This is a genomic window from Stenotrophomonas sp. YJH_SMC_57, from assembly GCF_059369755.1.
The window spans coordinates 1-107,072 of record NZ_JCAFSZ010000007.1; the positions used below are offsets into that span (position 1 = coordinate 1).

Annotated in this window: 122 protein-coding genes, 1 tRNA gene and 1 other RNA gene (1 of these 124 running past the window's edge); 75 read left to right on the forward strand and 49 right to left on the reverse strand. The window is 65.6% G+C overall.

Going from position 1 to position 107,072, the window contains the following annotated elements; all coding sequences use genetic code 11:
- Both AC5P7U_RS10550 and AC5P7U_RS10555 read right to left on the reverse strand, forming a co-directional pair.
- Positions 1–485: hypothetical protein (locus tag AC5P7U_RS10550; RefSeq protein ID WP_495221066.1), on the reverse strand; the 485-nt coding region annotated here is incomplete at its 3' end.
- A gap of 89 nt (positions 486–574) precedes the next feature.
- Positions 575–1,300, reverse strand: a complete 726-nt coding sequence (locus AC5P7U_RS10555) for an SDR family oxidoreductase (protein WP_495221067.1) — start codon at positions 1,298–1,300, stop codon at positions 575–577.
- Positions 1,301–1,418: 118 nt separating this feature from the next.
- On the opposite strand from AC5P7U_RS10555, the gene AC5P7U_RS10560 reads away from it, so the two are divergent.
- Positions 1,419–2,309: a LysR substrate-binding domain-containing protein gene (locus tag AC5P7U_RS10560; protein ID WP_197564399.1), complete on the forward strand. Its 891-nt coding sequence runs from the start codon at positions 1,419–1,421 to the stop codon at positions 2,307–2,309.
- 98 nt (positions 2,310–2,407) lie between these two features.
- On the opposite strand, the gene AC5P7U_RS10565 is transcribed toward AC5P7U_RS10560, so the two are convergent.
- Complete coding sequence (locus AC5P7U_RS10565) at positions 2,408–3,439, reverse strand: LysR family transcriptional regulator (protein WP_006433556.1); 1,032 nt, start codon at positions 3,437–3,439, stop codon at positions 2,408–2,410.
- 147 nt (positions 3,440–3,586) lie between these two features.
- On the opposite strand from AC5P7U_RS10565, the gene AC5P7U_RS10570 reads away from it, so the two are divergent.
- The 7 genes from AC5P7U_RS10570 to AC5P7U_RS10600 all read left to right on the forward strand — a co-directional run bounded on the left by AC5P7U_RS10570 (position 3,587) and on the right by AC5P7U_RS10600 (position 11,923).
- The gene (locus tag AC5P7U_RS10570) at positions 3,587–3,814 is read left to right on the forward strand and encodes a hypothetical protein (RefSeq protein WP_049456214.1); all 228 of its coding nucleotides are present in this window, start codon (positions 3,587–3,589) and stop codon (positions 3,812–3,814) included.
- Entirely contained in the window at positions 3,811–4,581 is a 771-nt protein-coding gene (locus AC5P7U_RS10575; RefSeq protein WP_495221068.1) for an SDR family NAD(P)-dependent oxidoreductase, read from the forward strand. The genes AC5P7U_RS10570 and AC5P7U_RS10575 overlap by 4 nt, the downstream gene beginning before the upstream one ends.
- 91 nt (positions 4,582–4,672) lie before the next feature.
- The gene (locus AC5P7U_RS10580; protein ID WP_040008003.1) at positions 4,673–5,896 is read left to right on the forward strand and encodes an efflux RND transporter periplasmic adaptor subunit; all 1,224 of its coding nucleotides are present in this window, start codon (positions 4,673–4,675) and stop codon (positions 5,894–5,896) included.
- 127 nt (positions 5,897–6,023) lie between these two features.
- A complete protein-coding gene (locus AC5P7U_RS10585) occupies positions 6,024–9,194 on the forward strand; it encodes an efflux RND transporter permease subunit (RefSeq protein ID WP_197564396.1) in 3,171 nt (1,056 codons plus the stop codon).
- 64 nt (positions 9,195–9,258) lie between these two features.
- Positions 9,259–9,996: an SDR family oxidoreductase gene (locus AC5P7U_RS10590; RefSeq protein ID WP_006433769.1), complete on the forward strand. Its 738-nt coding sequence runs from the start codon at positions 9,259–9,261 to the stop codon at positions 9,994–9,996.
- A complete protein-coding gene (locus AC5P7U_RS10595; RefSeq protein WP_008265700.1) occupies positions 9,990–11,411 on the forward strand; it encodes an efflux transporter outer membrane subunit in 1,422 nt (473 codons plus the stop codon). Before AC5P7U_RS10590 ends, AC5P7U_RS10595 begins: the two co-directional genes overlap by 7 nt.
- A 248-nt stretch (positions 11,412–11,659) precedes the next feature.
- Entirely contained in the window at positions 11,660–11,923 is a 264-nt protein-coding gene (locus AC5P7U_RS10600) for a hypothetical protein (RefSeq protein ID WP_008264756.1), read from the forward strand.
- 18 nt (positions 11,924–11,941) lie between these two features.
- Here the strand turns inward: AC5P7U_RS10600 and AC5P7U_RS10605 are convergent, their stop codons facing one another.
- From AC5P7U_RS10605 to AC5P7U_RS10645, 9 genes are all read right to left on the reverse strand, one after another.
- Complete coding sequence (locus tag AC5P7U_RS10605) at positions 11,942–12,796, reverse strand: endonuclease/exonuclease/phosphatase family protein (RefSeq protein ID WP_197564395.1); 855 nt, start codon at positions 12,794–12,796, stop codon at positions 11,942–11,944.
- A 136-nt stretch (positions 12,797–12,932) separates the two neighbouring features.
- Positions 12,933–13,178: a hypothetical protein gene (locus AC5P7U_RS10610; protein ID WP_049456790.1), complete on the reverse strand. Its 246-nt coding sequence runs from the start codon at positions 13,176–13,178 to the stop codon at positions 12,933–12,935.
- Positions 13,179–13,203: 25 nt separating this feature from the next.
- Positions 13,204–13,443, reverse strand: coding sequence for a hypothetical protein (locus AC5P7U_RS10615; RefSeq protein ID WP_006433850.1), 240 nt, complete (start codon positions 13,441–13,443; stop codon positions 13,204–13,206).
- Between the two features lie 131 nt (positions 13,444–13,574).
- On the reverse strand, positions 13,575–13,808 hold the full coding sequence (locus tag AC5P7U_RS10620; protein WP_006433851.1) for a hypothetical protein: 234 nt from the start codon (positions 13,806–13,808) through the stop codon (positions 13,575–13,577).
- Between the two features lie 87 nt (positions 13,809–13,895).
- Positions 13,896–14,600 carry a PA1136 family autoinducer-binding transcriptional regulator gene (locus tag AC5P7U_RS10625; protein ID WP_006433852.1) on the reverse strand — a complete coding sequence of 235 codons (705 nt, stop codon included), beginning with the start codon at positions 14,598–14,600 and terminating at the stop codon, positions 13,896–13,898.
- 5 nt (positions 14,601–14,605) lie between these two features.
- Positions 14,606–15,478, reverse strand: coding sequence for a glyoxalase III HchA (hchA, locus tag AC5P7U_RS10630; RefSeq protein ID WP_006433853.1), 873 nt, complete (start codon positions 15,476–15,478; stop codon positions 14,606–14,608).
- An 84-nt stretch (positions 15,479–15,562) separates the two neighbouring features.
- Positions 15,563–17,572 carry an esterase/lipase family protein gene (locus AC5P7U_RS10635; RefSeq protein WP_197564394.1) on the reverse strand — a complete coding sequence of 670 codons (2,010 nt, stop codon included), beginning with the start codon at positions 17,570–17,572 and terminating at the stop codon, positions 15,563–15,565.
- Positions 17,573–17,935: 363 nt separating this feature from the next.
- Entirely contained in the window at positions 17,936–18,187 is a 252-nt protein-coding gene (locus AC5P7U_RS10640) for a helix-turn-helix transcriptional regulator (protein ID WP_495221069.1), read from the reverse strand.
- Positions 18,184–18,438, reverse strand: coding sequence for a hypothetical protein (locus AC5P7U_RS10645; RefSeq protein WP_495221070.1), 255 nt, complete (start codon positions 18,436–18,438; stop codon positions 18,184–18,186). Before AC5P7U_RS10645 ends, AC5P7U_RS10640 begins: the two co-directional genes overlap by 4 nt.
- 64 nt (positions 18,439–18,502) lie before the next feature.
- Between AC5P7U_RS10645 and AC5P7U_RS10650 the strand changes: the two genes are divergently transcribed.
- Positions 18,503–19,090: a hypothetical protein gene (locus AC5P7U_RS10650; protein ID WP_495221071.1), complete on the forward strand. Its 588-nt coding sequence runs from the start codon at positions 18,503–18,505 to the stop codon at positions 19,088–19,090.
- A 253-nt stretch (positions 19,091–19,343) separates the two neighbouring features.
- On the opposite strand, the gene AC5P7U_RS10655 is transcribed toward AC5P7U_RS10650, so the two are convergent.
- Genes AC5P7U_RS10655 through AC5P7U_RS10665 form a run of 3 tightly spaced genes read right to left on the reverse strand, consistent with a single transcriptional unit; the run spans position 19,344 to position 21,683 of the window.
- Positions 19,344–21,233, reverse strand: a complete 1,890-nt coding sequence (locus AC5P7U_RS10655; protein ID WP_495221072.1) for a DNA cytosine methyltransferase — start codon at positions 21,231–21,233, stop codon at positions 19,344–19,346.
- On the reverse strand, positions 21,226–21,492 hold the full coding sequence (locus tag AC5P7U_RS10660; RefSeq protein WP_495221073.1) for a hypothetical protein: 267 nt from the start codon (positions 21,490–21,492) through the stop codon (positions 21,226–21,228). The genes AC5P7U_RS10655 and AC5P7U_RS10660 overlap by 8 nt, the downstream gene beginning before the upstream one ends.
- Before the next feature lie 50 nt (positions 21,493–21,542).
- On the reverse strand, positions 21,543–21,683 hold the full coding sequence (locus AC5P7U_RS10665) for a hypothetical protein (protein ID WP_154583161.1): 141 nt from the start codon (positions 21,681–21,683) through the stop codon (positions 21,543–21,545).
- Positions 21,684–21,715: 32 nt separating this feature from the next.
- Between AC5P7U_RS10665 and AC5P7U_RS10670 the strand changes: the two genes are divergently transcribed.
- Positions 21,716–22,417 carry a hypothetical protein gene (locus tag AC5P7U_RS10670; protein ID WP_495221075.1) on the forward strand — a complete coding sequence of 234 codons (702 nt, stop codon included), beginning with the start codon at positions 21,716–21,718 and terminating at the stop codon, positions 22,415–22,417.
- A gap of 8 nt (positions 22,418–22,425) precedes the next feature.
- Here AC5P7U_RS10670 and AC5P7U_RS10675 read toward each other — a convergent pair whose 3' ends face one another.
- From AC5P7U_RS10675 to AC5P7U_RS10745, 15 genes are all read right to left on the reverse strand, one after another.
- Entirely contained in the window at positions 22,426–22,683 is a 258-nt protein-coding gene (locus AC5P7U_RS10675) for a hypothetical protein (RefSeq protein WP_495221076.1), read from the reverse strand.
- Positions 22,680–22,901, reverse strand: coding sequence for a hypothetical protein (locus AC5P7U_RS10680; RefSeq protein ID WP_495221077.1), 222 nt, complete (start codon positions 22,899–22,901; stop codon positions 22,680–22,682). The genes AC5P7U_RS10675 and AC5P7U_RS10680 overlap by 4 nt, the downstream gene beginning before the upstream one ends.
- Positions 22,898–23,188: a hypothetical protein gene (locus AC5P7U_RS10685; RefSeq protein ID WP_164242555.1), complete on the reverse strand. Its 291-nt coding sequence runs from the start codon at positions 23,186–23,188 to the stop codon at positions 22,898–22,900. Before AC5P7U_RS10685 ends, AC5P7U_RS10680 begins: the two co-directional genes overlap by 4 nt.
- Positions 23,188–24,948, reverse strand: coding sequence for a YqaJ viral recombinase family protein (locus tag AC5P7U_RS10690; RefSeq protein WP_495221078.1), 1,761 nt, complete (start codon positions 24,946–24,948; stop codon positions 23,188–23,190). The genes AC5P7U_RS10685 and AC5P7U_RS10690 overlap by 1 nt, the downstream gene beginning before the upstream one ends.
- 2 nt (positions 24,949–24,950) lie before the next feature.
- The gene (locus tag AC5P7U_RS10695) at positions 24,951–25,808 is read right to left on the reverse strand and encodes a recombinase RecT (protein WP_495221079.1); all 858 of its coding nucleotides are present in this window, start codon (positions 25,806–25,808) and stop codon (positions 24,951–24,953) included.
- Between the two features lie 224 nt (positions 25,809–26,032).
- A complete protein-coding gene (locus tag AC5P7U_RS10700; RefSeq protein ID WP_495221080.1) occupies positions 26,033–26,326 on the reverse strand; it encodes a KTSC domain-containing protein in 294 nt (97 codons plus the stop codon).
- A gap of 85 nt (positions 26,327–26,411) precedes the next feature.
- Entirely contained in the window at positions 26,412–26,933 is a 522-nt protein-coding gene (locus tag AC5P7U_RS10705) for a hypothetical protein (protein ID WP_495221081.1), read from the reverse strand.
- Between the two features lie 39 nt (positions 26,934–26,972).
- Complete coding sequence (locus AC5P7U_RS10710; protein WP_495221082.1) at positions 26,973–27,230, reverse strand: hypothetical protein; 258 nt, start codon at positions 27,228–27,230, stop codon at positions 26,973–26,975.
- On the reverse strand, positions 27,227–27,367 hold the full coding sequence (locus AC5P7U_RS10715; RefSeq protein WP_495221083.1) for a hypothetical protein: 141 nt from the start codon (positions 27,365–27,367) through the stop codon (positions 27,227–27,229). The genes AC5P7U_RS10710 and AC5P7U_RS10715 overlap by 4 nt, the downstream gene beginning before the upstream one ends.
- A complete protein-coding gene (locus AC5P7U_RS10720) occupies positions 27,364–27,573 on the reverse strand; it encodes a hypothetical protein (protein ID WP_049402473.1) in 210 nt (69 codons plus the stop codon). Before AC5P7U_RS10720 ends, AC5P7U_RS10715 begins: the two co-directional genes overlap by 4 nt.
- On the reverse strand, positions 27,570–27,773 hold the full coding sequence (locus AC5P7U_RS10725; protein ID WP_053449436.1) for a hypothetical protein: 204 nt from the start codon (positions 27,771–27,773) through the stop codon (positions 27,570–27,572). Before AC5P7U_RS10725 ends, AC5P7U_RS10720 begins: the two co-directional genes overlap by 4 nt.
- Entirely contained in the window at positions 27,770–28,066 is a 297-nt protein-coding gene (locus AC5P7U_RS10730) for a hypothetical protein (RefSeq protein WP_414554771.1), read from the reverse strand. The genes AC5P7U_RS10725 and AC5P7U_RS10730 overlap by 4 nt, the downstream gene beginning before the upstream one ends.
- The gene (locus tag AC5P7U_RS10735) at positions 28,063–28,404 is read right to left on the reverse strand and encodes a hypothetical protein (protein ID WP_495221084.1); all 342 of its coding nucleotides are present in this window, start codon (positions 28,402–28,404) and stop codon (positions 28,063–28,065) included. The genes AC5P7U_RS10730 and AC5P7U_RS10735 overlap by 4 nt, the downstream gene beginning before the upstream one ends.
- A gap of 187 nt (positions 28,405–28,591) precedes the next feature.
- Positions 28,592–29,134 (reverse strand): PDZ domain-containing protein, encoded by a 543-nt coding sequence (locus AC5P7U_RS10740; RefSeq protein WP_495221085.1) that lies wholly within the window; start codon positions 29,132–29,134, stop codon positions 28,592–28,594.
- 28 nt (positions 29,135–29,162) lie between these two features.
- A complete protein-coding gene (locus AC5P7U_RS10745) occupies positions 29,163–29,825 on the reverse strand; it encodes a LexA family transcriptional regulator (protein ID WP_495221086.1) in 663 nt (220 codons plus the stop codon).
- Between the two features lie 82 nt (positions 29,826–29,907).
- Here AC5P7U_RS10745 and AC5P7U_RS10750 point away from each other — a divergent pair, with 82 nt between their 5' ends.
- From AC5P7U_RS10750 to AC5P7U_RS10780, 7 genes are all read left to right on the forward strand, one after another.
- Entirely contained in the window at positions 29,908–30,147 is a 240-nt protein-coding gene (locus AC5P7U_RS10750) for a transcriptional regulator (protein ID WP_414554767.1), read from the forward strand.
- The gene (locus tag AC5P7U_RS10755; RefSeq protein ID WP_495221087.1) at positions 30,137–30,652 is read left to right on the forward strand and encodes a hypothetical protein; all 516 of its coding nucleotides are present in this window, start codon (positions 30,137–30,139) and stop codon (positions 30,650–30,652) included. Before AC5P7U_RS10750 ends, AC5P7U_RS10755 begins: the two co-directional genes overlap by 11 nt.
- Before the next feature lies 1 nt (position 30,653).
- The gene (locus tag AC5P7U_RS10760) at positions 30,654–31,100 is read left to right on the forward strand and encodes a hypothetical protein (RefSeq protein ID WP_495221088.1); all 447 of its coding nucleotides are present in this window, start codon (positions 30,654–30,656) and stop codon (positions 31,098–31,100) included.
- Positions 31,101–31,168: 68 nt separating this feature from the next.
- Positions 31,169–31,612, forward strand: a complete 444-nt coding sequence (locus AC5P7U_RS10765) for a phage regulatory CII family protein (RefSeq protein ID WP_495221089.1) — start codon at positions 31,169–31,171, stop codon at positions 31,610–31,612.
- Positions 31,613–31,883: 271 nt separating this feature from the next.
- Complete coding sequence (locus AC5P7U_RS10770; RefSeq protein ID WP_495221090.1) at positions 31,884–32,729, forward strand: hypothetical protein; 846 nt, start codon at positions 31,884–31,886, stop codon at positions 32,727–32,729.
- Positions 32,726–34,210, forward strand: a complete 1,485-nt coding sequence (dnaB, locus tag AC5P7U_RS10775) for a replicative DNA helicase (RefSeq protein ID WP_495221091.1) — start codon at positions 32,726–32,728, stop codon at positions 34,208–34,210. The genes AC5P7U_RS10770 and dnaB overlap by 4 nt, the downstream gene beginning before the upstream one ends.
- 14 nt (positions 34,211–34,224) lie before the next feature.
- A complete protein-coding gene (locus tag AC5P7U_RS10780) occupies positions 34,225–34,848 on the forward strand; it encodes a hypothetical protein (protein WP_495221092.1) in 624 nt (207 codons plus the stop codon).
- Positions 34,849–34,902: 54 nt separating this feature from the next.
- On the opposite strand, the gene AC5P7U_RS10785 is transcribed toward AC5P7U_RS10780, so the two are convergent.
- On the reverse strand, positions 34,903–35,259 hold the full coding sequence (locus tag AC5P7U_RS10785) for a hypothetical protein (RefSeq protein ID WP_495221093.1): 357 nt from the start codon (positions 35,257–35,259) through the stop codon (positions 34,903–34,905).
- Between AC5P7U_RS10785 and AC5P7U_RS10790 the strand changes: the two genes are divergently transcribed.
- The 33 genes from AC5P7U_RS10790 to AC5P7U_RS10950 all read left to right on the forward strand — a co-directional run bounded on the left by AC5P7U_RS10790 (position 35,249) and on the right by AC5P7U_RS10950 (position 60,532).
- Entirely contained in the window at positions 35,249–35,581 is a 333-nt protein-coding gene (locus AC5P7U_RS10790; protein WP_495221094.1) for a Ref family recombination enhancement nuclease, read from the forward strand. The genes AC5P7U_RS10785 and AC5P7U_RS10790 overlap by 11 nt on opposite strands.
- A complete protein-coding gene (locus tag AC5P7U_RS10795) occupies positions 35,563–36,072 on the forward strand; it encodes a hypothetical protein (RefSeq protein ID WP_495221095.1) in 510 nt (169 codons plus the stop codon). The genes AC5P7U_RS10790 and AC5P7U_RS10795 overlap by 19 nt, the downstream gene beginning before the upstream one ends.
- On the forward strand, positions 36,069–36,281 hold the full coding sequence (locus tag AC5P7U_RS10800) for a hypothetical protein (RefSeq protein ID WP_495221096.1): 213 nt from the start codon (positions 36,069–36,071) through the stop codon (positions 36,279–36,281). Before AC5P7U_RS10795 ends, AC5P7U_RS10800 begins: the two co-directional genes overlap by 4 nt.
- Before the next feature lie 8 nt (positions 36,282–36,289).
- A complete protein-coding gene (locus tag AC5P7U_RS10805; RefSeq protein ID WP_495221097.1) occupies positions 36,290–36,685 on the forward strand; it encodes a hypothetical protein in 396 nt (131 codons plus the stop codon).
- A complete protein-coding gene (locus AC5P7U_RS10810) occupies positions 36,682–37,065 on the forward strand; it encodes a GIY-YIG nuclease family protein (RefSeq protein ID WP_495221099.1) in 384 nt (127 codons plus the stop codon). Before AC5P7U_RS10805 ends, AC5P7U_RS10810 begins: the two co-directional genes overlap by 4 nt.
- A gap of 224 nt (positions 37,066–37,289) precedes the next feature.
- A tRNA-Tyr gene (locus tag AC5P7U_RS10815) sits at positions 37,290–37,374 on the forward strand.
- Positions 37,375–37,457: 83 nt separating this feature from the next.
- Positions 37,458–37,946 (forward strand): glycoside hydrolase family 24 protein, encoded by a 489-nt coding sequence (locus AC5P7U_RS10820; RefSeq protein WP_495221100.1) that lies wholly within the window; start codon positions 37,458–37,460, stop codon positions 37,944–37,946.
- 8 nt (positions 37,947–37,954) lie between these two features.
- Complete coding sequence (locus tag AC5P7U_RS10825; protein WP_241881766.1) at positions 37,955–38,398, forward strand: hypothetical protein; 444 nt, start codon at positions 37,955–37,957, stop codon at positions 38,396–38,398.
- Positions 38,395–38,877 carry a hypothetical protein gene (locus AC5P7U_RS10830; RefSeq protein ID WP_495221101.1) on the forward strand — a complete coding sequence of 161 codons (483 nt, stop codon included), beginning with the start codon at positions 38,395–38,397 and terminating at the stop codon, positions 38,875–38,877. Before AC5P7U_RS10825 ends, AC5P7U_RS10830 begins: the two co-directional genes overlap by 4 nt.
- A 1-nt stretch (position 38,878) precedes the next feature.
- Positions 38,879–39,154 (forward strand): hypothetical protein, encoded by a 276-nt coding sequence (locus AC5P7U_RS10835; RefSeq protein WP_495221102.1) that lies wholly within the window; start codon positions 38,879–38,881, stop codon positions 39,152–39,154.
- Positions 39,155–39,157: 3 nt separating this feature from the next.
- Positions 39,158–39,646: a terminase small subunit gene (locus AC5P7U_RS10840; protein WP_495221103.1), complete on the forward strand. Its 489-nt coding sequence runs from the start codon at positions 39,158–39,160 to the stop codon at positions 39,644–39,646.
- Complete coding sequence (terL, locus tag AC5P7U_RS10845) at positions 39,561–41,129, forward strand: phage terminase large subunit (protein WP_495221104.1); 1,569 nt, start codon at positions 39,561–39,563, stop codon at positions 41,127–41,129. Before AC5P7U_RS10840 ends, terL begins: the two co-directional genes overlap by 86 nt.
- Entirely contained in the window at positions 41,129–42,913 is a 1,785-nt protein-coding gene (locus AC5P7U_RS10850) for an anti-CBASS protein Acb1 family protein (protein WP_495221105.1), read from the forward strand. The genes terL and AC5P7U_RS10850 overlap by 1 nt, the downstream gene beginning before the upstream one ends.
- Before the next feature lie 3 nt (positions 42,914–42,916).
- Positions 42,917–44,119 (forward strand): DUF2213 domain-containing protein, encoded by a 1,203-nt coding sequence (locus tag AC5P7U_RS10855; RefSeq protein WP_495221106.1) that lies wholly within the window; start codon positions 42,917–42,919, stop codon positions 44,117–44,119.
- A gap of 3 nt (positions 44,120–44,122) precedes the next feature.
- Positions 44,123–44,590, forward strand: coding sequence for a structural cement protein Gp24 (locus AC5P7U_RS10860; RefSeq protein ID WP_495221108.1), 468 nt, complete (start codon positions 44,123–44,125; stop codon positions 44,588–44,590).
- 12 nt (positions 44,591–44,602) lie between these two features.
- Positions 44,603–45,535: a DUF2184 domain-containing protein gene (locus AC5P7U_RS10865; RefSeq protein ID WP_447376604.1), complete on the forward strand. Its 933-nt coding sequence runs from the start codon at positions 44,603–44,605 to the stop codon at positions 45,533–45,535.
- A 45-nt stretch (positions 45,536–45,580) separates the two neighbouring features.
- Complete coding sequence (locus AC5P7U_RS10870) at positions 45,581–46,168, forward strand: hypothetical protein (protein WP_495221110.1); 588 nt, start codon at positions 45,581–45,583, stop codon at positions 46,166–46,168.
- A gap of 2 nt (positions 46,169–46,170) precedes the next feature.
- Entirely contained in the window at positions 46,171–46,683 is a 513-nt protein-coding gene (locus AC5P7U_RS10875; RefSeq protein WP_495221111.1) for a DnaT-like ssDNA-binding protein, read from the forward strand.
- Positions 46,680–47,036: a hypothetical protein gene (locus tag AC5P7U_RS10880; protein ID WP_495221112.1), complete on the forward strand. Its 357-nt coding sequence runs from the start codon at positions 46,680–46,682 to the stop codon at positions 47,034–47,036. Before AC5P7U_RS10875 ends, AC5P7U_RS10880 begins: the two co-directional genes overlap by 4 nt.
- The gene (locus AC5P7U_RS10885; RefSeq protein WP_495221113.1) at positions 47,036–48,112 is read left to right on the forward strand and encodes a phage minor head protein; all 1,077 of its coding nucleotides are present in this window, start codon (positions 47,036–47,038) and stop codon (positions 48,110–48,112) included. Before AC5P7U_RS10880 ends, AC5P7U_RS10885 begins: the two co-directional genes overlap by 1 nt.
- Positions 48,102–48,527 (forward strand): hypothetical protein, encoded by a 426-nt coding sequence (locus tag AC5P7U_RS10890; protein WP_495221114.1) that lies wholly within the window; start codon positions 48,102–48,104, stop codon positions 48,525–48,527. The genes AC5P7U_RS10885 and AC5P7U_RS10890 overlap by 11 nt, the downstream gene beginning before the upstream one ends.
- Positions 48,524–48,934: a phage tail terminator-like protein gene (locus AC5P7U_RS10895; protein WP_495221115.1), complete on the forward strand. Its 411-nt coding sequence runs from the start codon at positions 48,524–48,526 to the stop codon at positions 48,932–48,934. Before AC5P7U_RS10890 ends, AC5P7U_RS10895 begins: the two co-directional genes overlap by 4 nt.
- A 9-nt stretch (positions 48,935–48,943) precedes the next feature.
- Entirely contained in the window at positions 48,944–49,186 is a 243-nt protein-coding gene (locus AC5P7U_RS10900; protein WP_053506984.1) for a hypothetical protein, read from the forward strand.
- A gap of 44 nt (positions 49,187–49,230) precedes the next feature.
- Complete coding sequence (locus tag AC5P7U_RS10905; RefSeq protein ID WP_154583202.1) at positions 49,231–49,593, forward strand: hypothetical protein; 363 nt, start codon at positions 49,231–49,233, stop codon at positions 49,591–49,593.
- Positions 49,594–49,702: 109 nt separating this feature from the next.
- Positions 49,703–50,173: a hypothetical protein gene (locus tag AC5P7U_RS10910; protein WP_053506983.1), complete on the forward strand. Its 471-nt coding sequence runs from the start codon at positions 49,703–49,705 to the stop codon at positions 50,171–50,173.
- 102 nt (positions 50,174–50,275) lie between these two features.
- Positions 50,276–50,668: a hypothetical protein gene (locus tag AC5P7U_RS10915; RefSeq protein ID WP_414554737.1), complete on the forward strand. Its 393-nt coding sequence runs from the start codon at positions 50,276–50,278 to the stop codon at positions 50,666–50,668.
- The gene (locus AC5P7U_RS10920; protein ID WP_495221116.1) at positions 50,622–51,011 is read left to right on the forward strand and encodes a phage tail assembly chaperone; all 390 of its coding nucleotides are present in this window, start codon (positions 50,622–50,624) and stop codon (positions 51,009–51,011) included. Before AC5P7U_RS10915 ends, AC5P7U_RS10920 begins: the two co-directional genes overlap by 47 nt.
- On the forward strand, positions 51,011–53,878 hold the full coding sequence (locus AC5P7U_RS10925; RefSeq protein ID WP_495221117.1) for a phage tail length tape measure family protein: 2,868 nt from the start codon (positions 51,011–51,013) through the stop codon (positions 53,876–53,878). Before AC5P7U_RS10920 ends, AC5P7U_RS10925 begins: the two co-directional genes overlap by 1 nt.
- A complete protein-coding gene (locus tag AC5P7U_RS10930) occupies positions 53,875–54,231 on the forward strand; it encodes a hypothetical protein (RefSeq protein WP_495221118.1) in 357 nt (118 codons plus the stop codon). Before AC5P7U_RS10925 ends, AC5P7U_RS10930 begins: the two co-directional genes overlap by 4 nt.
- On the forward strand, positions 54,228–54,689 hold the full coding sequence (locus AC5P7U_RS10935) for a DUF1833 family protein (protein ID WP_447376615.1): 462 nt from the start codon (positions 54,228–54,230) through the stop codon (positions 54,687–54,689). Before AC5P7U_RS10930 ends, AC5P7U_RS10935 begins: the two co-directional genes overlap by 4 nt.
- Positions 54,689–55,084 carry a peptidoglycan endopeptidase gene (locus AC5P7U_RS10940; RefSeq protein ID WP_495221119.1) on the forward strand — a complete coding sequence of 132 codons (396 nt, stop codon included), beginning with the start codon at positions 54,689–54,691 and terminating at the stop codon, positions 55,082–55,084. Before AC5P7U_RS10935 ends, AC5P7U_RS10940 begins: the two co-directional genes overlap by 1 nt.
- Positions 55,075–60,171 (forward strand): host specificity factor TipJ family phage tail protein, encoded by a 5,097-nt coding sequence (locus AC5P7U_RS10945; protein WP_495221121.1) that lies wholly within the window; start codon positions 55,075–55,077, stop codon positions 60,169–60,171. The genes AC5P7U_RS10940 and AC5P7U_RS10945 overlap by 10 nt, the downstream gene beginning before the upstream one ends.
- A gap of 1 nt (position 60,172) precedes the next feature.
- Entirely contained in the window at positions 60,173–60,532 is a 360-nt protein-coding gene (locus AC5P7U_RS10950) for a hypothetical protein (RefSeq protein WP_049458476.1), read from the forward strand.
- Positions 60,533–60,579: 47 nt separating this feature from the next.
- Here AC5P7U_RS10950 and AC5P7U_RS10955 read toward each other — a convergent pair whose 3' ends face one another.
- Positions 60,580–60,939 carry a hypothetical protein gene (locus AC5P7U_RS10955; protein WP_197613502.1) on the reverse strand — a complete coding sequence of 120 codons (360 nt, stop codon included), beginning with the start codon at positions 60,937–60,939 and terminating at the stop codon, positions 60,580–60,582.
- A 212-nt stretch (positions 60,940–61,151) separates the two neighbouring features.
- Between AC5P7U_RS10955 and AC5P7U_RS10960 the strand changes: the two genes are divergently transcribed.
- Positions 61,152–61,586, forward strand: coding sequence for a BLUF domain-containing protein (locus AC5P7U_RS10960; protein WP_049458478.1), 435 nt, complete (start codon positions 61,152–61,154; stop codon positions 61,584–61,586).
- A gap of 617 nt (positions 61,587–62,203) precedes the next feature.
- On the opposite strand, the gene AC5P7U_RS10965 is transcribed toward AC5P7U_RS10960, so the two are convergent.
- A complete protein-coding gene (locus tag AC5P7U_RS10965) occupies positions 62,204–62,503 on the reverse strand; it encodes a hypothetical protein (protein ID WP_049458482.1) in 300 nt (99 codons plus the stop codon).
- A gap of 61 nt (positions 62,504–62,564) precedes the next feature.
- On the opposite strand from AC5P7U_RS10965, the gene AC5P7U_RS10970 reads away from it, so the two are divergent.
- Positions 62,565–63,179: a hypothetical protein gene (locus AC5P7U_RS10970; protein ID WP_414554728.1), complete on the forward strand. Its 615-nt coding sequence runs from the start codon at positions 62,565–62,567 to the stop codon at positions 63,177–63,179.
- 451 nt (positions 63,180–63,630) lie between these two features.
- On the opposite strand, the gene AC5P7U_RS10975 is transcribed toward AC5P7U_RS10970, so the two are convergent.
- The gene (locus AC5P7U_RS10975) at positions 63,631–63,852 is read right to left on the reverse strand and encodes a hypothetical protein (RefSeq protein WP_152908745.1); all 222 of its coding nucleotides are present in this window, start codon (positions 63,850–63,852) and stop codon (positions 63,631–63,633) included.
- 210 nt (positions 63,853–64,062) lie between these two features.
- On the opposite strand from AC5P7U_RS10975, the gene AC5P7U_RS10980 reads away from it, so the two are divergent.
- Both AC5P7U_RS10980 and AC5P7U_RS10985 read left to right on the forward strand, forming a co-directional pair.
- Positions 64,063–64,560 (forward strand): hypothetical protein, encoded by a 498-nt coding sequence (locus AC5P7U_RS10980; protein ID WP_495221124.1) that lies wholly within the window; start codon positions 64,063–64,065, stop codon positions 64,558–64,560.
- A 170-nt stretch (positions 64,561–64,730) separates the two neighbouring features.
- Positions 64,731–66,101 (forward strand): hypothetical protein, encoded by a 1,371-nt coding sequence (locus tag AC5P7U_RS10985; protein WP_495221126.1) that lies wholly within the window; start codon positions 64,731–64,733, stop codon positions 66,099–66,101.
- A 145-nt stretch (positions 66,102–66,246) separates the two neighbouring features.
- On the opposite strand, the gene AC5P7U_RS10990 is transcribed toward AC5P7U_RS10985, so the two are convergent.
- Both AC5P7U_RS10990 and ssrA read right to left on the reverse strand, forming a co-directional pair.
- Entirely contained in the window at positions 66,247–67,452 is a 1,206-nt protein-coding gene (locus AC5P7U_RS10990) for a tyrosine-type recombinase/integrase (RefSeq protein ID WP_495221127.1), read from the reverse strand.
- A gap of 163 nt (positions 67,453–67,615) precedes the next feature.
- Positions 67,616–68,008: a transfer-messenger RNA gene (gene ssrA, locus AC5P7U_RS10995) on the reverse strand.
- Between the two features lie 1,243 nt (positions 68,009–69,251).
- Here ssrA and AC5P7U_RS11000 point away from each other — a divergent pair.
- The 3 genes from AC5P7U_RS11000 to AC5P7U_RS11010 all read left to right on the forward strand — a co-directional run bounded on the left by AC5P7U_RS11000 (position 69,252) and on the right by AC5P7U_RS11010 (position 71,164).
- Positions 69,252–70,052 carry a hypothetical protein gene (locus AC5P7U_RS11000; protein ID WP_197564393.1) on the forward strand — a complete coding sequence of 267 codons (801 nt, stop codon included), beginning with the start codon at positions 69,252–69,254 and terminating at the stop codon, positions 70,050–70,052.
- Between the two features lie 7 nt (positions 70,053–70,059).
- Positions 70,060–70,362 (forward strand): hypothetical protein, encoded by a 303-nt coding sequence (locus AC5P7U_RS11005; protein WP_197564392.1) that lies wholly within the window; start codon positions 70,060–70,062, stop codon positions 70,360–70,362.
- A gap of 229 nt (positions 70,363–70,591) precedes the next feature.
- Entirely contained in the window at positions 70,592–71,164 is a 573-nt protein-coding gene (locus AC5P7U_RS11010; RefSeq protein ID WP_006433951.1) for a hypothetical protein, read from the forward strand.
- Between the two features lie 117 nt (positions 71,165–71,281).
- Here AC5P7U_RS11010 and smpB read toward each other — a convergent pair whose 3' ends face one another.
- Complete coding sequence (gene smpB / locus AC5P7U_RS11015) at positions 71,282–71,785, reverse strand: SsrA-binding protein SmpB (RefSeq protein WP_040007975.1); 504 nt, start codon at positions 71,783–71,785, stop codon at positions 71,282–71,284.
- Positions 71,786–71,842: 57 nt separating this feature from the next.
- On the opposite strand from smpB, the gene AC5P7U_RS11020 reads away from it, so the two are divergent.
- Positions 71,843–72,268 carry a type II toxin-antitoxin system RatA family toxin gene (locus AC5P7U_RS11020; RefSeq protein WP_032959119.1) on the forward strand — a complete coding sequence of 142 codons (426 nt, stop codon included), beginning with the start codon at positions 71,843–71,845 and terminating at the stop codon, positions 72,266–72,268.
- 3 nt (positions 72,269–72,271) lie between these two features.
- On the forward strand, positions 72,272–72,529 hold the full coding sequence (locus AC5P7U_RS11025; RefSeq protein WP_008268432.1) for an RnfH family protein: 258 nt from the start codon (positions 72,272–72,274) through the stop codon (positions 72,527–72,529).
- Between the two features lie 36 nt (positions 72,530–72,565).
- Here AC5P7U_RS11025 and AC5P7U_RS11030 read toward each other — a convergent pair whose 3' ends face one another.
- On the reverse strand, positions 72,566–72,958 hold the full coding sequence (locus tag AC5P7U_RS11030; protein ID WP_006434042.1) for an outer membrane protein assembly factor BamE: 393 nt from the start codon (positions 72,956–72,958) through the stop codon (positions 72,566–72,568).
- A 103-nt stretch (positions 72,959–73,061) separates the two neighbouring features.
- Between AC5P7U_RS11030 and fur the strand changes: the two genes are divergently transcribed.
- Positions 73,062–73,469, forward strand: a complete 408-nt coding sequence (gene fur / locus AC5P7U_RS11035; protein ID WP_005409235.1) for a ferric iron uptake transcriptional regulator — start codon at positions 73,062–73,064, stop codon at positions 73,467–73,469.
- Positions 73,470–73,527: 58 nt separating this feature from the next.
- Here fur and AC5P7U_RS11040 read toward each other — a convergent pair whose 3' ends face one another.
- A complete protein-coding gene (locus AC5P7U_RS11040) occupies positions 73,528–74,772 on the reverse strand; it encodes a GDSL-type esterase/lipase family protein (RefSeq protein ID WP_197564391.1) in 1,245 nt (414 codons plus the stop codon).
- A 97-nt stretch (positions 74,773–74,869) separates the two neighbouring features.
- Here AC5P7U_RS11040 and AC5P7U_RS11045 point away from each other — a divergent pair, with 97 nt between their 5' ends.
- On the forward strand, positions 74,870–75,787 hold the full coding sequence (locus tag AC5P7U_RS11045) for a LysR family transcriptional regulator (protein WP_312562488.1): 918 nt from the start codon (positions 74,870–74,872) through the stop codon (positions 75,785–75,787).
- Between the two features lie 113 nt (positions 75,788–75,900).
- Here AC5P7U_RS11045 and recN read toward each other — a convergent pair whose 3' ends face one another.
- The gene (recN, locus tag AC5P7U_RS11050; protein WP_006434170.1) at positions 75,901–77,562 is read right to left on the reverse strand and encodes a DNA repair protein RecN; all 1,662 of its coding nucleotides are present in this window, start codon (positions 77,560–77,562) and stop codon (positions 75,901–75,903) included.
- A gap of 114 nt (positions 77,563–77,676) precedes the next feature.
- Between recN and hrcA the strand changes: the two genes are divergently transcribed.
- The 4 genes from hrcA to dnaJ all read left to right on the forward strand — a co-directional run bounded on the left by hrcA (position 77,677) and on the right by dnaJ (position 82,708).
- A complete protein-coding gene (hrcA, locus tag AC5P7U_RS11055) occupies positions 77,677–78,741 on the forward strand; it encodes a heat-inducible transcriptional repressor HrcA (protein WP_008266321.1) in 1,065 nt (354 codons plus the stop codon).
- Positions 78,742–78,804: 63 nt separating this feature from the next.
- Positions 78,805–79,320 (forward strand): nucleotide exchange factor GrpE, encoded by a 516-nt coding sequence (gene grpE, locus AC5P7U_RS11060; RefSeq protein ID WP_008267012.1) that lies wholly within the window; start codon positions 78,805–78,807, stop codon positions 79,318–79,320.
- 181 nt (positions 79,321–79,501) lie between these two features.
- Entirely contained in the window at positions 79,502–81,427 is a 1,926-nt protein-coding gene (dnaK, locus tag AC5P7U_RS11065; RefSeq protein WP_006434175.1) for a molecular chaperone DnaK, read from the forward strand.
- A gap of 153 nt (positions 81,428–81,580) precedes the next feature.
- Positions 81,581–82,708: a molecular chaperone DnaJ gene (gene dnaJ / locus AC5P7U_RS11070; RefSeq protein ID WP_006434177.1), complete on the forward strand. Its 1,128-nt coding sequence runs from the start codon at positions 81,581–81,583 to the stop codon at positions 82,706–82,708.
- Between the two features lie 60 nt (positions 82,709–82,768).
- Here dnaJ and AC5P7U_RS11075 read toward each other — a convergent pair whose 3' ends face one another.
- Positions 82,769–83,566, reverse strand: coding sequence for an AraC family transcriptional regulator (locus AC5P7U_RS11075; protein ID WP_197564965.1), 798 nt, complete (start codon positions 83,564–83,566; stop codon positions 82,769–82,771).
- A 72-nt stretch (positions 83,567–83,638) separates the two neighbouring features.
- Here AC5P7U_RS11075 and AC5P7U_RS11080 point away from each other — a divergent pair, with 72 nt between their 5' ends.
- From AC5P7U_RS11080 to AC5P7U_RS11090, 3 genes are all read left to right on the forward strand, one after another.
- Positions 83,639–84,838 carry an MFS transporter gene (locus AC5P7U_RS11080; RefSeq protein ID WP_053449491.1) on the forward strand — a complete coding sequence of 400 codons (1,200 nt, stop codon included), beginning with the start codon at positions 83,639–83,641 and terminating at the stop codon, positions 84,836–84,838.
- 615 nt (positions 84,839–85,453) lie between these two features.
- A complete protein-coding gene (pdxY, locus tag AC5P7U_RS11085; protein ID WP_197564575.1) occupies positions 85,454–86,362 on the forward strand; it encodes a pyridoxal kinase in 909 nt (302 codons plus the stop codon).
- On the forward strand, positions 86,359–87,483 hold the full coding sequence (locus AC5P7U_RS11090) for a prephenate dehydrogenase (RefSeq protein ID WP_197564576.1): 1,125 nt from the start codon (positions 86,359–86,361) through the stop codon (positions 87,481–87,483). Before pdxY ends, AC5P7U_RS11090 begins: the two co-directional genes overlap by 4 nt.
- A gap of 218 nt (positions 87,484–87,701) precedes the next feature.
- Here AC5P7U_RS11090 and AC5P7U_RS11095 read toward each other — a convergent pair whose 3' ends face one another.
- The 5 genes from AC5P7U_RS11095 to AC5P7U_RS11115 form a co-directional block, all read right to left on the reverse strand.
- Positions 87,702–87,896, reverse strand: a complete 195-nt coding sequence (locus AC5P7U_RS11095; protein WP_005416191.1) for a hypothetical protein — start codon at positions 87,894–87,896, stop codon at positions 87,702–87,704.
- 76 nt (positions 87,897–87,972) lie between these two features.
- Positions 87,973–89,745, reverse strand: coding sequence for an ABC transporter transmembrane domain-containing protein (locus AC5P7U_RS11100; RefSeq protein ID WP_197564577.1), 1,773 nt, complete (start codon positions 89,743–89,745; stop codon positions 87,973–87,975).
- Positions 89,738–90,334, reverse strand: a complete 597-nt coding sequence (locus tag AC5P7U_RS11105) for an IMPACT family protein (protein ID WP_049458065.1) — start codon at positions 90,332–90,334, stop codon at positions 89,738–89,740. The genes AC5P7U_RS11100 and AC5P7U_RS11105 overlap by 8 nt, the downstream gene beginning before the upstream one ends.
- A gap of 40 nt (positions 90,335–90,374) precedes the next feature.
- Positions 90,375–91,373, reverse strand: a complete 999-nt coding sequence (locus AC5P7U_RS11110; protein WP_197564578.1) for a hypothetical protein — start codon at positions 91,371–91,373, stop codon at positions 90,375–90,377.
- A complete protein-coding gene (locus tag AC5P7U_RS11115; RefSeq protein ID WP_308309300.1) occupies positions 91,370–91,888 on the reverse strand; it encodes an RNA polymerase sigma factor in 519 nt (172 codons plus the stop codon). Before AC5P7U_RS11115 ends, AC5P7U_RS11110 begins: the two co-directional genes overlap by 4 nt.
- A gap of 247 nt (positions 91,889–92,135) precedes the next feature.
- Here AC5P7U_RS11115 and AC5P7U_RS11120 point away from each other — a divergent pair, with 247 nt between their 5' ends.
- On the forward strand, positions 92,136–94,979 hold the full coding sequence (locus AC5P7U_RS11120) for a bifunctional diguanylate cyclase/phosphodiesterase (RefSeq protein ID WP_197564580.1): 2,844 nt from the start codon (positions 92,136–92,138) through the stop codon (positions 94,977–94,979).
- Between the two features lie 19 nt (positions 94,980–94,998).
- Here AC5P7U_RS11120 and AC5P7U_RS11125 read toward each other — a convergent pair whose 3' ends face one another.
- Together AC5P7U_RS11125 and AC5P7U_RS11130 are read right to left on the reverse strand one after the other, a co-directional pair.
- Positions 94,999–95,592, reverse strand: coding sequence for an LOG family protein (locus AC5P7U_RS11125; RefSeq protein WP_006434211.1), 594 nt, complete (start codon positions 95,590–95,592; stop codon positions 94,999–95,001).
- Positions 95,593–95,692: 100 nt separating this feature from the next.
- Positions 95,693–97,189, reverse strand: a complete 1,497-nt coding sequence (locus AC5P7U_RS11130; protein ID WP_197564581.1) for an aminotransferase class III-fold pyridoxal phosphate-dependent enzyme — start codon at positions 97,187–97,189, stop codon at positions 95,693–95,695.
- A 211-nt stretch (positions 97,190–97,400) separates the two neighbouring features.
- On the opposite strand from AC5P7U_RS11130, the gene queA reads away from it, so the two are divergent.
- The 6 genes from queA to fabV all read left to right on the forward strand — a co-directional run bounded on the left by queA (position 97,401) and on the right by fabV (position 105,034).
- Entirely contained in the window at positions 97,401–98,468 is a 1,068-nt protein-coding gene (gene queA / locus AC5P7U_RS11135; RefSeq protein ID WP_180880953.1) for a tRNA preQ1(34) S-adenosylmethionine ribosyltransferase-isomerase QueA, read from the forward strand.
- Positions 98,469–98,600: 132 nt separating this feature from the next.
- Positions 98,601–99,731 carry a tRNA guanosine(34) transglycosylase Tgt gene (gene tgt, locus AC5P7U_RS11140; RefSeq protein ID WP_006434331.1) on the forward strand — a complete coding sequence of 377 codons (1,131 nt, stop codon included), beginning with the start codon at positions 98,601–98,603 and terminating at the stop codon, positions 99,729–99,731.
- Between the two features lie 133 nt (positions 99,732–99,864).
- Positions 99,865–100,209, forward strand: a complete 345-nt coding sequence (yajC, locus tag AC5P7U_RS11145) for a preprotein translocase subunit YajC (RefSeq protein WP_006434333.1) — start codon at positions 99,865–99,867, stop codon at positions 100,207–100,209.
- Between the two features lie 61 nt (positions 100,210–100,270).
- Entirely contained in the window at positions 100,271–102,127 is a 1,857-nt protein-coding gene (secD, locus tag AC5P7U_RS11150; protein WP_197564583.1) for a protein translocase subunit SecD, read from the forward strand.
- 15 nt (positions 102,128–102,142) lie between these two features.
- The gene (gene secF / locus AC5P7U_RS11155; protein WP_049456823.1) at positions 102,143–103,123 is read left to right on the forward strand and encodes a protein translocase subunit SecF; all 981 of its coding nucleotides are present in this window, start codon (positions 102,143–102,145) and stop codon (positions 103,121–103,123) included.
- Between the two features lie 651 nt (positions 103,124–103,774).
- On the forward strand, positions 103,775–105,034 hold the full coding sequence (gene fabV / locus AC5P7U_RS11160) for an enoyl-ACP reductase FabV (protein WP_495221129.1): 1,260 nt from the start codon (positions 103,775–103,777) through the stop codon (positions 105,032–105,034).
- A gap of 71 nt (positions 105,035–105,105) precedes the next feature.
- Here fabV and AC5P7U_RS11165 read toward each other — a convergent pair whose 3' ends face one another.
- Positions 105,106–107,072, reverse strand: the 3' portion of a protein-coding gene (locus AC5P7U_RS11165; RefSeq protein WP_040009725.1) for an EAL domain-containing response regulator. The gene runs 103 nt beyond the window's last position; only the last 1,967 of its 2,070 coding nucleotides appear in the window; the start codon falls outside the window, past its right edge — the gene reads right to left on this strand; the stop codon is at positions 105,106–105,108.

Below are 107,072 nucleotides of genomic sequence, written 5' to 3' on the forward strand. Positions count from 1 at the left end.
GCGGCATTTTCCGTAGGTGCCGAGCTTGCTCGGCACACCGACAGCGTTTCCGGTCGCAGCGTTTGCGTGCAGTGCCGACCAAGGTCGGCATCTATCGGGAGTCTGCCCGCCGGAACGAAAATGCCGCCCTTGCAGGCGGCATTTTCCGTAGGTGCCGAGCTTGCTCGGCACACCGACAGCGTTTCCGGTCGCTGCGTTTGCGCGCAGTGCCGACCAAGGTCAGCATCTACCGGAAGTCTGCCCGCCGGAACGAAAATGCCGCCCTTGCAGGCAGGATTTTCCGTAGGTGCCGAGCTTGCTCGGCACACCGACAGCGTTTCCGGTCGCTGCGTTTGCGTGCAGTGCCGACCAAGGTCGGCATCTACCGGGAGTCTGCCCGCCGGAACAAAAATGCCGCCCTTGCAGGCGGCATTTTCCGTAGGTGCCGAGCTTGCTCGGCACACCGCATGACCGCGTGCTTTTTCGCTTTTGTAGAGTCGAGCCATGCTCGACTGCTTGCATGGAGTCGAGCATGGCTCGACTCTACAGAAGGCGGTCGAGCACGCTCGACCTCTACCAGAGCGGAATGCCCGGCTCACACCGTCGCCGTCGGCCGCACCACGATTTCATTCACGTCCACATCCGCAGGCTGCTCGATCGCAAATCTTACGGCGCGGCCGATCGCATCCGGTTGCAGGGCGATCGCGCGGTAGCCGACCATCATCTCGGCCGCGGCCGGATCGGTGATGCTGTCGGCCAGCTCGCTTTCCACCACGCCAGGATGGATGCAGGTCACCCGCAGCTCGCGGTGCTCCTGCCGCAGGCCGTCGGAAATCGCGCGCACCGCATACTTGGTCGCGCAGTAGACCGCTGCGGTCGGCACGACCGACAGCGCGCCGACCGAGGCGATGTTGATGATCTGGCCGCTGCGCTGGGCGATCATGCCGGGCAGCACGGCAGCGATGCCGTACAGCACGCCACGGATGTTCACGTCGATCATCCGGTCCCATTCCTCCACCTTCAGCGAGCCCATCAGGGACAGTGGCATCACGCCGGCATTGTTGACGATGACGTCGATTGAGCCGAAGCGTTGCCGGGCGGCTTCGGCGAACGCCTCCACCTGCGCGCGCCGGGTCACGTCCAGGGCATGCACCAGCACCTCGGCCCCCTGCTGGCGCAGCTCGCCGGCCAGCGCCTGCAGACGGTCCAGGCGGCGGGCACCCAGTACCAGGCGTGCCCCCGGTTGCGCGAGGGAGCGGGCTATGCCGGCGCCGATGCCGCTGGAGGCGCCGGTGATGAGGATGGTTCGGGAAAAGGCCATGGCGTTGTCTCTGAAGGGTAGGGAGTGCCGGGGTGTGCCCGGTGTTGCCACGGTAGACGGCGCACCTTGTCGCGATAAGATGGCGACTGCTGATCACCTTGTTCAGAAGTGCTAATCAATGGCCGTCGATCTCAACGCTCTCGCCGTGTTCCAGCGGGTGGCAGACTGCCGCAGCTTCACCGCCGCGGCCGATCAACTCGGCGTGACCCGTTCGGCGGTCAGCCAGACCATCGCAAAGCTGGAGCAGTCGCTGGGCATCGCCCTGGTGCTGCGCACGACCCGCAGCGTCAGCCTCACCGATGCCGGGCAGGCGCTGCTGGTCTCGGTCAGCCCTGCGCTGGCGGAACTGGGCGATGCGCTCGAGGCCAGCCTGCGCCGCCAGGCCGTCGTCTCCGGGCAACTGCGGCTTGCCGTGTCCTCCATTGCCGAGGCGTTCCTGGCCGGCCCGATGCTGGCGGCATTCGCTGCGCGCTATCCCGCGCTGCAACTGGACATCACCGTGACCGATGAAGCGTTCGATATCGTCGGCGCGGGCTTCGATGCAGGCGTGCGTCTGGGCGAGGTCATTGCCCAGGACATGATCGCGGTGCCGGTATCGGCGCGGCAGCGCCAATTGGTGGTGTGCTCGCCGGGCTATCGTGATGCCCATGCGCTGCCGGCGCACCCACGGGAACTGGCCAGCCATCGCTGCATCGGCTGGCGCAGTGCGCCGGGCAGGGCGCCCTATCGCTGGGAGTTCGAAGAGCGGGGCCGTGAATTCAGTGTCGATGTGCAGCCGGAAATCACCAGCAACGACATGGGCGTGATGGTCAGGCTGGCGCTGGCCGGCGCAGGCCTGGCCATCGGCATGGAAGAGACCTGGCGGCCGTGGCTGCAACGCGGTGAGCTGGTGTCCGTGCTGGACGCGTATTGCCCGCGGTTTGCCGGATTCTTCCTGTACTACCCCAGCCGTCGCCAGGCCGAGCCGAAACTGCGCGCGCTGGTCGAGCACGTGCTGTCCGAACTGTAGAGTCGAGCCATGCTCGACTGTTTTCCGGAAGTCGAGCTTGGCTCGACTCTACATAGGCGCAATAGGCGCAGTCGAGCATGGCTCGACTACAGACGGCATCATGCTGCCGGCGCGGCAACCTTCTCCAGGATCCGCTTGCCGCTGCTCTCCAGCGCGGCGTCTTCCTGCGCCTTCTGCTGCTGTGCCAGCTTCGCGCCCGGGCACTGCGCCAGCATGTAGTTGGCGTCGAAGTTGAGCTTCTCGACCAGGAAGTCGACGAACGCACGCACCTTCGGCGAGACCAGGCGGCCACCGGCGAACACGGCGTTGAAGTCCACCTCCGGGCCGGTCCAGCCGGCCAGCACGCGGCGAACCATGCCGGACTCGACGAACGGTTTGGCCATCACATCGCCAGTCAGCAGCAGGCCTTCGCCGCACACCAGCGCGCCGTTCAGTGCAGACATGTCATTGGCCGTCATCAGCGGTGTGACCGGGAAGTCACGCAGTTCGCCGCCGTTCTCGCCCAGCTGCCAGGTGAAGCGTGGCGAGTTGCCGGTGTGGTACGGCTTGCGCATTGCCAGGATGCGATGGAACTGCAGCTCTTCCGGATGCAGCGGCTCGCCATAGCGTTCGATGTAGGCCGGGCTGGCGAACACCTGCGTGCGCAGGCTGCCGAGCTTGCGCGCGACCAGGTTGGAATCGGGCAGGGCACCCACGCGCAACGCAAGATCCGCCTCGCCTGCAATCAGGTCCAGCTTCTCGTTGCCCATGTGCATGTCCAGGCGGATCTCCGGATACTGCGCATGGAACTGGCCCAGCAGCGGTGCGATCCAGGTGATGCCGATGGAGTAGGGCACGGTGAAGCGCAGCCAGCCGCGCGGGCCGGACTGCAGTTGGCTCACCGCGCTCTCGGCCTCTTCAAGCTCGCGTGCGATGCGTTGGCAATGCTCGTGATAGATCGAACCGGCTTCGGTCAGGCCAAGGCGGCGCGTGGTCCGGTGCAGCAGGCGCGCGCCCAGGCGCGTCTCCAGTTCCTGCACTTTGCGGCTGACCGTGGTCTTGGGCAGGCCGAGCGATTTGGCAGCGGCAATGAAGCTGCCTTGCTCGACCACCTTGACGAAGATCAGCGTCTCATTGAGATCGTGGGACATGGTCAGGGATCCTGGACGTCGGGGATGGGACAATCGTGACAGAACGATTGGACCGGGAACGGGATGATTATTCCCCTTAATCAGGACTAATCAAGTAAAGGTTTGAGGTCTATCGTGGCGCCATTCGTTATTTGGAGCCCGTCCGCCATGAGCCTGCGCAACATTCTTGCCCGTCTCCGGAACGCCGGCCAGAACACCCTGGACCTGGCGATGACCGTTGAAGCCCGCCCGAGTTCCTTGGTGCACAAGGATTTCCGAGAGTTTACCGCGCCCATGCGTCAGCAGCGTGGCGGCGTCATCCGCCTGGCCCCGCATAAGGGTGACCGGCTGCGTCGAATTGGGACTATCCCGGATTTGGGAGGAAATGTCCCGTGAATGGGATGCTGACGCCCGAAGTCCTGGTCCTCGGCGGCACCGGCGCCGTGGGCCAGGGTGTGGTCGGCGCATTGCTGGAAGCCGGCAGCCCGGTGCTGGTGGTCGGTCGCGATCCGGGCCGGCTGGGGGCACTGCACGAACAGTTCGCCGATGAGCCGGGCCTGGAAACGCTGCTGGGCTCGCTCAGCGATGATGGTTCGGCACGCACGCTGGCCGAGCGCATCGCGCAGCGGCCGCGTCCGTTGGCAGCGGTCATCGCTGCGATGGGCGGCCCCTACCGCCGTGGCCGCGTGACCGATCGCAACGGTGACGAGCTGATGGGCGCAATGCAGGCCGACCTGATGCCGCACGTGCATGCGGTGCGCCACCTGCTGCCGCTGCTGCAGGACAACGTGCACGCGCGCCGCTACGTGATGATCGGCAGCCCGGCCAATGCCAAGCCGTGGGCGGGCTACGGCGAGACCTCGATCACCACCGCCGCCCTGCGCATGTATGCGCAGGTGGTGCATCAGGAAGCGCAGGCGCTGGGCGTGCGTGCGCAGATGCTGGAAGTCTGCAGCCCGGTCTGTACCCCGGCCAACGCGGCCAACGCCTGCATCGAGTGGCCCAGCTCGCTGCTGGTCGGCCGTCGCGTGGTCTCGCTGCTCGATGGTTGCCGCGACAACCGCGCCATTGTCCGTTGCGACAGCAGCGATGCCGAACTGCCGCGCCGCCTGCTGCACCTGGAAGTTCCCCCGCTCTGGCGCGATACCGCAGGCGTTGCTTGACCTCGACCATGGTTGAGGTCGCAGTATGCGCCGCCGATTTTCGCAACACCTTTTCATATAGCTGTACCACCCCTCCGTACGGATGCATGCCATGACTTCCCCCAATACCACCCCACATCGTTTCGGCCATCGCATCGCGATGGTCGGCGTGTCGATCCTCGCCGCGGCCGTGCTTGCAGCCTGCAGCGGCGGCCATGCCGAAGAAGCCGGTGCACCGCCGCCGCCGCAGGTCAGTGCCGCGCCGGTGCTGGTCAAGCAGGTCAGCCAGTGGGACGAGTTCAGCGGCCGCGTTGAAGCGGTGCAGAGCGTTGAACTGCGTCCGCGCGTGTCCGGCTACATCGACAAGGTCAACTATGTCGAAGGCCAGGAAGTGAAGAAGGGCGAAGTGCTCTTCACCATCGACGCGCGCAGCTACCAGGCCGAGTACGATCGTGCCGCCGCCGAACTGGCCCGCGCCCGCACCCAGGCCACGCTGGCCCGCAGTGAGTCCGAGCGTGCCAAGCGGTTGTCCGAGCAGCAGGCGATCTCCACCGAGACCGCCGAGCAGCGTCGCGCTGCCGCGGACCAGTCCGGTGCCGCCGTGCAGGCGGCGCAGGCCGCGCTGGACGCGGCCCGCCTCAACCTGGAGTTCACCAAGGTGCGTGCCCCGATCGACGGCCGTGCCGGCCGCGCGATGGTCACCGCCGGCAACCTGGTCACCGCCGGCGACAGCGCCAGTGTGCTGACCACGCTGGTCTCGCTGGATACCGTGTTCGTCTACTTCGATGCCGACGAAAGCACCTTCCTCCGTTACGCGCAGATGGCACGCAAGGGCGAGCGCCCGAGCGAGCGTGACAGCGATCTGCCGGTGAAGGTCGGCCTGTCCGGTGAAGAAGGCTACCCGCACTCGGGCAAGGTCGACTTCCTCGACAACCAGGTGGCCCGCAGCACCGGCACCATCCGCGTCCGCGCGCTGCTGGACAATGCCGACCGCCAGTTCACGCCGGGCCTGTTCGCCCGCGTGCAGCTGCTCGGCAGCGGCCAGTTCCAGGCCATGCTGATCGATGACAAGGCCGTGCTGACCGACCAGGACCGCAAGTACGTCTACGTGGTCGACAAGGATGGCAAGGCGCAGCGCCGCGACATCCAGCTCGGCCGTACCGCCGAAGGCCTGCGCATCGTCGAGCACGGGCTGGCTGCCGGTGACAAGGTGATCATCGACGGCGTGCAGAAGGTTTTCATGCCGGGCATGCCGGTGCAGGCCAAGGCCGTGGCGATGCAGCCACAGGCCGCGCCGGCACCGGGCCGCGATGCCACCGCCGCACTGAACCACTGATCCGCCGTCTCCTGATCCGCGTTTCCGCTTAGCTGCCGGCGCCAGCGGCAGCCTTCCCTGCCTTCGTCATATCGGCGAGGGGCAGGGTGGCTGTTGCCCGCCGACGGCATTTCCCAGGAATTCCTCCATGGACTTTTCCCGTTTCTTCATCGACAGGCCGATCTTCGCGGCGGTGCTGTCGATCGTGATCTTCGCCGCAGGCCTGATCACGATTCCAATCCTGCCGATCAGCGAGTACCCCGAAGTGGTGCCGCCGTCGGTGGTGGTGCGCACGGTGTATCCGGGCGCCAACCCCAAGGTCATTGCCGAGACTGTTGCCACGCCGCTTGAAGAAGCGATCAACGGCGTCGAAGGCATGATGTACCTGAAGTCGGTCGCCGGCTCCGATGGCGTGCTGCAGATGACCGTCACCTTCCGCCCGGGCACCGACCCGGACGCGGCGGCGGTGAAGGTGCAGAACCGCGTGGCGCAGGCGCAGGCGCGCCTGCCCGAGGACGTGCGCCGGCAGGGCGTGACCACGCAGAAGCAGTCGCCGACCTTCCTGATGGTGGTGCACCTGACCTCGCCGCAAGGCAAGTACGACACCCTGTACCTGCGCAACTACGCACGCCTGCACGTCAAGGATGCGCTGGCGCGTATTCCAGGCGTGGGTGACGCGCAGATCTTCGGTGGCGGCGACTACGCCATGCGCGCCTGGCTGGACCCGGACAAGGTGGCTTCGCGCGGCCTGACCGCCAGCGACGTGGTGCGCGCCATGCGCGAGCAGAACGTGCAGGTCTCGGCCGGCCAGCTCGGCGCCGAACCGCTGCCGAACAGCCAGTTCCTGACCCTGATCAACGCCCAGGGCCGGCTGAAGACCGAAAAGGAATTCGGCGACATCGTGCTCAAGAGCGGCGCCGATGGCGAGATCGTGCGCCTTGCCGACGTGGCCCGGCTGGAACTGGGTGCTGGCGACTACACGCTGCGCTCGCAGCTGGACGGCAAGAACGCGGTCGGTATCGGTATCTTCCAGTCGCCGGGTGCCAATGCACTGGAGATCCGCGACCAGGTCATCTCGACGATGGACGAGATGCAGAAGACCATGCCGGCCGACGTGAAGTACGAAGCGGTGTACGACACCACCATCTTCGTGCGCGACTCGATCAAGGCCGTGGTCTCCACGCTGCTGGAAGCCATCGCGCTGGTGGTGCTGGTGGTGATCCTGTTCCTGCAGACCTGGCGTGCCTCGATCATCCCGTTGATCGCGGTGCCGGTGTCGGTGGTCGGTACCTTCGCTGCGCTGTACCTGCTGGGCTTCTCGATCAACACGCTGAGCCTGTTCGGCCTGGTGCTGGCGATCGGCATCGTGGTCGACGATGCGATCGTGGTGGTGGAGAACGTCGAACGCAACATCGAGGAAGGCCTGTCGCCCACCGCGGCGGCCCACCAGGCCATGCGTGAAGTGTCCGGCCCGATCGTGGCGATCGCGCTGGTGCTGTGTGCCGTGTTCGTGCCGATGGCCTTCCTGTCCGGTGTCACCGGGCAGTTCTACAAGCAGTTCGCGGTCACCATCGCCATCTCCACGGTGATCTCGGCGATCAACTCGCTGACCCTGTCGCCGGCCCTGGCCGCGCGCCTGCTGAAGGCCCACGGTGCGCCGAAGGATGGCCCGAGCCGCCTGATCGACCGCCTGTTCGGCTGGGTGTTCCGTCCGTTCAACCGCTTCTTCAAGTCCAGCTCGGAGAAGTACGAGCGTGGCGTGGCCCGCATCCTCGGCCGTCGTGGCGCGGTGTTCGTGGTCTACGCGATCCTGCTGGTCGGTACCGGCGTGATCTTCAAGCTGGTGCCGCCGGGCTTCATCCCGACCCAGGACAAGCTGTACCTGATCGCCGGTGTGAAGCTGCCGGAAGGCTCGTCGATCGCGCGCACCGATGAAATGCTGCGCAAGGTCGCCAAGATCGCCCAGGAAACCGACGGCGTGGCCCACACCATTTCGTTCCCGGGCCTGAACGCGCTGCAGTTCACCAACACGCCGAACACCGGTGTGGCGTTCATTCCGCTCAAGCCGTTCGCCGAGCGTCATGGCCGTACCGCCGCGCAGATCAATGCCGAGATCAACCAGAAGATCGCTGGGCTGCAGGAGGGCTTCGCGTTCGCGATGATGCCGCCGCCGATCCTCGGCCTGGGCAACGGCAACGGCTACCAGATGTTCATCGAGGACCGCGGCAACCTGGGTTACGGCGCACTGCAGAATGCCGTGCAGGCGATGCAGGGCACCGTTGCGCAGACCCCGGGCATGGCCTTCCCGATTTCCAGCTACCAGGCCAACGTGCCGCAGCTGGATGCGGAAGTGGACCGCGTCAAGGCCAAGGCGCAGGGCGTGCAGCTCACCGAGCTGTTCGACACCCTGCAGACCTACCTCGGTTCGGCCTATGTCAATGACTTCAACCAGTTCGGCCGGACCTGGCAGGTGATCGCCCAGGCCGACGGTCCGTTCCGCGAGACGGTCGAGGACATCGGCAAGCTGCGTACCCGCAACGACCGTGGCGAGATGGTGCCGATCGGTTCGATGGTCACCATCAAGCAGACCTTCGGCCCGGACCCGGTGCTGCGCTTCAATGGCTATCCGGCAGCGGACCTGGCCGGTGAAGCCGACCCGCGCCTGCTGTCGTCGGCCGAGGCGATGAACAAGCTGACCGAGATTGCCGGCAAGGTACTGCCGGTGGGCATGACCACCGAATGGACCGACCTCAGCTACCAGCAGGCGACCCAGGGCAAGGCGGCCTTCATCGTGTTCCCGGTGGCGATCATGCTGGCCTTCCTGGTGCTGGCCGCGCTGTACGAAAGCTGGTCGCTGCCGCTGGCAGTGATCCTGATCGTGCCGATGACCCTGCTGTCGGCGCTGTTCGGCGTGTGGCTGACCGGTGGTGACAACAACGTGTTCGTGCAGGTCGGCCTGGTGGTACTGATGGGCCTGGCGTGCAAGAACGCGATCCTGATCGTCGAATTCGCCAGAGAGCTGGAGATGGGCGGCAAGGGCATCGTCGAAGCCGCGCTGGAAGCCTGCCGCCTGCGTCTGCGCCCGATCGTGATGACCTCCATCGCGTTCATCGCCGGCACCGTACCGCTGGTGCTGTCGCACGGTGCAGGCGCCGAAGTGCGCTCGGTGACCGGTATCACCGTGTTCGCCGGCATGCTGGGCGTGACCCTGTTCGGCCTGTTCCTCACCCCGGTGTTCTACGTCGCCCTGCGCAAGTTCGTCACCCGCAACGGTGGTGGCCAGCTGGTGCAGCACGGCGAGCCGACCATCCATCACTGACATGGAACCCCGTCGCCGCCGGTCAGTGGCCGGCGGCGGCTTTCCCCTCACAAGGCATGAATCCATGAACACCCATCAGAACAAGATCGCGCTGGTTACCGGCGCTACCCGTGGCATCGGTGCCGAGACTGTGCGCCAGCTGGCGCAGGCCGGCGTGCACACGCTGCTGGCCGGCCGCAAGCGCGAGACCGCCGTGGAGCAGGCGCTGAAGCTGCAGGCCGAAGGCCTGCCGGTGGAAGCCATCCAGCTGGACGTGACCGATGCAGCGAGCATCGCCGAGGCGGTCGAGCAGGTGCGCCAGCGCCATGGCCGCCTCGATATCCTGGTCAACAACGCCGGCATCATGATCGAGAACCCGGCGCAGGCCCCCTCGGAACAGTCGCTCGATACCTGGAAGCGCACCTTCGATACCAACGTGTATGCGCTGGTGGCCGTGACCCAGGCGTTCCTGCCGCTGGTCAAGCAGGCCAAGTCCGGGCGCATCGTCAATGTGTCCAGCATGCTCGGCTCGCAGACCCTGCACGCGGATCCGGCGTCGGGCATCTACGACTTCAAGATTCCGGCCTACAACGCCTCCAAGGCGGCAGTGAACAGCTGGACCCTGAGCCTGGCCTACGAACTGCGCAACACCCCGATCAAGGTCAACACCGTGCATCCGGGTTACGTGAAGACCGACATGAATGGTGGCAACGGCGAAATCGAAATCAGCGAAGGCGCACGCTCCAGCGTGGAAATGGCGCTGATCGGCGAATCCGGCGCCAGCGGCAGCTTCACCTACCTGGGCGAGGTGCTGCCATGGTGATCCGCACGTTGGCGATGGCCGTCTCCAGCCTGGTGCTGGCGGGCTGTGTCAGCGTCGGCCCGAACTACAAGGCGCCGGTGCAGGAGCCGGTCGTCCTGCAGGGCGCACAGCAGCCGGTGTTCACCAGCACGTCGCCGGTGGCCAGCTGGTGGGCGCAGTTCGATGATCCGGTGCTGGAAGAACTGGTGCATGGCGCACTGTCGGACAACCTCGACCTGCGCGTGGCCGTCGCCCGCGTCAGCCAGGCCCGCGCGGTGTTCGTCGAAAGCCGTTTCGACCAGGCCCCGCACATCACTGCTGGCGGCAGCTACGACCGCCGCAAGCAACCCGATCCGCAGCTGGGTGGGCAGCGGGTGTTCAGTGAAAGCTACCAGCTCGGCTTCGACGCCGGCTGGGAGCTGGATCTGTTCGGCCGCAAGCGCCGCGCTGCAGAAGCCGCGCGTGCCGACCTCGATGCCGAGCAGGCCAACCTCGCCGACGCGCAGGTGCTGATCGCCGCCGAGGTAGCACGCAACTACTTCGAGCTGCGCGGTACGCAGAAGCGCATTGCGGTGGCCCAGCACACCCTGGTCAATCTGCGCGACACGCAGAAGCTGACCGAGGCGCGCTGGGAGCTCGGTGCCGGCAGCGAACTGGACGTGCAGAGCAGCCGTGCCCGCCTGAAGGCGATCGAGGCTGACATTCCGCTGCTGGAAGTGGCCGAGACACAGTCGCGCAACCGCTTGGCGGTGCTGCTGGGGCAGCGCCCGGAAGTGCTCACCGCGATGCTCGCACCGCACGAGGTGCCGGCGTTCGCCAAGGCATTACCGCTGGGCGATACCCGCGAACTGCTGCGCCAGCGCGCCGACGTGCGCGTGGCCGAACGTCGCCTGGCCGCTGCCACCGCACGCGTCGGCGTGGCCACCGCCGATCTGTTCCCGCGGCTGTCGCTGTCCGGTTTCGTCGGCTTCCTGGGTGGCGATGCCAGCGGTCTGGTCAACGGCAACAACAAGGCCTGGTCGCTGACCCCGTCGCTGAGCTGGGCGGCGTTCGATTTCGGCACCGTCCGTGCACGCCTGCGTGCCAGCAAGGCCGAGGCCGAAGGTGTGGCCGCGCAGTATGAGCAGGCGGTGCTGCTGGCGTTGGAAGACACCGAGAACGCACTGACCCGCTACTCCAAGCAGCAGGCGCGGCTGGCGATCGTGGTCGAACAGGCGCAGGCGGCGCGGCGTGCCGAATCGCTGGCGCAGATCCGCTATCGCGAGGGCTCGGAGGACTTCCTGACCCTGCTGGACGCGCAGCGCACGCAGCTGGCCGCCGACGATGCATTGGCCGCGGCCGAGGCAGAGGTGAATGTCAGCGTGGTGGGTGTGTACAAGGCACTGGGCGGCTGGGGACAGTCGCCGCAGGCGCCCAGCGTGGCGCAGCTGCAGTAACCCCGAGGGGACGGAGGCAGTAGCGTCCGTCCCCTTCCTGGTTCAGGGCCAGTGAACGACAGCCGGGAAGGGGGCCGATGTCTTCGGCGATCAGGTGCTGGCCGTCGCCGCTGAATCCGCAGTTCGGCAACCGGGGCCGGGTAGCGCGATGCAGGCTGTGGACGTTGTCACAGTCATGACGTTTCTGACTCTGCCGGAAGCCGTGTCCGCCGTGTAACTAGTGGGGCAGGCTCTTGGGAGGACAGGTGATGACCGATGGCAAACGGGATACCCAGCGCATGTTGTTCGGAGATCCGGGGCCACCCGGCGCAGGGCTTTCGGTGGCAGTGGTGGTGCTGATGGTGCTGGCGGCGATGGCCGCAGCGATCGGATTCATACGGCTGCCGGATCCGCTGCTTGGCCTGGGACTGATCGGCGTGGCCGTGTTTCTCGCCGTCGGCGCCCGCATCTGCCAGGCACGCGACCAGCATCAGGCGCTGTACCGCCTGTTGTCACGGCAGCCGCCACCGTAGCGCGGCTGCCGTGCAGGTTCAGGACTTCGGCCAGTCCAGCTCGACCACCAGCGGGAAATGATCCGACGGCAGCACGCCGTCGATGCGGCGGTCGTCGGTGAGGAAGCTGCGTGCGTGGAAGCCGCGCACCAGCACCCAGTCCAGCTGCACGGTGGCCTTGCCGGTGAAATCATGGAAGGTCAGGCGCGGGCCTTGCGGTGCTTTCACCTGGGGGCGGGTGTCCTGCAGCACGCGGGTGAACGCCTTGTAGGTATCGCCGCCGGGTTCGCTGTTGAAGTCGCCGGTCAGCACCACCGGCAGGTCGGCCGGCAGGGTGGCCAGGCGCTTGCCGATCAGCTCGGCACCCTTCACCCGGCGCGGTTCGTCCTCGTCGCGGTAGGGCAGGTGGGTATCCATGAAGTAGAAGCGACGACCATCCTCCAGGCGCCGGAACAGCGCCCAGGTGACCATGCGCGGATACAGGTTGCCCCAGGTGATGCTGCCGGGTACGTCCGGTGTATCGGACAACCAGAAGTTGCCGGATGCCTCGATGGCCAGCACCTTGCTGTCGTAGAACACGCCCATGTGCTCGTCGCCGCCGCCGCCACGACGGCCTTCGCCGAACCAGCGGTAGCCGGGCAGGTGCTCGGACAGGTAATCGGCCTGTTCCTTCACCAGTTCCTGGGTGCCGATCACCGCCGGATGCGCATCGAGGATGACCTTGACCATCGCATCGCGACGGTCCGGCCAGCGCTTGCCAGGTTCGGTATCGGCCGGGGTGCGGACATTGAACGACATCACTTTCAGCGGCGCGGGCGTGGCCGCCCAGGCGAAGGCAGGCAGAGCAAGTGCCAGCAGCGCGCACAGCGCCCGGCGGTGGAAACGCGGCAACATCGTGGAATCCCTCCATTCCATGAAAACGGTTTCACGGAGCATGCCACGGAAGGCGGGGTAGCGGTATGCCGGGATGGGCGGCTGGCAATGCCGGGCGGGCGCTGAAGGCCCCGCCCGGCGGATCGTGCAGCGGCGATCAGGGATCGTAGATCATCCCGTTCTCGTCACGGTTGTAATGCCCGGTTGCCTCGCGGGTGCCGTTGTCGTAGACCACGTACGACGTGCAGCGCTGGTGGTACACGTTGCCTGCGAAGCGGAAGGGCACGCATTCTTCCTGGACCTCGACGACTTCGGCGGCTGTCGTGGTGGCGACGGGGGCCAGCGAAGCCAGCGCCAGCAGGGCCACCCACGATCCAACTGACAGAATCTTCTGCAGCTTCATGCAAACGCTCCTTGTCAAGAATGGATTACATCAGATACGGATTGCCGTACTCGTCGATCCAGTATTCGGTGAGGAAGATGTCGCCGTCCGCATCGGGCAGGGTCACGATGCAATGCTGGTGGATGCGATAGCGCTCCACTTCAAACGGTTCGCAGCGCGTCACGCTGCCCGGCGGGCTGGTTACCCCGGCAAGGGCGTTGCCGGTCGACGTCATTCCGGCGAACGCCACGGTCAGTGCGGCCATCGAGGCCAGGTGCAGTTTCATGGTCATCATCCTTGTGTCTGCAATCGCGCATCTGCGCGTTGTCGTGCAACGTCCCGCGGCACGTCACGCTGACGTGCGGGAGTTGCTGCATGCGCGCCGGCCCGCTGGGCGACCCGGCGCATTTCCCCGGCTCAGTCGCGCAGGTAGGGGTTGCCGTACTCGTCGATCCAATACTCGGCTGTGTAGACGTTGCCGAATTCATCGGTGTAGGTTTCCGTGCAATGGTGGTGGACGCGGTTGCGGTCCACATTCACCGGCACACAGGAAACATTCTCTCTCGGGACCCCTGTGTTGGCGTCCGCCACCGGTGCCAGGGTTGCAGTGGCCACCACCAACGCGGCCATCGCGGCCAGTTGCAGTTTCATAAGCATCATCCTTGCTTCTGCAATCGCGCACATGCGCACGGGGTGTGTATCACGCGATACCCGACCACCGGAAGTGCCTCGCTGCGATCAGTCCTCGATCTCGCCGCGACGAGTTGCAGCGCGTACCGCCTGCGCGGTAGTCGCCACACCCAGGCGCTGGCGTGCATGGCGCAGGTGGTTTTCCACGGTGCGCGCGGAAAGCCCGAGCGTGGCGGCGATCTCCGCCTGGCGACGCCCGGCAGCCACCCAGCGCAGCACCTCGCGCTCGCGCGTGCTCAGCAGGCTTCCGGAAAGCTCTGCGGGAACTTCAGCCAGACGGCGTGCGGCGCGGAATGCTGCGGTTGCAGCAGCCTCCAGCTGCAGGCGTGCGCTGGCGGATGCATTGATGGAGGTGCCTGCGAAACTGATTGCACCCTCCAGCCCAGTGGTACCGAATACCGGCACCTGCAGGCCATGCAGGCCTTCGCCGCGAGGCTGCTTCACCACCTGGTAGCGTTCGCCGCGAACGCCCTGGCGTTTGCTCCAGAAGAACGGCGCGTCGCTGTCCAGCACGTGGCGATTGACCGGGCAGGCGTGCAGATAGCGGGCGAGGTCCGTATCGCTGCCATCGCCGAACCAGTCGCCTTCGATCCAGTACACGCGTTGTGTACCCCGTTCCAGCCCGGTGCCGGTGGCAAACACCAGAACGCGGTCGTAGCCAAGGGGTGCGGCGATGCCGTGCAGTACCGCGCCCACCGCACCCAGCGAGCGGGCGCGTTCCAGCTCGAGCAGCGCCTGCACCAGCGCGGTCATCCGGATCAGTGCCCGGCCAGTGCGTCGAGCAGGGTGCGTGCAGCCAGCTTGCCGAGCGCGTTGCCCGCCAGCGGGCTGTCGCCGGTCAGCAGCAGGCGATCCTGCAGCACGCTGCCATCGATGCCCTCGTTGACGATCTGCACCCCCTGCTGCGCCAGCCGCTCACCGAAGAACCATTGCAGCTGGCCCGGCATGTAGCCGATCTCCGGCGTCTGCCGGTCCATCGCATCAGGGAAGGCGCAGATGCGGTAGCCGCGGAACAGCGAGCCGCCGTCGGCTTCGTCGACGCCTGCGGCCAGCAATGCCGCAGGGCCATGGCAGAGGGTGATGATGTGGCGTTGCTCGGCCATCGCCCAATGCAGCACCGCCTTCACCGCGCGGCTCTGCGGCAGCCCGATCAGCGCGCCGTGGCCGCCGGGAATGAACACCGCCGCATAGTCGGAACCCGCATCCAGTGCGGCCACGACATCGTCCAGCGCCAGCGGCTGGCGGAAGCGCTCTTCATAGCGTTCGTACAGCCCGCCGATCTCCTTGTCGTCGTGCGGGAAGGCCCACCACTCGAACTTGGCGGCGTTGCCCGACAGCGTAGCCACGTCGATGTCGAAGCCCGCCTTGTGCAGGTGATACATCGGCAGCAGGGTTTCCACCGGATGGTTGCCGGTGGAGAACAGATGGCCGTTGGCGGTGGGCAGGTAGCGCTCGTCGGCGGCGATCATCAGCACCTTCCAGCGACCATCGCGGCGTGCATCCGGATAGTCGGCACCGGACAGGTTGCTCTTCGGCGACGTGAACTGCGACAGCGAGTACGGCGACGGAAAGAAGGCATCGCGCTCGGCCGGATCGGGGCTGGGCTGGCGGCTGGGCTCTTGCGTGTTCATGCGGACCTCCTGCGGGATACGTAAGGCCAGCATAGAAGCGTCGATGCGCACGCGCGATGAGGGATTTCCCTCAGTCGCCCGAGGCTATCTGGCGGCCGCCCCGTGCTGCTGCATGTCCTCGTGCAGGATCCGCCGCAGCTCGATGATCGCGGGCGTGGCTTCCTGCACGCTGTGCCCGGACACGATCACCTTCTCCGACACGGCGTTGGGCAGGTGCGAGCTCCAGTACGGCACCAGCCCGTCATCGGTCTTTTCCAGCGGCCCGTCGGCCTTGGCGCGGGCGATGATCGAGTGGTACTGCACCTTGGGCGCCATCGGCAGGTCAGCCACGGCGCGGACGAACGCGTCGTCCTTGTCCAGGTTCTGGATGCTGTTCATCTGGTAGCCGTGCTTGCCATCGTTGCGGTCGACCTGGCCATCGTTGGCGATGGTGGCGACATCCTCCAGCACGGTCAGCGGCAGCCGCACCAGGCGACCGATCCAGCGACCCAGGCGGGTGCCGGCGACGTCGGTGCCACGGTGCGGCGTGGCGATGAACACCACGCGCGACACTTCCGGTTCCGGCAGGAAGGTCAGTACCGGCGCGCCGCGGGTGCGCAGCAGTTCGCGCTGCGCCGGTGTCATCTGCGCAGTGGCCAGCAGGGTATCGACCAGATGGTCACCGGACGAAGAGACCATCAGCCGCGCGATCACCCCGCCCATGCTGTGTCCGACCAGCACCATGTCATGCGAGGCCTGCGCCTTTCCGCTGGGGTCGAAGTGCCTGAGCACGTCGGCCAGCGTGTGGCGCATCGCATCGTGGCTCATCGCGATGGGCATGTTGGTCGGGTAGTAGAACTGCCAGATCTGGAAATCCTCGCGGATCTCGTCGTCGCGCATCAGCTCGTTGGCAACGTTGACCCAGGCTTCCGGGCTGCTGGCCAGGCCATGGATCATCAGCAGCACGCGCCGGTTCGGATCGTAGGGCTGCATCATGTACAGGTGCGGCGTGTCGATGCCGCCTTTGCCGCCGAACAGCGAGCGCAGCGACTGGTGGCTGAAGTTGGATCTCGCCAGCCACAGCGCGTAGCCGGCGGTGAAGTTCGCTGCCAGCGGTACCTCCTGCCCGTGCAGGGTGACTTCGGTGACCTGGTAGGGATCGTGGATCTCCAGTTCCGGCTCGTCGTCGTGCAGCACTTCCCATAGATTCTTTCCGGAGAAGCGCAGCAGCACCGTCATCGACGGCGAAGGCATCTCGCTCCAGCTCTGCGTGGTCGCAGTGGCGGCGTGCGTGGCCGGTGCCGAAGTGGCGGTGGTGCCTGCCGGATCATCCATCACCGCCACCAGCTCGGCGCCGAAGCCGTCGCGGCGGTGCACGCTGCGCAGCGTGCCGGTGAATGACAGCGAAGCGGCCGGCACCAGCTCGGTCGGCGTGCGCGCGTCCAGCGGCGACGCCTCGGTGGAAGGCGCCAGCACGAAGGTCCAGCGGCCCAGCTGGAAATGGCTGGCCTCACTGTGCACGCGGCCGGTCGCGTAGGCGTTGTACAACTGCACCGAGGCTTCCTGCACGGCCAGGTTGTAGTAGTCGCGCACCTGCGTCTGGCGATCTTCGAAGCCCCGCTGGTTGGCGGTGCGTTCGGTGAAGAACAGATAGGCATAGGCCTGGCGTGCGACCTGCATCCACGCGTCCAGGCGCGGTTGGAAGTCGGCGTCCAGTTCGGTGATCGCGGTCTTGGCGCGGCCCGACGCGGAGTACTCGCGCTTGGGGGCGGGCAGGGTCATCGCGTACTGCAGCCACAGTTCGGCCAGGCTCGAACGCTTGTCTTCCTCGCGCACCACGATGCTGCCTTCCATCGCCTCGATGCAGGGCAGGCCGGGCTTGGCACAGACGCCCTCATCGAGGCCGGCCACGCGCAGGGTCTCGGTGGTCGCCGCGCTGAGCTTGCCGGAGGTGAGGATGTCGCCGCGCTTGAGCGCGATGTACTGGCCGGGCGTGACCGAGGCGACCTGCACCGACGGCCCGAACTGGCGCAGCGTCGCGCAACCGCCCAAGCTGAGCAGCACGGTGATGATGAGGGTCGTGCGGCCGATGAAGCCCAAGCCCGTGGTAGCCATACGATCCTCCTGCGCGGTGGCGCCACTCTAGCGTCCGGCCTGTCAAAGCGGAAGATACCGGGCGGTCGGTTTGTGCCTTGAAACCACCGCCATGCAAGCGATTCAGGCATTCGCGTGTGACACTGCGGTGAATGCAGGCATGCAAGGACGGCGATGCGTTGGCATCGGCTATGCCGTGGTAAAGGAGAGGGTGCGTCATCCGGATCATGCAGCCACACTGCCTGCATGAAAAACAGGCACAAAAAAGCCGGAACCCCGTTGATGGAAGATCCGGCTTCTTGCGGCCTCGACAGGCCATACAGATGGTGGAGGTGGGCTCTACCGTAGTTGGGGCGCAGGCCCTTGTGCTGTCATGGTCCGGCTCTATGCAGCGTCCGCGATACCCCCACCCATACCCCCGGTTTCGCCCGTCTGGTCGCGCCGCTCCATCTGATCCTGAATCCAGGAATCGATCTCCGACTCGACCCAGCGCACGGAGCTGCCCAGGTGGACCGGTTTCGGGAACTTCCCGGCCGAAATGCGCAAATACAGGGTCGATTTGGCCATGCCGACCCGGGCCAGAACCTCGGCGCGACGCAGGAGGCGGCTGGGGGTGACTGCGGTGCTCTCGTTCATGCTTCCTCCTTCGGCGCGCCGGCGGCGGCCAGGTTGGTGCCGCAGCAGCGGCGTTTCGATACGGGGGCCATGATCCGGTCAGCTTCGGCCCGGTCCCAACGGGAGAGTTCGATCAGGGCCAGGCCTCGCGCCTCCTTCGAGCGCACGGTGGCTTTGCTGGCCTTCCCGAGCTCTACCCCCGACAGGCTGGCCAACACGTGGCCCACCTCACGGAAGTCGGGCACGTCGGCGCCTTGGAGCAGGTCAGTCAATCTTGAGCATCTTGCGGTTTGGGCCCATGGCAGAATGCAGATAGGCCAACAGGGGGAATTGCAGTTGAGTGGATTTCAGTATCTGGTTCCATGCGTCGAGTGGAGCGATAAATGCAACTTGGACTGGGCTGCTGTCTCTGCGATGGGGGGATGGGTCGCAGCGATCGTCACTTTCTTTGCAGTGTTGCTGCCGTTTCACCAGTATCGCAAGGAGCACCGAGCTCGAAGGGACGCGGAGAATGCTGATGGCGAGGTCGCTGCACTCTCCTGTGTTGCTGTGCTGAGCAGTATTCACACTGGTCTCGAAGTGATACAAGCTGCTCTGAAAGAGCCCGATGGTTTCGACGACTTTGTAGAGAGCCTCGATGCAGTGAGTCGCTTCATAGCGTCTAGCCCGTTGCCGGCTATTCCTCGCTCGGGAGATCTCAATACTGTTCGCGTTGCGATGGCCTCTCTTGACGCGTCGCTTACGACGATCAAGGGCTATGTTGTGACACATAACGAGGGCCTTTTTAATACAGATTCTGTCCGTCAGTATTTGGTTTCCTTGGCTCTCGCTTATCACTTTTTTGATGACGCCGTTGCCGAACTGGACTCCGCGTTCCCGGCTTTCAAGTTTCCCACTGTGCTCACCCCCTTGAAAGAGGAGTGAACTCGGGATAGCGACCTTAGATCGCCACGTTCTGCTCATGGTTTAATTCGGTCCGGGAGATGAGGAATGCTGCGGTAGAAGAAGTCCAAGACCTTTCTTTTTGAGCAATCTTGGACGCTGCTAGGTCCTGCATGCACTGCCTCCTCAACAAGTTGCGGCTTCGGGTGCGAGCGCACGCTGTCGATTGACCGGGGAATGCGGATCGGACGGCCGCCGGCGGCCATGCCGTTGTGGGCGTGCTGGCGACGGGCGCTCATGCCGCGTCCCTCATCAGCGCCATCCCCAGCGCTTTCGCGGTGCGGTTGGGCACTGCGTTACCGAGCTGCTTGGTGATCTCGGTGGCGTTACCGGCGAAGTCGTACACCTCGCCCTCGTCGTCAAACGACGTGGCCCTAGACAGCTCGCGCCAATGCAGCATCCGGTAGTTGATGTCGATGCTGATCTCATCCGCGACGTCTGCTGCAGCTGCGGCCAGGCCCAACTCGCCCCGGTTGGCGCCGGTGATCGTCGGCAGGGGCTCATCCATACCGCGCACCTGATATCCACCGTGGTGGGTCACCGGCATCGTGAACGGTTCGGCCAGCGCCAGGGATTCGGAGCACGTGATGGTGGGCATGGGCTCGCTGGCCGGGCGCATATCGCCGGTTCGGCCAGTGCCCACATTGCCGCGCATCACCACCGGTTCGGCCAGGCCGAAGCGTGCCTTGGTGGTGACCGACGGCACCGGCTCAGCCACGGACTGCGCGGTGACCGTGGCGCCGTAGTACTGCGCCACCAGCGGCACAGCCAGCGCCTGGTCGCCGCCCTTGGCGGTGGTTACGGTCCGGATCGGCTCAGCGGCAGAGCGCGGCACGCCGGCGCTGCTGGTGTTCGAGGTCGGAACGATGATGGGCTCGATCAGGTGCGGCCGCGCGCCATTGCCGCCCGTCGTGATCGTGGGGACCGGGTTATCGACGCTACGCGCGGTCCCTCCGCTGGCAGTGGCCATCACCAGCGGTTCCACCAGCTGTGGCCGTGCACAGCCGGGGCGCTCGGCGCCCGCGCCGCCGGTGGTGATGGTGGGCAGCGGCTGGTCCAGGTCGCGCGCTGCGCCGCGGCTGCTGGTGGCCAGCACCAGCCCGACGTGGCCGCCGCCGGCGGTGAGCGTGGGCAGCGGTTCATCGGGAGACTTTGCCGTGGACTGGAGGTGCTGCTCGCTAGTCCCGCGCAGGTGGACCAGCACAGGATCCGCGCTGACCAGGTCCAGAGCCACAGCTTCGGCGCGGCTGAACACCAATCGCGGGGCTTGGCCGTCGAGCAGGGCCTGCACGGCATCGATGTAAGGCCGGGGCCAGCTGTACTTCACTGCACCGGCGAGGATCCGCCGCAGGGTGTTTGGCTTCAACGGCTTCGTGCGGGTGAAGATGCTCTTGCCGGTCATCGTCCAGTCGATGACCTCGCGCGCACCGCGCCAGCGTGGCCGGCTGCCCAGCAGGTCGGTACCGCCCACGCGGTCGTGAGTGGGCTCGGGCCAGGACAACCGTTTTCCGTCGCTGCGGCCGATCAGGAAGAACCGTCGGCGGGTCGTGGCGTCGCCGAAGTCGGCGCAGCAGACGACCTTCCAATCCACCTTGTAGCCCACGGCCTCCAGCGCGGCAACCCACGCGCGGAAGTACTCGCCGCGGCGCGATTTGATCGGCCGGCCAGTGACCAGACTGCACGGGCCCCAGTCCATGAACTCCGGCACGTTCTCCACCAGCACGCGGGCGACGCGCAGCTCGGTGCACCAGCGCACGACGTGCCACGGGTCCATGCGCTGCTGGTCGTGCACCGGCCGGCCGCCGCGTGCGCGGCTGTGGAACACGCAGGACGGTGCCGCGGTGAGCAGGTCCAACCTGCCCTCGGGAACGATGGTCAGCGGCAGCGCAGATTCCAGGTCCGCGCAGTGGATGCGGTCGGCGTGTTCCTTGTGATTGCGACGGTTGGTTTCGATGGCGACCGGCCAGTGGTTCACGCCGATCATCTGGACCGGCAGGCCCAACTGGCGCATGGCGCGTGCGGTGCCGTTGGACAAGCCGCCGGCGCCGCAGAACAGGTCGGCCACCAGCATCGGGCGGGTCTTGCGTGCTACGTGGATCTCTGGGGCGCGGGAGCCGTCAGCCATGGTGTTCTCCTGTGAGTTCGGCGCGTAGCTGCTCAACGCGCGTGCGCCAGTAGTCGATGGTTTCGTCGCTGCTGCTGCGCAGCGTTTCGTGGTGCCCAAGGGCAGTTGCAGCGGTGACCAGGTCGGTAACCAAGCCCGGCCGCGTGGCGCTGGTGCTGCCGCCGGCGCGCAGCTCGGCCACCTCGGCCTGCAGCTGCTCGATGCGCTCGTTGGCCTGAGTCAGCCACTGGCGATAGGCGTCCTTCGTCGGCTGCCGCATGCGGGCCGGGATTCCCGGGTCCTCGGGCGCCGGCACCAGCGCCAGGCCGCTCACCCCCGGGCCTCGCGCCGGGCTTCGGCCAGAATCTCTCGCAGGTCGTCCTGCACCTTGCGGTCTTCGCCCTGGGCGACGGCGGCGGCCAGAGCGCGCTCCAGCGCGTAGACCCGGTCGTTCGGGTGGATGTAGGTCATGGCAGAATTGGCTCCAACATCAGGGAGGATTTATGGCGATTGAGTTTTGTCCGCTTGCGTCGGATGTAGGTAACTGGGCCGACTGGGCCGCAGTTGTGGTGGGGCTTGGCGCAGCAGTGGCAACGATTGCGGTGGCTAAAGCGGCAAACCGTACGTCCAAGCAGGCTGCGGAGATTGCTCAGCAAGCGGCGCTCATCGCTCAAAGGCAACTCGACGTTGCTGTTGAAACTGATGCGTCCAATGCCCGCATCGTTGGCCAGCTGGTTCTGCATGAAGTCGCGGATCTGCCCTGCAGAATCTTTGTAAATCACAAGATGGCAACACGAACGAAGGCCTACGATCTGGAAGGAGAGCTTCGGGGTTTGGACATGGAAACCGTGTTCGAAGCAGTGACAGAGTCGAGCACTTCGTTTCTGCCGGGTGCACAACAGGTGCAGGACCGAATTCATTTGCTCCCCGATAAGCTGGGGGAGCGCTTGGCGATGGTCATTGGTCTTGGAATTACGATGAACAACATTGCGTCGAACATGCTCAAAGGCTTTGAAGTCCGGGTTCTGGATACCAGGTATAAGTCGAAGAGCGTCCGCTACACCGGAAACGAGCGCGACCTTGAGATCTTTCGGGAGTTTCTGGAAAAGTTCTCGAAGGAAAGCATCGAGTTGGCGAAAGCATTTGCAAACTACGTGAACCTGCCCAGTCACGATTTCGAGAACTGGGTAATCCCTTCCAAGTAAACCTTGGTTCACGCAGCTGCCCCCATCGCCACCAGGTCGATGTCGTCCACCTTGTCGCGCAGGTAGCGGCGCGCGCGGCGCAGGCGGCCGGCGATCACCGCACGGTCTTCATGGGCAAAGAAGGTCTCCGCGTGCATGTGCAGCGCACGGCGGTGGTCGCGGCGGTACAGGCGCCAGGTGACGGCGCTGCCATCCATGGTCGGGAACCGACCCCAGGCGAAGCCGAGCGTTTCCTTCGGCGCGCGGCGGGCAATGTGGCGGCTCATGCCTGCGAGCCCTTCTTCCCGCCGCGGCGACCGTGGCCACCTTCGACCACCTGCCGGCGGCTGATCGTCCTCTTGTCGATGCCGCTGGTGCCCAAGACCTGGACCTTGCCGCCGGCGGCCTCGAACCCTGCGAAGTCGCTGGCCAGCTTCTGCCGGTCCTGCTCCTTCTCGCGATCGGTGGCGCCGCTGAAGACGGGCTTCACGTGGATGCTGGTCATGCTGCTGCTCCTTCGTAGACCCAGCGGCGCACGGTCCCGAAAGGGACACCCAGCGCGGCGCTGATCTGGTTGACGGTGTTGCCGCTGGCCCGGAGCTGCCGGGCGCGGCGTTTGGTGGTGACCGGCCAATACCGGCCGTGAGGCTGGCGCGGTACCGGCATCCCTTGGCAGCGGGCCATGTCCTGGACCGCGCGGGGCGAGCGCCCGAGGGCAGCCGCGACGGTCATCGCGTCGCGGCCCTCCATCTGGCGCAGAACCCGCAGTTCGCTGGTGCGCCAAAGTTCCATCAGGCGGCCATCGGGTAGCTGTTGGCCGCATCCTGCAGGCCGTCGATCATGGCCCGGCACATGGCCGGGAACTGCGCCTGGTCGTACAGCTTCGCCGCGCCGGTGGCGTTGATCGGCTTGAAGCCCAGCAGCGCCAGACCATCGGCACTGATCGAGAGCGGGGCGATGCGCGCGTTGATGTCGCCCAGCTTGATCTTGACCACCTCACGCGGCGCGGCGGCCGGTGCCGGTGCGCTGGCCACTGCCGTCGGCGCCGTGCGCACCGGCGCCGCTGCCGGGGCGGCTGCCACCGGCACGTGCTGCTGCTGGGCTGCTGCCGTCTGCGCGGCCTGGGCGGCCTGCTCAGCTGCAACGGCTTCCGCGGCGTCGGCTGCTACCTTCTGCGCGCGGGCCTCCTCCTCCTTGCGGATGCGCTCGCGCTCGGCGTCCAGGCGTTCCTGCTCCGCCTGCCGATGTTCGGAGATCCGGGCAGCAACCAGGTTGCGCAGATCGTCCGGCGCCTTGCTGGCGCACAGCTGCACGCGGTCGGCGAACAAGGTGGCGTAGCCCGGCTGCTCGGCCAGGACGGCGATGTTGGCGCGGATGCGGTCGGCCGCTTGGCTGGCGGTGATCTTGGCATTGGTAGCCACTGCGTCGACCGCATCCTGCATGCTCGAGAACGAGCGCTTGCCCTTGATGGCGGCGGCGATATCAGCCACCAGCGTGGTCGGCATCGGCACGGCATGCGCGCCCAGCGTTTCGTTGATTCCTTGGATGTGGTCGATCACCGCGCGCCGAGCGTTGTTCCCGATCTCGGTACGGCGTTCCTCCTTCCGCTTCGCCACAAGCTTGTCCAGCTCCAGGCGGATCTTGCGCGTTTCGGCGGCCACGTCGTCCATCGTGCGGAACACCGCATCGATGTCTGCCGTCTGGCCCAGCACCTGCTGTTTCGTCGCCTCGATCCGCTCCTCGACGCCCTTGCACCAGCTAACCGTCTTCTCGGCATTGGCGAAGTCCTCATCGGACTGCAGTTCCCGGTTGATCGCGCCCAGCACCGCCAGCGCGTTCTCCTTGAACTCGGCCAGGTTGGAGGCGGTGACCATGCCGGTGACCTGGATGCTCAGCGCCGGCAGGGTCTCTGGAGCGCGGCCGACCGGCACAGGCTCGCTGGCCGGGCCCGGCAAGAAAGCCGCAACGTCTGCCTCCAGTTGCGCCCAGCCTGCGACGATGCGCGCACGCAGCTCCGGGTTCGGCGTGTACCAGCAGTGCCGCTCCTCGACCAGTTCCCAGCCGCCGGAAGCCTGCCGCCACTCGGAAGCCATGAAGAACACGCGCTCGCATTCGGAGACCATCGCTTGGTGCTCCATCTGGATCTGGTACATCAGCGGCAGGTCGGTGCCGGTGCAGCCGTCGAACATGGCATCGCGCAGCGTCTGGTTCAGGCGCTTGTGCTCCCAGGCGATGTCCTCCAGCAGCGTCAGACCGTCAAAACTGGCCGAGTACTTGCCGGCCACGCCAGTGACCGGGTAGAGATCCTCGCCGACCAGCTGCTCGGCAATGGCACGGGCCTGCGCCTCAAACTCATGGCCCGGATCGATGACGCGCTCCTGCACGAAGTCGCTGAACTCGCGCGGCACGCCTGCAGCCAGCTCGCGGATCAGATCGGTGCGGGAGTGGTTCGTGGAGGCACCGAGCATCGCCGGCGCGTCGCTGGCGTTAAGGTGCTGCGCGCGGTGCGCATGCCATTCCGGGGTGCCCTGGATCAGGTTCACGGTGCGCATGCTCAGTCCTCCACCGCGGTCTGGGTGACGCCACCGGCAGCGGCGGCAGCGCCGCTCTGCGGCTCGCCTTCGCCCTCGGCCTCGTCCTTGGGCGGGTTGCGAATCTCCTTCAGCTGGTCCGCTGTGAAGCGGGCCTTCGTCTGCAGCGTGGCGATCAGGTCATCGGCCGACTTCCTGCCGCTGGCGATGATGTCCCACCACTTCGGCAGATTCGCGACGAAGTCGGCTTCGGAGTACAGCGGCAACTGCTTGTCAGCCTGGCCATCAATGGCGGCGCGTGCCGACTCGCCGCTGGCAGCGCCTGCCTGCGGGATGTCCATGATTTCCTCGGCGATGGGCATGCCGCGCAGGACATCGGGGAACACGTCGCGAAGGGCGAATGCGCGGGCGCGCATCTGGCGCATGCGCTTCGGGTACTGCGTCCACGGGCCGCTCTTGCCCAGCAGGCCGGCCACCTTGGCGTCGTCCATACTGAAGGTGCGCACCTCCTCGGACTCGCCGCGGCGCTTCACGCGACACACGGCGGTGCCGCCGTCGTCTGCCTCGGTGATGTACTCACACAGCGGGGAGCTGCGCACCAGGGCGATGACTGCGTCGCCCCACAGCGCGGGCCGGCCGTTGATGATGGCCAGGTTCTGCAGCGCCTGCAGCGGCTTCAGGCCCAGCTCGGCGCCCCACTGAATGGCGATGAGGCAGTTGGCCGGCTTGCCCTTGAAGTCCTTCGGGACCAGGTCGCTTTCGGCGAGGTAGTCGCAGAACTGAATCGCCTGCTCGAAGGTCTGCGGGCTCAGGTCGAACTGCTGGCGAGGCTGTGCGGCAAGCGCGGTCTGCGACTGCTGCTGGGCGGCGGGAACGTTCATGTCTATGGATCTCCGGCCGGCATGGCCGGCTATGAAGGAATAGGGGTGCCGGTTACGTCTCCGGCGCGGGGCTCTCACCGCCGTGTTGCCTCGATGCCCGCATGCCGACATCGATTCCCTTCTGTGCTTTCACGCCCGACGGTGTTGCCAGGGCTTCCAGGCGGCCGGTTACGCTGTCCGGCGAGGTGTGAGGCGGCGCTGCCGCTGTAGCCCCCGGTTTCGCGTCAGGCCGCCTGCTGCTGCTCGGCGACCTTGTGATACGGGTACTTCTCAGGGAATTTCTTGATGTACTCGCCGAAGTGCTTGCCGAGGGAGTCGGCGTCCTTGAACGCCTGGAACTCCTCGGCGCTGAAGTTGGCGTAGTGGTACAGCGAGCCGGGGCCGCGCTTGTCGCCATAGCCCTTGGTGAACCGGATAGCGAGGGTGTTGGTGGCGGCGTCGTGGCCGATGCTGTGGATCTGCGAGCTGTCGACGTCGAACAGCTGGATGCGGCCGGTGGCCGGGGTGGTGCTGGTCATGTTGTGCTCCAGGGCGGGTAGAGGGTTGCCCGTCTTTCCGGGCTGTCAGCCATGCGCCACAGGGGGGCAGCGCAGGGCAGGGGGATCAGGCAGCGAGGTCTTCCTGCTGCGTGGATTCGTTGGCCTGGCCGGGCTGAAGAGTCAGGACGACGTTTTCGCGGATCAGCGCTTCGGTCAGTTCGGCAACTTCGTCGGGAGTGACGCTGGCGGAGGCCTTGAACGACAGCTCCACGCTGCCGCCTTCCTTCGGGGCGATGACGAACTTTTTGAGCTTCACGTCCACCAGGAAGATCGGCTGGGTGCTGTCCAGCTCACCGTCGATCTGCAGTTCGAAGCCCTTGAATTCATGGCCCACCTTGATGGGCTCCAGGCTCGGGATCTTGATCTCGGTCAGGTGGTCGCCGATGGTCGGCAGCGACTGCTGCTCACCCTTGCCCGGCTTGCGGAACAACGCCTTTCGCAGTTCCTTGTCGAAGTGGTCCAGCACCAGGTTGCTGGTGCTGGTGGTGATGGAAAGGTCGACCGCCAGGTGCCGCTCATCGCCGTGCTTCTCGATGCGCAGGTTCACGTTGGAGACGGCCGCCGGGTTGTTCGTCAGGTGGAACATGTGGACCTCGTCGGTTGAGCCGGCCGGGCCGGCAGTGGGTTACTGCAGGTCTTCCGCCGGTACCGGCATGGCGGAGGTCAGGGACTGGATACTGCTGCGGCGCTCGGCCAGCGCCTTCTCGGCGCGGAACCACTCCAGGGCGGTCTGATAGGCAGCGCCGGCCAGCACCGCGCGGGCCATCAGCAGCGACAGGTAGTTGCCGTGCACGACCGCGAGCAGGGCGCCGGCCGCTGCGAAGCCGCAGATCAGCGCCCACATGGCCAGCGGCGCGAGGATGTAGGTCAGGCGGCGGTTCACGACATGACCGCCTGCAACATGCCCTGGAAGATCAGCACAGCAGCCGCGCCGACGATGAAGCCGATCAGCGCGCCGTAGGCAATGAACTCCAGCGACATGCGCACCGTCTCCTTCCGGATGGCCTGTTCGAAGCTCATGCGGCCTCCGGGTCGGGCTGGTTGCTGAACTCGTCGCGGAACTGGCGGCGCAAGCGCAGCGCGTTGTCGACCACGGACAGGCCGCGATAGCCCCGGCGCTGCTCGGCGTTGAGGCGCTGGAACAGCGGCGCCGGGCTGAGGCCGGTGCAAGCGATCGCATCGCGCACGGCCTGGAACTCGCGGATCTGGCGAACGTTGGTGTTCATGGCGACTCCTTTGCGGTCGTGATCTGGATGCGGCGCAGGCCGGCCAGCAGTTCTTCGCTGACGTCCTCGCCGCTGCGGGTGAAACGCGCGTCGCCGGTGTCTAGCTGCTGCAGGTAGCGGCCCGCGTTGGTGGTCGGTTCGGGGCGCCCGGACAGCAGGGAGCCGAACAGATAGGCGAAGGGATCGAAGCTGGCGCTCATGCGACACCGCCTTGGGCGGATGCACCCTCCGTCGCTGTGACGAAGGCTTGCAGCTTCGTCCGGCTCTCGGGTGGCAGTGCGATGTAGGCCCGGCCGGCGATGACGTGGTGCTGGCCGGCGGTGTCGCTGAAGGTCGGCGCGGATTCGGTGGATGCGAACACGACCATTGCCATCGCGCCCTTCGTGCGGCGCCAGCCGGATACGCTCCAACCAGCTGGATCCTTCATGACGCGTAGGCGCATGCCGCAGCCTGGTACTTCGATAACGGCGAAGCTCGCGGTGGTGGCGCTCATGCCGCCACCTGCGCCAGCAGATGGTCGATTGCACCGTTGGCGGAAAGGCCCTTGTCGTCGGCCGTGTCCTCGACTTCCTCGTTGACGTAGGCGTCGCGGGCATCGCGGATCAGGGCCGCGAAGGCAGCGTCCTGGCAGGAATCGAGAAGGCGGGCAGCCTTGGCCCAGAAGGCCGGCGACTGGAAGCCGAAGGTCTGCTCCAGCATGTTCGGAGCGGCCCGCAGGGCTTCCAGTGCCGTGCTGTCGATGGCCGCCTCGTCGGCAATGCGCGGGTCTGCGCGGTTGTCCCAGGCTGCCTGGGCGCGGTGGGACGCTGAATTGAGGGCGGTGTGGTCCATCTCGGGCTCCGGCGGTCCAGCACGGCTTGCTGGGTGACGGACCAAGTAAAGCACCGCTTTATATCGTAGTCAAGCGATGCTTTAGTGGTTGGCCGTAGAAATGCAAAGAGGCCCCTCAGGGCCTCTGTAGATGTCGCTGGAAAGTTGAGCGCTGCAGGAGGGCGGGGAGGTCAGCCCGGGCTGATTTTCAGCCGCCACTTGCCTCGCGGACTACCTCTGCTGTGACCGCAGCATCACCGCGGCGGAGCTTGAGCACGGCCACCGAGCCTGGTTCGCCGGCCAGCTGCATAACGTTGGCTCGCAGGTCGTTGCTGGAGAACTGACCGTCAACCTGGATGATCCGGTCGCCCGGGAGGATGCCCGCGTGCGCGGCTGAAGATTCCGCTGCTACCGAGTGCACAACCTTAGGATCGCTCGCGCTCAGCGAAATCCCGGTCCAGCCTTTGTCGGCAAGAAGCACGTCGAGATCCTTCATCTCTTCAGCACTGTAGCTCCGGATCTCGTCAGGCACCTCGGCAGGGCTCTCCAGCTTCTTGCGACCCGCGATCCACATGATCACCCCGATTAGCATCAGGCCCAGGCTGACGTTTACCAGCATGGACTGTTGCTGCATCAGACCGATGTTGTTCACCCTGGAGCCTAGCTCCGTTGCCACGCTGACATCCATGTTGCAGGAGATGAGCAGCATAACCAGACCGATGGCGGTGGCGATAAAACCAAGGGTTCTCATGGCACGTCCTTATGCTGGCGGTGCATGGTCAGTTCAGTCGATCGATGCGGTTTCTGAGGTAGACCTTGCCGCCGATGACCGTTGACTTGGGTAGCGGGAAAGCAGGGTAGAGCGCGGCGTTGGCGCTGACCACGTAGATGGCATCGCCGCGATCCTGCAGGCCTTTGATCTGTTGTCCGTTGCCGTTGTTGATCAAGTAGATTCCATCACCATCGAAGTGCGAGATCCCGGTATCGACCATGAGGCTTTCGCCCGGCTGGATCACGGGAATCATCGAATCACCGCGGCCGGTTACCAGCACCAGGCGACCAGGCGCAGGCACGAAACCGACGATCGATCGGATGTAGGCCGGCTCAAAGTCCATCGCCCGGATCACTTCCGGGTAGTCGTCATTGATCGTTTCCCCGCCCATGCCTGCCTCCGCGTCCAGTTGCTGAACGCGAACATAGTCCGATGGGGTCGCAGAAGCCGAGATCGTTTCATCGACGCCACCCATCCCGAAGTGAGATAGCGGTTTGCCGGTGAGCTGGGCTAGGCGAGGCAGCTTTCGCTTGTCGACCTTGCCAGTGCGCAACCAGCCGGAAACGGCCTGTTCGGTAACGCCAAAAGCGTCAGCGACGCCCTTCTGGGTCAACTTGGATTCTTCTATGGCCGTTCGGATGGCGGCCGCCATGGCAGAGTTGTCAAGCATCGCTTGATTGTCCAACTGCCAGCTCGCCTATGTAAGAAAGCATCGCTTGACCACGAACTAAAGCGATGCTTAAGATGGCGGCATGAACGCAATCGCCACCGCCGTTGAGAAGTTGGGAGCCGGTCAGGCCGGTGTCGCGCGCCTGCTGGGCGTTACTCCGCAGGCCGTCAATCAGTGGGTCAGCGGCAACCGGCCCGTTCCGCCTCGCCACGTCCTCGCCATTGAGGCAGCGACGGGGGTATCCCGCCATCTGCTGCGCCCGGACGTCTTCGGCCCCCCGGCCGCCAACGACGACCAGCAGGAGGCGCCCCATGCTGCCTGACCACTGGAATCCCAGGCTGTGGCTGCGGGATTGGCTGCTAAAGCCGGGTAGGGCTGAGAGCGGTTGCGGCAAGCAATTGCCAGGGTCGGAAACCATCGATCCCACAACGTTGGACATGCTCAGCGTTAGCGGTGCCGAGCTGGCCCGCATGTCCGCTGACAGAAAAGCTGCAGCAAGCCGAACGGCACAGGTCGAAGCGGCACAGCTGTCCGCGCTCCAACCAGGTGCTTCTTTCGAACTGCACTCCCGCGCCGGTGATGCATTGGTCATTCGCGTGCCATTCGACAGTGAAGCGGCGTGGACGAACGAGTTCTGGGCACCCATCGCCGCTACACCTGGAGATGGCAAGCCATCAACGATTGGCTGGGTGCGCTTCTCCCGCAGAACTGTGATCAGCTCCATGGCGCTGTTTGAAGCCACTGAATTGCGTTCGGCATGTAGCGGAGAGCTTGATCCAGAGCCCGTTCTGCAAGTTTCGATGCAGCTTCTGCGGGAAGGGACTTGAGTTGATCAATCAGCTTTCCCTTGACGGTGTCATCGGCATCCGACTCCCGGACGCGATCTATCAACAGGGCACGGATCGTGTCCTCATGAATCTTGATCGTGACGACCCTGAGGTCTGCACCAATCGGATTCATTTCCTTTCTGACGACGTCGCTTCCCCTCGACGTGATCGTCACTGCAGCGAAGCACTGAGCACCATCGAGTTGCATTACCGATGCCTCGACAAGTCCATGACCCTTCAGGTACAGCACCTCGCGTGTGAGGCGCTGCTCATCGGCCAAGTCAAGCAGTTCCCGTTTGAACAGCTTCCGGCCGGCATCCTCCAGGCGGCCAAGGATCTCCATCTGCAGCTTCGTCCGTTCGTCCATGTGTCGCCCTCCTTGCGGGCATTGGCTGTGCGTGTGGTAGCCGCAGCCTACCGCAAGGAGGGCGACTCCCTTCATCCCTGATGTGACGTTGTCCATGGCGTCATCGTGCGCCGCCGTCGCCGCCCCGTCTCCAGTCGAGTAACCCGCCCATGAATGTCACTGATGCCGCCTACGACACCGTCCACCAGTACCCAGGCGGCAGTGAGGCCCTGGCGCCCAGGATGGGCATGTCAGCCGCGACCCTGCGCGGCAAGGTCAACCCGAACACCGACCGCAACCTGCTGAGCCTGCAGGAGGCGGATGCATTGATGGCCCGCACCGGTGATTACCGGATCCTGCATGCGCTGTGCGCAGAGCACGGTTTTATCGCGCAGCGCGTGGATGCTCCCGAATCCGGCAGCCTCATCACGGCGCTGCTGGCAGCTGCAGCAGCAAAAGGCGATCTGGCCGAACTCATTTCCGAGGTAATGGCCGACAACCGCATCACGCCGAACGAGGCTGACGCGATCACGCGCGCCTGTCAGCAGGTCATGGCCGCGCTGGTGCAAGTCAGCCAGCACGCCGAGGCGGCGGCGGAGCGGGGTGGGGCATGAGCGTAACCCCGGGTCACAACGCGGCAGTTGGCGTGCGTCGTCGCCGCCGGCGTGCCATAGGGTGGGTGTCCACCCGAAACGGAGGACATCCCATGAAAGCACGGCCCGACACGCTGCGACAGCTGCAGTGCTGCCTTGACGTCATTGCCAGCAGCGATCCCATGAGCGAAGCCGAGCGCGCTGAGCACCGCAGCCGGTGTGCCGAGGAACAGGCCAGGGCTGAAGCGCGGCGGGCCGGAAGCGCGGCCCCTGACCTTCTGGGAGAGAAGTAATGGCCCGCATCCGCTCAATCAAACCGGAGTTCTGGTCCAGCGAGCAGGTCATGGAATGCTCGCCGATGGCTCGACTGCTGTTCATCGGCCTGTGGAATTACTGCGACGACGGCGGCAATCACGTCGCCAGCGCAAAGACGGTGAAGGCTGAAATTTTCCCCGGTGACGATATCTCCTCGACGGATGTTCAGGGAATGCTCGACGAGCTGTCGTCGAATTCCCTGATCGCCTTCTATACCAACGGTGACAAGCAGTATCTGCACGTCACAGGGTGGAAGAAGCACCAGAAAATCGACCGTCCGACGTTCAAACATCCGGCATTCTCGATCGATGATCGTCGAGGGCTCGACGAGTCCTCCCCCCCCGGAGTGGAGGGGAGTGGAGAGGAAGGGAAGGGAAAAGGAGAAAAGCCCCCCCATACCCCCCCGGCTGCCGCCGGTGGGGCAGACGGTGGCAAATCTGGCCAGGGCAAGGCTGGCCGGCCCAAGCGGGAGAAGGTCACCTTCAACGCCTTCATCGAGACCTGTCGGGCTGCCGGTGAGCGCCCTATCCACACCGATGACCCGATCTTCGACTTCGCCGAGGACGCCGGCATCCCGCGCGAGTTCGTGGCGCTGGCCTGGCGCGAGTTCGCCATCAAACACCGGGACAGCGGCAAGCAGCAGAAGGACTGGCGTGCCCACTTCCGCGATGCCGTGCGCCGGAACTGGTTCAAGCTGTGGTGGTGCCCGAACGGTGGCGGCTGCGAGCTGACGACGGCTGGCGTGCAGGTGAAGCGGGAGCGGGATGCCGAGCGCGAACGTGAGCGGCAGGACCAGTTGGCCCTGCAGGAGCGGGCCGCGTGAACGCCGTCCCCGACTACCTCGACAACGTCGCACAGCTGCGCGTGCCGCCCCATTCGGTACCGGCAGAGCAGGCGGTCCTCGGCGCGCTGCTGCTGGTAGGCGAGTCGCTGCCGCAGGTTCGCGACCAGCTGGCGCCGGAGGACTTCTACCGCCGCGAGCACCAGCTGATCTACCAAGGCATCTGTGGCGTGGCCGACCTGAAGCGCGAAGTGGACGGGGTGACCGTGGGCGACTGGATCACGGCCAACGTTGAGATCGGCGCGCAGGAGCTGGTGGCCACCGTCTACGACCTCGCCGGCAGCACACCCTCGGCGGCCAACGTCCGCGCCTACGCCGAGATCGTTCGCAACAAGGCGCTACTGCGGCAGCTAATCGAGACCACCACCGACATCGCCGACAGTGCCTACGGCGCCAGCGACGACGAGGCGGAGGAGGTCGTGTCCGCCTCAGCGACGAAGCTGGCCAGCCTTACCGTGAAGTCCAGCGGCAACGGTGGCCTGGTGCTGGTGCGCAGCGGCGTGCAGAAGGCCTGGGACGAAATGGAGGCCCGGTACCACGGGGAGGGCACGCCGGGCTTGGTGCCGAAGTGGAGCAGCGTGCGTCGGAAGATCCCGTATCTGGAGCCGACTGACCTGATGGTGCTGGCCGCTCGTCCGTCCATGGGCAAGACCGCCCATGCCCTGAACTGGGCTGAGGATGCAGCTGCCGGTGGCACAAACGTCGCGGCTTTCAGCCTCGAGATGTCCGCTTCCCAGTGGAGCATGCGTCTGATGGCAGCGCATGCCGGCGTCGACCTGAGCCGCATGCGCGCGAAGGGCGTGCTGACCGACGACGAATGGGCCCGGCTGTCGCAGGCTCGGAACTATCTGCACACACTGCCGCTGGCGATCGATGACTGCGGCGCTCTGTCCGTTGACGCGCTTGCCGCTCGGGCGTCCCGCATGCACGCCAAGGTGGCCGGTGGGCTGGGCCTGATCGTGGTGGATTACCTGCAGCTGCTGACCGGCCCAGCAAAGGCGGAGAATCGAACGGCTGAGGTTTCATACATCTCCCGGAAGCTGAAGGGGCTTGCCAAGGATCTGAAGTGCCCAGTGATCGCACTGTCCCAGCTGAACCGAGGCTTGGAAGCTCGCACGGACAAGCGCCCTGGCATGGCCGACCTGCGCGAGTCCGGCGCCATCGAACAGGACGCAGACGTGATCGCGTTCCTCTACCGGGACGACTACTACAGCAAGGACGCCTGCGGCGCGCCGGGGATCTCCGAGGTGATAGTGGCGAAGAACCGCCAGGGCGAGACCGGCACCTGCTACCTGCAGCACCGGCTGCAGTGCAGTGCCTTCGATGACTACACCGGCCCGCGGCCGAACTACAGCCTGAAGGGAACCTCGGCCGTCGGCGGCGGCGATGATGACTTCGACGTGCCGGCTTCGGGCCGCCGCCGTCGCAGCCGCCGCGACCTTGCCGCAGGGGACGACGCATGACAGCAATGACAGCAATGACAGCAGCTGCGCGGAAGATCCGCGCGAAGCGGGCCAGCCGGCCCATCTACGCCCTCTGCCTGCGCCTGGTCGATCCGGCAACCGGCGAAGAGATTGGTGCGTTCGCCCCGAGCAACGACATCGATCGCAGGCTGGCCAAGGACCGCGGCTACCGCGTCGGCCATGAGTACCGGCTGGAGATCAAGGCGTCGCGCAATGCCGCATTCCATCGGCTGGCCCACGTCATCGGCCACCTGCTGGTGGACAACGTCGAGGCATTCCGCGACCTGGACGCGCATGCCGCGCTGAAGCAGGTGCAGCTGGAGTCGGGCATCTGCTGCGAGATGGTGGAGATGGACGCCAGCCCGGTGGTGCAGGCGCTGCTGGATGCCGCCGAGACGGTCCTGGGCGCCGGCGCGCGCAAAGTGCTGTCGGGCGTGCTGCCGGAGATCCGCACCATCCCGGTGAAGGTGGCCCAGTCCCTGGCCTTCGATTCGATGGAGGAGGAGGACTTCGCTGCCTTCTTCAAGGGCATCACCGCCTGGATCGGTGACCACTACGCGCACGTCATGCTGGACGACGTGCGCGCGGACTACTGGCGGATGGTTAACGGCCGCCAGAGACTGGCGGGGGCAGCCTGATGCGTAAGCTGCGAGCACATGCGCCGTTTTGGGCGAGAAGGCCAGTGCAGGCTACTAAGGGGGCGATGGCTTTGAACCAAGGTCCTCGGATTGCTGCGCGTTGGGATCAGCCTCTGGTTCCTCATCCAAGTCGAACTTGGCCTGCAGCAACTCCACAAGCTCTCGCGCGCCGTCGCGAGTCAATGAGGGCGGTGGGTTTGTCGCAAGACCTTTGGCCACCAGATCTTCGATCGAAGGGCGCCCAGTTGGAAGCTGCTTGTTTGCAACGGCAAGTAGTGCGGCCAGCAGTCCTTCGTAATCTGCATGCATTGGCATTGGCAAATCCCGTCTTTGGTAGGAGCTTCGGAGAATGAGGAATTGCCGCTCCACTTGCAATCCGACCATCGCCCAGCAGCGGCGAATGGATGCCATCATCGAGATCGGCTGCATCGTCTGCGACGCCCTCGGCCACGGATTCATGCCCTGCCAAGTGCACCATCTGCTGGTTGGCGGCAAGCATGGGCAGAAACGGCGCGGCCACGACTCCACTATCGGGCTGTGCCCCTGGCACCACGTCGGTGAGCCCATGGGCGGCCTCAGCCACTCTGCATGCGCTGATCGGTATGGCCCCAGCTACGCCCGCGAACCGCGCCGGTTCCGACAGGAGATCGGCACCGATGATTACCTGCTGGACCTGCAGAACACCCTGATCGAACAGCACCTGGAGAAGACCTCATGGCGACCCGCCGCCTGACCTTTGGCATTGACCCTGGCCTTTCCGGCGCGGTAGCCACCCTGATCGACGGCACGCCCGGCCCAATTCTGGACATGCCCACCCGCGAGGTGGACGGCTGGAAGGAGGTCGACGCCCGCGCGGTGGCAACCTTCATCCGCGCCCAGCGGGAGGCCCATCCCGGCGCCGAGCTGCAGGCAGCCTTAGAGAAGGTCGGTGCACGGCCAGGTGATGGGGGCACCAGCGCATTCCGCTTCGGCGACAGCTACGGCCAGGCCCGCGCGGTGCTGCAGGTGATGGGTGTGCCGTACCTGCGCGCCATTCCGGCGGTGTGGAAGCGCCGCTTCGGCTTGATTGGCCAGGACAAGGACGCCGCGCGGCTGCTGGCGATCCAGCGGTTCCCGGCCGCCGCGTGCCAGCTGCAGCGAAAGAAGGACAACGGCCGCGCCGACGCGCTGCTGATCGCCCTGTGGGCCGAGCATCAGCTGGCCATGGGCCAGGCGGCCGCATGACCGGCGCCGAGCTGCGCATGCAGAAGCGCTACCGGTCCTACCTGCAGAAGCACGGCCGCTGCTCGGTCTGCCAGTTCCGCGCCGCCGGCGCAGCTGGCTTCCACTGCAAGGGCTGGCCGGAGCGGGCCGGTACCTGCGACACCGACAGAAAGCCGCTGGTGTTCCGATTCGATGACGCCGTACTGGAGGGCATGCGCGATGCGCGCTGAGGTGATCCATGGATAAGAAGCAGCTCGAAGCTCGCCTGGTCCAGTGGGCGGAGGAATACGGCGGCGGCCGCTATGAGGACATCGGCTTTGCCAGCCGGAACGTCCTGCAGTCGCTGATCGAGCATCAGGGATTCGTGCCGGGCGGCGGCGGATACCGCGGAATTCTGATCAACACGCCTGGCGACGAAGTTCAGTCGGCCGTGCTGGCCATGGAGGCGTTCGGCTACGTCCGCCCGGCCCGAACCCTTCGCTGCGAGTACTTCCTGAAGAGCGCTCCCCTGGAGCTGAAGCTGCAGAACCTGAGACGCGTGGGGATTGATATCAAACGTCCTACCTACTATGACTACCTCGCAATCGGAAAGGCATTCGTAATGGGTCAGCTTTCAAAGGAGATGGCAGCATGAAGATGGTCGTTTACATGATGATCGCCGACGCATGCTGCGGAGACAGCTTCTGCAAGATTGGCGTGACGGCTGATCTTGCCGCCCGGGTGAGCGCGGTTCAGACCGGATGCCCAATGCCCATCACCGACGTGGCGTATCTGGAACTGCCACGCGGTGCCCGGCAGGCAGAAGCGCTGTTCCACAGCAACCTGCAGGCTTATCACACGCAAGGGGAGTGGTTCCGCATGAACCTGTCGAATCCTGACCACAAGCGCGCCATGGCCGAGGCCACGGCGGTGGTGCTGCGGCACCACGGACTGAGCGAGACACGCTGGAAGCACATGAGCCTCGATGCCGTGCGATCGCTCTGCAGGGTATTGCGTCTAGACAATGCGGCCTAGAAACTGGGCACATTCGCGAAGTCCCCACTTCCGAGACCCAACACTACATCCGAAGCCCTGGCATCCGCCGGGGCTTCGTCGTTTTACCGATCAACCACCGCGCCGAATCCCCCTCCGCTCGCCGTGAGGCGATTGGGGCTGGCGTCTACGCAACCGGGCGGTTTGCATCCTGGCGCTACGGCGCAGGGAAGCGCCTAGGCAGCGGTGGTGATCGGCCCTAAATCGGGATGAGTTGCCAGATGGGCGCTGGGCCGGACTGTAAATCCGGCGTCTCCGACTCGCGTGGTTCGACTCCACGTCATCCCACCACCTACGCCCGCAGCCCCCCGGACCAACCACATCCTCGCGCACCAGCCGGTTGCGGGGCGGGCACCTATGCAGGAGAAGTCGCCATGGCGCAGATCACCGCACATCAGGCTGGCGGCGTGAACGTCGTGGCCTTCCTCGACATGCTGGCCTGGTCCGAGGGTACGGACAAAAGCACGCAGGCGACCAAGGACCGCGGCTACGACGTCCTGGTGGGCGGTCAGCTTTTCAACGGTTACGCGGATCATCCCCGCGTTCTGGTGGATCTACCGAAGCTGAAGATCCAGTCCACCGCTGCTGGCCGCTACCAGCTGTTGCGCCGCTACTACGACGCCTATCGCAAGTCGTTGGGCCTGAAGGATTTCAGCCCGCTGAGCCAAGACCTGATCGCGCTGCAGCAGATCCGCGAGCGCCGCGCGCTGCCGCTGATCCAAGCTGGCAAGATCCCGGAGGCAATCAAGGCGGTCAGTAATATCTGGGCAAGCCTGCCCGGCGCTGGCTACGGCCAGCACGAACACAAGCTCGCCGACCTGTTGGCGATGTACCGCAAGGCCGGTGGGGCGGTGGCGCCGTGACCGAGCCCGTGAGCACGCTGAAAACCATCGTGGGTACGTTCACTGCAGCCGTGGTGGCGCCGGCGACGGCGGACGCTCTGCGCGAAGCTGAGCGCGTCATCCTGGGCGTGCCACAGTCGGTGCTGTTGGTGGCCATGGCCGGCGCGTTGATCGGCGTTCTCCTTCTGCCGGAGAAGGACGCAGAGCGTGTTGCAGCGGACGCCAGCCGCCGGCGCGGCCACCGGTTCCTGCAGACTGCGGCGCGTTGGGCGGCGCTGGCGGTTGCGGTTGTGGCCTACGCGATCGTGGCCGCATGGGTCATCGCAGTGGCTGCCTCGATCTGGCCAGCACTGGCCGGCGCGCCGCAGCTACCTCTGGCCGGCCTTTCCGGCGTCCTGATTCGCCGGCTGCTGCCGGGCTACGTGCGCCTGGTGGAGAAGGCCACCGGGGCCATCGGAGGCGAGAAGCCATGAGCGTTCTGATTCGATTCTTCAAGGCCCTCTGGGACCTAGTGATTGGCTGGGCTGCCGAGGTGCTGGTCTGGTTGCGCAAGCCCGGTAGCGTCATGAAGGTCTGTTGCGGTGTGCTCGCGTTAGGTTGCATGGTCGCGGGCCTGTCGGCTTACGAGAAAGAGCAGCAGATCAAGGATCTGAGCGCCCAGGTCGTGAAGGTTCGGGCCGACTGGAAAGCAGATGCAGACCGCCTGCAGGCCGACGTGGACACCCGTGATCAGCGCCTGGCCGAAGTCGCCGCTGCACTTAGGGCAGAAGCCGAGAAGCTGGAATCCCTCAAGGCAGAAAGCGCGGCGGCGCTGCAGACCCTCGCCGGCAAGATCGAGGCATCCGAAAAAGAGGCTTCCACCTGGCGCGGTCGTTACGAGCAGCGTCCAGATACCTGCAAGGCGGCGTTGGAGCTGCTCGACTCAGCCTGCCCGGCACTGAAGGGGTACTGACATGCGCGTCTTTCTGATCGCTGCGGCGCTGTTGCTGGCCGGATGCCAGTCGGCACCGCCCAAGACCAATCTGCCGGCCCCGGACATCATCAAGGTGCCGGTGGCCACCTATGTCCCCATCGACGCGGCCCTGACGAAGCGCTGCACCTGGGTGCGGGCTGGCAAGCCCTCGGCGGTGTTCGAGGTCAGCAACGGCCGGAAGCGCTGCTTGGATCAGTACGAGGCGCAGTTGGACACCATCGAACAGGTGCAGGGCAAGCCGGTACCGGAGCGCTGACCCATGGCCGCGAAGAAGACCACCGCCGACAAGGCGGTCGGCCTGACCCCGAAGCAGCAGCGCTTCGTGCTGGAGTACCTGAAGGATCACAATGGCACGCAGGCGGCCATCCGTACTGGTTACAGCGAGAGCACAGCCCGGCAGCAGGGATCTCGGTTGCTGACCGACCCGCGCGTTCTTGCCGCTGTCCGGGCTGGCCAGAAGAAGGTGGCCAAGAAGGCAGAGGTCACTGTCGACAGTCTGATGGCCGAGCTGGAACAGGCCCGGAAGCTGGCGCTGAAGGAGAAGCAGGCCAGCGCGGCGGTAACCGCCACGATGGGCAAGGGGAAGCTGGCCGGCCTGCTGGTGGAGAAGCACAAGCACAGCGGCGCCGTGGGCACCTACGACCTGAAGAACCTCTCAGACGATGATCTCGACCGCCTTGAACAGATCCTCGGTCCGCTTGCCGACACTGGCGGAGATCCGGGCGGAGCGAGCGAGGAGGGCGGCTGAGCGAGAGCGCGCGCGCATCGCAGAGGATGTCGAAGGTATCCGGGCGCGATCGCAGACGCTGGAGGGCTTCATCAAGGAGCATTGGCGGGTTCTGGAGCCGACCAGGCCGCTGAAGTTTGGCTGGGCATTGCGGGCCATGTGCCGGCACTTGGAGGCGGTCACCGAAGGCCGCATCCAGTTCCTGTTGATGACCGTGCCGCCGGGCATGATGAAGTCGCTGCTGATGGTGTTCTGGACGGCGTGGGAATGGGGCCCCGTCGGGCGCCCGGACCTGCAGACGCTGGCCACCTCCTACAGCCAGCCGAACGTGCTGCGCGACAACCTGAAGCTGCGGCGCCTCATCGAGAGCGACCAGTTCCAGGCTGCCTGGCCGATGAAGCTGCGGGGAGACCAGAACGCCAAGGGCAAATTCGAAAACACCGGCAACGGGTTCAGCGAGGCCCGGCCTTTCAGCTCCATGACCGGTGGCCGCGGCGACCGGGTGAAGGTGGACGACCCGCATTCGACCGAGACAGCCGAGAGCGATGCCGAGCGCAAGACGGCGGTTCGCATCTTCCGCGAGGGCATCACCGACCGCCTCAACGACATCACATCGTCGGCCATGGTCATCATCATGCAGCGCCTGCACCAGCAGGACGTTGCCGCGGTGGCCATGGAGCTGGACCTCGGTTTCGTGCACCTCAATCTGCCCATGGAGTTCGAGGCGGAGCGGGTAGACAAGGACGGCAAGAAGACCGGCGGGCCGTGCCGCACCTACATCGATGGTGAGCTGTTCTTCGAAGATCCACGTACCGAGGAGGGCGAGCTGCTGTTCCCCGAGCGCTTCCCGCGCGCGGAGATCGAACGACTGAAGCGGGCGAAAGGCAGTTACGCCTACGCCGGCCAGTACCAGCAGCGGCCCACGCCGCGCGATGGCGGCGCCTTCAAGCGGGAATGGTTCGAGCTAGTAGACGCCGCGCCAGCCATCCCGGCGGTGCGGAAGGTCAGGCGTTGGGACTTCGGCGCCACCGATCCGAAAGAGAAGACTAGCAGCGACCCCGACTACACGGTCGGCCTGCTTTTGGGTGAGATCGGCGGTACCTACTACGTACTGGACATCGTGCGCGGGCAGGAATCGCCTGCTGGCGTCGAGCGGATGCTGAAGAACACCGCGCTGCAGGACGGCAAGTCGATCAAGGTCCGGATCCCGCAGGACCCTGGCGCGGCCGGCAAGAGCAACGCCGCGCACCAGATCAAGCTGCTGGCCGGCTGGGACGTGAAGGCGGCGCTGGAATCCGGATCCAAGGAGGTCCGGGCAACGCCGGTCGAGGCTCAGGCCGAAGCCGGAAACATCAAGCTGGTGAATGGCCCATGGGTGGCGGCGTTCTTGGACGAGATCGCCGAATTCCCCAATGCAAAGCACGACGACCAGGTGGACGCGCTTTCGGGCGCTTTCGCTGAGCTGGTCACCGGCAGCACCTACAACCTTGGGAACGCGCTCTGATGGGCAAGCTCACGCAACTAAAAGATGGGCTGGTCAATCTGGTGGCCAACCTGGGTACGCCGCGCGACAAGGCGGCGGCCACCTTCTACGGCGTGCCGACGTTGTCGGAACAGGAGGCGGATAACGCGTACCGCGGCACCTGGCTGGCTCGGAAGGTGATCGACATCCCGGCGATGGACAGCTGCCGGAAGTGGCGCGGCTGGAGCGCAGACCAAGAGCAGATCACCGCCATCGAGTCAGAGGAGAAGCGGCTAGGCCTGCAGCAGAAGGTGCTGAAGGCGATGATCCGCGCACGGCTCACCGGCGGCGCCGCGCTCTACATCGGCACCGGCCAGTCGGACCCGATGCTGCCGCTGAAGCCTGAATCCATTGTCAAAGGCGGCATTCGCCACATCAACGTGCTTTCGAAGCGTGTGCTGCAGGCCGGCGAGCTGCACCTTGACCCGGAATCGCTGGGCTACGGCCTGCCGGCGTTCTACACCCTGAGCAGCGGTACGGCCGGGCAGGTGCAGATCCACCCTTCGCGCCTGGTAATCATGCACGGAGCGGATAAGCCGGATCCGGAGCAGGGTATCGGCGACGGATGGGGCGATTCGGTGCTGCTGGCCATCAGCAAGGCCATCAAGGACGCCGACGCCAGCGCAGCCAATATCGCCTCGCTGGTGTTCGAGGCGAAGGTAGACGTCATCAAGATCCCGAACTTCATGGCGAGCCTGGCCGACCCGGACTACGAGCAGAAGGTGCTGCAGCGCATGACCCTCGCGGCGATGGCGAAGGGGATCAACGGAGCGCTCCTGCTTGACGCGGAGGAGGACTACGAACAGAAGCAGGCGCAGTTCGGCGGCCTGGTCGACCTGCTGATGGGCTTCATGCAGCTTGTGTCGGGTGCTTCGGACATCCCGATGACCCGCCTGCTGGGCCAGTCGCCGGGCGGCCTAAACGCCAGCGGCGAGAGCGACCTGCGGAACTACTACGACCGCATCAGCAGCAACCAGGAGCTGGTGCTTCAGCCGGCGCTGCAGGTTCTGGACGAGTGCCTGATCCGCTCGGCGCTGGGCAGCCGGCCCGCCGAGGTGTTCTACAACTGGCGCAGCCTGTGGCAGACCACTGACAACGAACGCGCGGGAATTGGCAAGACCACTGCAGAGACCATCAAGACCATCTCCGAAACGCGGCTGCTACCGGATGAGGTGATGTCCACGGTGGCGGTGAACATGCTTACTGAAGCCGGCGTCGCGCCGGGCCTGGAAGCCGAGATGCTGAAGTACGGCGAAGCAACCCCAGCGGAGAGCGACGAACGGGACGACGACGAGCAGCGCGCCGCTGCAACGCCGGTGAAGGACGCCCAGCCCCGTTCGCTGTATGTCAGCCGCAAGGTAGTGAATGCCGACGAGATCGCGGCTTGGGCGAAGGAGCAGGGCATCGGAGAGCTGCAGGATGACCTGCATGTCACCGTCGCCTACTCGCGCCAGGCCTTCGACTGGATCAGGGCCGGCAATGCCAACGAGTGGAGCAACGGCGGCAAGGATGAGCTGGTCATCCCCGAGGGCGGCCCGCGTGCGATTGAACCGCTGGGTGGCATGTCAGCGGTGATCCTGTTCGCGTCGGCGCAGCTGTGCTGGCGGCACGACAGCATCATCCGCGCGGGCGGGTCGCACGATTACCCGGATTACACCCCGCACATCAGCCTGACGAAGGCGACCGTCGACCTGTCGAAGGTCGAGCCCTACCGAGGCCGCATCGTGCTGGGCCCGGAAATCTTCGAAGAAATTCGAGAGGACTGAATCATGGAGATCTTCGACAGCCTGGCGCTCGATGCGTCCGGGCTCGCTTTCACGCGCGACGGTTTCCTGGTCGGCGATGCCAAGGTCAGCCGCGCAGGCAACGTGCAGCAGTACCTGGGCCGCGAGCTGGGCCTGTCTGGCGACGACGCTGGCCGGGTATTCGGGGTCTACCGCGATCCGGCCACGGTGTTCGATGAGGACAGCATGCGCTCGCTGGTGGGCCGGCCGGTCACACGCGGCCACCCGCCGAAGGGTGTCACAGCCGACAACTGGAAAGAGCTCACGGTCGGGCAGGTTGGTGGTCGTGTGGTGCGCGACGGCGAACACGTAGTTGCCCCCATGGCGATCATGGACGCCGCATCTGCGAAGGAGGTGGCCGCCGGCGCGCGCTCGCTGTCTGCCGGCTACTCGGTGGAGATCGTCGCCGATGAAGGCGTGGCGCCCGACGGCACTCCGTTCCAGTACCGCCAGGCCGGCCCGTTGCGCTTTAACCACGTGGCCTACCTGCCGGACAACAACCCACGCGCCGGCAACACCCGCATGGGTGATTCGCAATGGGGACCGGCCCCGCTCACGCAGTACGAACTCGCGCTAGTCGACCGGGCGCGTGGTCAGCAGCACCAGCACGGCGACGACCACAATCCATCTACGAGGAACCACCCCATGAGCGACAAGACCATCTTGGTCGATGGGCTGTCCGTCGTCACCAACGACGCCGGCGCCCAGGCCATTGGCAAGCTGCAGCAGCAGCTGAAGGACGCGCAGACCGCCGCTGGCACCGCCGATGCTTCCCACAAGGCTGCCATCGATGCCAAGGACGCGGCTATCGCCAAGATCGAGGCCGAGCGCGATGCCCTGAAAGCCAAGGTGCTGAGCGACGCCGACCTGGATCAGCGCGTGCAGCAGCGCGGGGACCTGATCGCCAAGGCCAAGGCTGTGCACGACGCCGACTACAGCGGCAAGACCGATGCCGAGGTCCGCAAGATTGCCGTGGTCGCCAAGCTCGGCGATGCCGCGGTGGCGGGCAAGGCCGACGCATACATCGAGGCCCGCTTCGACATCCTGGCCGACGAAGCCAAGCCGGTCGATCCGGTCGCCCAGGCGCTGCGAGACAGCTCCACCCACCGCCAGCCCGTGAAGGACAACGGTTACGCCGCGTCCGTGGCCGGCCTGGATTTCCGCACCGCTGGCCAGAAGGAGGCCTAAGCCATGGCACTGCAGACCAACTACCCTGACACCCAGCCGGCCGCCATTGCGGGCGCGCCGGCGACCATGCTGCCGGCCACCGACATCTCCCGCACCGTCGAGGGTGCGGCCATCGCCTTCGGCAAGGCCGTGGAGCAGGGCTCTACCGACAAGTCGGTGAAGGCCTTCGCCGGCGGCAAGTACGTCGGCATCGCGCTGCTGGACCGCTCGGCGTCTGGCCTGACGGTGACGGCGGGCCAGGTCACCGGCCGCGCCACCGATGCGTTCGGCGTGGGCGAATCCGCGCGCGTCCGCACCAAGGGCGACATCACGGTCGTCGCCTCGGTCGCCGTCGCCGCGCGCGATGCGGTCTACCTGACCGCCGCCGGCGCCTTCACCAACGTCGCCACCGGGAACACCGCAATTCCCGGTGCCAGCTGGGACACCAGCACCACCGCCGCCGGCCAGCTGGCCGTCGTCCGTCTCGGCTAAGGAGCCAACCACATGAGCGCAATTCCCCTGATCGACGCCCAGGCAGCACTGGGCTTCGTGGTCGCCCAGGCCTCGATCATCGAGCCGGGCGTCTACCGCACCGTCTACCCGGATGTGCAGTACCGCACCCTGGTGCCGGTGGACACCTCGGGCAGCGAGTTCGCCACTTCGGTGACCTACTTCGCGCAGGACCAGTTCGGCACCGCCAACTGGATCAATGGCAACGCCGACGACATCCCGAAGGCCGGCACTACCCGCGCGAAGTTCGAGACCCCGGTCTACACCGCCGGCATCGGCTACGGCTTCGGCTGGGAGGAAGTCGGCCGCGCACAGATGCTGGGCATCAACCTGTCCACCGAAGATGCCGCAGCAGCGCGTCGTGCATCGGAGGAAATGGTGGATCGCGTGGCCCTGCTGGGTGATTCCAGCAAGGGCTTCACCGGCCTGTTCAACGCGGCTGGCGTTACCCCTGTGGCCGCGCCGACCGGCAGCTGGGACGCCACCACCGACTCGCAGCTGATCGTGGCCACGCTGAACCAGGCGCTGCTCAACGTGTTCAACGGCACGAACACCGCCTCGATCGCCAACACCTTGCTGCTGCCGTGGACGAAGTACCTGCTGATCGCGACTCGCAAGATGAGCGACCAGAGCGACATGACCATCCTGCAGTGGTTCCTGGCCAACAACGTCTACACCGTGCAGACCGGCCAGCAGCTGACCCTTCGCGGCGTGCGCGGCTTGGATACCGCCGGCGTCGGCGGCACCACGCGCCTGGTGGCGTACCGCAACGATCCGCAGGTGTTGAAGCTGCACATGCCGATGCCGCACCGCTTCCTGCCGGCCTGGCAGAGCGGCCCGCTGCGCTGGGACATCCCGGGCGTGATGCGCTTGGGCGGCCTGGACGTGCGCCTGCCCAAGGAAGTCGTCTACCTCGACGGCATCTGATCCCCACGGCCCCAGCCACGCGCTGGGGCCACATCGGAGCGAAGCATGAAAATCACGAACAACTACAAGGGCCCGCTGGGCCTCCCGGATGGCACCATTCTGCAGCCGGGCGTGCAGACCCCGGTCGATGGCTGGGAGCAGCTGAAGAAGAACTCGGTAGTGCAGGGCTGGCTCAAGGCCGAGATCCTGATCGCCGAGGGCGGCAAGCCCAGCGCACCGGCACAGGAATCGCTGCTCGGCTCCAACGTGCTGCCGGCCAACATCGAGCTGGGCGAGGGCGTCTCCGTGCAGCTGGGCGAAGTGGTTCGCCAGGCGTTCGAGCACACTGGCCTGACCGTTGCCGACTGGAACGCGCTGGAAGAAGGAGACCGCGAAGCGGAGCTGGCGGCAATGGTGCGCGAGCTGCAGTCCCGTGCAGAAGCCGAGGCCGAGGCCAGGAAGGCCGCTGCCGCTGCCGAAGCTGAGAAGGCCCAGGCCAGCGCCGGCACGGGCACGCAGAACCCGTCGGCCGTCGACAAGGATGCGCTGCTGGTGCGCGCCAAGGAGCTGGAGATCGACGCGAACCGCACCTGGGGTGTGCCGAAGCTGCAGGCGGCGATCGCCGAGGCCGAGGCCAAGAAGGGCGAGGGCTGACCATGTACGGCACGCTGGAAGGCGCGGATCTGTACCACCAGGCGCGCGGCAATGCCGCCTGGGCTGCCGGGACGGATGACGCCCGCACTGGGGCACTGGTCCGCGCCACGGACTACATCGACGGCCGGTACCGGGTGCTGCTCGCATCCGGCCGCTGGGCGTCCATGTTCCCCGGCGTGCGTACCGCCGGGCGGGGCCAGCCGAACGAGTGGCCCCGCACCGGTGCGATCGACTATGACGGCGACCCCATCCAGCCGGATGAGGTGCCGGACGAGGTGGAGCGCGCTACCTACGAGGCGGCGCTGCGCGAGCTGGCCAACCCTGGCAGCCTGTCGCCGGACTACGTGGCCAGCGAAGCGGTGACCAAGGAGAAGGTCGGCCCCATCGAGGTCACCTATGCCGATGCCACTGCCGCTGGCCAGGTGCCGAACCGGCCGGTGGTGCCGGCCATCGATGAGATCCTGGCACCGCTGCTGCGGACGCCGGCGGTTCTGCCTGCGGTGCGCGTCGTATGAACCGCTTCTATGACCGCATGCAGGCGACGGCCGCGGATCTGATCGACCGCTACGGCTACAGCACTCAGGTGGAGCGCGACGGCGCACCGACCGGGCCGCCTCATAACCCGCAGCCCGGCCCGGCCACCCGGCACGACTGCAAGGTGGTGGAGTTGGAATACAGCCTGACCGATCGCGACACCACGCTGGTCCAGCAGGGCGACAAGCTGGGCCTGATCTCCACCGCGATCGACATCAAGCCCGGCAAGGACGACCGGCTGCTGCTGGGTGACCAGCTGTATCACTTCATCGACCTGCAGCCGTTGTCCCCTGGCGGGCAGGTGCTGCTCTACGAGTTCCACGCCCGACGCTAATGGCCGACTACACACCCCGCGAGCTGGAACTGCTGGCCCGGCGCCTAGAGCCGGCCATGCGCCGCGCGTTCGAGCAGGCCATCGCCGGCGTGCGATCGCAGGTGCAGCTGGACCTGCTGGCGAGCCTCCTGCAGGCCGGGCAGGTGGACGCTGTGCTGGAGGCGCTGGGCTTCGACGGTGAACGCTTCTCGCCGCTGGCCGAGCAGGTGCGCCAGGCGTTTGCCACCGGCACGGAGGTCGGTATGAAGGAGCTGCCCACGCTGTCGCTGCGGCAGCAGATACGCGGGCGCTACAACCCGGCCAACGACACGCCGCTGCTGCGGTTCGGGTTCGACATGCGCAACCGCGGCGTGGAGAGTTGGCTACAGACGAACTCCTCGCGACTGATCACCGGCGTGGTGGAGGATCAGCGACAGTTGGTGCGCCAGCACCTGGTGCGCGGCATGGCCACCGGCACCAACCCGCGCCAGACGGCGCTGGAGCTGGTCGGCAGGGTGGGAGAGACCGGCCGCCGCAGTGGCGGTATCGTCGGCCTCACCGCGCAGCAGGCGCAGTTCGTGGCCAACGTCCGGCAGCAGCTGGCCAGCGGCGATCCGGCGCAGATGGCGGAGTACTTCGGTCGCAAGCGGCGCGACAAGCGCCTGGACGGGATCGTCAGCCGGGCCATCAAGGCCGGCCAGCCGGTGGCGCCGGCGGACGTGGAGAAGATCGCTGCGCGCTATGCGGACAGGCTGCTGGCGTTGCGCGGCGAGATGATCGCGCGGACCGAGTCGCTGACGGCCATGGCCGCCGGTCGCGAGGAAGCATTTCGGCAGCAGATCGAGAGTGGCCGACTGGCGCCGGAGAACGTAGAGGGCACCTGGTCAGCCACCGGCGACGACAGGACCCGCCACAGCCACCAGGCCATGAACGGCCAGGTGCGTCGGTTCGGTGAACCGTTCCAGACACCCAGCGGTGCTTTGATGCGGTTCCCGGGCGATACCTCGCTCGGTGCTGGGCCGGAGGAAACCATCGGCTGCCGCTGCATGAAGCAGTACCGCGTGAACATGGCGGCGGAGGTGAAGCGTGGCCAGTAAGTTCGGGAGCCAGGTCCGCGCCTTCACCGAGAAGGCCAAGGCCATGCAGGGGGCCATCTTCCGCGAGTCAGCCACCAAGCTGATGGAGGAAGCCGGCACACCAGAGGGGCAGGGCGGGAAGATGCCGGTGGATACCGGCTTCCTGCGGAGCTCTGCGGCCGCATCGGTCGAGGGCATGCCCTCGGACAGCGCGCAGGCCCCTGAGCTGGTGTTCGCAACCATGGAGCTGGGCCAGACGGTGTGGGCTGGGTGGACGGCGAAGTACGCCATGCGCATGGAGCACGGCTTCCAAGGCGAGGACAGCCTGGGCAGGACCTATGCGCAGGCGGGCAAGGGCTTCGCGCGCGCGGCGGCACAGCGCTGGGATTTCATCGTGGCCGAGGTCACAGCCGACGTTAAAGGACGGATGGGATGAGCGACACCGCGATCTATGACGCGTTCGCCACTCTGGTGGGGCAGTTCGCCGTGCAGCAGGGCTTGCCCTGCGCCTACCCAGGGCAGGGCTTCACGCCGCCGACTGGCAAGGATGCTCGCTGGCTGGAGCTGCAGTGGTTCCCCAACCGGACCGAGAACTACGGCATCGGAGACGAGGGCCCGTTCTTGATGCAGGGGTTCGGCCAGCTGTCGGCCTGCTACCGGCCTGGACAGGGGATCATGGTGGGCACGCGGATCACGGACCAGATCATCGCCGCCTTCGCCAAGGGCACGACCTTCGCCGGCATGAGGGTGGAGAGGAAGCCCTGGACCTCCAGCATCATCCCAGACCCGGAGCGGATCATGCACCCGGTCACAATCCCTTGGCGCGGCTTTGTTTCGGGGTAGACTCCGGCCATGAGCCCCAAGCCGCCCAACCTGCACCTGGTCAGCAGCAACGAGATCCCGAACGAGGGTGAGCTGCAGGCGATGCGCGATGCCATCACCCGCATGAAGCGGAACCGGCAGCTGCTGGACGAGTTCTGCGCCGAGCAGGCGCGGTTCGTCCGGGCGGAATACCTGGCCTATGTGGAGGCGGGATTCACTCGGCCGCAGGCCATGCAGCTGGTGGCGGCAAAGCTGGCTCCCACAAAATCGTAAGTGGCCGTTTCTAAGGTAGGAGATGTGTTTTGCGGACAAGGAAGATGAGTTTCTCGGAAGTGGGCGGCACAGGCCCCCTTCAAACAAGCATCGCCATTACGGCCATCGGGGCGTCTAAATCTGCTCCCGAGCACATCGGCGACCTGGATGGATGGGCGGGCAACGCCCACGCTTCGCAGTCACCGCCCGGGCACGGTGTCGAGTTTGTCGGCCTGGTGTTCGTCGCCGTCTCTGACTTTGTACTCGAGGCGCACCTTGTTCATCCAGGTCGACCAGGGCATTGGACGCCGTACCAACGCCTGCACTGCGACAAGCAGTTGATGCCCGGGGTGCAGGTGACTTGCGAATCACTGGTGGCTGGAAGTGACCCTGCCATTCGAACTCTTGAGATTGTCGAGATGCGCTGACACAGCGCATCGATGACGGAAGAGGCCCGCCCACCAGCGGGCCTTTTGCTTTTCCAACGACCCCGCCCCGTGGCGGGTTTTTTTACGCCCATCGCGAGGAGATACGGCTATGGCCGCTGAAGCACAGACCAACGCAGGTTCCAAGCTCTACATCTGCGCCGCACCCAAGAACACCGACCTGACCGAGACCGAGTTCAAGGCCTTGACCTTCGTCGAGGTGAAGAAGGTCGGCAGCGTCGGTGAGCGCGGCATCAATACCAACATCGTCCAGTACGACACCTGGGATACCCAGGTTGCCCTGAAGGGCAAGGGCATCACCAACGCCGGTGACCCGCAGGTGGAGGTGGCCGAGGACCTGGCCGATCCGGGTCAGATCGCCATGCGCGCCGCCGGTGCACCGAACGTCCCGGATGCCTACGCCTTCAAGGTCGAACGCCCGGATGGCTCGCTGGAGTTCCTGCGCGGCCTGGTGGCCGGTCCCAACAGTCCGGGCGGCCGCAATGAGGACTTCGTGCTGAACACCTACACGCTGGCCCTCAACCAGGCGCCCATTCGCGTGGCTGCCCCCGTCACCCCGTAACCCCAACCCCCCAGGGGATAGGGCGGCCGCCTGACAAGCCGGAACTGATCCGGCCGGCTTCCCCCGGGGCTCTCTACCGGATCGCCATCAAGGATCTCGAACATGACCGAACTGACCAACATCGTGGCGGAAGCGCGCCGCCTGGAAATCCTGCACCCCGCCACGGAGGAGCCGGTGGGCTTGGTGCTGATCCTCCTGCCCGACAGCCATCCGCAGGTGAAGGCGGCTGCCCGCAAGGCGATCAACGATCGCATCAACAATCGCGGCAAGGTGACCGCAGAGCAGATCGAAGCCAGCCGCATCACCATGCTGACTGCATCGGTGAGTGGCTGGGACTGGCAGGGCGAGCTGACCTTCCACGGCGAGAAGCCGGCGTTCCAGGACCAGACCCTGCGGCAGCTACTGAAGGAATTGCCCTGGGTAGCAGAGCAGGCAGACGCCGCGCTGGGTGAACGTGCCGAGTTCTTTCGCCGACCTGACGAAACGGACGGCTGAGGCCGTCTACATCGCCGTCCGCTACGACATGGCGGATGAGAACGGCGAGACCCGGCGCCAACGCAATGCCCGCTTCGGCATTACCGAAGCGCCAGAGATGGAGATCCCTGACGCAGGTGCCCACGTCTGGGGCTGGTTCTGGGAGCTATCCGCCCGCCGGCACAGCGGCCCGGAGGCGTTGACGTTTGCTGACATCGGCCAATGGGCCTCCCTGCTGCAGATGGAACTGCTGCCGGAGGAGGTCCAGATGCTGATGGCGATGGATGACCAGTACCTGCGCGCGGTGCGCGAAGACCAAAAGGCCGCGCGCGAGCGGGCAATGCAGAACAATGGGAGCCCCTGATGGACATCGCCGAGCTTGGCTACAAGGTCGACAGCAGCGGCCTGGTGGAGGGCACCAAGGCCCTGGACGAGAATGCCGCTGCGGCTGAGAAGGCCGGTGCTGCCGCCGAACGCCTGGAGAAGTCCCAGAAGGACACCGGAAAGTCGGCGTCCTTCTGGGCCAACGAGCAGGCCAAGATCAATGCTCGCGTGCAGGAGATGGAGCAGATCGAGCAGCGCGCCGGTAGGGCCACGCAGCAGGCAGCGCGGGCGACCGAAGCCCGCGAGCTGAACCTGCAGAAGCTGCTGGGCCAGATCAATCCCACGGTGGCCGCGCTAAACAAACTGGCCGAGCAGGAAGACAAGCTGGCCCGTGCTCGCGACCTCGGCTTGCTGAAGCCGCAAGTGTGGCAGCAGTACCAGAACCAGCTCGATGGCACCCGGGCAGGCATCCTGGCCACTTCCAACAGCTTCGGGAAGCTCAACCTGCAGACGGTTGAAGCCCAGCAGACCGTCGCCATGCTGTTCCGGGCGCTGGCCACCGGCAACTTCGCGCAGGTGCAGTCCTCGATCACCAGCCTGACGGCGCGGTCAGGCGCCCTCTCGGCTGTGTTCAGCGCTACCGGCATTGCCGTGGCCGGCTTGGCCGTGGGTCTCGGTGCGGTGGCTGCCATCACCTACAGCGCCCAGAAGGAGATGGACGGTTATGCGGCGGCGTTGCTGAAGTCGGGCAATGCAGCAGGCCTCACCTCGGCTGGCCTGCGTGCCCTTGCCAACGACATCGGCAAGGCCACCGGGCGGTATGAGGACGCGCGCAAGGCGGTGGTGGCGCTGGCAGAAGGTGGGCGGCTGAGTGGGCAGCTGCTCGCGCATTCCGCCGCAGCGGCAGTGAGCCTTGCCCAGGTGAGCGGGCAGGACGTAAGTGCTGCTGCCCGACAGCTGGAGGAGATCGCCAAGGCGCCCTCCAAGGCGCTAATAGACCTCAACAGCGACTACCGTTTCCTGACCGCCTCGGTGCTGGAGCATGTCCAGTCGTTGGAGCAGCAGGGACGCCAGACCGAGGCGGTGGCCTACGCGACGGCCGAGGCGGCACAGGAGTTCGACCGCCGCGCCGAGGAGATGAAGGCGCAGACGGCCTCGCTAACCGGCATGGTGGCGGCACTTCGCAGCGAGTGGCAGGCCTTCACGCAGGACCTGCGGAACCTCAACACCCCGACCCTGGACATCAACATCGGGGCGTTGGAACAGAAGCTGACCTCGCTGCAGAGCGGGGCGTTCATGGGGCCGCGCTACCTTCTGCCTGGCGCCCGCGAGAACGATATCGGCGTGCTGGAAGAGCAGCTGCGGGTCATGCGAGAGCAGCGCAAGGATCAGCAGGAGCTCGCAGCGGGCGCCGCGCTGGTGAACCAGCTGCAGCAGGATGGCCTGGACGGCTACATGCAGATCAACAGCGTGCTGGACCGGGCGAAGACCAGCACGGAGAAGCTGGAAGAGAGCACGCGCAAGTTGAAGGCCAGCTACGAGGCCCTGAAGATCTCCAATCCGGCTTCCGAGCTGCTGAAGGGTGTGCAGTTCGGTGCCAACGGGGGCATCAGCGGGGGCAGTTACGACAAGGCGCTGGCTCAGCTGGTCAAGGATTCCCAGAAGGGTCAGAAGAAACCCGGTCGCAACGGAGACGACAGCGCAGCCCAGAACATGCTGGCCGCAGCGCAGCGCCAGATTGAGGCCAACAAGCAGCTGCTGGAGACCGGCGTCAAGGTGACCGAAAGCGAACGCCAGGCGATGGCGATCGAGCAGGTGCTGGCCAAGAGCAAGAACACCATGACAGCGTCCACACGGGCGCTGCTGACGGCGGCAAGGGAGGAACTGCTGGCTTCGGGCCAGAAGGCTGCTGCCTACACGAAGGAGAAGGAGGTAGCGGAGGCACTGGCCAGGCAGCAGGCGATCCTCGCGCAGGCCAGCAGCAACCGGGCGCGCTCCAACGAGCTGGACTTGATGGGCATGGGGCGCGGTTCGGATGCAGTGAGCATGCTCCGCCGGCAACTGGACATCCAGCGCGAGTATCAGGACGAGCTGAAGCGCATCGGCAGCCGAGACGTGGCCGCCGACAAGGCGTCATGGGATCTGCTGGCGGCGAACGCAGCGGCGTACCGCGACAGCGAGCTGGCCAAGGAACGAACGTTCCAGGAGCAGCGCCTGGCGATGCTGGGTGACTGGCGTGCCGGCGTGAACCGTGTGTGGGAGGACTACGTCTTCGCTGCCCGCAACGCGATGGACCAGGCCAGTGGGGTGATGAACACAGCGCTCGGCGGTTGGGAAGACATGTGGGTGCGGGTAGCGCAGACCGGAAAGCTATCCATCCGGGATATGTCGAACTCGATCATCGCGGACTTGGCTCGTATCGGGGCAAAGCAGGCGGCCGTCGGCCTGTTGGGCGGCTTGAGCGGAACTGGCCTCGGCAGGTTCCTCGGCCTGGGTGGTGGCATTGGCAGCGTAGTGAAGGAGTCGATTCCGCTACTGGGCTTCGGCGGTGGCCGCGCCCGTGGTGGCGGCGTCATGGGCGACTCCTTCTACGAGGTGGGTGAGGGCGGCCGTCCGGAGCTGTTCCAGCAGAACGGCAAGAGGTACCTGATCCCTGGCAACAATGGCCAGGTGGTGCCGGCGGCGCCAATGGCAACCGCAGGCACCCCAAGCGGCAGTAGCGCCATGCGGGTGGAGATCAACAATTTCGGCAGCAACCAGGTGCGCGCACGCGAAGAGAGCCAGCGCATGCCTGATGGAAGCGAGCTCAGGAGGCTGGTGATAGACATCGTCGGCGATAGCTTGGATGGCGGTGATCTGGCTGCTGTTGGAAAGGCGCGGTTCGGGTGGCAGGAGACTATTGGATGAGCACGTGGCCAACCGCAGCAATTCTGCGCTTCATCGGGTTGAGCGAGGACTTTGACCCCTCGGTTGAACGGACAGAGATGGAGAGAGGCGTTCCCCGCCAGCGGGTGATCAACAGTGGGGTAATGGCAACGGTCACAGCGACGGTGCTGTTCAAAACTCCTGAAGACGTGGCTGTCTTCGAGGCCTGGTACTTCAACGACATCAAGCGGATCGGCTGGTTCAACGTGGTACATCCGCGCACCGGGCAGGTTGTGGTCGCGCGGTTCGTTGGTGGAAAGCTTGGTGCAATGTCGCCGCAGGCACCGCGCTTCCATCTTGCGCAGCGAGAGGTGGTTATGGAGTACCTGAGATGAGTAGCTTCCTTGAGCGCCGTCAGCGCACGACCGACACCGATAGCGCCTTGGCCCTGATCGAGATCAGCGCGCCGTCGTTCCCAGAGGTTCTGCGCATTGCCAACGACACGATCGATTGGACAAGCCGGGGTCTGGTATACGTGGGCTATCCTTTTGGCTTCAAGCTGCCGGAGGACGTGAGCGGCCAGGCTCCGCGGCTCCAGCTGGTGCTGGACAACGTCGGCCGAAACATCACAGAGGACCTGGAAGGCCTGTTGCCCGGCGAGATCGTGAACGCACGGCTGATCATCACCGATCGCGCAGACCCCAACGTCATTGAGGCGGATTACGACCTCCCGATGGCACAGGTGTCGGTGAACAGCCAGACGGCGACAGCGCAATGCGGCGTGGACTACCTGACGCGCCAGCAGGCGGTACTGCTGCGTGCCAACCCGTTCACCTTGCCGGGGATCTTCTGATGCGCCTGGCGGATGTGGAGAAGTTCGTGGGCATCCCCTACGACGCCGATTGCTTCGACTGCGCCGACCTGGTGGTGCTGGTGCAGCTGCAACTGTTCGGACGACCGATCACGCTGCCTGGGCGCCGCCCACGCGGTGCTCAGGGTGCGGCCGAGCTGGGAACCCTGTCGCGGCCATACGGGCATCGGCGAGACGGCCCCCCTGAAGACGGCGACCTTGTCCTGATGTTCGATCAGGGCCACCGAAACCCTGGCCATGCCGGGGTTTTCTTTTTCCTGGCCCATGAAGGCTGGGTACTGCACAGCAACGAGCGCAACGGCTGCAGCGTGCTGCACCGCGTGCGTGAACTGCCCGGCTTCGGGCTTCGAATCGAGGGCTTTTACTCATGGGCCTGATGGACGCCCCTGTCCCCGCCGGTCGCTTGATCGTCACTCCCCACCCGGTGCTACTGGACGGTCAGCGCAATGCGCCGGTGGACCTGCGTCCGGGCGAGTCTCTGTATGCCTTCCTGATGCGCCACGTAGAAGGGCTCGACGGGCAGGCGTGGCTGGTAACAATTGGCGGTCGCCCTGTCGATCGTCACCTCTGGAGCCACGTCTATCCCAAGCACGGCCAAGTCATTGAGGTCCGTGGGGCGGTGGGCAAGAGCGCTGTTCGCCTGGTCGCCATGGTCGCGCTGACCTACTTTGCATTCCAGGCGCCGATGCTGGCGGGCTGGCTGGCGAAGGCGGGCTTGTCTGGTGCTGGTCTGGCGGCAGCACGTGCGGGCGTATATCTGGCCGGCAGTCTGCTGATCAACAAGGTGCTGCAGCCCAAGCAGCCCAGCGCCGCCGCGCCCGCCGAAAGCACCTTCGCTCTGTCCGCGCCCCGCAACCGCCCACGGCCCTACGAGCCGCTGGGCCTGCTGTTCGGGTCGGTGCGCATCGCCCCGGACGTGGCGAGCCTGCCGTACACGAACTACGAGGGCGACCAGCAGTTCGTCTCGCTTCTGCTGACTCCCGGCATCAACGTTGCCAGAGTGGAAGAGCTCTACAACGGGGACGCGTTGCTCTCGAGCTTCGAAGGGGTGCAGGTCTGGTACAACGGCTTCTCTGGCATGCCCGATCAGGACATCCCGATCTACAGCAACGTGGCTGTGGTCGAGGGTGGTCGGCTGCTCGACACCAGTAGCGATCCCAAGAATCGGCCGGGGCAATGGGTGCAGCGCACCGGCAGTGAGCGGACGATCCGCCTGGTGGTAGGCGTCGAGTTCCAGATCTGGGACGTGACCTCGAAGGGAAAAGAAAAGGACAACCGGGAGCAGCTTCAGGTTCAGTACCGGGCCGTCGGCACCGGCAACTGGTTGAACTTCGGCAACTACAGCGTCTCTGGCCGCACCCAGAAGACCCAGAAGCGCAGCTACACCTTGGATGTGCCCGAGGGGCAGTACGACGTGCGCGTGCGAGTGGCCGGTCAGAACACCGATGGCAGCGGCGCCCAGGCCAACTTCACCTGGACCACGTTGACCAGCGTTCGACGCGAGCCGTCGGGCTACCCGGGCATTTCGCGCATCGGCATTCGTATGCGGGCCTCTGGCCAGCTCAACGGTGCGCCTGATGAGATCCGCTGTGTGGCGCACTCGGCTCCGATCCCGGTGTGGAAGGGCGATGCCATCGGCTGGGTGACCGAGTCCAGCAACAATCCAGGTGCGCAGATCCTTGCCTATGCCCGAGGCTTCACTGATCCCACCGGCAAGCGCATTGCCGGGATGGGGTTGCCCGACCGTCAGATCGATGTCGAGGCTCTGAAGGCCTTCACACTGCACTGCGCTGCGAACGACCTGACGTACGACCATTGGTTGACTGAGGTGCGCAGCCATCAGGGCGTGCTCGACGCGATCGCGCTGGCCGGTTTCGGCCAGATCGCTTGGCCCCGCGGCCGGCTGGCCGTGGTGTGGGCCGCTGACGAACAGCCGCTGTCGGGCGTGGTCAACATGGCCACCATCAAGAAGGGGCAGTTCCAGGTCGACTACACCCTGGCCAGCGCCGCCGATGGCATCGAATACAGCTATCTCGACCGCACCACGTGGGAGGCCAAGACGCTGCGCGTGCCAGCACCGGGCGTGACGACCATGCTCAATCCGGCACAGGTGTCCGGCGAGGGCGTCACCAGTGAGGCACACGCGGCACTGCTGGCGCGCTGGCACCTGGCGCAGAGCATGTATCAGTACAAGGCGATCACCTACAGCACTGATATCGAACACATGTCCTACGGCCGCATGTCGGTGCTGGCGCTTCAGCACGATCTGACGCAGTGGGGCTTCGGGGGCCAGGTGCTGTCCGCATCGATGGGGCCGGGGCGAGCCGTGACGCTGCAGCTCGACGTGCCGGTGCCTGCGCCCGCGCAGGGCAGCGCCTACATCGGCCTGCGCATCCCTGGCGAGCGGGTGTACCGCGTGCTGCGGGTCGTGCCTTTCACCGGCGATAGCGACCAGCTGAAGCTCGCCGACCCGTGGCCGACCGATGCCGAGCTGCCGGGCAACGGCAATGCCAATCCGGCCTGGGACACTATCTGGATTTACGACTTCAAGCAGACCCCGGGTTACCGCGTGCGCGTGGTCGGTGTACGGCCGGAAAGCGATCTGAAGGGAGCCGCTGTGGACGTGGTGCCAGAGAGTCAGGAGTTCTGGCATTACGTCAAAACCGGTGAGTACATCCCCCCCGGCAATGGCTCGCAGCTGCAGACGCGGCCGGTCGCCAGCAACCTGAAGATGACCGAACGACAGGTGGTGCAGGGCGATACGGTTTACACCGAACTGCAGGCCTCGTTCGACATCTCTGGTCCGGTCGGAGACATCGTGGTGCTGAGCGACCTCGACGGCAACGCCGCTTTGGAGGAAGTCGCGCGCACCGTAACCCGTTCGGCCAGCTGGCGCATCCCAGCAGCAGGCACCTATCCAGTTACCGTGCGGCCATACAGCCCCGACGGACTGGCGGGTGTTGCGGTCAGCCTGATCTACAACACCATCGGCGCAGACGTGCCGCCGGTGCTGGTAGACCTGTTCGACGTGGAGGAGCTGAGCGGCGGCGTGCGCCGTTACACGTGGGGATTCCTCAGTGACACCATTCAATCGGCTGACTTTGCCGGCGTAGAGATCCGCTACATGCCAGGCCCGATCGCTTCGCCGGCCTGGGACCAGATGACGCCTCTGGGCGATACCGGCTATCACGCTGCTGCCTTTGAGGCAGTGCTGCCAAGCTCGGGCGAATGGACGTTCGCTTGCCGATCGCGCAACACCAGCGGCGCGCTGTCCACTGGAATGCGGGTGTTGTCCCGTACGCTGGGGAACAACCTCGGCGAGCAGATGCAGGAAACCTGGGAAGAGGCTGAGCGGGCCAACCAGCGGGTAGGGCAGGAGATCATCGATCGACTGGCCGGCGATCTGGCTGCGATCAACGAGGCCGTGGGCAAGGCACATCAGTACACCGACGAGCAGGTCGCTGCGCTCAACGGCATCCTGGAGGACATTGTCGGCGCCGACGAATGGGCGGCTGGTACGACCTACCCGGCGGGTGACTTCGTGCGCCGCGCTGGGACGCTCTACCGGGCGCTGGCCGAGAACGTGGACGTGGAGCCGGGCACCGACCCGGCGGTGTGGGAGGCCATCGGCGACTACACCTCGGTGGGCGATGCGCTGGCGGCGGCCATCAGCATGTCCACCAAGAACGCCAGCGACATTGAGGCTGAGGCCAGCCGCGTGGATGCCGTGGTTGCGCGGATGCCGGCGGGTGCTGGCACGCTGGCCACATATGCACAGGTGGCCAGCGAGCAGCAGGCACGCGCCGATGCTGACTCGGCCTTGGGCCAGCGCCTCGACAGCACCAATGCGGCCTTGGGTGGCAAGGCGAGCACGGCCAGCGTGAATGCAGTCGAGCAGGCCAGTGTCAGCCGAGACAGCGCGCTGGGCGAGCGGATCAATGCGACCAATGCGGCCTTGGAAGGAAAGGCCTCATCCGACGCCCTGCAGCAGCTGCGCAGCGAGGTTACCGAGCTGGACGGGGTTGTTGATGCCAACAGCCAGCTGATCAACCAGGTGCGTGCATCGCAGTCCGGTGGCGTGAATTCGCTGCGCAATGCTGACTTCGGTATGGGTACGTCCGGCTGGCAGTTCGCGGTCAATCCGTGGCAGGCGGCTTTGCAGAAGAACTTCGCAGGGCTTGACTGGACACCTGTCGGTGGCGCCCAAGCGGGCTTCAGCGTCGGGGGAACGCCTAGCGGGGGCGTTGCGCTGGACCATGATGCAAGGCCAGTGGTGATCGCTGGGGAGAACTGGATCGCGTCGGCATATCTGGCAAGTCACCGATGCTATTCGTACCTGCAGCTGATCGCGCTTGATGTGACGGGGCGCGTCATCGATTTCGTCAGCTCACCGGTGTCGCGGGCGTTTGGCGGCAAGCTGCTCGGGCAGTGGGCCCGAGTACATGCGCGTTTCCCCAACGGCCTGCCCGAAGGCACCGTTACCGTGATTCAGCGCTGGTGGACCGAGGACGCGAACGGCGAATCGCCCTTCTCATGGATTACGCAGCCCATGCTTGAAAAGGCGGCTCCTGGGCAGACAGCGCCGTCCTCCTGGTCCGTGAGTGCTGCCGGCATGGCCGAAGCGACGCAGGCGCTGTCGGTGCGTGCGACGACCTTGGAGAACGGTCAGAGCCAGCTGCAGGCGTCCTATACCTGGGCGCTGGACGTCAACGGTCGGGCCATCGGAATGACGTCGGTCAACAACGGCACCATCGGTCAGATCAACTTCGTTGCTGATCGATTGGGCATCGTTGATCCGAACAACACCGGGAGTACGACGTTCGAGGGCGGCCGCTGGGTTACCCGCTCTGGCGCTTACATGATGGTGCATGGCAAACCGTTCGGCGTGTCCAACGACCTGATGATGTGGATCGGTGTGGGCTCAAACCCGGCCAATGCCAGCAAGGCGAACGGCTTGTTCTGGGTGGACAACCAGGGCAACGGCTACTTCGGTGGCAGCCTGTCGGCAGGCGTGCTCAAGAATGCTGTGCAGACCACCTCGACCAACGGCAACGCCGAGATCATAAACGGGCCGTTCTCGACCTTGGGGCGCGCCAAGAACGTCGTGGTCAGCTACGACATGACCAAGACCGACACGGCCAACACGGGGCGTTGGACCGGCGTCTCCGGACCGGTGAACGCAACCATCGCGATCTACCGGAGGGTCGGAAACGGCGGCGAGCAGTTCATCACGAACTTCAACGTCACGGGCAACTACGAGGTGCTGAACGAGCAGGGTGGCCCATCGCAGCTGATCTCGCGCATGGGTGGCTCGCACACCTTCACCGACAACACGCCGGGCACCGAGCAATTCACCTACCGCGCCATCATCGTCACCCGCAACGTGGCCACCGGCACGCCGAGCGGCGGCCCGGTCGGTGTGGCTATCAATCAGACGCTGGGCATCATTTCCGTGGAGCAATGAGATGTCACCGATTCTTTCCGAGAGCAACAACAACCGGGTTGAGATGTTGGCGACCCGAATTGAGGTTCAGTGGGATTTCCGAAACAACGACGGTCCGGTGCTGTTCAACTTCGACCGAGTGGACTGGGACCCGGTCGCTAACCACGTGAACAGCCGGGAGTACGACCGCACCATCCCGGCGCGAATCCAGACCTTGATCGATCGCGAGTACACCATCATCCACCCGGTGACTGGCGAGCAGGAGGTGGTGCCTGGCTGGAAGCTCATGGCGCTGATCAAGGCCGCGACGGACCGGGTCTGGGAGACGGCGACTTCGCCCGCAGCGATGGTCACAGCGCTGCCGGGTGAAGGAGGGAGCTGACGGCCGAACCATCACGCTTCCACAACGGGCCCCGATGGCGCCGTGTGCTACTCGGTGCAGATATTGAGTGTCTCGATGATCTGCCCCGCGACCTCTGCATCTGCGCATAGAAAGAAGACGGCATCCCTCTCCGCTGCTTCAGAAAGGAAGTGGTGGACAGTGATCAGAGCGGCCGTCGTATTTCGGACGAACACCTCGTGGTACTGCGAAAGCCGAACGTGCGCAAGCTGCGCAGCAAGCGCCTGCTTGGTTGCTCGGATTTCGGCACTTTTGTCACTCTCAATCCGCCCAGGCAGGCCGACTCCGCAACCGGTATAGACACACTTGTCCTTGAACCTGGTCTTCCAGGCGAACTGAGGGGAGTTGGGTTCGAAGGGGGGCGCGTGTAGGGGATTGCTCTTGATCATTCAGGGGCGACGGTGTGTGGGCTGGTCGCTTCCTGCGAGGTGCGCGCGGCTGCCTGATGCTGCTCACGGCCGCTCAGTCTTGAGTGGTGTACGGAGCGTAATTCTGCGAGCGTGAAAGTCCCGCGACTGTGCACCGCTTGTTGCCTTGCTTCCTGCACGCGCTGAGCACATAGCTGTGCATACGATCACCGCTGAATTCGAGGTTGTGCCGCATGCTCAAGTGTTCAGTTGTGTTTGTAAGCTCCGCTGTCGAAGAAGTGGCTGAAAGCCGGCTTGCCGACCTAATGGCTGCTGGGGCTAGGTTCAACGATGCGTGCGGGTCGAGAGCGGTTGTGTGCTTCGATGGACGCCGCTTCTTTACCTACCTCGAGGGAACCGCTAGTTCGGTAGCTGCGACTTTGGTCTACATCGAGTCATTGGCCATCCACTCAGAGCTTGTGCAGCTCGCTCGAGGGACTGTTCAGCAGCTCCGCTTCCCGGAACAGCCGTTGCTATTCATGCGGGTGACCCCCTCTCAGCTTAAGTCCTTGGTCCGCGCCGACTGGACCAATTTCTCCCAGCGCCTGAAAGGCCGTTTTGATCCCGTTACGGGCATGGAGCAACTCGCCGATCTGGTTGCGCAATGCCGCGAGTCGGCGGCAGCCTGAATTGCTGCGGCTCCCCCGGAGATAGCACCTTGTGCTGTCCTCGGGTGTATAAGCGATCAAGGGCAGTAGGGAACAGATCGATGCGCTTTGAGTTCACGCATACCCACATCTATCCCGGGGCTACCGCCGATCTTTCTGGCAGCCTCCCGGCAACTGACGGTGAGACCACGTGCTTGGTGGAGTTGAGTGATGGCGTCGTCCTCTCGACCAGTTGTTCTGTGAGGGGGGAAGAGGTTCTTCTTTCAATGCCGGAGTACCTCACCGCTCGTGGCGCGAAGATACCCGCAAAGACGTGGGCGCTACGCAGGGACGTTGAGACAGGAGCATGGCGGGCGAAATCTCGGGTCAACACCTAGAGTGCGGGTGTCACCTTGGATGATTCTCGCATCACGTGGCTGCAGTTATCCTGTGAGGCCCACACCGAGAAGTACAGATGCACGAGTTTCAAGATTGGATATTCAGCGCCAGGGGAAGAACCATAACGGCCAGGGTTCAGGTGGATGGGCGGGGGGGCGGCACCATTACGCGGTTTGAGGTCAGGCCCGGTCCGTCACAAATCGGCCTTTCAATCAAAGTGGGCTCCCAGCAGGAGGCCGCCGCCGAGCTTGAGCGAATCCTTACTGGTCTACTGGGCGCTGATTGGTAGCCCTTGGGTCGATCGAGGAAATCTGCTCGGTGAGCATGCGAAGAGACTGCTGAAGCGCAGCGGTGAAAACCGGGCCGTCGGTGCCGGCATGAACGTCCGCCGCTTCTACCAGCATAAGTTCCCACACGCGGGCCAGTGATCGCCGATCGTTGTGGGTGGCGATGGCAGCGCCAAGCGCGTACTCCATCGCCTTGAGGTAGGCCCGATGGGCTTCCAGATCGACCTCGCACGAGCGAAGTCGTTCAGCAATTTGCTCCAGGGTGAGTGTCATAGCGGGCTCGACTTGCGCATGAATAGGATGGATAGTCCGTGTGGGCCACTAGGCGGACACAATGAGCATCCTCAACGTTTTGCTGCGTGCTGACCAGCTCCTCGTTGCCGTTGACACCTTGGCGGAGGATGCCCAGACCGGCGCCCACTCATCTGGTGCAAAACTGCTCCTGATTCCGCAGCACAACCTTGTGCTGGCTGCGCGCGGGTCCACGCAGTTCTTCGTTCGCATCTACGAGCTGGCTCTGCAGGCGAGCTTCCGAGCTGATTTCACGATGGAGCAGCTCTCCGCCGAGTTGGGCCTGGTAGTGGATCAACTATGGCCGAATTACCTGAGGGCGGCAGCCGAGGCTCGCTTGCCGATCGAAAAGCTTGGGACCGAGCTGGTGCTGGGTGGCTGGTCGCCGAAGAGAGGCCGAATGGTGGCCACAGCCTATGCGAAGAGCGACAGCTCCAAGCCAACGATAGTGCAGCCCCTCGATGGGGGCTTGGCTTCCCCAGGGGAGCCGCTGGCCGGCAGGTCGGACAGCTTCGCACCGGCCGAGGTTCTCGCTGCAGGTAAAATTCAGGCTGCGTGGCTCAATGCGCGGATGGGGCGACAGGTTGCCGGAGGCCGGCTTCTGGCTACTGTGTTGCGAGAAGGGCAGGCGGTGACCCAGGATCTAGGACCTATCTAGGTCTTCCGGCGTCAGGCCAGCAAGAGCGAGGATTCGATCCTTCCTCAGCTGCTCGCCCCACAGGATCCACGCTTCGTTGGTGGTCAAGATCCCCGTCACTTTGCATGCTGGACAAGTCAGCTCAACACCTCCCCCTACGTCAGCAAGCCCGCTGCCGCGGGAAATACGTGATTCGTCTCCACAAGAGCCGCACTTGACCTGAAGCGATTCGACTCGCTCGAGCGTTCCATTCAGGTGCAGCAATGGGCGGATCCGAAAGATCCGGAAAGCGGTCGGGGGTGTCATGTGTCGTGCCTTAAGGGGCTAGACACGGGGGCGAAGGATTTCGCGCCGGAGAGGAGCCAAGTGCATCAACCATACAGCATGAACAGTTAAGAACGTCGTGCTGTACAAATTCTCTTCGCTGGAAGGCGTGAAGGAGCGCAGCGGCGTATGCCGCTGCGCCTGGGTATCAATCAAACTCGATGGCTTCGCGCATCGGCTGCGTCCAAGTGTCGGTCACCCAGCAGGTTCCTTCGTGGCAGAACGTCTGCGTGCATCGGGCCATGCCGCCGCCGGCAGGCACGCATGACGTGTGGAAAGATGCAGCGTTAGCTGCGGGAACCACGCCTACAGCACCGGCCGCTCCAGCAGCAGCAACGATCAAACCAAGCAAGACACTTTGGATCTTCATGATCACTCCATTGTCAAGTTGATGAATGCCCGGTGGGCAATCGAAAGGTCTCAACGCATTTGGACGCTAGCAATAGGAAAATTGCTCATTGCCGTGTAGGGGAGTACCTACAGATCGGCTTGGAAGGGCAAATCGGGGAAGGCTGAGCGGTTAAGCCCGACCATTGAGCGAATCGCAGCGATTGAGACGGCCGGTCGTATCCTTCCGGCCATGTATTCCTCCCACGGCTTCCGCACTGCCCCGATTCCCTCTGGCTGGGTCCAGACCGGCGAGCGCTGGGCGCTCTGGTACAACGGCCGGGAGACGGCCAGCGTCACGCCCGATGGCGGTCCTGGGGTCCGGCTATGGATGGAAGGCCAGAAATTCTGGGACGTGAAGGAAGTTCGGGCCGCCAACGTCCGGCAGGCAAAGCGCTACGGCGAACGGTGGTGCGCCGCCAGGCTGTATCCCGACCTGCCTCTGCGCGAGGCCGTCGTCCGGCTGACCGATAGCACGCCGATCCAGCCGCCGCCGCCACTGCCTGGCCTGCCGCCGACCCGCGAGCAGCAGGATCAGGCCCGGCGCTTGGCCGAGGCGACCGCGCTCGCCACAGCGCGAGTCAAGGAAGCGTTGGAGCCAGCCAAGCCGCAGACGACCAAGCCCCGCCCTCGGGACGCCAGTAAGGCATGGGTGAGGGCAGGGCTGCAGCAGATGCGCCGCGGCATATAGGCTGAAACTGTTGCCGAGGCCAATCGCCCAGTGAGATGCTATCTTCTCCAACAGATGGAGGCATGGTCGGCTATTGGCGGCGATGCAGGAGCACTGAAATTTGATGGATCAACAGGGGGATTCAAGTGCTGACGTTTAAGACGCAGTTTCCACTCCGTTCCGATGCGGAGATGGCTGATTTTATGGAGTGCTGCAAGCAGTGGATCAGTGGCAGTCCGCACACTCTCCTCAGCGATTTGAAGTGCGGGAGTCCGCGGGGGATCTACGAAGCTGACGGGGAGAAGGCGGAGTTTCTTTTCTCTCACTCCGGGGACTCCCAAGTCGGCGGCGTCAAGTATGAGAAAGCTGATAGCGATGGCATTCATTGGACGACGGAGGTAGTCGGCTGCCGGTCTCTGTCGGGTGAGTTTTTCGTTTCTGTACAGTTGAGCGTCGATGCAGAAATTCCAGTCGAGAGATTGGATGGGGGCCGTAGGCCTTATATTCTCAAACTCTTGATGAAAAATTTCTCGGGAGGTGAGGATGGTCGACTTGTTGTCGATGATTCTCCGCTTTTCTTGACTGAAGAGCATCAGGATCTTGCAGCGGATATTATCTGTGCGCGCACGGGAAGTGCCATGCCGGTGGTATATGTGAGTCGGCGGGGGGATGGTAGCCTTTCTGTAGATCCTGTGCGTCTGGCTCAGTGGATCTCGGCTATGGCTCATGTCGTCGTAGAGCCCTCTCGCTCCTTCTCAACTGTGCTTTCGCGGGAGGTGTTCGGAGAAAATCCGTACGGCGGAGCGGTTGCTATCTACTGGCCGGATGGCGTAGGTCGGTGGTTGTACCTCCCGGATCGCTGGAAGGAGTCTGGCGAACTCCAGTTTGCGATTGCCCGTAAGGTGAGAAGTTCTCTGTTGTACCACCGGACTCGCCAGGAATGCACCTGGAGTCACCTTCAGCAGTGTGTGGCGGACGAAAAGTTCGAAGAGATTCGTAAGTCTGGTGCCGTTGGCTTGGAGGAGTATGTTGCGCATTTCGACGGTGAGATTGCCGAGCAACGGAAAAAGATGGCTGAACAGGGAGAGGAAATCAGGCGGCTGCAGGCGCAGTTGAACAGGGGGAGGTTCTCTGGTTGGAGAACAGAATCAGTTGCTGGTGATGCTGTTTCGACGATTGAGCTCGCTTCTTCAGAGCGCGATCTCTATCAGGGGGAGCAGCTCTCAGCGGTTCTGGACGCCCTTCGGAGTGCTGCGGAGTCCGCAGAGGATAATTCTCGCAGGCGTCACATCTTGAGTTCGATTTTGGAGTCGAACAAGAGTGAAGGGGAGCGCGATATTATTACTTCAAAGATTAAAGATCTCCTGAGTCAATACGACTCGATGAATCCGGCTATTCGTAAGGGGCTTGAAGCGCTGGGTTTTGAGATTAGCCAAGACGGCAAACACTGCAAGCTCACATTTAGGGGGGATGAGCGCTATCCGTTCATTCTCTCCAAGACGAGCAGTGATCATCGGGCAGGGAAGAATGCGTTCACGGATATGAGAAAAAAATTGTTCTGAGACAGCTGCGGTAGTAGGCGCGGACGTTCGGCGCGCTTAGGGTGGCGTGGGAGTCTCCACCGACTCATCTGACCGAGCCCCGTCCGAGGGATGCCCGAAAGGCGTAGCTGAGGGCGGGGCTGCAGCAACTGCGACGCGGCGTGTATCAAGCAACCCGCAGTTGCATCACGTTGCCATCGCGCAGTCTATCCAGGTAGTCCGCCCATTCCTGCATCATCCGAACCCGCTCATCGAGGTGTGTCGTGCGGTTGTAGGCGCGTCCATTCGGGTCGCGCACGGCATGCGCCAGCTGGTGCTCGATGATGTCCGGACGGAACCCAAGCACCTCATCCAGCAGCGTGCGCGCGGTTGCGCGGAAGCCGTGACCCGTCACGGTGTCCTTGTCGAACCCCATGGCACGTAGCGCGGCCAGTACCGCGACCTCCGACATCGGGCGATCCTTCTTGCCCCTGGCGGGGAACACGTACTTTCCCGACTCGGTGTATGGCTTCAGCTCGCGCAAGATCTCAACCGCCTGGCGCGCCAGCGGCACGATATGAGGCTGCCGCATCTTCATGCGTGCTGCCGGAATCGACCACAGGCCGGCATCTAGATCCATCTCAGTCCATTCGGCCTGCCGGAGCTCCCCGGGGCGGACGAACACCAGGGGCGCCAGTTTGAGCGCTGTGCTGACGATGCCGGCGCCACGGTAGGCGTGCAGGGCGCGCAGTAGCCCGCCCAACTGGACCGGGTCCACCACTGCGGCGTGGTTCCGTTCTGGGGGCGGGACCAGGGCGCCGCGTAGGTCCGCGACGGGGTTTCGCTCTGCTCGGTCAGTCGCCACGGCGTATCGCATGACCTGGCCGCAGTTCTGCATGACACGGTGCGCGGACTCGAACGCCTGGCGCTCCTCCATCTTCCGGGCGATCTTCAGGAAGTCGGAGGCCTTCAGGTCGGCCGCGCGCAGCTTCCCGATGTGGGGGAACACGTCATTGTCGAACCATGCCTCGACCTTCTTGCTGTAGTTGGGCACCCAGGGGCGGGCGGCCAGCCACTCGCGGGCAATCGCCTCGAAGCTGGAAGCGGCATCCATGACGGCGGCCGTGGCGGCTGCCTTCTTCTGCTCACCCGGGTCCACGCCAGCGCGCAGCAGGCGCCGGGCGTCGTCGCGCGCATCCCTGGCGCTGGCCAAGCTCACCTCCGGGTACAGCCCCAGCGCCAGCACCTTCTCCTTCCCCCCGAAGCGGTACTTCCAGCGCCAGCTCTTGGCGCCGGCAACGGTGACGTAGAGGTACAGGCCACCAGCATCGGAAAGCTTCTGCGGCTTGTCGGCTGGCTTCGCGCGGCGGATCGCGAGGTCGGTCAGGGGCATGGGGGTATCGGGATTTCGTGGGCGGCTCGATACCCCTAGATATACCCCCACCGTCTCATAGGCTGCAACGGAACAGCATGGACAACCGTGGAAAACGAAAAAGCCGGAACCCCTTATTTGACGAGGGATTCCGGCTTTTCGTGGACCCTTTCGGACCCGGTATTGGTGGAGGTGGGCGGAATTGAACCGCCGTCCGAAGGCACTCCATCCCCAGCACTACATGCTTAGCTCGCCGTTAAATCTCGTCCCCGAACAGCACGGCGTGCAAAGCGCATCCGGGAACCAGCCTGTTGTGTTCTAGTGCCGGACTGACAGGCAGCCGCCCAGCGCGATTCCATGATAATGACTCTACGCTGCGAGCATGGACACAAGCAGTTTCGAGGCTCCGCCTAAGTCGGCAGAAGGTCACGCACCGCAGTTTTTAGGCTGCGAGAGCGACCGGAGCGTAGTTGTCGTCGTTGGCAACTAGAGTTTTGCAGCTGGATTTACGAGGAAAGCTACCCCCTCGGCATGCGCCAGGCGACTTCACAACCCCCGTCGAAACCAATGCACCCCCGGTTTCTTCAAGTCTTGCAAGGCTTTCAGGCCCTTGGTTGATCATGGATCGACCAAGAACCCGCCTAACGATGCGAATGGTACGGCAATCTTCCTGAACAGTCACGCGGCGGCGATTCAGCCGGCAGCTCATGCGTCGGAGGGGGGCAGGAGGTGATGGTCGGGGCCAGTGTCACCGCCAAGGTTGGGGGCCGCCTCAACCCGGACAAGATCTGGTGAGTGCTGGACGGTGTCGCCCGGCCAATCGGTGACATGCGTAGGGTTGTGCGAACCCGTTGGCATCAGCACTCCTGGGCGCTTACGGCACTATCAGTGCCAATTGCCGGCCCATGATTTTCATGTTCGATCCGCTTCAGAGGTGAAAGCGCGCGGGCCAGTTCGAGAGTCGAGTCTTTCACCGATTGACGCTGCCATCCTGGGACTGATAAAAGGTTGGAAGGGGTCAAGGAAAGTGGATTCAAGGTATCAAGGAGTGCAGGGGGAGCTTTTGGAGTCCCCTTGCTGATGAGTTCCAGCCAAAGTAAAGGAATGCAAATGAAGGGAAGGATTGCCCTGCTGGCAGTGGCGATTGGCGTGACGTTTTTTTCGGCTTACTCCCAGACTGTCACTCTGCCGCCAGTCAAGGTGACTGCACCACGAATGGGCGGTGGTCAGTTCAGTTGTCACGGAACTGCGTGTTCTAGCGCAGTCAATCAGGAGTCGTTCGCTGCCCATCAGCGGTTTCTTGAGGAGAACGCACGGTATCCCGATGAGCCGCCAGAGCTAGATCAGGATCGAGTCTGCAGAGCCATGCGCACAAGCCGCCCTTCAAACTGCGATTATGGATCCCCTCCATCTGTGCCCGGATTCAGCCCTGGGTGGGTGCCGAACGGGTGTGGTACTGGGCCTCGAGCGAACTGGTTTCTGGATCGCGCGCTTTCTCAGTCTAATTCGTCAAGCTATTCGGGAGATCTAAACGCGCCGTTCGCGGGCGTGAGTTTTCTGGCGGCATGCAATAGCCATGACGCCTGTTGGGGGAGCGCGATGCATCGAGCTTCATGTGATATCCAATTCGGCGAAGCACTGACTTCCGCTTGTTCGGGACAGGCCACTCCGGAATCCTATAACGTATGTGTGGGTTATGCGGGGATGTATCACGGCGCCGTTTCAACTACGAATGGGTCAAATGAAGCTTACGCAAGGGCCGTTAATGAGAATTCGTGCGCCGCTTGGGTTTATGACATGAAAGCTAATGGGTGTGCGCCATGAAAGCAAAGGTTGGCGTAGGGTTGGTTGTTTCTATTGCAGTTTCCTCAATTTTTCTGGTTGCTTGCAGGCAGCCCCCGGAGCAATTGGGCAGCCAGCCGGAGCTGAGTTCCAGTGACTCTGATCGCGGGTCTGGAGGCGGGATTCCTGGAAAGGCGGCCCCTGAAAAGGGGAGCGAAGAGGGCAAGCGATCAACGTTCAAGTGGGAGGGTGATGGCTCTTCGTTGACCATTGAGCAGCGTGGATATCTGGCCAATCTCTCGATCCGATACAACAATATCTTTACCGGCCTGGAAGGAAAGCCGCAGGCCGAGGTTGATGCCTTGGGGTTCCCAACTGCCGAGGAATGGCTGGATGCAAGGAATCTTACGGACGACGAACTACTCGATAGGGCCCGGCGTGGAGATGTCAAGGCGAAGGCGTTTTATGTTGACAGAAACGTAGCAAGGCTTGAGGACCTGCTGTCATCTTCCGGGGCTGAAAGTCTCAGTGAAGTATTTCAAGCTTCGCCCGCCGCTCGGGGCGAGTACCAGCAGTTGGTTGTCGATACACAGGTCGCCGCTGCGGGGATTCTCAAGTTCCAACCCAGTCCATTCGCTGCGTACTTGTATGGGCATACTAGTGCAGTGATTGGTGGGATGCAGTTCCCCTATGCTGCTGCGATTGCAGTGGCCGGTGACTTGGGGGATGCCCGGTCGGCTGCATTGCTTCAGGCTTATTCGAACAAGGTCGGGGCAATGGATTCAGACGCTGTAATGAGCAGCTATAAAAGTATGCGGAGTACCGCGGGCTTGAAGTGAGGCGCACATGCAGATCTTCGTGGTTCTGATTATTTTCCATTTGGCAGTGGTGATAATGTCGATGCCCGCCCTCGTTCGTCATAGGCACGGGTGGGCGTATTCTGCTGGCGTCGCGGCGCTGGTATCTCTGTCTTTGGCTCCCGTTTTTTCAGCTTTTTTTGTTGTGAGTGGTGTGCCATATTTCAATCGGCATGTTCCTGTTGCAGTTCTGGCTGGATTGCTCTACGTGGCAAGTTTCCTTGCGTCGGTGATATCCGTTCTCATCTATTCCAGGCAAGCTCGCCACCCTGCTTGTCGGCCGGAGCAGTAGTGCCGTCAGTAGCGCAGGAAGGTATCGATGGGAAACGGCCAGGCACTGCTGTGGCCAGAGCACGCCAATCCAATGCCTTCCTCGCCACGGCAAAACAGCTGAACAGTCACCTTGTCCATCCACAGGGCGTTGTAATGCCGTGGCCATAGCGGATTGGTAACGTCATTGGCACGAATTTGCGACACACTGGCAACGAATATCCGAGCCATGACAGACACGGAGACGGTGGGTGACCGAGGCAAGCCAACAACGCAGCCTGCGACAGCTGGTCGGACCGGTCGGTGCCGACTACCAGCGGCGCGCGCTGCCCCCCGGCTGGGTCTGGGCGCTGCTGGCGCTGCTGCTCGCAGTCACCTGGCTGACCGAACTGCCGGCAACGGCAGCGGCGGCGCTGGTGGCCAGTGCGGTGGTGGTGCACTGGGCGCAGCGCGGCCGCACTCATTGGTTGGGGTGGCGACTGCCGGGCCTGGCGGTGCTGGCGGCCCTGCTGTGGGGGCCGGAGGTGTTGTCGCAGTGGTTCGAGCACGGCCTGGCCGTGGTGCTGATGTCACTGGCCAGCCTCAGCATCGGCGTGCATGTGTGGCAGTCGCGGCAGACGGCCCGCCAACTGCAGGGCGCGGCCGATGCGCTGGACGATAACCAGCTGCTGGCACTGCTGCCGGATGATGCGGCCCGGCTCGCCCAGCAGTGGCGCGCGGGCGATGACCGCCACGCGCCTGAACTGGCGGTGGTGATGCACCTGGCGGTAATGCACGCGGCGCTGGCCCCGCGGATGCGGAAGCTGGGCGCGCTGGCCGGTTGACCGGCTTGTAGAGTCGAGCTTGCTCGACTGATTCTTCTCCAAGCCGAGCATGGCCCGGCTCTACAGAAGGCCAAAGCAGTCGAGCAAGCTCGACTCTACAGGGGCATGCGCAACCGCTTACGCGTCGCGGTTGCCGCGACGCATCACGCGCTGCTTCTCGATCGCCCAGTCGCGGTCCTTGGCGGCATCGCGCTTGTCGTGGGTCTGCTTGCCCTTGGCCAGCGCGACTTCGAGCTTGATCTTGTTCTTGCTCCAGTACATCGCGGTGGGCACGATCGTATAGCCATCGCGCTCGACCTTGCCGACCAGCTTGTCGATCTCGCTCCGGTGCAGCAGCAGCTTGCGCTCGCGCCGGTCGTTGGCCACCACATGGGTCGAGGCCTGGATCAACGGGGTGATCTGCGCGCCGATCAGGAAGATCTCTCCATCCTTGACGTAGGCGTAGGCGTCGACGATGTTGCCGCGGCCGGCACGGATCGATTTCACTTCCCAGCCCTGCAGGGCCAGGCCGGCTTCGAAGCGATCCTCGATGTGGTACTCGTGGCGGGCACGCTTGTTCAGCGCGATGGTCTTGTTGGCCGTCGCGCTCTTTGCTTTATCCTTGCCGCTGTTCTTGCTCATTTCCGTATTGTCTCCGATTCGGGCCCGCCCGGTCGATTGCCGAAACGTCCTGTATTCATGCCTACTATCCGCCGCAGCGCCCTGGTCGAACATTCGGCCGCGCGCATGTTCGACCTGGTCAACGATGTCCAGGCCTATCCGCGCCGTTTCCGCTGGTGTTCGGCCGCCCAGATCCTGGAGCAGGGCGAAGACCGGCTGGTGGCGCGCCTGGACCTGGGCCTGGGCTCGTTCAGCACCTGGTTCCAGACCGAAAACACCCTGCAGCGCCCGCACAGCATCGACATGCAGCTGCGCGATGGCCCGTTCAAGCAACTGCACGGCCGCTGGGAATTCCATGCGCTGGCCGAAGATGCCTGCAAGGTCACCCTGACCCTGGAGTTCGAGCCCAGTTCGCGCCTGCTGGGCCCGGCCCTGGCGATCGGCTTCCAGGGGCTGGCCGATCGGATGGTCAACGATTTCGTCCGCGTCGCCGACGAGGGCTGAGCGATGATCGAGGTCGAGGTGGTGCTGGCCTGGCCGCAGCGGGTGCTGTCGCGCCGGCTGCAGCTGGAAGAGGGCGCGACCGTGGCCGATGCCATTGCCGCCGCCGCGCTGGACGGCACTGCCGGATGCCCGGCGGTGGCGGTGCATGGCGTGCTGGCGCGCCCGCAGCAGGTGTTGCAGGAAGGCGACCGCATCGAGCTGCTACGCCCGTTGCTGGCCGACCCCAAGGACAACCGCCGGCGGCGCGCGCTCGGCGGTTGATGCCCGTGACCCGTCCGTGCGGACGGGCAGGGCGCCTCAGCGGCCCTTCTTCTTCTTGTCCTTCGGCAGGTTGCGGCCGAACTGGCGCACGGTCTGCTGGGCCAGGGCCTTGTCGTTGCCCGGGAAGTAGTCGCCTTCCCAGCGGGTGACGGTGTCGTTGTCGAAGAACACGACGAAATTCTTCACCTCGGTACGGCCCAGGCGGTTCACGCGCTGGCTGGAGGTGTAGTCCCAGCGCTGGGCGTGGAACGGGTCGGGGATGGACGGGGTGCCCAGCAGCGCGGTGACCTGCTGCTTGCTCTGCCCGACCTGCAGCTTGGCCACGGCATCTTCCCGGATCAGGTTGCCCTGATAGATGGGTTGCTTGTAGATGATGCCGCACCCGGTGGTGGACAGGGCGACGGCGGCGACCAACAGGAGATTGCGCATCGGGACTGGCGGTTGGGGAAATCAAACCGATGATACACTCCCGGCGTGCCACCGCGACCCAATCCGAGGCAGCTGGCGCTAAATCGCCAATGAACGGAGACCTATGGAAACCCACGACCTGCGTAAAGTCGGCCTGAAGGTGACCCATCCGCGGATGCGGATCCTGGCGCTGCTTGAGCAGCGCAATGCCCAGCACCACATGACCGCCGAAGACATCTACCGCCAGCTGCTGGAGCATGGCGACGAGATCGGCCTGGCCACGGTCTACCGGGTGCTGACCCAGTTCGAGGCTGCCGGCCTCGTGCTGAAGCACAATTTCGAAGGCGGCCAGGCCGTCTACGAGCTGGACCGCGGCGGCCACCACGACCACATGGTCGACGTGGACAGCGGCAAGATCATCGAGTTCGAAAGCCACGAGATCGAAGAGCTGCAGCGCAAGATCGCGGCCGATCACGGCTACGAGCTGGAAGAGCACTCGCTGGTGCTGTACGTGCGCAAGAAGCGCAAGTAAGCCGTTCCGGCCAGCCGGACGCGACAGAACCCCGGGCTTGCCCGGGGTTTTTCGTTGTTCACAGTAGATCCGCGCCATGCGTGGATGGCGCCATCAACACCTCCAGATCCACCGCCTCGGCCATCGCCTGGTTGCCGGCATCGCCCGGATGCAGGTGGTCGCCGGAGTCGTAGGCCGGCGCCATCCGTGACGGATCGGCCGGGTCGCGCAGGGCCGCGTCCAGATCGATCACCGCGTCGAACGGGCTGCGTGTGCGCAGCCAGGTGTTGAGCTGTTGGCGCAGCGCCTCCTTGTCGGGCTGGTAGTAGTCGTCCAGCGGCGTGCCGGGCAGGGCGCCAGCGAAGGGCGGCAGGGTGGCGCCAAGGACGCGCAGTCCGCGCCGGCGGGCCTGTTCGGCCAGAGCCCTATAGCCGTCCTGCAGCTCGGCCAGCGTAGGACGTGCCTGCTGCCGGGCGAAGGCGGTGCCGGGCCAGCTGATGTCGTTGATGCCGATCAGCACGATCACGCTTGCTACTCCGGGCTGATCCAGTGCATCGCGCTGCAGGCGGGCCAGAACCGACTCGCCCATGCCGTCACGCAGCAGCCGGCCGCCGGAGATGCCTGCGTTGACCACCGCGACGCCCCGGGGTGCCAGCCGCGCGGCCAGATGGTCGGTCCAGCGCTGGTCCTGGTCGAGGCTGGCGGTGGCGCCGTCGGTGATCGAGTCGCCGATCACCACCACGCTGCGTGCGCTGTTGGCGGCTTCGACCTCGATGCCGGTCAGGAACAGCCGGGCCGTGGTGGGAATGGCCCGATCCAGGCTGCGCGCCTGGCTCTGGTTGCCGCCGGCGATCCAGCTGGTCTGGCGGCCGTCCCAGTGGAAGGTCTGCAGCGGTGTCGGCCCCGGCACGAAGACGCTGACCTGCAGGGCCTGCTGATTGCCGGTGGGCAGGGACAGCGGATCGCTCAGCCGTTCCTGGCCCGGGCCGATCAGCACGCTGGGCTGTCCGTCGAAGTGGAGCGGCCGTGGTGTCGCGCCCGGTCGTGCGGCCACGCTGGCCGCTCCTATTCGCAGGGGGTGCGTGCCGTAGGCATTGCTCAGCCTTACCCGCAGGCGCGGGCCGCCCAGGCTGATGCGCGCGGTCTGGCGGAAGGTCTGGTCGTGCAGCGATGCCGGGATCAGGGACGGGAACAGGAAGTCTGCGCCCCACACCGGTTGCGGGCTGGCCTGCCAGCTGGCCACCCAGTGCGGGGCAGGGGTGGCGCTGGCGGCGCCGGACAGGGCGAGCAGGGCGCTGGCAGTGAGCTTGCGGAGGCGGTCCATGGAGCGATTCCGGGGAAAGGAGCCGCCATGGTGATTTCGCCCTCATCTGTGAACTAGACTGCGCATGGACAATTATCTGTGAACTGGATTCATCGCCATGGCGCGACCCGACATCAACCGATCCGGTGAACTGGAAGTCTTCGTGCGGGTGATCGAGACCGGCGGCTTTTCCGCGGCGGCCCGCACCCTGGACATGACCCCGTCGGCGGTCAGCAAGCTGGTGGCGCGGCTGGAGCAGCGGCTGGGCACCCGCCTGCTGCAGCGGTCCACCCGCCAGCTGCAGCTGACCCCGGAAGGCTGCGCGTTCTACGAGCGTGGCCTGCGCGTGCTGGCCGACCTGGAGGAGGCCGAACGCTGTGCCAGCGCCCACGCCGAGCCGCGCGGGCGGCTGCGGGTCAATTCCAACGTGCCGTTCGGCCAGCACTTCCTGTTGCCGCTGCTGCCGGCGTTCCTCGATCGCAACCCGCAGGTGGGGGTGGACCTGACCCTCAACGACGAAGTGATCGACCTGCTTGAGCAGCGCACCGACGTGGCGGTGCGCGCCGGCCCGCTGAAGAGTTCCAGCCTGGTGGCACGGCGATTGGGCGCGACGCGGATGATGATCGTGGTCGCACCGGCCTACGCGCAGCGGCACGGCCTGCCGCGCGATCCTGAGGAGCTGCAGGCGCACAACCGGCTGGACATCGGCCATGCGCGGGCGATGCAGGGCTGGCCGCTGCTGCAGGATGGTCGTGAGCGCATGCTGCTGCCCAGCGGCAACGCCCGTGCCAGCAATGGCGATGCGCTGCGCCAGCTGGTGCTGGGTGGGCTGGGCATGGCGCGGCTGGCCGCCTTCCAGGTGCAGGCCGACATCGCCGCCGGGCGCCTGCTGCCGGTGCTGGAAGAGGCCAATCCCGGTGACCTTGAGGAGGTGCACGCGGTGTTCCTGGGGCAGGGCGGCTATCTGCCGCTGCGGGTGCGCGCCTTCCTCGATTTCCTGGTGGAGAACGTCGATCTGACGCAGCCACAAGGGTAGTGCCGGCCGCTGGCCGGCAACCTCACGATCTTCGCCGACCCGCATCGGGTTGCCGGCCAGCGGCCGGCACTACCTGTAGATCCACGCGACGCGTGGATGAACGCGTGCGGACGTCAGACCTGCAGCAGCTTGCGGGCGGCGGCGCGCGCTTCCTTGCTCACTTCCACGCCGCCCAGCATGCGCGCCAGTTCTTCCTCGCGTGCCTTGCTGTCCAGCTTTTCCACCGCGCTCTGGGTCATGCCTTCCACCGGCGCCTTGCTGACCCGGTAATGCGCGTGGCCCTTGGAGGCCACCTGCGGCAGGTGGGTCACGCACAGCACCTGGCGCTTCTCGCCCAGCGCGCGCAGCTTCTGGCCGACGATGTCGGCCACCGCACCGCCGATGCCGGAGTCGACTTCGTCGAACACCATGGTCGGCACCGCATCCAGGTCCAGTGCCGCCACTTCGATGGCCAGCGAGATGCGCGACAGTTCACCACCCGAGGCGACCTTGCGCAGGGCGCGCGGCGGCTGGCCGGCGTTGGCCGCGACCAGGAACTCCACGCGCTCGGCACCCTGCGGGTCGGGCTTGCCGTTGTCCTGCGGCTCCAGTTCGATCAGGAACTGGCCGCCACCCATGCCCAGCTCGGCGATGATGCCGGTGGTGGTGGCCGACAGTTCGGCGGCGGCATTGCGACGGCTGGCGGTCAGCACTTCGGCCTGTACGCGCCAGGCCGCGGCGGCCTTGTCGATCTCGCCGGCCAGGCGCTGCAGGCGCTCGTCGGCGCCGCGCAGCTGCTCCACTTCGGCATGCATGCGTTCGCGCTGCGCGCCCAGCTCGTCCATCGGCACGCGATGCTTGCGCGCCAGGTCGTGCAGGCGGCCCAGGCGCCGCTCATTCTCTTCGAACTGCTCGGGGTCGGCGTCGAGGTCGTCATGCACGCGGTCCAGCAGCGAAAGGGCTTCGTGCAGCTGGATCGAGGCATTCTCGATCAGGCCGTCCACCTCCCCCAGGCGCGGGTCGTGTTCGATCAGGCGCGACAGCTCGTGGCGGACCTGCTGCAGCAGGTCCAGCGCGGAACTGCCGTCGTCGCCGTTGAGCTGGTTGCTGGCCGCCTGGCAGGCGCTCAGCAGGGCACTGGCATGGGCCTGGCGGCGGTGGCTGGCGCCGAGCGCGGCGATCGACTCCGGTTCCAGGTCCTCGCGGTCCAGTTCGCGCAGCTGGTGCTCCAGGAAGCCGATCCGGTCACTCACGTCGCCCTGTTGCGACAGCGCCTGCGACTCGTCGACCAGTGCCTGCCAGGCGGCGGCGGCGCGGCGCACCTGGCGGCGCTCCGCCTCGTTGCCGGCATAGGCGTCGAGCAGGGCCAGCTGCGACGGACGGGTCAGCAGCGCCTGTTGTTCATGCTGGCCATGGATCTCCACCAGCAGCGCGGCCAGGTCGGCCAGCTGTGCGAGGGTGACCGGACGGCCATTGATCCAGGATCGCGATCCGCCGTCGGCGCGGATCACGCGGCGCAGCTGGCACTGATCCTCATCGTCCAGCTCGTTGTCGGCCAGCCACTGGCGCGCTGCCTGCAGCTGGTCCAGCGCGAACTCGGCGGAAAGCTCGGCGCGGGCGGCGCCGTGGCGGACCACGCCGCTGTCGGCGCGCAGGCCGGACAGGAAGCCCAGCGCGTCGACCATCAGCGACTTGCCGGCGCCGGTCTCGCCTGAAACCACGGTCATGCCCGGCCCGAACTCCAGTTCGGTGGCGCGGACGACGGCGAAATCCTTGATCGAAAGATGTCTGAGCATGGGTAAGGGGTATCGGCAGCCGCGCAACGCTAGCACGCGGGCGAGGGAGGTCCAATGACTTGCCAAGGGGATGCGCCGCCATTATCTAGTGTCCGTGTCTCACAGGTTGATTCCATGCACGGTTCTCCCGACCAGCTTGCCCCGCGTGCGCGCCATCTGCTGCGCACGCTGATCGCGCGTTACATCCAGGACGGTGAGCCGGTCGGCTCGCAGACGCTGGCGCGTGTGGCCGGCCTGGAGGTCAGCCCGGCCACCATCCGCAACATCCTGGGTGACCTCGAGGACCTGGGGCTGCTGGCCTCGCCGCATACCTCGGCCGGGCGCATCCCGACCGCGCATGGCTACCGGGTGTTCGTCGACAGCCTGCTGCAGATGCAGCCGCCGGGGGAGGGCGAACTGGCCCGCCTGCGCCAGGAGCTGGCCGGCGGCGGCAGTACCCAGGCCCTGCTGGGCAGCGCCTCGGAGCTGCTGTCGGCGATGAGCCACTTCGTCGGCGTGGTCAGCGCGCCACGGCGCGAGCAGTTCGCCTTCCGCCAGATCGATTTCGTGGCGCTGGACGGGCGCCGGGTGCTGGCGATCCTGGTGTTTGCCGACAACGAGGTACAGAACCGGGTCATCGAGACCCGCCAGGAGTTCGCGCCGGGGCAGCTGGAGCAGGTCGCCAACTACCTCAACGCCCATTTCGCCGGGCTGCCGATGGCCGAGATCCGCACCCGCCTGCTGCTGGAGCTGCGCGATGCCCGCTCCGAACTGGAGCAGCTGCTGGCGCACAGCATCGAGCTGGCCGAGCAGGCCCTGCAACCGGCGGCCGACGACATGCTGGTGGCCGGCCAGACCCGGCTGATGGGCGTGCAGGACCTGTCCGACCTGGAGCGCCTGCGCGAGCTGTTCGAACTGTTCTCCAGCAAGCGCGAGATCCTGCAGCTGCTGGAGCGGACCATCCAGGCCCCGGGTGTACGCATCTTCATCGGCGAAGAAACCGGGATGATGCCGCTGCAGGGCGTTTCGCTGGTCACCGCCCCCTATACCGCCAACGGCCAGGTGCTGGGCGTGCTGGGCGTGATCGGCCCGAAGCGGATGGCCTACGACCGCATGATCCCGCTGGTCCAGGCCACCGCTGATGTGCTGGGCGCGGCCTTTTCGCCGGCCGGGCGCACGCCGGGAACATCCGACGCTTGAAACGCAGCATCCCGCCCACACTAGGGTGGGTGGAGGCGGAGATTGACCGCCAGGGACCCAGACATGAACCACGAACATCCAGATATCGAATCCCAGCAGAGTGCCGCCGATGCGGCCGCCGCCGCCGGCGTCAATGACGAAGTGGAGCGCCTGCGCGCCGAAGTCGAGCAGATCAAGGCCGATGCGCTGCGTGAGCGCGCCGACCTGGAGAACCAGCGCAAGCGCGTGGCCCGTGACATCGAGCAGGCCCGCAAGTTTGCCAACGAAAAGCTGCTGGGCGAGCTGCTGCCGGTGTTCGACAGCCTGGATGCCGGCCTGAAGGCTGCCGGCGATGACCCGCACCCGCTGCGCGAAGGCCTGGAGCTGACCTACAAGCAGCTGCTGAAGGTCGCCGCCGACAACGGCCTGGTGCTGCTGGACCCGACCGGCCAGCCGTTCAACCCGGAACACCACCAGGCGATCAGCCAGGTGCCGACCCCGGGCGCCGCCCCCGGCACCGTGGTGACCGTGTTCCAGAAGGGCTACCTGCTCAACGAGCGCCTGCTGCGGCCGGCGCTGGTGGTCGTGGCCGCCGACTGACCCGTGCCGGGCCGGGAGGCGGGAATGCCCGCGACCCGTCCCGACGCTGAACGCGCCGGACGACCGGAAACACAGCGTTCGGGAGATGGCTTGAATGTTCCACGAGCCTCCCCCACATCGTATTCATCCACCGGCCGAACGGCCGGACTGACCCCAACAAGCATCCTCAGGAGTCTCCCCCATGGGCAAGATCATTGGTATCGACCTCGGCACCACCAACTCGTGCGTGGCGATCATGGACGGCGGCAAGGCCCGCGTCATCGAGAATTCGGAAGGCGATCGCACCACCCCGTCGATCGTCGCCTACACCAAGGACGGCGAAGTCCTGGTCGGCGCCTCGGCCAAGCGCCAGGCCGTGACCAACCCGAAGAACACCTTCTACGCGGTGAAGCGCCTGATCGGCCGCAAGTTCACCGACGCCGAAGTGCAGAAGGACATCGCGCACGTCCCGTACGGCATCCTGGCCCATGACAATGGCGACGCCTGGGTGTCGACCAGCGACGGCAAGAAGATGGCGCCGCAGGAAATCTCGGCCAAGGTGCTGGAAAAGATGAAGAAGACCGCCGAGGACTTCCTCGGTGAGAAGGTCACCGAAGCGGTCATCACCGTGCCGGCCTACTTCAACGACAGCCAGCGCCAGGCGACCAAGGACGCCGGCCGCATCGCCGGCCTGGACGTCAAGCGCATCATCAACGAGCCGACCGCGGCCGCGCTGGCCTATGGCCTGGACAAGGGCGACAACAAGGATCGCAAGATCGTGGTGTACGATCTGGGCGGCGGTACCTTCGACGTGTCGGTGATCGAGATCGCCAACGTCGACGGCGAGAAGCAGTTCGAAGTGCTGGCCACCAACGGCGACACCTTCCTGGGCGGCGAAGACTTCGACAACCGCGTCATCGAGTACCTGGTTGAAGAATTCAACAAGGACCAGGGCATCGACCTGCGCAAGGATCCGCTGGCCCTGCAGCGCCTGAAGGACGCCGCCGAGCGTGCCAAGATCGAGCTGTCCAGCGCCCAGCAGACCGAAGTGAACCTGCCGTACGTCACCGCTGACGCCTCGGGCCCGAAGCACCTGAACATCAAGCTGACCCGCGCCAAGCTGGAAGCGCTGGTGGAAGACCTGATCAAGAAGTCGATCGAGCCGTGCCGCGTCGCCCTGAACGATGCCGGCCTGCGTTCGAGCGACATCAGCGAAGTGATCCTGGTCGGTGGCCAGACCCGCATGCCGAAGGTGCAGCAGGCGGTGACCGAGTTCTTCGGCAAGGAACCGCGCAAGGACGTCAACCCGGACGAAGCCGTGGCACTGGGTGCGGCGATCCAGGGCGGTGTGCTCGGCGGCGACGTCAAGGACGTGCTGCTGCTGGACGTGACCCCGCTGTCGCTGGGCATCGAGACCATGGGCGGCGTGTTCACCAAGATCATCGAGAAGAACACCACCATCCCGACCAAGGCGTCGCAGGTGTTCTCCACCGCCGAAGACAACCAGTCGGCCGTGACCGTGCACGTGCTGCAGGGTGAGCGCGAACAGGCCCGCTTCAACAAGTCGCTGGCCAAGTTCGACCTGTCCGGCATCGAGCCGGCCCCGCGTGGCCTGCCGCAGGTGGAAGTGTCCTTCGACATCGACGCCAACGGCATCCTGCACGTGTCGGCCAAGGACAAGAAGACCAACAAGGAACAGAAGGTCGAGATCAAGGCCGGTTCGGGCCTGTCCGAGGAAGAGATCGCACGCATGGTCGCCGACGCGGAAGCCAACCGCGAAGAAGACAAGAAGTTCCAGGAGCTGGTGCAGGCCCGCAACCAGGCCGATGCCCTGATCCACGGCACCCGCAGCGCGATCACCGAGCACGGCAGCAAGGTCGGCGGCGAAGTGATCGGCAAGGTCGAGGCGGCCCTGGCTGACCTGGAAACCGCGATGAAGGGTGACGACAAGGCACAGATCGAAGCCAAGTCGAAGGTGCTGGAAGAAGCGGGCCAGTCGCTGTTCGCCGCGGCTTCGGCCGACCAGGGCGGTGCCGCCCCGGGCGCCGACGCCGGCAACGCTGGCAAGGGCAACGACGATGTGGTCGATGCCGAGTTCACCGAAGTCAAGGACGACAAGAAGTCCTGATCCGGACCGACGCGGGACGCTGCCTGGCAGCGTCCCGTTGTCGCATCAGGGTCCTGGCCGCCACCGGCGTGTCGGGGCGCCCGACGCAAGAGCGGACCTGGTTCCGCTCTTCCGCTTTGACGAATCCCGACTTTCCGGAACCAGATTCACGATATGAGCAAGCGCGATTACTACGAAGTGCTGGGCGTTGCCCGCACCGCCACCGACGACGAGCTGAAGAAGGCCTACCGTCGCTGCGCGATGAAGTTCCACCCGGACCGCAACCCGGGTGATGCAGCGGCCGAAGCCTCCTTCAAGGAGTGCAAGGAAGCCTACGAAGTGCTGTCCGACGGCAACAAGCGCCGCATGTACGACAGCCACGGCCATGCTGCGTTCGAGCACGGCATGGGCGGTGGTGGCGGTCCGGGCGGCCCGGACATGAACGATATCTTCGGCGATATCTTCGGCAACATCTTTGGTGGTGCAGGCGGTGGCCCGCGCCAGGCCCGTCGCGGTGCCGATATCGGCTACGTGATGGAGCTGGACCTGGAGGAAGCGGTGCGTGGCGTCGAGCGCCGCATCGAGATCCCGACCCTGGCCGAATGCGGCGACTGCGATGGCAGTGGCTCCGAAGACGGCAAGGTCGAGACCTGCAACGTCTGCCATGGCCGTGGCCAGGTACGCATCCAGCGCGGCATCTTCGCCATGCAGCAGGCCTGCCACAACTGCGGCGGCCGCGGCCAGATCATCGCCAAGCCCTGCAAGACCTGCCACGGCAACGGCCGTGTCGAGGAAGACAAGGTGCTGTCGGTGAAGGTGCCGGCCGGTGTCGATACCGGCGACCGCATCCGCCTGCAGGGCGAGGGTGAGGCCGGTCCGGCCGGTACCCCGCCGGGCGACCTGTACGTGGAAGTGCGCGTGCGCGAGCACGCCATCTTCCAGCGCGATGGCGACGACCTGCACTGTGAAGTGCCGATTCGCATCTCGCAGGCCGCATTGGGCGACACCGTGCGCGTGGCCACCCTGGGCGGCGAGGCGGAGATCCGCATCCCGGCCGAGACCCAGACCGGCAAGCTGTTCCGTCTGCGCGGCAAGGGCGTGCGTTCGGTGCGCAGCCGCAGCGAGGGCGATCTGTACTGCCGCGTGGTGGTGGAGACCCCGGTCAACCTCACCAACGAACAGCGCAAGCTGCTGGAGCAGTTCGAAGCCACCTTCGTTGGCGAGGAAGCGCGCAAGCACTCGCCGAAGTCGGCCACCTTCATGGATGGCGTAAAGGGCTTCTGGGACCGCATGACGTCCTGAGTTTTTCAACGGACGCGTTGAACGGCAGCGCCGGGCCAAGCCCGGCGTTTTCGTTTGCGATCATCGGAAAAATGCCGCCGGCGTCTGCCCCAGCTGCCGCTTGAACATGCTGGTGAACGCGCTTGGGCTGTCATAGCCCATCGCCAGCGCCACATCGATGACCTTGTCACCCACTGCCAGGCGTTCCATCGCAGCCAGCAGCCGTGCCTGTTGCCGCCACTGGCCGAAGGTCATGCCCAGTTCGCTGCCGAAATGCCGCTGGATGGTCTTCACGTCCACCTCCAGTGCCTGCGCCCAGTCCTGCAGCGTGGCGTCATCGCCAGGGTGCTTCTGGATGTGCTGGCAGATCCGCTGCAGGCGCGGGTCGGTCGCGGCAGGCAGATGCAGCGGCAGCACGTCCATGCGATGCAGTTCGTCCAGCAGCAGGCGCACCACGCGGCCATCGCGGCTGTCTTCGATGTGCTCGCCCTTGATCAGCGTGGCGGCCTGCAGCAGCTCGCGCAGCAGGGGTGCCACCTGCACCGCGAACGGTTCGGCCGGCAGCTGCGGCGCGAACAACGGGTCGATGTACAGGCTGCGCATGTGCACGGCGGCGATGCAGTCGACCGCGTGCACCATGCCGGCCGGCATCCAGATCGCACGGGTCGAGGGCACCACCCAGCGGCCCACTTCCGAGCGCACCACCATCAGCCCCGAGATGGCATAGACCAGCTGGTGGCGCTGGTGCTTGTGGCCTGCGATGTGGGTACCGGCCGGGTACTGGGTGACCCGATAGGTGACCGGGCGATGCTGGGGGACGTCGCGCCAGGGCGCCGCCGGATCGACGTCGCTGCCAATGTCCTTTTTGCGATAGGCCATGACCCGAACGCGGCAGAAGGGAGGGGAGGGCAACCGTAGCATGCGTGGCTCGCCCCCAACCTGACTGCGTCCATGTCCGCCCTGGCTTCTCCTGCAACGACCTCACGCCCGGTGGCTCCCGGCGTGCTGGCTGCCATTTCCACCTCGCACGTGGTCAACGACATGATGCAGTCGTTGATCCTGGCCATCTATCCGGTGATCAAGGGCGGCTTCAATCTCAGCTTCACCCAGATCGGCCTGATCACCCTGACCTACCAGCTCACCGCCTCGATCTTCCAGCCGTTGGTCGGCATGGCCACCGACCGGCGCCCGGCGCCGTATTCGCTGCCGATCGGCATGGCCTCGACCCTGTGCGGCATGCTGCTGCTCGGCTTCGCATCGAGCTACGCCGTGGTGCTGCTGGCCGCCGCGATGGTCGGCATCGGTTCGGCGATCTTCCACCCGGAAGCCTCGCGCATTGCGCGGCTGGCCTCCGGAGGTCGTCATGGCTTCGCGCAGTCGGTGTTCCAGGTCGGCGGCAATTTCGGCACCGCGCTCGGCCCGCTGATTGCTGCAGCGGTGATCGTGCCGTATGGCCAGCATGCCGCCTCGTGGTTCGCCGGTGCCGCCCTGATCGGCATCGCGCTGCTGACCTATGTCGGCCGCTGGTATGCGCTGCACCTGGGCACGCCGCGTCCGGCCAGCACCGCGTCGATGGCGCCGCGGCATCCGCCGCGCACCGTGGCCAAGGTGCTGGCGATCCTGCTGGTGCTGATCTTCAGCAAGTACTTCTACATGGCCAGCATCGGCAGCTACTTCACCTTCTACCTGATCCACCATTTCGGCATTCCGGTGGCACAGGCGCAGCTGCACCTGTTCGCATTCCTGGTGGCATCAGCGGCAGGTGGTTTCCTGGGTGGCCCGCTGGGTGACCGCATCGGTCGCAAGCCGATCATCTGGACCTCGATCCTGGGTGTGGCGCCGTTCGCACTGATGTTGCCGCATGCGGATCTGTTCTGGACGACGGTGCTGGCGGTGCTGATCGGCTTCGTGCTGTCCTCGGCGTTCTCGGCGATCGTGGTCTACGCGCAGGAGATGATGCCGCACCGCATCGGCATGGTGTCGGGCCTGTTCTTCGGCTTTGCGTTCGGCATGGGCGGATTGGGCGCCGCCGTGCTCGGCCTGCTGGCAGACAAGACCAGCATCGAGTACGTCTACCAGTTGACCGCGTTCCTGCCGCTGCTCGGCATCGTGGCGGCGTGGCTGCCGCCGTCGCGGCCTGCTGCTCACTGAGGGGTTCTGGTTTGCAGGGCTTGCAGCCCTGCACCTGCTACAAGCCAGAGCCGAAGCAACAGCAGAAGCGGGCTATCCGTGGGTTGGCGGGGTGGGTCCGGTTGAGGGGGACGCTGCAAGTACGTCCATGTAAGCTCGGTCGCCGCATCCATGCGGCTCACGCCCCCTCAACCGGACCCACCCCGCCTTCGACAGTTTTTCGCGATCTGTCAGAGCGGCGTTTTGCTCTGGTAGGTGTCGACCTTGGTCGACACGGATGAATTCATTCGATGTCTCACTGATGTGTCGACCAAGGTCGACACCTACCAACAGCACACGGAATCTGTCAGAGGTGGGGCGGTGTCGGAGTGCGGGGTGTCCGCGGCATGGATGCCGCGGCCAAGCCCCCATGGGTGAGGGCGCTTTGCTTGCGAAGCACTGCTTCGCAAGCGCCCGAACGCACAGCCGCCAGCGGCTGGGCCGGACCGCGGAGCGGGGTTCACGGCGTCCCCGCACTCCGGCACCGCCCCGCCTCCCCACGGAATGCCCGTTTTTGACGTTGACGTTGACCTGGCTTGCAAGCAGGTGCAGGGCTGCAAGCCCTGCCGAACCCTCCACCGGGCGTAGAATGCTGGCATGAGCGAATCCCTTGACAACCACCTGGTCCACGGCCGCCGCCAGCGGCCCGACGGCCCGTCGCCGATCGATGTCATCTCGGTCCAGTCGCAACTTGTCTACGGCCACGCCGGCAACAGCGCCGCCGTCCCGCCGATGCGCGCGCTCGGCGTGCGCGTGGCGGAAATCCCGACCGTGCTGCTCAGCAACGCGCCGTTCTACGACACCACCCGCGGCCGCGTGCTGCCCGCCGACTGGTTCGCCGATCTGCTGCTCGGTACCTACGAACGCGGCCTGCCGCAGCGGGCCAGGATGCTGGTGTCCGGTTACTTCGGCAGTACCGCCAACGGTGCGGCGTTCGCCGACTGGCTGGACGAGATCCTGCCGGCCTGCCCGCAGCTGCGCTACTGCCTGGACCCGGTGATCGGTGATACCCATACCGGGCCCTATGTCGAGCCTGGCCTGGAAGCAATCTTCGCCGAGCGCCTGCTGCCGCATGCCTGGCTGGTCACGCCGAATGCATTCGAACTCAATCGGCTCACCGGCATGCCCGCGCTGGCCGAGGCCGATGCCATCGCCGCCGCCCGTACGTTGCTCGACCGTGGTCCGCAGTGGGTGATCGCGCACAGCGTCGGTGGAAACCCCGGTGAGCTGGTAACCCTGGCGGTGGGACGCGAGGAAACCTGGCGCTGGACCTCGCCGCTGCTGCCGGTGGATGTGGCAGGCACCGGCGATGTGCTGATGTCACTGGTAGTGTCGTTCCTGCTGCGCGGCGAATCGATGCAGCAGGCGATCTCGCGCGCCATTGCCGGTACCCATGCGGCGCTGGAGGCGACCCTGGACAACGGCTTCGAAGAGTTCGACGTTATTGCCGCAGCGCCTGCTGCGCTGGCCGAAGGTACGCGCTTCCGCGCCGAACGCGTGGCATGAGCGGTCTGCACGAACACACGCCGCGCACGGTCGGCATTGTCGGCAGTGCCGGCGCCTACGGGCGCTGGTTGAGCCGCTTCTTCCAGCAGCACATGCAGCTGCAGGTGATTGGCCATGATCCCGCGGACCCGGCTTCACACACGCCGGAGCAGCTGCTGGCGCAGGCCGATGTGCTGGTGTTCTCGGCACCGATCCGGCACACGCCCGCGCTGATCGCCCAGTACGTGCAGCAGTCCGCGGGGCGCGAGCAGGACCGCCTGTGGCTGGACGTGACGTCGGTGAAGGAAGCGCCGGTGCAGGCGATGCTGGCCTCGCAGGCTGAAGTGGTCGGCCTGCATCCGATGACCGCACCGCCCAAGGCACCGACGCTGAAAGGCCGGGTGATGGTGGTGTGCGAAGCGCGGCTGCAGCACTGGCAGCCGTGGGTCGACGCGTTGTGCGCGGCGCTGCAGGCCGAGTGCGTGCGTGCCACCCCGCAGCACCATGACCAGATGATGGCGCTGGTACAGGCGATGGTGCATGCCAGCCACCTGGCCCAGGCTGGGGTGCTGCGCCAGTACCAGCCGCAGCTGGGCGACCTGGCCGCGATGATGCCGTATCGTTCGGCGTCGTTCGAGCTGGATACCGCGATCATTTCGCGCATCCTGTCGTTGAATCCGGTCATCTACGAAGACATCCAGTTCGGTAACCCGTACGTGGCGCCGATGCTGGAGCGGCTGATCGGCCAGTTGCAGTCCCTGCAGGCACAGGTCGGGCAGGGCGACGACGGTGCACGCGGGGCATTCCGCGAGCAGCTGTTGTCGGCCAACCGCAGCGCCTTCGGCGAGCAGGCCCTGGCTGACGGCAACTACACCTTCGAGCGCGTGGGCTACCTGCTGGCGGACCTGACCGAGCGCAATGCGCTGTCGGTGCATCTGCCGGAAGACCGGCCCGGTTCGCTGCGTGAGCTGCTGAATGTGTTCGAGCAGCACGGCATCAGCCTGGCCTCGATCCACTCTTCGCGCACGCCCGGCGGCGAAGTGCATTTCCGAATCGGTTTCGTTGCGGGCAGCGACCCGATGGCGATCGCTGCGTCGGCGGCCGAGGTGGACGCCAGCGGCATCGGCCGGGTGCTCGGCTGAATTCATCCACAGGCAGTGTGGATGATTTCTGCGCAAACATGTGGATAACCGCGCGCAGGCCTTGGTCCGCAAGGCTGTCAAGATGCCTGGCGATAAATTGACCACACCTCTTTGTAGCGTCGACCGATGCTCGACTGCTTTTCGCAGCCGCGTCCGTCAGGCGCGGCGATAAAGCCAGTGCCCACCAAGGTGGGCACCCACCAGGCAGGGTGGCAGTGCTAGATCGTCAGCCGCAGTTCTCCGCCGCTGGTGGTGAACTCGCGGCCGTTGCGCACCAGCTGGCGGCCATCATCCAGCTCGTAGCGCGGCGTAGCCTCGGAGTGGTGCCCGCTGCCATTCGCCTCGGGCTTGAACTCGATGATGATGTGGCTTTCGCCATTGCTGTCGACGGCGGGAAACTGACGGAACGACATCGTGCACCTCCTTCTACGGACTACGAACGCTGCTTTTCGTCGCCAGCTTGGTCCGGCCGATGTTAGGCGACCGTCATCAATCGATGAACTGTAGCCTTGCCAGTTCAGCGTACAGACCGCCTTCGGCCAGCAACTGTGCGTGCGTGCCCTCGGCCACGATACGGCCCTGGTCCATCACCACGATGCGGTCGGCCTTGAGCACGGTGGCCAGGCGGTGGGCGATCACCAGCGTCGTGCGGCCGGCCATCAACCGCTCCAGCGCCTGCTGCACGCTGTACTCGCTCTGCGCGTCCAGCGCGCTGGTGGCTTCGTCCAGCAGCAGGATCGGTGCGTCCTTCAGCAGGGCACGGGCAATCGCCACGCGCTGCTGCTGGCCGCCGGAGAGGCGGGCGCCGCGCTCACCCAGTTCACTGTCGTAGCCCTGCGGCAACGCGCGCAGGAAGCCATCGGCCTCGGCTGCGCGCGCGGCCTGCTCGACCTCGTCGTCGCTGGCCTGCAGGCGGCCATAACGGATGTTCTCGCGCGCACTGGCCGCGAACAACGTCGGCTGCTGCGGTACCAGCGCCAGCTGCGCGCGCAGTTCGGCCGGGTCGGCCTGGCGCACGTCGACGCCATCCACGCAGACGCGGCCGCTGGCCGGATCGTGGAAACGCAGCAGCATCGACAGCACCGTGCTCTTGCCGGCGCCGGACGGGCCGACCAGGGCGACGGTCTCGCCGGGCTGCACGTGCAGGCTGAAATGATCCAGCGCGGCCTGGTCCGGCCGCTGCGGGTAATGGAAGACCACATCGTCGAACTGGATTTCGCCACGCAGCAGCTGCGGCAGCGCGTGCGGCTGTGCCGGCGCGCGGATCTCGATGTCTTCCTGCAGCAGCTCACCGATGCGGCCCATGCCACCGGCCGCACGCTGCAGTTCGTTCCAGACTTCGGCCAGCGCGCCGACCGAGCCGCCGCCGATCAGCGCATACAGCACGAACTGGCCGAGGGTGCCGGCGCTCAGGCGCCCGTCGATCACGTCGTGTGCACCCAGCCAGAGCACTCCCACGATGGCGCCGAACACCAGCAGGATGGCGCTGGCGGTGACCAGCGACTGCGCGCCGATGCGGCGGCGTGCGGCCTTGATCGCGTCGCCAAGCGCATGGTCGAAGCGGCCGCGTTCGTACGGCTCACGGGCATGGGCCTGCACCGTACGCACCGCACCGAGGGTCTCGCTGGCCAGGCTGTTGGCATCGGCGATGCGGTCCTGGCTGTTGCGCGCGACGGTGCGCAGCTTGCGCGCGCCGATGATGATCGGCAGCACCGCCAGCGGGATGCCGAGCAGCGACCACGCTGCCAGCCTCGGGCTGGTGACGAACAGCATCGCCAGGCTGCCGACCACGGTCACGCTGCTGCGCAGGGCGACCGACATCGTTGAACCGACCACGCTGCGCAGCAGTTCGGTGTCGGCGGTCAGGCGCGAGACCAGCTCACCGCTGCGGCTGCGGTCGTGGAAGCCGGCGCCCAGCTGGATCAGATGCGCGTACAGCTGGCTGCGCAGGTCGGCGACCACCTTTTCGCCCAGCAGCGACACGAAGTAGAAGCGCGCCGCGGTACCCAGCGCCATCACCACCGCCACCAGCATCAGCAGGGCGAACGCACGGTTGATCTGGCCGCCGCTGCTGAAGCCGTGGTCGATCATCTGCTTCACGGCCGGCGGCAGGCTCAGCGTGGCTGCCGAAGAGACAGCCAGGGCCAGCAGCCAGGCCGTGAACAGGCCACTGTGGCGGCGCACGAACGGCCATAGCGTGCGCAGGCTGCCAAGGCGGCGCAGCGGCGGGGTCGAAGCGGGGGCGTCGTCCTTGTCAGTCATCCTGGTCGTCGTCTTGTATGCGGATACGGTCACGGGTGGCGTCGCGCAGGCGGATTTTCAATGCGTCGACCTGATCGGCAGGCAATTCGACCCGCAGGCACACGCCATTGGCATCGAACTGTTCATCACGTTTCCCGGCACCAAAAGCAGGCAGGGTGGCATGCAGGCTGCCCAGGTCCTCGAAGCCGGCCAGCAGCTGCAGTCGGGCCATGGTGACCAATGGAAGGCGTGGGGCGGTACGCAGGCACTCGGCGGCGGCACCGCCGTAGGCGCGGACCAGGCCGCCGGCACCGAGCTTGATGCCGCCGAACCAGCGCGTCACCACCACCATCACCCGGTCGAAACCCTGGCCATCGATGGCAGCCAGGATCGGCCGCCCGGCGGTGCCTGCGGGTTCGCCATCGTCGCTGGAACGGTAGTCCTGCCCATGGCGGTAAGCCCAGCAGTTGTGCGTGGCATCGGCCACTGCAACCTGCTGCAGGAACGCCATCGCTGCCGCGGCGCCATCAATCGGCGTGGCATGGGCAATGAAACGGCTGTGTTTGACTTCCAGCGTGTGGCTGACCGGCTGGGCGAGGGTATCGGGCATCTCCACCATTCTACGGTGTTGCGCCCGGCCTCCGCGGGCCTCAGTCGTCCAGCAACGGGCGCAGGTCGCGCGGCAGGCGCGATTCCGGATACTGCTCGATGTAGCGTTCCAGGCTGGCGCGGGCAAGGTCGCGCTGGCCCGCATCGCGGCGGTCGCGGATTTTTTCCAGCCATTGCCGGCGCGGCAGGCGCGCGTCGGCGCCGACTTCGGCCTGCACCGCATCGGCGCTCAGGCTGGCATCGCTGCTGCGGCGCATGACGCCTGCGGCTGAACGGCTGGCGGCCTCGCGCTTCATCGAGGTGATCTGTACCCGATCCAGTGCCTGCGCCGGTTCGGCGTTGGCTGCGGCGTCGTCCATGGCCGCCTCGGCCGGGCGTGCCTTGAGCGCCGCTGCCGGAGCGGGCGCGAAGGCCGGAGCAGCTGCCGAGTAGGCCGCCGGGGCCGGTGGCGCAGGCGGTGCCGCTGCAGGAGCGGCCGACGGTGTTGCAAGAGCTGTATCGGCGGCGGCATCGGCGGCGGCCTCGGCCGCCCTTGAACGCGCGGCGCGTGCCGGTGCGTCCACGGGTTCGGGCTTGGGTGCTGCGGCCATTGCGGGTGCCCGCGCGGGGGAAGCCGGTGCGGGCGGGGCGGGGGCCATCGGAGTCGCCATCGGAGCAGCCTCGGGCGTTGCCGGTGGCGCGGCCGGTTCCGGGATTGCTGCCGTACCGTCCGCGGCACCGGCTGCAGCAGCAGGCGCTGCAGCGACGGCTGCATCACCTGCCGGGGCCGGTGGTGGTTCCGGGCGCAGCTGCCAGGCGATGCCGATGGCGAACACCATCGAGGCGGCGATACCGAACACGGCCGGCCAGCGCGAGCGCGAGCGCCGTGCGCGGGGCGCTTCCGGGGAGGCGGCGGTTGCGGCGGCCGGTGCGTCCACGGCGGCGCGCGCCGCGGCCAGGATGGCGGCGTCGAGCGCGGCCGGCGGCGCCTGTTCGGCGCGACGGCCGAGCAGGCGGGCCAGCTCGCGTTCTTCCGGCGTCAGCGGTTCGTCTCGGTTCATGCGTTCAATCCCGCACGCAGCTTGTCCATCGCATAGCGCAGCCGCGATTTCACTGTTTCCCGGCCTACGCCGGTGATCTGGCCGATCTCCTCCAGGCTCAGTTCCTGATCCAGCCGCAGCTGCAGCACTTCGCGCTGCTCGGGCGGCAGTTGTTCCAGCGCCAGCTGGATGCGGCGACGTTGTTCGAATTCAGAAAGCTCGGCTTCCGGGGTCTGCCCATCCTCGATCGCGGCCAGGCGCAGGTCGGCGTCGGCTGGTGCGGAGGGACGATGGCGGGCGGCACGCCAGTGATCGTTCAAGCGGTTATGGGCGATGCGGAACAGCCAGGTGCTGAATGCCGCCTCGGGCTGCCAGCCGGCGCGGGCGCTGATCACCCGCTGCCAGACGTCCTGGAAGATCTCCTCGGCCAGCGCGTTGTCGCGCAGTTGCCGCAGCAGGAACCCGAACAGCCGCTTGCGATGGCGCGCATACAGGCTTTCGAACGCGCGCAGGTCACCACCGGCCCAGGCCAGCATCAAGGCTTCATCGGTTGGCAATGCGCTGGCTTCCACGGCGTACAGGGTAAGGCCTGCAGGCGATGGCGCATAGCCGGTGGCGAGGGCGGGCAGGGCAGGGTTCATGGCGCGCAAGGGGCTACGGACAGCAGGAAAAACGTACGGGCGCACGATTCGGGGTTTGCGGGCTTCCATTGCCCCCCGGGTGGCGCGCTATGCTCGACGGCTCAGGGGAGGCGACGCACAGACGGCGCCAAGAGATTGTCATTTGTCCACGTATGCTGAACCGGCGGAAGAGCCACCACACGAGGTCGTGCTGAGCACGGCGCTGGTGCGCGCGCTGCATGCGCTGTTGCCGGAATCGGCGGTGGTCTGCGTGGGTTGGGACGACCCGCAGCTGGGCTGCGGCCAGAGCGGGTGGCCCTTGCTGGCGGTTAAGGGTTGCGCCTCCGGGGAACCCGGCATCGGCGACGGCCAGCACGGCTGGGAGTACGACGGTGCGCGGCTGCTGCTGTCGGTGGCCGGCGCGGCGCCTTCGTCCGCGTGGTGGGGGCTGGCCCGGCAGGCGATGGAGCTGGCGCTGCAGCGTGGCCGCCAGGCCGGGCAGATCAAGGCGCTGGAAGAGGCCGAGCGCCTGCAGCAGGCGTTGTTCCAGATCGCCGACCTGGCCGGTGCCGACCTTGAGATGGGCGAGATGCTGCGCCACGTGCACGGCGTGCTGGGCACGCTGATGTACGCGGAGAACTGCTACATCGTCGAGTACGACGATGTGCGGGACCAGATCCGCTTCCTGTACTTCGCCGACCAGGTTGATGATTTCGTGGCCGATCCATCGCAGAGCCACGCCGCCAGCGAGATGCCTCGCAGCCTGACCGTGGCGCTGCTGCGCCATGGCAGGCCGCTCAGTGGCCCATCGCGCGAACTGCTGGCGCGGGTGATGGAGCAGGAGCACGACCCCCAGCGCGGGCCGGAAAGCCTGGACTGGCTGGGCGTGCCGATGCTGCGCGATGGCCGCGTATGCGGCGCCATCGTGGTGCAGAGCTATGAACAGGCTGCCCGCTATGGTGAAGCGGAGCGGGCCCTGCTGGGGTTCGTGGCCCAGCACGTGCAGACCGCCATGGACCGGCGCCAGGCGCAGGTACGGCTGGAGCAGCAGGTGGAAAGGCGCACGCAGGAACTGCAGCGCGCCAACCACAGCCTGCAGGATGAAGTGACCGAGCGCCGTCGCGCCGAACAGCTGCAGACCGCGCTGTACAACATTGCCGAGATGGCGATGTCGGCCGACAGCCTGGCCCAGTTCTACGGGCAGGTGCATGGCGTGGTCGGGCGCCTGCTCGACGCGCGCAACTTCTACATCGCGCTGGTCAACCCGGCAGGCAACGGACTGGATTTCGTCTATTCGGTGGACGAGCACAATGCCAGTCGTGCGCCGCGACCGTTCAGCCGCGGCCTGACCGAGTACGTGGTGCGCAACCGGCGCCCGTTGCTGGCCTCGCGTGCGCAGATCGACGCGCTGCTGGCCACCGGCGAAGTGCGCGAATCCGGCGCCCGCTCGCATTGCTGGCTGGGCGTGCCCCTGCTGCGCGACGATGAAGTGGTGGGCGCGATCGTGGTGCAGAGCTACAGCGAGAGCAGCACGTTCAGCGTGCACGACCAGCGCCTGTTGACCTTCGTCGCGCAGAACATCGGCACCGGCCTGGCCCGCCAACGTGACCAGCAGCGGCTGCGTTCGGCGCATGCCGAGCTGGAAAAACGGGTGGAGGAGCGCACCCGTGAACTGGCCGAGGTGAATGAAAAACTACTCGGCCAGATCGGCGAGCGCCTGCGCGCGGAACAGCGCCTGACCCACCAGGCCATGCATGACGCGTTGACCGGCCTGCCCAACCGGTTGCACCTGCTCGACCGCCTGCAGGATGCGCTCGCGCTGGCCAAGCGTGAGGGCGGCCCGGTGTTCGCCGTGCTGTTCCTCGACCTGGACCGTTTCAAGCTGGTCAACGACAGCATCGGCCATGCCGCCGGCGACCGCATGCTGGTGGAAGTGGCCAAGCGCATCGTGTCGATGGCCGGCCCCGAGGATGTTGTGGCACGGCTGGGCGGCGACGAGTTTGCCGTGCTGCTGCAGTGCCCGCAGGGCTTGGCACAGGCATTGGACTTCGGCCAGCGGTTGCTGCTGGCATTGCAGGAATCGATGTGGATCGCCGGGCGCGAGCTGTTCCCGTCCGGCAGCCTGGGCATCGCCTTGTGGAACCCGCGCTACCGCACTGGTGAAGAACTGCTGCGCGATGCCGACGCGGCGATGTACCGGGCCAAGGCGCAGGGCCACGATCGTTGCTCGATCTTCGATGAGGACATGCGCGAACAGGCAATGCGCAGCCTCGACCTGGAAGCCGATCTGCGCCGCGCGATCAACAACCGCGATTTCGTTCCCTTCTACCAGCCGATCGTGCGCCTGTCCGATGGCGAGGTGGTCGGGCACGAAGCGCTGCTGCGCTGGCAGCACGAGCGCCGTGGCCTGCTGCTGCCGGGCGCGTTCCTGGAGCTGGGCGAGGAAAGCGGCCTGATCGAACAGGTCGACTGGCTGATCTACGAGCAGGTCATCGCTGGCCTGGGCAAGGGCGGCCAGGGCTACGTCTCGGTGAACGTGTCGCCGCGCCATTTCCGTTCGGCGGAATTCAGTGATCGCCTGTTCGGCCTGCTCGACACCTGCGGTGCCGATCCGCGCAGGCTGCGCCTGGAGATCACCGAGGTGGCGCTGCTGGACGATGGCCCGCATACGCTGCGCATCCTGCAGGGCCTGCGCGAGCGTGGCATCCAGGTGCAGCTGGACGATTTCGGTACCGGTTTCTCGGCGCTGTCCTACCTGCACCGCTTCCCGATCAGCACGTTGAAGATCGACCAGAGTTTCATCGCCGGCCTGCACGGCCCGGAAGTGCAGAGCACGCGCGCGCTGGTTGAAGGCGTGCTGTCGCTGGCGCGCACGCTGGGCATCGAGACCATCGGTGAAGGCATCGAGACCGAGGCGCAGCGGCAGACCCTGCGCGAACTCGGCTGTGATTACGGCCAGGGCTACCTGCTGGGCCGGCCTGCGCCCCGGGTGCACGCGGTGGCCTGAGCCGCCGCGTGCTGTTGCATCAGCGCAGGGCGGCGCGGCGTTTTTCGTCAATCCACTTCGAGGCCTGTGCCGGCTGGTAGTTCTGCATCCAGGTCAGCATCTCCTCGATGTCCGAGCCGTACCACAGGTCCTGGCGCTGGTCCGGATGCAGGAAGCGCTCCTCCACCATGCGATCGATCATGCCGATCAGCGGTGCATAGAAGCCATCCACATCGAGGAACGCGCACGGCTTGTTGCCGATGCCCAGCTGGCGCCAGGTCAGCATCTCGAAGATTTCTTCCATTGTCCCGAAGCCGCCGGGCAGGGCCACGAAGCCATCGGCCAGGTCGAACATGCGCGACTTGCGCTCGTGCATCGAGCCGACGATTTCCAGTTCGGTCAGGCCGCGATGGGCCACTTCCCAGTCGGCCAGCTGGCGCGGGATCACGCCGGTTACTTCACCGCCGGCGGCAAGTACGGCGTTGGCCACGGTTCCCATCAGGCCGACGTTGCCGCCGCCGTACACCAGGCGCAGGCCGTCGCGGGCGATGCGGTCACCCAGGGCAATGGCGCGTTCGGTGTAGGCCGGCTTGCTGCCCGCGTTGGAACCACAGTACACACAGATCGATTTCATGGATCTTCCTGTCTCTAGGCCGGAAACGAAAACGCCCCGCCGGCAACCGGATCAGCGGTTGCGGGCGGGGTATCCATGGAGTATGACGCGTTGGGCGTTCTTACGCTGCGGCGGCCTGCTCGCGGCGTGGGCCTTCGCGCAGGGCGCGGCCGACCATGCCCACCAGCAGGTCCAGCTCTTCGCTGTCCATGCCGAAGTGCGGGGTGAACCGCAGCGAGTTCTCGCCGCCGTGGATCACGTTGATGCCGTGCTGGCGCAGCCATTCCTCGGTGGAATTGGCGCCGTAGCACTTGAACTGCGGGGCCAGCTCGCAGGAGAACAGCAGGCCGGTGCCCTGCACCTTGGTGATCAGCCCGCCCAGTTCGCCCTTCAGCTGCTCCAGCTTGCGCACCGCTTCGGCACCCCGTTCGGCGATGTTGGCACGCACCTGCGGGGTCAGCTGGGCGAGGGTGGCGCAGGCCACATCCAGTGCACGCGGGTTGCTGGTCATGGTGTTGCCATAGATGCCCTTGCGGTACAGCTGCGCGGCATGCTCGGTCACCGCCAGCACCGAGAGCGGGTACTGTGCAGCGTTGAGGGCCTTGGAGTAGGTCTCCATGTCCGGCGGGTCCAGGCCTTCGAAGCCCGGGTAGTCGACCACCGACAACACGCCATGCGCGCGCAGGCCGGCCTGGATCGAATCGAGCAGCAGCAGGCTGCCGTGTGCACGGGTCAGTTCACGGGCCAGCGCATAGAACGCCGGCGGCACCGAACGGCCCGGGTCGCCTTCGCCCATCACCGGTTCCAGGAACACGGCTTCGACGAACCAGTGGTTGCGCGCAGCATCTTCGAACACCTTGCGCAGGCCAGCCTCATCGTAGGGCGCAACGGTGATCACCGAGTCTTCGCCGCGGTAGCTGGCCAGGTGCTGCATGTAGCTCTTGCGGCTGGAATCTGAGTACAGCGCCGGGCGGTCGGTACGGCCATGGAAGCTGCCCTTGACCACCACGCGCTTGATTGCCGCGCCAGCGTGGCGGGCGCCCGGGTCGGTCTGCAGCTTGGCGTTGACGTCGGCGATGCGGGCCGCCAGGCCGACCGCCTCGGAGCCGGAGTTCAGGCACATGAACCGGGCGAACGGGCAGCCGCCATGGCGATGGCCGATCTCGGCGCGCAGGGCCGTGATGAAACGCTGCTGCGACAGGCTCGGGGTCATGATGTTGGCCATCACCTGCGGGCGGGCCATCGCCTCCAGCACGGCATCCGGGGTGTGCCCGAAGCCGAGCATGCCGTAGCCGCCGGCGTCGTACAGCACCGCACCCTTCAGGGTCACCACCCAAGGACCGCGCGCGGCCAGCGCCACATATGGGGTCACTGCGTCATCGGCGTAGAAATTGACGAAGCCGTCCTGCATCGCGTCGATCTGCGCCTGCTCGTCCTGCGCCAGCAGCGGCCCCAGGTCGGCCTGCACGCGCGCGAATTCCTCGGCGGCAGCCTCCACCGCGGCAACCAGCTGCGGATGGCGGGCGGACAGGGCGGTCAGGGTGGCGTCGTCCAGGCCAGTAGTGAGGCGGGTGCCGGGCTGGTTGCGCAGGGGGGCGAGGCGTTCGATGAAGCTCATTGCAGATCTCCTGAAACAATGGGTCGCACGGGTCTTCAAAAGCAAAACGCGCGTCATCACGCGCGCTTGGGGGCAGGCTCGTGCAGCGGACTTCCGGCTCGATGCTAGCACTTGTTTTTTTGCGCGATAACCCCGCAGAAACCTGCTGCATAGCAGCATTTTGCACGACGTTCGCCGCGAAGCGCGCCGGCTCGCAGACGCTGGACGTACAATGCGCGCCATTGTCGACCTGTTGCCGCCCACTGCCTTGAAGAAGTCCGATTTCAACTACGACCTGCCGGCCGAACTGATCGCGCAGGCGCCCCTGGCCGAACGTTCCGCCAGCCGCCTGCTGCTGGTGCCACCCGCCCCGGCAGGCTTCACCGACCTGCAGGTGCGTGACCTGCCGTCACAGCTGCAGCCGGGCGACCTGCTGGTGTTCAACGACACCCGGGTGATTCCGGCCCGCCTGTTCGGGCAGAAGGCCAGCGGTGGCCGCGTGGAGATCCTGATCGAGCGCCTGCTCGGCGGCCAGCAGGCGCGTGCGCAGGTGGGTGCCAGCAAGTCGCCGAAGGCCGGCAGCCGCATCGCGCTGGATGCCGGCGGCGAAGCCGAGGTGCTGGGCCGCGACGGCGAGTTCTACGTGCTGCAGTTCCATGTGCCTGAATCACTGGAGCAGTGGCTGCTGCACGCCGGCCGCCTGCCGTTGCCGCCGTACATCCAGCGCGAGCCGGGCGTGGACGACCGCGAGCGCTACCAGACCGTGTTCGCGCGTGAAGTGGGCGCGGTGGCCGCGCCGACCGCCGGCCTGCATTTCGACGAACCGCTGCTGGCCGCGCTGAAGGAGAAGGGCGTGGACTTCGGCCACGTCACCCTGCACGTGGGCGCGGGCACCTTCCAGCCGGTGCGTGCCGATGACCTGAAGGACCACGTGATGCACCGCGAGTGGCTGAACGTCGGCGCGGAGCTGGTGCAGCAGGTGCGGCGCACGCGTGCGGCCGGTGGCCGGGTGATCGGCGTCGGCACAACCGTCGTGCGGGCGCTGGAAAGCGCGATGCGCGATGGCGAGCTGCTGCCGTTCGCTGGCGAGACGCAGATCTTCATCACCCCGGGCTACCGCATCTGCAGCGTCGACGCGATGGTGACCAACTTCCACCTGCCGGAAAGCACGCTGCTGATGATGATCTCCGCGTTCGCCGGCAAGGACCGTGTGTTCGAGGCCTACCAGCACGCGATCGAGCAGCGCTACCGCTTCTTCAGCTACGGCGACGCGATGCTGCTGTTCCCGCAGGCGGGTTGAGGAGGCAGGGCACCCTGGGAGGGTAGGGTGCTCTGTGGCAGCCTGGGAAGGCAAGGCCTCTGTGGGTGCGCACCTTGGTGCGCACGCCTTCTTGGGAGACAATAGGCGACTATTTGCCTGAATGACCGCTCCATGTCCCGACTGCAGTTCCAGCTCAAGACCCGCGACGGCCGTGCCCGCCGTGGCCGCCTGACCTTCCCGCGTGGCACGGTGGAAACGCCGGCCTTCATGCCGGTGGGAACCTATGGCTCGGTCAAGGGCATCCTGCCGGACCAGGTGCGCGCGCTGGGCGCCGAGATCATCCTCGGCAACACCTTCCACCTGTACCTGCGCCCGGGCCTGGACATCATTGCCGACCACGGCGGCCTGCACGGCTTTTGCCGCTGGGATGGCCCGATCCTGACCGATTCGGGTGGTTTCCAGGTGTTCTCGCTGGCCCATCGCCGCAAGATCACCGAGCAGGGTGTCACTTTCGCTTCGCCGACCGACGGCGCCCGTGTGTTCCTGGGTCCGGAAGAGAGCATGAAGATCCAGAAAGTGCTCGATTCGGACGTGGTGATGATCTTCGACGAGTGCACCCCGTACCCGGCCACCGAAGATGTGGCCCGTCGCTCGATGGAGCTGAGCCTGCGCTGGGCCCAGCGCAGCCGCAACGCGCATGACGAGCTGGGCAACGACGCGGCCCTGTTCGGCATCGTCCAGGGCGGCGTGCACACCGACCTGCGCAGCCGCTCGGCCGAGGCCCTGCAGGCGATCGGCTTCGACGGCTACGCCATCGGCGGCCTGGCCGTGGGCGAGCCGGAGCACGAGCGCAATGCCATGCTGGATCACCTGGACCCGGAACTGCCGGGCGACCGCCCGCGCTACCTGATGGGCGTGGGCCGGCCGGAGGATCTGGTCGAGGGTGTCGCACGCGGCGTGGACATGTTCGATTGCGTGATGCCGACCCGCAACGCCCGCAACGGCCACTATTTCACCTCGTTCGGTACCGTCCGCATCCGCAACTCCCAGTACGCGCGCGACATGGACCCGATCGAGCCGGGCTGCGGCTGCGTCGCCTGCACCGGCGGCTACACCCGCTCCTACCTGCGCCACCTGGACCGCTGCAACGAGATGCTGGCGCCGATGCTGGGCACCCTGCACAACCTGTTCTATTACGAAAAGCTGATGGCCGACATCCGTGCGGCGATCGAGGCGGGAACCTTCCTGGCCTTCCGTGAGTCCTTCTACGCGGCACGCGGGGCGGTCGCGCCGCCCCTGTAACCGGACACCCCCTGCCAAACGGCCCAAGGACGAACGCCCGGGGCCGTGGCATACTTCAAGGCTGACCCAGATCCGCGGTCGACACGCCGTGCCCGTGAACGGGCCGGAGCGCCGCCCAACCAAAGGACCAACGATGAACCTGCTTGCTTTCCTGATTCCCGCCGCCCACGCCCAGGCCGCCGGCGGCCAACCGCAGGGCATGGGCCTGACCACGCTGCTGTTCCCGATCATCCTGATCGCCATCATGTACTTCCTGATGATCCGCCCGCAGATGAAGCGGCAGAAGGAGCACAAGGCCATGCTGGAGAAGATCAAGCGTGGCGACGAAGTGCTGACCAACGGCGGCATCGCCGGCATCGTCACCGACATCGGCGACAACTTCATCACCATCGAAGTGGCTGACAACGTGCGCATCCGCGTGCAGAAGGGCGCTGTCGGCAACGTGCTGCCGGCCGGTACCCTGAAGTCGGCCCAGTAAGCCACTCCCTTTCCGAAGCACAACCGCGGCGCCGGGGATGGCGCCGCGCGGGACCCAAGCAATGCTCGAATTTCCACGCTGGAAGTACGTCGTCATCCTGATCGTACTGGCGCTCAGCGCGCTGTACGCGCTGCCCAACATCTACCAGAAGGACCCGGCCATCCAGATCACCGCCAACCGTGGCGGGCAGGTCGACGATGCGCTGCGCGACCGTGTGCTGGCCGACCTGAACAAGGCCGGTGTCACCACCATCGGCGCCGAGAAGGAAGGGGAGAGCCTGATCGTCCGCCTGCCGGACCTGAAGGCGCAGTCCGCTGCCAGTGACGCCCTGCGTGACACCATCGGCGAGCAGTACACCGTGGCACTGAACCTGGCCTCGACCGTGCCGGACTGGCTGGCCAACCTTGGCGGTCGCCCGATGGTGCTGGGCCTGGACCTGCAGGGCGGCGTGCACTTCGTGCTGCAGGTCGACCAGAAGGCCGCCCTGGACAAGCGCCTGGACGCCTACACCGAAGACGTGCGCAGCACGCTGCGTGACGCCCGCATCGCCTACCAGTCGGTGGAGCGTCGTGCCGACAACAGCATCGTGGCCAACCTGAGCCCGTCGGCTGGTGAGGATGCTGCACAGCTCGCCCGTACCGCGCTGGTCAAGGCGCAGCCGACCCTCGGTTACGACGTCAGCGGCAGCCGCATCACGGTGACCATTCCCGAGGCCGAGATCACCCAGATCGCCAACGGCGCCATCGAGCAGAACATCAACACCCTGCGCAACCGCGTGAACCAGCTCGGCGTGGCCGAGCCGATCATCCAGCGCCAGGGTGCCGACCGCGTGGTCGTGCAGCTGCCGGGTGTGCAGGACACCGCCGAAGCCAAGCGCATGATCGGCGCCACCGCCACCCTTGAATACCGTGCGGTGGTTGATGGCAATGCACAGGACGCGATCGCCTCCGGCCGCATCCCGCCGGAAGCGAAGGTCTACCAGCGCCGCGATGGCGGTGGCCCGGTGCTGCTGAACAAGCGCGTGATCGTCACCGGTGACCAGATGGTCGGCGCGCAGGCGGTGACCGATTCGAACAGCGGCTCTCCGGCGGTCAGCGTCACGCTGAACAATGTCGGTGGCCAGCGCATGTTCGACTTCACCAGCGCCAACGTGAACAAGCCGATGGCGGTGGTCTACACCGAGCGCGTGCCGACCGTGACCGTCGTCGACGGCCAGGAAGTGCGTGGCTTCAAGGTCAACGAGGAAGTGATCTCGGTTGCCAACATCAACGGCGTGTTCGGCAAGAACTTCCAGACCACCGGCCTGCAGAAGAAGGAAGCCGAGGACCTGGCCAAGCTGCTGAAGTCCGGCTCGCTGGCGGCGCCGATGGACTTCGTCGAAGAGCGCGTGGTCGGCCCGAGCCTGGGCGCCGAGAACGTCAAGAACGGTATGCGTGCAGTGGTGTTCGCGTTCCTGTTTACCCTGGTGTTCTTCAGCATCTACTACCGCATGTTCGGCGTGATCACCTCGATCGCGATGCTGTTCAACCTGCTGATCGTGGTGGCGGTGATGTCGATGTTCGGCGCGACCATGACCCTGCCGGGCTTCGCCGGCCTGGCGTTGTCGGTCGGCCTGTCGGTGGACGCCAACGTGCTGATCAACGAGCGTATCCGTGAAGAACTGCGTGCCGGCGTGCCCGGCAAGACCGCGATCGTGACCGGTTACGAGCGTGCCTCGGGCACCATCCTCGACGCCAACCTGACCGGCCTGATCGTCGGTGTGGCGCTGTTCGCATTCGGTACCGGTCCGTTGAAGGGCTTCGCGCTGACCATGATCATCGGTATTTTCGCCTCCATGTTCACCGCGATCACCGTGTCGCGCGCGCTGGCGACGCTGATCTACGGCAGCCGCAAGAAGCTCCAGAACGTGGCCATCTGACGGGACGACACGCACATGAAACTGTTTCCGCTGCACATTCTCCCGAACGACACCAAGATCGACTTCATGCGCTGGCGCCATGTCGCCATGGCGGTCACCATCGTGGTGTTCCTGGCCTCGGTCGCCATCATCGGCTTCAAGGGCTTCAACTATGCGCTGGACTTCACCGGCGGCACGCTGATCGAAGCCCGCTTCGACAAGGCGGTGGACGTCGAGCAGGTGCGTACCAAGCTCGAGGAAAACGGCTTTGACGGCGCGCAGGTGCAGAGTGTCGGTGGCAACACCGATCTGCTGATCCGCCTGGCCCCGCACGGCGAGCATGCCCCGGGTACCGGTGATGCCGCTGCCGAGGACAAGGCCACCGCCGCGGCCGTGGTGAAGGCACTGTCCACCGCCGACAACCAGGCCACCGTGCTGCGCAACGAGTTCGTTGGCCCGCAGATCGGCAAGGACCTGGCGATGAATGGCCTGTACGCCACCATCTTCATGCTGGCCGGCTTCCTGATCTACATCGCGGTGCGCTTCGAATGGAAGTTCGCGGTCACCGCCAGCATCGTGGCGATGTTCGACCTGATCGTGACGGTGGCTTACGTGTCCCTGCTGGGCCGTGAGTTCGACCTGACCGTGCTGGCCGGCCTGCTGTCGGTGATGGGCTTTGCAATCAACGACATCATCGTGGTGTTCGACCGCGTCCGCGAGAACTTCCGCAGCCTGCGCGTGGACTCGATGGAAGTGCTGAACCGTTCGATCAACCAGACGCTGTCGCGTACGGTGATCACGGCGGTGATGTTCTTCCTGTCGGCGCTTGCGTTGTACATGTATGGCGGCAGCTCGATGGAAGGCCTGGCCGAGACGCACATGATCGGTGCGGTGATCGTGGTGCTGTCCTCGATCCTGGTGGCGGTGCCGATGCTGACGATCGGTTTCCTGCGCGTCAGCAAGCAGGACCTGCTGCCGAAGGCGAAGGACGTCGAGGCCCTGGCCCGTCGCCCGTAATCACCTGTTGCACGCAGTACACAGAGAACCCCGCGCAAGCGGGGTTTTTTGTTGGCAGGGCTGGTACGCGTCATCGCATGCGCGCTGTCGCTCCCACGCTTCGCTGCGCGAACCGTGGGCCCCACTTACCAGCTCCCACACCCCCGCCGCTTCGCGGCCGCCCCCTGACTCAGGGGGCTCTGCCCCAGATCGTTTCCTGCGGCTGTTGGTGGGTGCCGACCTTGGTCGGCACATCTGTCAGATATCGATAATCAAACTTGGATCAGATCTACCGTGTCGACCAAGGTCGACACCCACCAATGCAGAAAGCCTTTCCGGCAGATCGCGGGAATCTGTCGAAGGCGGGGTGGGTCCGGTTGCGGGGCGTGAGCCGCATGGATGCGGCGACCGAGCTTACATGGACGTACTTGCAGCGCCCCCGCAACCGGACCCACCCCGCCAACCCACAGGAACCCAGCTTTTGACGTTGACGCTGCTCTGGCTTCCGGCGGGTGCAGGGCTGCAAGCCCTGCGAAAAGAGAACCACCCTACGCCAGCGTCGGTTGTGCAATCTTCCCCCGCGCACTACGATCCTGCGGTTCGCGCGCGCAGGCGCGCGCCCGTATTCCTGCTGAGCGCCCCGCGCGCCGCATCTGCCAACCCGAGGTATCCATGGTCATCAAACCGCGCGTCCGCGGCTTCATCTGCGTCACCACCCACCCGACCGGCTGTGAGGCCGCGGTCAAGCAGCAGATCGACTACATCCGCGCCCGCCCGCCGATCCAGAACGGCCCCAAGCGCGTGCTGGTCATTGGTGCCTCCACCGGCTACGGCCTGGCCGCGCGCATCACCGCTGCGTTCGGTAGCGGCGCGGCGACCCTGGGCATCTTCTTCGAGCGTCCGGGCAGCGAGTCCAAGCCCGGCACCGCCGGCTGGTACAACTCGGCCGCGTTCCACAAGTACGCCGACGAAGCCGGCCTGTACGCCAGGAGCATCAACGGCGACGCCTTCTCCGATGAGGTGAAGGCCAAGGCCATCGAGATGATCAAGGCCGATCTTGGCCAGGTCGACCAGGTGGTCTACAGCCTGGCTGCACCGCGCCGCAAGCACCCAAAGACCGGTGAAATCATCAGCTCCACGCTGAAGCCGATCGGCGAGCCGATCACCCTGCGTGGCCTGGATACCGACAAGGAAGTGCTGACCGAGACCCACCTGCAGCCGGCTACCGCCGAGGAAATCGCCGGCACCGTCGCGGTCATGGGCGGTGAAGACTGGCAGATGTGGATCGAGGCGCTGGCCGATGCCGGTGTGCTGGCCAACGGCTGCACCACCACCGCCTTCACCTACGTGGGCGAGGAGATCACCCAGGCCATCTACTGGAACGGCTCGATCGGTGCCGCCAAGAAGGACCTGGACACCAAGGTACTGGGCCTGCGCGAAAAGCTGGCAAAGATCGGTGGCGATGCGCGCGTGTCGGTGCTGAAGGCCGTGGTCACCCAGGCCAGCTCGGCCATTCCGACCATGCCGCTGTACCTGTCGCTGCTGTTCAAGGTGATGAAGGAAAAGGGCACGCACGAAGGCTGCATCGAGCAGCTCGACGTGCTGTACGACATCCTCTACGGCGGCAAGTCTGATGGCGTGGCGGTCGATCGCCTGCGTCATGACCTGGTCGATGGCGATGGCCACACCGTTGCGCTGGTCGATGAGGAAGGCCGCCTGCGTGCCGACTACAAGGAAATGGCCGCGGACGTGCAGGGCAAGGTGGTTGCGCTGTGGCCGCAGGTGACCAACGAGAACCTGTACGAGATCAGCGATCTGGCGGGCTACAAGGCCGACTTCCTGCGCCTGTTCGGTTTCGGTGTGGACGGTGTCGACTACGAAGCCGACGTCAATCCGGACGTCAGGATCGAGAATCTGGTCGACATGACCTGATCAATGAAAAGGCCGGCGAAAGCCGGCCTTTTCGTTGGGTAGTGCCGGCCGCTGGCCGGCAGCCCCGTGGGTCAACCAAACTCGAACCCCATCTCCGGCAAGGCCGGGCCGACGAAGTCGCCCTGCACATAGTCCACGCCGGCACTGAACAGCAGGGTCATCGAATTGGCGTCGCTGACGAACTCGGCGATGGTGCGGATACCGGCTTCCTGCGCACGCGCGGTGATCTGGCTGATGCGGTCGATGTTCTCGCGGGTGGCGGCCAGATCGCTGGTGAAACCGCGGTCCAGCTTGAGGAACTGCGGCTGGAAGTGGGCCAGCAACTGGAACGAATCCAGCCCCGAACCGAACTGCTCCAGGCCGATGCGGCAGCCCAGGGGCGCGACCTCGGCAAGGAACTGCTGCGCGCTGCGCAGATGGGTGAACACCTTCGCTTCCGGTGCGTGCAGCCACAGCCGTTCACCCGGCACGCCCTGTGCCTGCAGTTCGCGGCGCAGGGTGGCGATCATCTGCGGATCGTCGAACGATTCCGGGGTGACCTTCACCAGCACCTGGGTGGCGTGGCCTTCGCGCGCGCGTTGGCCCAGCACCGCAATGGCCCGCGAAACCACCCAGCGGTTGATATCGGCCAGCAGCCCGTGCTCCTCGGCAATGCCCAGGAACGCGGTCGGGCTCAGCAGCTCGCCGTTGTGCTCCAGGCGCAGGTAGGCCTCGTACAGTTCCAGCGGCTCGCCCTGCAGATTCAGCACCGGCTGGTAGTGCAGCTGGAAGCCGTCGCCGGCCAGCGCTTCGCGGATGCGTGCCACCCAGCGCAGCACGCGCTCTTCCTCCACGCGGTCGGCAGCTGCGGGGTCGAAGATGCGGCAGGTGTTGCCCAGCTCGGCAGCGGCCTGCGTGCATTCGCTGGCACGTGCCAGCACCTGGCCGATGCTGGCGATCTTCTCGCCCACCTGCACGCCACCGATGCTGACCGTCACCGTGGCCGAGCGTGCGCCGATGCTGAAGACGTGCGCGGCGTAGGCTTCGCGGATGCGCTCGGCCAACGCGACGGTCTGCGCATAAGGCCCCGCCTGCAGCACGGCGAAATTGTGTTCGCCGAAGCGGGCCAGCTGCGCGTCCTCGCCGACAACCTCGGCCAGCAGGGCGGCGAGCGCGCCGATCAGCGCGTCGGCCGAGGCCAGGCCGATGTCCGGGAGCAGGCGCGCGTAATGGTCCGGTTCGATCAACAGCAGGCCGAACTGGCCTTCGCTGCGACCTGCCTGGGCCACCGCGCTTTCCAGCTGCAGCATGAAGGTCGGGCGGTTGAGCAGGCCGGTGACCTGGTCACGCTGGCGCAGGTCCTCGACTTCGCGTGCCAGCTCCGGATCGAATTCCATGCGGCGGCGGAGTACCACCTGCAGGCAGGATTCGCCCTCGTAGGTCGCCGCCGTGAATTCCATCGTTGCAGGAAACGCGCTGCCATCTTCGTGACGGGCGTCGAGCTGGTACTGCGGTGGCGGCGCTTCGCCACGGCTGAGGCCCTTGAGCAGCTGCTTGAAGCCTTCCACATGCTGCGCGGCGACCATGTCCAGCAGCGAAATGCCTTCGATGTCGTCGAAATGCTCGTAGCCGAACATTTCCAGATAAGCGTCGTTGGCCCGGATGTGCATGCCTTCATGCACGTAGGCGATGGGGTCGCGCGAGGAGGCGATCAGCGCGTCGCAGCGGCGCTCGGTTTCGCGCATCTGTGCCTCGATGCGGCGCAGGCCACGGCGCGCCTGCAGGTCCACCCACTGGTCGCGGACCACGGCCAGCAGGTGCTCGGGGCGCTGGCGCAGGGCGAGGGCGCGGATGCCATGGCTGCTGGCCTGCACCAGCTCGTCCTCGTCGATGCGCTCGGCCAGCAGCACCAGCGGAATGTCCTTGCCGCTGGCGGCGATGTGCTGGGCCACCAGCGGCAGCGGAATGCCCGGCGACGGCGAGGCCAGCACCAGGTCGATGGCCTGGCTGTCCAGCACCTGGGCCAGCTCGGCCGCATCCTGCGGGCGCCACGGGCGCA

Bases quoted from the DNA above. Each gene is read 5' to 3' on its own strand.
- AC5P7U_RS10555 (WP_495221067.1), bottom strand. From the start codon at position 1,300: ATGGCCTTTTCCCGAACCATCCTCATCACCGGCGCCTCCAGCGGCATC.
- AC5P7U_RS10560 (WP_197564399.1), top strand. From the start codon at position 1,419: ATGGCCGTCGATCTCAACGCTCTCGCCGTGTTCCAGCGGGTGGCAGAC.
- AC5P7U_RS10565 (WP_006433556.1), bottom strand. From the start codon at position 3,439: ATGTCCCACGATCTCAATGAGACGCTGATCTTCGTCAAGGTGGTCGAG.
- AC5P7U_RS10570 (WP_049456214.1), top strand. From the start codon at position 3,587: ATGAGCCTGCGCAACATTCTTGCCCGTCTCCGGAACGCCGGCCAGAAC.
- AC5P7U_RS10580 (WP_040008003.1), top strand. From the start codon at position 4,673: ATGACTTCCCCCAATACCACCCCACATCGTTTCGGCCATCGCATCGCG.
- AC5P7U_RS10585 (WP_197564396.1), top strand. From the start codon at position 6,024: ATGGACTTTTCCCGTTTCTTCATCGACAGGCCGATCTTCGCGGCGGTG.
- AC5P7U_RS10590 (WP_006433769.1), top strand. From the start codon at position 9,259: ATGAACACCCATCAGAACAAGATCGCGCTGGTTACCGGCGCTACCCGT.
- AC5P7U_RS10595 (WP_008265700.1), top strand. From the start codon at position 9,990: ATGGTGATCCGCACGTTGGCGATGGCCGTCTCCAGCCTGGTGCTGGCG.
- AC5P7U_RS10600 (WP_008264756.1), top strand. From the start codon at position 11,660: ATGACCGATGGCAAACGGGATACCCAGCGCATGTTGTTCGGAGATCCG.
- AC5P7U_RS10605 (WP_197564395.1), bottom strand. From the start codon at position 12,796: ATGTTGCCGCGTTTCCACCGCCGGGCGCTGTGCGCGCTGCTGGCACTT.
- AC5P7U_RS10610 (WP_049456790.1), bottom strand. From the start codon at position 13,178: ATGAAGCTGCAGAAGATTCTGTCAGTTGGATCGTGGGTGGCCCTGCTG.
- AC5P7U_RS10615 (WP_006433850.1), bottom strand. From the start codon at position 13,443: ATGAAACTGCACCTGGCCTCGATGGCCGCACTGACCGTGGCGTTCGCC.
- AC5P7U_RS10620 (WP_006433851.1), bottom strand. From the start codon at position 13,808: ATGAAACTGCAACTGGCCGCGATGGCCGCGTTGGTGGTGGCCACTGCA.
- AC5P7U_RS10625 (WP_006433852.1), bottom strand. From the start codon at position 14,600: ATGACCGCGCTGGTGCAGGCGCTGCTCGAGCTGGAACGCGCCCGCTCG.
- hchA (WP_006433853.1), bottom strand. From the start codon at position 15,478: ATGAACACGCAAGAGCCCAGCCGCCAGCCCAGCCCCGATCCGGCCGAG.
- AC5P7U_RS10635 (WP_197564394.1), bottom strand. From the start codon at position 17,572: ATGGCTACCACGGGCTTGGGCTTCATCGGCCGCACGACCCTCATCATC.
- AC5P7U_RS10640 (WP_495221069.1), bottom strand. From the start codon at position 18,187: ATGAACGAGAGCACCGCAGTCACCCCCAGCCGCCTCCTGCGTCGCGCC.
- AC5P7U_RS10655 (WP_495221072.1), bottom strand. From the start codon at position 21,233: ATGGCTGACGGCTCCCGCGCCCCAGAGATCCACGTAGCACGCAAGACC.
- AC5P7U_RS10660 (WP_495221073.1), bottom strand. From the start codon at position 21,492: ATGCGGCAGCCGACGAAGGACGCCTATCGCCAGTGGCTGACTCAGGCC.
- AC5P7U_RS10665 (WP_154583161.1), bottom strand. From the start codon at position 21,683: ATGACCTACATCCACCCGAACGACCGGGTCTACGCGCTGGAGCGCGCT.
- AC5P7U_RS10670 (WP_495221075.1), top strand. From the start codon at position 21,716: ATGGCGATTGAGTTTTGTCCGCTTGCGTCGGATGTAGGTAACTGGGCC.
- AC5P7U_RS10675 (WP_495221076.1), bottom strand. From the start codon at position 22,683: ATGAGCCGCCACATTGCCCGCCGCGCGCCGAAGGAAACGCTCGGCTTC.
- AC5P7U_RS10680 (WP_495221077.1), bottom strand. From the start codon at position 22,901: ATGACCAGCATCCACGTGAAGCCCGTCTTCAGCGGCGCCACCGATCGC.
- AC5P7U_RS10685 (WP_164242555.1), bottom strand. From the start codon at position 23,188: ATGGAACTTTGGCGCACCAGCGAACTGCGGGTTCTGCGCCAGATGGAG.
- AC5P7U_RS10690 (WP_495221078.1), bottom strand. From the start codon at position 24,948: ATGCGCACCGTGAACCTGATCCAGGGCACCCCGGAATGGCATGCGCAC.
- AC5P7U_RS10695 (WP_495221079.1), bottom strand. From the start codon at position 25,808: ATGAACGTTCCCGCCGCCCAGCAGCAGTCGCAGACCGCGCTTGCCGCA.
- AC5P7U_RS10700 (WP_495221080.1), bottom strand. From the start codon at position 26,326: ATGACCAGCACCACCCCGGCCACCGGCCGCATCCAGCTGTTCGACGTC.
- AC5P7U_RS10705 (WP_495221081.1), bottom strand. From the start codon at position 26,933: ATGTTCCACCTGACGAACAACCCGGCGGCCGTCTCCAACGTGAACCTG.
- AC5P7U_RS10715 (WP_495221083.1), bottom strand. From the start codon at position 27,367: ATGAGCTTCGAACAGGCCATCCGGAAGGAGACGGTGCGCATGTCGCTG.
- AC5P7U_RS10720 (WP_049402473.1), bottom strand. From the start codon at position 27,573: ATGAACACCAACGTTCGCCAGATCCGCGAGTTCCAGGCCGTGCGCGAT.
- AC5P7U_RS10725 (WP_053449436.1), bottom strand. From the start codon at position 27,773: ATGAGCGCCAGCTTCGATCCCTTCGCCTATCTGTTCGGCTCCCTGCTG.
- AC5P7U_RS10730 (WP_414554771.1), bottom strand. From the start codon at position 28,066: ATGAGCGCCACCACCGCGAGCTTCGCCGTTATCGAAGTACCAGGCTGC.
- AC5P7U_RS10735 (WP_495221084.1), bottom strand. From the start codon at position 28,404: ATGGACCACACCGCCCTCAATTCAGCGTCCCACCGCGCCCAGGCAGCC.
- AC5P7U_RS10740 (WP_495221085.1), bottom strand. From the start codon at position 29,134: ATGAGAACCCTTGGTTTTATCGCCACCGCCATCGGTCTGGTTATGCTG.
- AC5P7U_RS10745 (WP_495221086.1), bottom strand. From the start codon at position 29,825: ATGCTTGACAACTCTGCCATGGCGGCCGCCATCCGAACGGCCATAGAA.
- AC5P7U_RS10750 (WP_414554767.1), top strand. From the start codon at position 29,908: ATGAACGCAATCGCCACCGCCGTTGAGAAGTTGGGAGCCGGTCAGGCC.
- AC5P7U_RS10755 (WP_495221087.1), top strand. From the start codon at position 30,137: ATGCTGCCTGACCACTGGAATCCCAGGCTGTGGCTGCGGGATTGGCTG.
- AC5P7U_RS10765 (WP_495221089.1), top strand. From the start codon at position 31,169: ATGAATGTCACTGATGCCGCCTACGACACCGTCCACCAGTACCCAGGC.
- AC5P7U_RS10770 (WP_495221090.1), top strand. From the start codon at position 31,884: ATGGCCCGCATCCGCTCAATCAAACCGGAGTTCTGGTCCAGCGAGCAG.
- AC5P7U_RS10780 (WP_495221092.1), top strand. From the start codon at position 34,225: ATGACAGCAGCTGCGCGGAAGATCCGCGCGAAGCGGGCCAGCCGGCCC.
- AC5P7U_RS10790 (WP_495221094.1), top strand. From the start codon at position 35,249: ATGGATGCCATCATCGAGATCGGCTGCATCGTCTGCGACGCCCTCGGC.
- AC5P7U_RS10785 (WP_495221093.1), bottom strand. From the start codon at position 35,259: ATGGCATCCATTCGCCGCTGCTGGGCGATGGTCGGATTGCAAGTGGAG.
- AC5P7U_RS10795 (WP_495221095.1), top strand. From the start codon at position 35,563: ATGGCGACCCGCCGCCTGACCTTTGGCATTGACCCTGGCCTTTCCGGC.
- AC5P7U_RS10800 (WP_495221096.1), top strand. From the start codon at position 36,069: ATGACCGGCGCCGAGCTGCGCATGCAGAAGCGCTACCGGTCCTACCTG.
- AC5P7U_RS10805 (WP_495221097.1), top strand. From the start codon at position 36,290: ATGGATAAGAAGCAGCTCGAAGCTCGCCTGGTCCAGTGGGCGGAGGAA.
- AC5P7U_RS10810 (WP_495221099.1), top strand. From the start codon at position 36,682: ATGAAGATGGTCGTTTACATGATGATCGCCGACGCATGCTGCGGAGAC.
- AC5P7U_RS10820 (WP_495221100.1), top strand. From the start codon at position 37,458: ATGGCGCAGATCACCGCACATCAGGCTGGCGGCGTGAACGTCGTGGCC.
- AC5P7U_RS10830 (WP_495221101.1), top strand. From the start codon at position 38,395: ATGAGCGTTCTGATTCGATTCTTCAAGGCCCTCTGGGACCTAGTGATT.
- AC5P7U_RS10835 (WP_495221102.1), top strand. From the start codon at position 38,879: ATGCGCGTCTTTCTGATCGCTGCGGCGCTGTTGCTGGCCGGATGCCAG.
- AC5P7U_RS10840 (WP_495221103.1), top strand. From the start codon at position 39,158: ATGGCCGCGAAGAAGACCACCGCCGACAAGGCGGTCGGCCTGACCCCG.
- terL (WP_495221104.1), top strand. From the start codon at position 39,561: ATGATCTCGACCGCCTTGAACAGATCCTCGGTCCGCTTGCCGACACTG.
- AC5P7U_RS10850 (WP_495221105.1), top strand. From the start codon at position 41,129: ATGGGCAAGCTCACGCAACTAAAAGATGGGCTGGTCAATCTGGTGGCC.
- AC5P7U_RS10855 (WP_495221106.1), top strand. From the start codon at position 42,917: ATGGAGATCTTCGACAGCCTGGCGCTCGATGCGTCCGGGCTCGCTTTC.
- AC5P7U_RS10860 (WP_495221108.1), top strand. From the start codon at position 44,123: ATGGCACTGCAGACCAACTACCCTGACACCCAGCCGGCCGCCATTGCG.
- AC5P7U_RS10865 (WP_447376604.1), top strand. From the start codon at position 44,603: ATGAGCGCAATTCCCCTGATCGACGCCCAGGCAGCACTGGGCTTCGTG.
- AC5P7U_RS10870 (WP_495221110.1), top strand. From the start codon at position 45,581: ATGAAAATCACGAACAACTACAAGGGCCCGCTGGGCCTCCCGGATGGC.
- AC5P7U_RS10875 (WP_495221111.1), top strand. From the start codon at position 46,171: ATGTACGGCACGCTGGAAGGCGCGGATCTGTACCACCAGGCGCGCGGC.
- AC5P7U_RS10880 (WP_495221112.1), top strand. From the start codon at position 46,680: ATGAACCGCTTCTATGACCGCATGCAGGCGACGGCCGCGGATCTGATC.
- AC5P7U_RS10885 (WP_495221113.1), top strand. From the start codon at position 47,036: ATGGCCGACTACACACCCCGCGAGCTGGAACTGCTGGCCCGGCGCCTA.
- AC5P7U_RS10895 (WP_495221115.1), top strand. From the start codon at position 48,524: ATGAGCGACACCGCGATCTATGACGCGTTCGCCACTCTGGTGGGGCAG.
- AC5P7U_RS10900 (WP_053506984.1), top strand. From the start codon at position 48,944: ATGAGCCCCAAGCCGCCCAACCTGCACCTGGTCAGCAGCAACGAGATC.
- AC5P7U_RS10905 (WP_154583202.1), top strand. From the start codon at position 49,231: ATGAGTTTCTCGGAAGTGGGCGGCACAGGCCCCCTTCAAACAAGCATC.
- AC5P7U_RS10910 (WP_053506983.1), top strand. From the start codon at position 49,703: ATGGCCGCTGAAGCACAGACCAACGCAGGTTCCAAGCTCTACATCTGC.
- AC5P7U_RS10915 (WP_414554737.1), top strand. From the start codon at position 50,276: ATGACCGAACTGACCAACATCGTGGCGGAAGCGCGCCGCCTGGAAATC.
- AC5P7U_RS10925 (WP_495221117.1), top strand. From the start codon at position 51,011: ATGGACATCGCCGAGCTTGGCTACAAGGTCGACAGCAGCGGCCTGGTG.
- AC5P7U_RS10930 (WP_495221118.1), top strand. From the start codon at position 53,875: ATGAGCACGTGGCCAACCGCAGCAATTCTGCGCTTCATCGGGTTGAGC.
- AC5P7U_RS10935 (WP_447376615.1), top strand. From the start codon at position 54,228: ATGAGTAGCTTCCTTGAGCGCCGTCAGCGCACGACCGACACCGATAGC.
- AC5P7U_RS10940 (WP_495221119.1), top strand. From the start codon at position 54,689: ATGCGCCTGGCGGATGTGGAGAAGTTCGTGGGCATCCCCTACGACGCC.
- AC5P7U_RS10945 (WP_495221121.1), top strand. From the start codon at position 55,075: ATGGGCCTGATGGACGCCCCTGTCCCCGCCGGTCGCTTGATCGTCACT.
- AC5P7U_RS10950 (WP_049458476.1), top strand. From the start codon at position 60,173: ATGTCACCGATTCTTTCCGAGAGCAACAACAACCGGGTTGAGATGTTG.
- AC5P7U_RS10955 (WP_197613502.1), bottom strand. From the start codon at position 60,939: ATGATCAAGAGCAATCCCCTACACGCGCCCCCCTTCGAACCCAACTCC.
- AC5P7U_RS10960 (WP_049458478.1), top strand. From the start codon at position 61,152: ATGCTCAAGTGTTCAGTTGTGTTTGTAAGCTCCGCTGTCGAAGAAGTG.
- AC5P7U_RS10965 (WP_049458482.1), bottom strand. From the start codon at position 62,503: ATGACACTCACCCTGGAGCAAATTGCTGAACGACTTCGCTCGTGCGAG.
- AC5P7U_RS10970 (WP_414554728.1), top strand. From the start codon at position 62,565: ATGAGCATCCTCAACGTTTTGCTGCGTGCTGACCAGCTCCTCGTTGCC.
- AC5P7U_RS10975 (WP_152908745.1), bottom strand. From the start codon at position 63,852: ATGAAGATCCAAAGTGTCTTGCTTGGTTTGATCGTTGCTGCTGCTGGA.
- AC5P7U_RS10980 (WP_495221124.1), top strand. From the start codon at position 64,063: ATGTATTCCTCCCACGGCTTCCGCACTGCCCCGATTCCCTCTGGCTGG.
- AC5P7U_RS10985 (WP_495221126.1), top strand. From the start codon at position 64,731: ATGGCTGATTTTATGGAGTGCTGCAAGCAGTGGATCAGTGGCAGTCCG.
- AC5P7U_RS10990 (WP_495221127.1), bottom strand. From the start codon at position 67,452: ATGCCCCTGACCGACCTCGCGATCCGCCGCGCGAAGCCAGCCGACAAG.
- AC5P7U_RS11000 (WP_197564393.1), top strand. From the start codon at position 69,252: ATGAAAGCAAAGGTTGGCGTAGGGTTGGTTGTTTCTATTGCAGTTTCC.
- AC5P7U_RS11005 (WP_197564392.1), top strand. From the start codon at position 70,060: ATGCAGATCTTCGTGGTTCTGATTATTTTCCATTTGGCAGTGGTGATA.
- smpB (WP_040007975.1), bottom strand. From the start codon at position 71,785: ATGAGCAAGAACAGCGGCAAGGATAAAGCAAAGAGCGCGACGGCCAAC.
- AC5P7U_RS11020 (WP_032959119.1), top strand. From the start codon at position 71,843: ATGCCTACTATCCGCCGCAGCGCCCTGGTCGAACATTCGGCCGCGCGC.
- AC5P7U_RS11025 (WP_008268432.1), top strand. From the start codon at position 72,272: ATGATCGAGGTCGAGGTGGTGCTGGCCTGGCCGCAGCGGGTGCTGTCG.
- AC5P7U_RS11030 (WP_006434042.1), bottom strand. From the start codon at position 72,958: ATGCGCAATCTCCTGTTGGTCGCCGCCGTCGCCCTGTCCACCACCGGG.
- fur (WP_005409235.1), top strand. From the start codon at position 73,062: ATGGAAACCCACGACCTGCGTAAAGTCGGCCTGAAGGTGACCCATCCG.
- AC5P7U_RS11040 (WP_197564391.1), bottom strand. From the start codon at position 74,772: ATGGACCGCCTCCGCAAGCTCACTGCCAGCGCCCTGCTCGCCCTGTCC.
- AC5P7U_RS11045 (WP_312562488.1), top strand. From the start codon at position 74,870: ATGGCGCGACCCGACATCAACCGATCCGGTGAACTGGAAGTCTTCGTG.
- recN (WP_006434170.1), bottom strand. From the start codon at position 77,562: ATGCTCAGACATCTTTCGATCAAGGATTTCGCCGTCGTCCGCGCCACC.
- hrcA (WP_008266321.1), top strand. From the start codon at position 77,677: ATGCACGGTTCTCCCGACCAGCTTGCCCCGCGTGCGCGCCATCTGCTG.
- grpE (WP_008267012.1), top strand. From the start codon at position 78,805: ATGAACCACGAACATCCAGATATCGAATCCCAGCAGAGTGCCGCCGAT.
- dnaK (WP_006434175.1), top strand. From the start codon at position 79,502: ATGGGCAAGATCATTGGTATCGACCTCGGCACCACCAACTCGTGCGTG.
- dnaJ (WP_006434177.1), top strand. From the start codon at position 81,581: ATGAGCAAGCGCGATTACTACGAAGTGCTGGGCGTTGCCCGCACCGCC.
- AC5P7U_RS11075 (WP_197564965.1), bottom strand. From the start codon at position 83,566: ATGGCCTATCGCAAAAAGGACATTGGCAGCGACGTCGATCCGGCGGCG.
- AC5P7U_RS11080 (WP_053449491.1), top strand. From the start codon at position 83,639: ATGTCCGCCCTGGCTTCTCCTGCAACGACCTCACGCCCGGTGGCTCCC.
- pdxY (WP_197564575.1), top strand. From the start codon at position 85,454: ATGAGCGAATCCCTTGACAACCACCTGGTCCACGGCCGCCGCCAGCGG.
- AC5P7U_RS11090 (WP_197564576.1), top strand. From the start codon at position 86,359: ATGAGCGGTCTGCACGAACACACGCCGCGCACGGTCGGCATTGTCGGC.
- AC5P7U_RS11095 (WP_005416191.1), bottom strand. From the start codon at position 87,896: ATGTCGTTCCGTCAGTTTCCCGCCGTCGACAGCAATGGCGAAAGCCAC.
- AC5P7U_RS11100 (WP_197564577.1), bottom strand. From the start codon at position 89,745: ATGACTGACAAGGACGACGCCCCCGCTTCGACCCCGCCGCTGCGCCGC.
- AC5P7U_RS11105 (WP_049458065.1), bottom strand. From the start codon at position 90,334: ATGCCCGATACCCTCGCCCAGCCGGTCAGCCACACGCTGGAAGTCAAA.
- AC5P7U_RS11110 (WP_197564578.1), bottom strand. From the start codon at position 91,373: ATGAACCGAGACGAACCGCTGACGCCGGAAGAACGCGAGCTGGCCCGC.
- AC5P7U_RS11115 (WP_308309300.1), bottom strand. From the start codon at position 91,888: ATGCTGGCCTGGGCCGGTGGTGACCTGCGCGCGTTCGAAAGCCTGTAT.
- AC5P7U_RS11125 (WP_006434211.1), bottom strand. From the start codon at position 95,592: ATGAAATCGATCTGTGTGTACTGTGGTTCCAACGCGGGCAGCAAGCCG.
- AC5P7U_RS11130 (WP_197564581.1), bottom strand. From the start codon at position 97,189: ATGAGCTTCATCGAACGCCTCGCCCCCCTGCGCAACCAGCCCGGCACC.
- queA (WP_180880953.1), top strand. From the start codon at position 97,401: ATGCGCGCCATTGTCGACCTGTTGCCGCCCACTGCCTTGAAGAAGTCC.
- tgt (WP_006434331.1), top strand. From the start codon at position 98,601: ATGTCCCGACTGCAGTTCCAGCTCAAGACCCGCGACGGCCGTGCCCGC.
- yajC (WP_006434333.1), top strand. From the start codon at position 99,865: ATGAACCTGCTTGCTTTCCTGATTCCCGCCGCCCACGCCCAGGCCGCC.
- secD (WP_197564583.1), top strand. From the start codon at position 100,271: ATGCTCGAATTTCCACGCTGGAAGTACGTCGTCATCCTGATCGTACTG.
- secF (WP_049456823.1), top strand. From the start codon at position 102,143: ATGAAACTGTTTCCGCTGCACATTCTCCCGAACGACACCAAGATCGAC.
- fabV (WP_495221129.1), top strand. From the start codon at position 103,775: ATGGTCATCAAACCGCGCGTCCGCGGCTTCATCTGCGTCACCACCCAC.